This window comes from Pseudomonas sp. IzPS59 (assembly GCF_014863505.1).
Classification (GTDB): Bacteria; Pseudomonadota; Gammaproteobacteria; order Pseudomonadales; family Pseudomonadaceae; genus Aquipseudomonas; species Aquipseudomonas kribbensis.
The window spans coordinates 4,249,212-4,364,554 of record NZ_CP062251.1; the positions used below are offsets into that span (position 1 = coordinate 4,249,212).

At 60.1% G+C, this 115,343-nt stretch carries 99 protein-coding genes, 2 tRNA genes and 3 rRNA genes (2 of these 104 cut by a window edge); 39 read left to right on the forward strand and 65 right to left on the reverse strand.

Translation table 11 applies throughout. The annotated features are described in order from the left end of the window. The 4 genes in view from IF189_RS19005 to IF189_RS19020 are tightly spaced (at most 41 nt apart) and all read right to left on the reverse strand, a layout consistent with a single transcriptional unit that may run on beyond the window. A protein-coding gene (locus IF189_RS19005; protein WP_134827559.1) for a polysaccharide pyruvyl transferase family protein crosses the window boundary here: on the reverse strand, positions 1 to 896 show its 5' portion. It extends 217 nt beyond the left edge of the window; only the first 896 of its 1,113 coding nucleotides appear in the window; it begins with the start codon at positions 894 to 896; its stop codon lies off the left edge, out of view. Between the two features lie 14 nt (positions 897 to 910). After that, the gene (locus IF189_RS19010; RefSeq protein ID WP_134827560.1) at positions 911 to 1,993 is read right to left on the reverse strand and encodes a glycosyltransferase; all 1,083 of its coding nucleotides are present in this window, start codon (positions 1,991 to 1,993) and stop codon (positions 911 to 913) included. Positions 1,994 to 2,034: 41 nt separating this feature from the next. Then, a complete protein-coding gene (locus tag IF189_RS19015; RefSeq protein ID WP_192552088.1) occupies positions 2,035 to 4,263 on the reverse strand; it encodes a polysaccharide biosynthesis tyrosine autokinase in 2,229 nt (742 codons plus the stop codon). A gap of 38 nt (positions 4,264 to 4,301) precedes the next feature. After that, positions 4,302 to 4,742 carry a low molecular weight protein-tyrosine-phosphatase gene (locus tag IF189_RS19020; RefSeq protein ID WP_134827562.1) on the reverse strand — a complete coding sequence of 147 codons (441 nt, stop codon included), beginning with the start codon at positions 4,740 to 4,742 and terminating at the stop codon, positions 4,302 to 4,304. A gap of 302 nt (positions 4,743 to 5,044) precedes the next feature. Between IF189_RS19020 and IF189_RS19025 the strand changes: the two genes are divergently transcribed. After that, positions 5,045 to 5,989 (forward strand): glycosyl hydrolase family 5, encoded by a 945-nt coding sequence (locus tag IF189_RS19025; RefSeq protein ID WP_134827563.1) that lies wholly within the window; start codon positions 5,045 to 5,047, stop codon positions 5,987 to 5,989. 192 nt (positions 5,990 to 6,181) lie between these two features. Beyond that, on the forward strand, positions 6,182 to 7,108 hold the full coding sequence (gene tal / locus IF189_RS19030) for a transaldolase (RefSeq protein ID WP_114884366.1): 927 nt from the start codon (positions 6,182 to 6,184) through the stop codon (positions 7,106 to 7,108). 72 nt (positions 7,109 to 7,180) lie between these two features. Here the strand turns inward: tal and rssC are convergent, their stop codons facing one another. From rssC to IF189_RS19045, 3 genes are all read right to left on the reverse strand, one after another. Then, entirely contained in the window at positions 7,181 to 7,663 is a 483-nt protein-coding gene (gene rssC, locus IF189_RS19035; RefSeq protein WP_042560140.1) for an anti-sigma factor antagonist RssC, read from the reverse strand. After that, positions 7,663 to 8,844, reverse strand: coding sequence for a two-component system response regulator RssB (gene rssB, locus IF189_RS19040; RefSeq protein ID WP_085713163.1), 1,182 nt, complete (start codon positions 8,842 to 8,844; stop codon positions 7,663 to 7,665). The genes rssC and rssB overlap by 1 nt, the downstream gene beginning before the upstream one ends. Before the next feature lie 324 nt (positions 8,845 to 9,168). Beyond that, positions 9,169 to 9,858 carry a VacJ family lipoprotein gene (locus IF189_RS19045; RefSeq protein ID WP_085713162.1) on the reverse strand — a complete coding sequence of 230 codons (690 nt, stop codon included), beginning with the start codon at positions 9,856 to 9,858 and terminating at the stop codon, positions 9,169 to 9,171. A 186-nt stretch (positions 9,859 to 10,044) separates the two neighbouring features. Between IF189_RS19045 and IF189_RS19050 the strand changes: the two genes are divergently transcribed. Together IF189_RS19050 and IF189_RS19055 are read left to right on the forward strand one after the other, a co-directional pair. Next, positions 10,045 to 10,665 (forward strand): HAD family phosphatase, encoded by a 621-nt coding sequence (locus tag IF189_RS19050; protein ID WP_134827564.1) that lies wholly within the window; start codon positions 10,045 to 10,047, stop codon positions 10,663 to 10,665. A 108-nt stretch (positions 10,666 to 10,773) separates the two neighbouring features. Beyond that, a complete protein-coding gene (locus tag IF189_RS19055; RefSeq protein ID WP_134827565.1) occupies positions 10,774 to 11,037 on the forward strand; it encodes a DUF4404 family protein in 264 nt (87 codons plus the stop codon). Between the two features lie 65 nt (positions 11,038 to 11,102). Here the strand turns inward: IF189_RS19055 and queF are convergent, their stop codons facing one another. Continuing rightward, positions 11,103 to 11,933: an NADPH-dependent 7-cyano-7-deazaguanine reductase QueF gene (gene queF, locus IF189_RS19060; RefSeq protein ID WP_134827566.1), complete on the reverse strand. Its 831-nt coding sequence runs from the start codon at positions 11,931 to 11,933 to the stop codon at positions 11,103 to 11,105. A 61-nt stretch (positions 11,934 to 11,994) separates the two neighbouring features. Then, positions 11,995 to 12,528 carry a plastocyanin/azurin family copper-binding protein gene (locus tag IF189_RS19065; protein ID WP_192552089.1) on the reverse strand — a complete coding sequence of 178 codons (534 nt, stop codon included), beginning with the start codon at positions 12,526 to 12,528 and terminating at the stop codon, positions 11,995 to 11,997. Between the two features lie 155 nt (positions 12,529 to 12,683). Between IF189_RS19065 and IF189_RS19070 the strand changes: the two genes are divergently transcribed. Together IF189_RS19070 and IF189_RS19075 are read left to right on the forward strand one after the other, a co-directional pair. Next, the gene (locus IF189_RS19070) at positions 12,684 to 13,364 is read left to right on the forward strand and encodes a heavy metal response regulator transcription factor (protein ID WP_192552090.1); all 681 of its coding nucleotides are present in this window, start codon (positions 12,684 to 12,686) and stop codon (positions 13,362 to 13,364) included. Then, positions 13,364 to 14,704 carry a heavy metal sensor histidine kinase gene (locus IF189_RS19075; RefSeq protein ID WP_192552091.1) on the forward strand — a complete coding sequence of 447 codons (1,341 nt, stop codon included), beginning with the start codon at positions 13,364 to 13,366 and terminating at the stop codon, positions 14,702 to 14,704. Before IF189_RS19070 ends, IF189_RS19075 begins: the two co-directional genes overlap by 1 nt. A 30-nt stretch (positions 14,705 to 14,734) precedes the next feature. Here IF189_RS19075 and IF189_RS19080 read toward each other — a convergent pair whose 3' ends face one another. The 3 genes from IF189_RS19080 to IF189_RS19090 form a co-directional block, all read right to left on the reverse strand. Beyond that, positions 14,735 to 15,979, reverse strand: coding sequence for a lipoprotein-releasing ABC transporter permease subunit (locus IF189_RS19080; RefSeq protein WP_065260718.1), 1,245 nt, complete (start codon positions 15,977 to 15,979; stop codon positions 14,735 to 14,737). 63 nt (positions 15,980 to 16,042) lie between these two features. Beyond that, positions 16,043 to 16,726, reverse strand: coding sequence for a lipoprotein-releasing ABC transporter ATP-binding protein LolD (gene lolD / locus IF189_RS19085; RefSeq protein ID WP_167443782.1), 684 nt, complete (start codon positions 16,724 to 16,726; stop codon positions 16,043 to 16,045). Positions 16,727 to 16,733: 7 nt separating this feature from the next. Next, positions 16,734 to 17,984 (reverse strand): lipoprotein-releasing ABC transporter permease subunit, encoded by a 1,251-nt coding sequence (locus IF189_RS19090; RefSeq protein WP_085713153.1) that lies wholly within the window; start codon positions 17,982 to 17,984, stop codon positions 16,734 to 16,736. A 94-nt stretch (positions 17,985 to 18,078) separates the two neighbouring features. Between IF189_RS19090 and IF189_RS19095 the strand changes: the two genes are divergently transcribed. Together IF189_RS19095 and IF189_RS19100 are read left to right on the forward strand one after the other, a co-directional pair. Beyond that, the gene (locus tag IF189_RS19095) at positions 18,079 to 18,660 is read left to right on the forward strand and encodes a PilZ domain-containing protein (RefSeq protein WP_134827570.1); all 582 of its coding nucleotides are present in this window, start codon (positions 18,079 to 18,081) and stop codon (positions 18,658 to 18,660) included. Between the two features lie 13 nt (positions 18,661 to 18,673). After that, entirely contained in the window at positions 18,674 to 19,396 is a 723-nt protein-coding gene (locus IF189_RS19100; RefSeq protein WP_134827571.1) for a glycerophosphodiester phosphodiesterase, read from the forward strand. A 42-nt stretch (positions 19,397 to 19,438) separates the two neighbouring features. Here IF189_RS19100 and sthA read toward each other — a convergent pair whose 3' ends face one another. Together sthA and IF189_RS19110 are read right to left on the reverse strand one after the other, a co-directional pair. Further along, entirely contained in the window at positions 19,439 to 20,833 is a 1,395-nt protein-coding gene (sthA, locus tag IF189_RS19105; protein WP_085713150.1) for a Si-specific NAD(P)(+) transhydrogenase, read from the reverse strand. Positions 20,834 to 21,034: 201 nt separating this feature from the next. Next, a complete protein-coding gene (locus IF189_RS19110; protein ID WP_134827603.1) occupies positions 21,035 to 22,081 on the reverse strand; it encodes an FAD:protein FMN transferase in 1,047 nt (348 codons plus the stop codon). A gap of 75 nt (positions 22,082 to 22,156) precedes the next feature. Between IF189_RS19110 and IF189_RS19115 the strand changes: the two genes are divergently transcribed. Further along, positions 22,157 to 23,449, forward strand: a complete 1,293-nt coding sequence (locus IF189_RS19115; RefSeq protein WP_192552092.1) for an MFS transporter — start codon at positions 22,157 to 22,159, stop codon at positions 23,447 to 23,449. 64 nt (positions 23,450 to 23,513) lie between these two features. Here the strand turns inward: IF189_RS19115 and IF189_RS19120 are convergent, their stop codons facing one another. Beyond that, positions 23,514 to 24,977 (reverse strand): glyceraldehyde-3-phosphate dehydrogenase, encoded by a 1,464-nt coding sequence (locus IF189_RS19120; RefSeq protein ID WP_085713147.1) that lies wholly within the window; start codon positions 24,975 to 24,977, stop codon positions 23,514 to 23,516. A gap of 354 nt (positions 24,978 to 25,331) precedes the next feature. Here IF189_RS19120 and mfd point away from each other — a divergent pair, with 354 nt between their 5' ends. The 3 genes from mfd to IF189_RS19135 are packed head-to-tail and all read left to right on the forward strand — an operon-like array spanning position 25,332 to position 32,060. Further along, on the forward strand, positions 25,332 to 28,781 hold the full coding sequence (mfd, locus tag IF189_RS19125; RefSeq protein ID WP_134827572.1) for a transcription-repair coupling factor: 3,450 nt from the start codon (positions 25,332 to 25,334) through the stop codon (positions 28,779 to 28,781). A gap of 10 nt (positions 28,782 to 28,791) precedes the next feature. Beyond that, positions 28,792 to 29,358, forward strand: a complete 567-nt coding sequence (locus IF189_RS19130) for a CsiV family protein (RefSeq protein ID WP_085713145.1) — start codon at positions 28,792 to 28,794, stop codon at positions 29,356 to 29,358. An 11-nt stretch (positions 29,359 to 29,369) separates the two neighbouring features. Beyond that, a complete protein-coding gene (locus IF189_RS19135; protein ID WP_192552093.1) occupies positions 29,370 to 32,060 on the forward strand; it encodes a DEAD/DEAH box helicase in 2,691 nt (896 codons plus the stop codon). Between the two features lie 43 nt (positions 32,061 to 32,103). Here IF189_RS19135 and IF189_RS19140 read toward each other — a convergent pair whose 3' ends face one another. The 3 genes from IF189_RS19140 to IF189_RS19150 form a co-directional block, all read right to left on the reverse strand. Further along, entirely contained in the window at positions 32,104 to 32,841 is a 738-nt protein-coding gene (locus IF189_RS19140) for an S-methyl-5'-thioinosine phosphorylase (RefSeq protein WP_085733486.1), read from the reverse strand. Positions 32,842 to 32,853: 12 nt separating this feature from the next. Next, complete coding sequence (nagZ, locus tag IF189_RS19145; RefSeq protein WP_173892813.1) at positions 32,854 to 33,852, reverse strand: beta-N-acetylhexosaminidase; 999 nt, start codon at positions 33,850 to 33,852, stop codon at positions 32,854 to 32,856. A 170-nt stretch (positions 33,853 to 34,022) separates the two neighbouring features. Beyond that, complete coding sequence (locus IF189_RS19150) at positions 34,023 to 34,730, reverse strand: TetR/AcrR family transcriptional regulator (protein ID WP_085713141.1); 708 nt, start codon at positions 34,728 to 34,730, stop codon at positions 34,023 to 34,025. A gap of 230 nt (positions 34,731 to 34,960) precedes the next feature. Between IF189_RS19150 and lexA the strand changes: the two genes are divergently transcribed. Together lexA and sulA are read left to right on the forward strand one after the other, a co-directional pair. Then, the gene (gene lexA, locus IF189_RS19155; protein ID WP_085713140.1) at positions 34,961 to 35,569 is read left to right on the forward strand and encodes a transcriptional repressor LexA; all 609 of its coding nucleotides are present in this window, start codon (positions 34,961 to 34,963) and stop codon (positions 35,567 to 35,569) included. 10 nt (positions 35,570 to 35,579) lie between these two features. Continuing rightward, the gene (gene sulA, locus IF189_RS19160) at positions 35,580 to 36,053 is read left to right on the forward strand and encodes an SOS-induced cell division inhibitor SulA (RefSeq protein WP_085713139.1); all 474 of its coding nucleotides are present in this window, start codon (positions 35,580 to 35,582) and stop codon (positions 36,051 to 36,053) included. Positions 36,054 to 36,132: 79 nt separating this feature from the next. Here sulA and IF189_RS19165 read toward each other — a convergent pair whose 3' ends face one another. From IF189_RS19165 to IF189_RS19195, 7 genes are all read right to left on the reverse strand, one after another. After that, positions 36,133 to 36,366 (reverse strand): hypothetical protein, encoded by a 234-nt coding sequence (locus IF189_RS19165; RefSeq protein ID WP_003226592.1) that lies wholly within the window; start codon positions 36,364 to 36,366, stop codon positions 36,133 to 36,135. 106 nt (positions 36,367 to 36,472) lie between these two features. Further along, a complete protein-coding gene (locus tag IF189_RS19170; RefSeq protein ID WP_085713138.1) occupies positions 36,473 to 36,997 on the reverse strand; it encodes a DUF6586 family protein in 525 nt (174 codons plus the stop codon). Positions 36,998 to 37,168: 171 nt separating this feature from the next. After that, positions 37,169 to 39,799: a type I DNA topoisomerase gene (gene topA, locus IF189_RS19175; RefSeq protein WP_192552094.1), complete on the reverse strand. Its 2,631-nt coding sequence runs from the start codon at positions 39,797 to 39,799 to the stop codon at positions 37,169 to 37,171. A 114-nt stretch (positions 39,800 to 39,913) separates the two neighbouring features. Further along, on the reverse strand, positions 39,914 to 40,150 hold the full coding sequence (locus IF189_RS19180) for a DUF1653 domain-containing protein (protein WP_007953059.1): 237 nt from the start codon (positions 40,148 to 40,150) through the stop codon (positions 39,914 to 39,916). 99 nt (positions 40,151 to 40,249) lie between these two features. Further along, complete coding sequence (fadA, locus tag IF189_RS19185) at positions 40,250 to 41,425, reverse strand: acetyl-CoA C-acyltransferase FadA (protein ID WP_007953060.1); 1,176 nt, start codon at positions 41,423 to 41,425, stop codon at positions 40,250 to 40,252. A 29-nt stretch (positions 41,426 to 41,454) separates the two neighbouring features. Continuing rightward, complete coding sequence (gene fadB, locus IF189_RS19190; protein WP_064598124.1) at positions 41,455 to 43,602, reverse strand: fatty acid oxidation complex subunit alpha FadB; 2,148 nt, start codon at positions 43,600 to 43,602, stop codon at positions 41,455 to 41,457. Positions 43,603 to 44,142: 540 nt separating this feature from the next. Continuing rightward, positions 44,143 to 44,580 (reverse strand): hypothetical protein, encoded by a 438-nt coding sequence (locus tag IF189_RS19195; protein ID WP_085713135.1) that lies wholly within the window; start codon positions 44,578 to 44,580, stop codon positions 44,143 to 44,145. A gap of 103 nt (positions 44,581 to 44,683) precedes the next feature. Here IF189_RS19195 and IF189_RS19200 point away from each other — a divergent pair, with 103 nt between their 5' ends. Continuing rightward, entirely contained in the window at positions 44,684 to 45,121 is a 438-nt protein-coding gene (locus IF189_RS19200; protein WP_047295289.1) for a universal stress protein, read from the forward strand. A gap of 75 nt (positions 45,122 to 45,196) precedes the next feature. On the opposite strand, the gene IF189_RS19205 is transcribed toward IF189_RS19200, so the two are convergent. Beyond that, positions 45,197 to 47,119 carry an ATP-binding cassette domain-containing protein gene (locus IF189_RS19205; protein ID WP_085713134.1) on the reverse strand — a complete coding sequence of 641 codons (1,923 nt, stop codon included), beginning with the start codon at positions 47,117 to 47,119 and terminating at the stop codon, positions 45,197 to 45,199. Between the two features lie 213 nt (positions 47,120 to 47,332). On the opposite strand from IF189_RS19205, the gene IF189_RS19210 reads away from it, so the two are divergent. Further along, a complete protein-coding gene (locus IF189_RS19210) occupies positions 47,333 to 49,261 on the forward strand; it encodes a transglycosylase SLT domain-containing protein (RefSeq protein ID WP_134827577.1) in 1,929 nt (642 codons plus the stop codon). Positions 49,262 to 49,333: 72 nt separating this feature from the next. Here IF189_RS19210 and IF189_RS19215 read toward each other — a convergent pair whose 3' ends face one another. Together IF189_RS19215 and IF189_RS19220 are read right to left on the reverse strand one after the other, a co-directional pair. After that, positions 49,334 to 50,368 (reverse strand): Fic family protein, encoded by a 1,035-nt coding sequence (locus tag IF189_RS19215; protein WP_192552095.1) that lies wholly within the window; start codon positions 50,366 to 50,368, stop codon positions 49,334 to 49,336. A 65-nt stretch (positions 50,369 to 50,433) separates the two neighbouring features. Continuing rightward, entirely contained in the window at positions 50,434 to 52,209 is a 1,776-nt protein-coding gene (locus IF189_RS19220) for an ABC transporter transmembrane domain-containing protein (protein ID WP_192552096.1), read from the reverse strand. Between the two features lie 258 nt (positions 52,210 to 52,467). On the opposite strand from IF189_RS19220, the gene IF189_RS19225 reads away from it, so the two are divergent. Then, positions 52,468 to 52,647 (forward strand): PA1571 family protein, encoded by a 180-nt coding sequence (locus IF189_RS19225; protein WP_065260694.1) that lies wholly within the window; start codon positions 52,468 to 52,470, stop codon positions 52,645 to 52,647. 57 nt (positions 52,648 to 52,704) lie between these two features. On the opposite strand, the gene pdxB is transcribed toward IF189_RS19225, so the two are convergent. Beyond that, a complete protein-coding gene (pdxB, locus tag IF189_RS19230) occupies positions 52,705 to 53,847 on the reverse strand; it encodes a 4-phosphoerythronate dehydrogenase PdxB (RefSeq protein ID WP_192552097.1) in 1,143 nt (380 codons plus the stop codon). Between the two features lie 159 nt (positions 53,848 to 54,006). Between pdxB and IF189_RS19235 the strand changes: the two genes are divergently transcribed. After that, complete coding sequence (locus IF189_RS19235; RefSeq protein ID WP_192552098.1) at positions 54,007 to 55,416, forward strand: MATE family efflux transporter; 1,410 nt, start codon at positions 54,007 to 54,009, stop codon at positions 55,414 to 55,416. Between the two features lie 50 nt (positions 55,417 to 55,466). Here the strand turns inward: IF189_RS19235 and tusA are convergent, their stop codons facing one another. Beyond that, positions 55,467 to 55,718: a sulfurtransferase TusA gene (tusA, locus tag IF189_RS19240; RefSeq protein WP_007953079.1), complete on the reverse strand. Its 252-nt coding sequence runs from the start codon at positions 55,716 to 55,718 to the stop codon at positions 55,467 to 55,469. 65 nt (positions 55,719 to 55,783) lie between these two features. Continuing rightward, the gene (gene rlmM, locus IF189_RS19245) at positions 55,784 to 56,857 is read right to left on the reverse strand and encodes a 23S rRNA (cytidine(2498)-2'-O)-methyltransferase RlmM (RefSeq protein WP_192552099.1); all 1,074 of its coding nucleotides are present in this window, start codon (positions 56,855 to 56,857) and stop codon (positions 55,784 to 55,786) included. Between the two features lie 221 nt (positions 56,858 to 57,078). Between rlmM and acnA the strand changes: the two genes are divergently transcribed. Further along, entirely contained in the window at positions 57,079 to 59,820 is a 2,742-nt protein-coding gene (gene acnA, locus IF189_RS19250) for an aconitate hydratase AcnA (RefSeq protein ID WP_192552100.1), read from the forward strand. A gap of 281 nt (positions 59,821 to 60,101) precedes the next feature. Here the strand turns inward: acnA and IF189_RS19255 are convergent, their stop codons facing one another. Further along, positions 60,102 to 60,932, reverse strand: coding sequence for an aminoglycoside phosphotransferase family protein (locus IF189_RS19255; protein ID WP_192552101.1), 831 nt, complete (start codon positions 60,930 to 60,932; stop codon positions 60,102 to 60,104). Beyond that, complete coding sequence (locus IF189_RS19260) at positions 60,919 to 61,407, reverse strand: SRPBCC family protein (RefSeq protein ID WP_085713126.1); 489 nt, start codon at positions 61,405 to 61,407, stop codon at positions 60,919 to 60,921. The genes IF189_RS19255 and IF189_RS19260 overlap by 14 nt, the downstream gene beginning before the upstream one ends. A 134-nt stretch (positions 61,408 to 61,541) precedes the next feature. On the opposite strand from IF189_RS19260, the gene IF189_RS19265 reads away from it, so the two are divergent. Then, positions 61,542 to 61,946 (forward strand): lysozyme inhibitor LprI family protein, encoded by a 405-nt coding sequence (locus IF189_RS19265; protein WP_134827582.1) that lies wholly within the window; start codon positions 61,542 to 61,544, stop codon positions 61,944 to 61,946. Between the two features lie 113 nt (positions 61,947 to 62,059). On the opposite strand, the gene peaD is transcribed toward IF189_RS19265, so the two are convergent. The 4 genes from peaD to peaA form a co-directional block, all read right to left on the reverse strand. After that, a complete protein-coding gene (gene peaD, locus IF189_RS19270) occupies positions 62,060 to 63,178 on the reverse strand; it encodes a quinohemoprotein amine dehydrogenase subunit beta (RefSeq protein WP_134827583.1) in 1,119 nt (372 codons plus the stop codon). A 23-nt stretch (positions 63,179 to 63,201) separates the two neighbouring features. Next, positions 63,202 to 63,525 carry a quinohemoprotein amine dehydrogenase subunit gamma gene (gene qhpC, locus IF189_RS19275; RefSeq protein ID WP_008016081.1) on the reverse strand — a complete coding sequence of 108 codons (324 nt, stop codon included), beginning with the start codon at positions 63,523 to 63,525 and terminating at the stop codon, positions 63,202 to 63,204. A 1-nt stretch (position 63,526) separates the two neighbouring features. After that, on the reverse strand, positions 63,527 to 64,957 hold the full coding sequence (gene peaB / locus IF189_RS19280; protein WP_134827584.1) for a quinohemoprotein amine dehydrogenase maturation protein: 1,431 nt from the start codon (positions 64,955 to 64,957) through the stop codon (positions 63,527 to 63,529). Between the two features lie 95 nt (positions 64,958 to 65,052). Continuing rightward, a complete protein-coding gene (peaA, locus tag IF189_RS19285) occupies positions 65,053 to 66,633 on the reverse strand; it encodes a quinohemoprotein amine dehydrogenase subunit alpha (RefSeq protein ID WP_134827585.1) in 1,581 nt (526 codons plus the stop codon). Positions 66,634 to 67,003: 370 nt separating this feature from the next. On the opposite strand from peaA, the gene IF189_RS19290 reads away from it, so the two are divergent. After that, positions 67,004 to 68,938, forward strand: a complete 1,935-nt coding sequence (locus tag IF189_RS19290; RefSeq protein WP_192552102.1) for an amidohydrolase — start codon at positions 67,004 to 67,006, stop codon at positions 68,936 to 68,938. A gap of 49 nt (positions 68,939 to 68,987) precedes the next feature. Here IF189_RS19290 and IF189_RS19295 read toward each other — a convergent pair whose 3' ends face one another. Beyond that, positions 68,988 to 69,404 carry a hypothetical protein gene (locus IF189_RS19295; protein ID WP_134827587.1) on the reverse strand — a complete coding sequence of 139 codons (417 nt, stop codon included), beginning with the start codon at positions 69,402 to 69,404 and terminating at the stop codon, positions 68,988 to 68,990. 297 nt (positions 69,405 to 69,701) lie between these two features. Between IF189_RS19295 and IF189_RS19300 the strand changes: the two genes are divergently transcribed. Further along, positions 69,702 to 71,192 carry an aldehyde dehydrogenase family protein gene (locus IF189_RS19300; protein WP_134827588.1) on the forward strand — a complete coding sequence of 497 codons (1,491 nt, stop codon included), beginning with the start codon at positions 69,702 to 69,704 and terminating at the stop codon, positions 71,190 to 71,192. 16 nt (positions 71,193 to 71,208) lie between these two features. On the opposite strand, the gene IF189_RS19305 is transcribed toward IF189_RS19300, so the two are convergent. From IF189_RS19305 to IF189_RS19335, 7 genes are all read right to left on the reverse strand, one after another. Continuing rightward, positions 71,209 to 72,504 (reverse strand): NAD(P)/FAD-dependent oxidoreductase, encoded by a 1,296-nt coding sequence (locus tag IF189_RS19305; RefSeq protein WP_192552103.1) that lies wholly within the window; start codon positions 72,502 to 72,504, stop codon positions 71,209 to 71,211. Beyond that, positions 72,501 to 73,178 (reverse strand): S8 family serine peptidase, encoded by a 678-nt coding sequence (locus IF189_RS19310; RefSeq protein ID WP_134827590.1) that lies wholly within the window; start codon positions 73,176 to 73,178, stop codon positions 72,501 to 72,503. The genes IF189_RS19305 and IF189_RS19310 overlap by 4 nt, the downstream gene beginning before the upstream one ends. Beyond that, positions 73,168 to 74,886, reverse strand: a complete 1,719-nt coding sequence (locus IF189_RS19315) for an ABC transporter ATP-binding protein (protein WP_192552104.1) — start codon at positions 74,884 to 74,886, stop codon at positions 73,168 to 73,170. The genes IF189_RS19310 and IF189_RS19315 overlap by 11 nt, the downstream gene beginning before the upstream one ends. Next, entirely contained in the window at positions 74,886 to 76,790 is a 1,905-nt protein-coding gene (locus IF189_RS19320) for a sigma-54-dependent Fis family transcriptional regulator (RefSeq protein WP_192552105.1), read from the reverse strand. Before IF189_RS19320 ends, IF189_RS19315 begins: the two co-directional genes overlap by 1 nt. Before the next feature lie 117 nt (positions 76,791 to 76,907). After that, a complete protein-coding gene (locus IF189_RS19325) occupies positions 76,908 to 77,933 on the reverse strand; it encodes a histone deacetylase family protein (RefSeq protein ID WP_134827593.1) in 1,026 nt (341 codons plus the stop codon). A gap of 3 nt (positions 77,934 to 77,936) precedes the next feature. Continuing rightward, positions 77,937 to 79,175 (reverse strand): Zn-dependent hydrolase, encoded by a 1,239-nt coding sequence (locus IF189_RS19330; RefSeq protein WP_134827594.1) that lies wholly within the window; start codon positions 79,173 to 79,175, stop codon positions 77,937 to 77,939. Positions 79,176 to 79,197: 22 nt separating this feature from the next. Further along, positions 79,198 to 80,508, reverse strand: a complete 1,311-nt coding sequence (locus IF189_RS19335) for an MFS transporter (protein WP_134827595.1) — start codon at positions 80,506 to 80,508, stop codon at positions 79,198 to 79,200. Between the two features lie 163 nt (positions 80,509 to 80,671). On the opposite strand from IF189_RS19335, the gene IF189_RS19340 reads away from it, so the two are divergent. After that, complete coding sequence (locus tag IF189_RS19340; protein ID WP_007953119.1) at positions 80,672 to 81,607, forward strand: LysR family transcriptional regulator; 936 nt, start codon at positions 80,672 to 80,674, stop codon at positions 81,605 to 81,607. On the opposite strand, the gene IF189_RS19345 is transcribed toward IF189_RS19340, so the two are convergent. From IF189_RS19345 to IF189_RS19355, 3 genes are read right to left on the reverse strand one after another with little or no spacing between them, the layout of a single operon-like run. Further along, entirely contained in the window at positions 81,601 to 82,530 is a 930-nt protein-coding gene (locus IF189_RS19345; RefSeq protein WP_192552106.1) for a 2-hydroxyacid dehydrogenase, read from the reverse strand. The two genes, IF189_RS19340 and IF189_RS19345, sit on opposite strands and share 7 nt — an antisense overlap. Beyond that, positions 82,527 to 83,282: a class II aldolase/adducin family protein gene (locus tag IF189_RS19350; RefSeq protein WP_134827597.1), complete on the reverse strand. Its 756-nt coding sequence runs from the start codon at positions 83,280 to 83,282 to the stop codon at positions 82,527 to 82,529. The genes IF189_RS19345 and IF189_RS19350 overlap by 4 nt, the downstream gene beginning before the upstream one ends. Beyond that, positions 83,279 to 84,580, reverse strand: coding sequence for an MFS transporter (locus IF189_RS19355; protein WP_134827598.1), 1,302 nt, complete (start codon positions 84,578 to 84,580; stop codon positions 83,279 to 83,281). Before IF189_RS19355 ends, IF189_RS19350 begins: the two co-directional genes overlap by 4 nt. A gap of 144 nt (positions 84,581 to 84,724) precedes the next feature. Here IF189_RS19355 and IF189_RS19360 point away from each other — a divergent pair, with 144 nt between their 5' ends. Continuing rightward, positions 84,725 to 85,684, forward strand: coding sequence for a LysR family transcriptional regulator (locus IF189_RS19360; protein ID WP_134827599.1), 960 nt, complete (start codon positions 84,725 to 84,727; stop codon positions 85,682 to 85,684). Between the two features lie 12 nt (positions 85,685 to 85,696). On the opposite strand, the gene mrdA is transcribed toward IF189_RS19360, so the two are convergent. The 7 genes from mrdA to IF189_RS19395 form a co-directional block, all read right to left on the reverse strand. Further along, on the reverse strand, positions 85,697 to 87,589 hold the full coding sequence (gene mrdA, locus IF189_RS19365) for a penicillin-binding protein 2 (RefSeq protein WP_119427025.1): 1,893 nt from the start codon (positions 87,587 to 87,589) through the stop codon (positions 85,697 to 85,699). A gap of 213 nt (positions 87,590 to 87,802) precedes the next feature. Next, a 5S ribosomal RNA gene (gene rrf / locus IF189_RS19370) occupies positions 87,803 to 87,918 on the reverse strand. 150 nt (positions 87,919 to 88,068) lie between these two features. Continuing rightward, positions 88,069 to 90,959 (reverse strand): 23S ribosomal RNA (locus IF189_RS19375). A gap of 245 nt (positions 90,960 to 91,204) precedes the next feature. Continuing rightward, a tRNA-Ala gene (locus IF189_RS19380) sits at positions 91,205 to 91,280 on the reverse strand. 30 nt (positions 91,281 to 91,310) lie between these two features. Continuing rightward, positions 91,311 to 91,387 (reverse strand) — tRNA-Ile (locus tag IF189_RS19385). Between the two features lie 81 nt (positions 91,388 to 91,468). Then, positions 91,469 to 93,005, reverse strand: a 16S ribosomal RNA gene (locus tag IF189_RS19390). Together the 16S, 23S and 5S rRNA genes with 2 tRNA genes alongside form the textbook arrangement of a ribosomal RNA operon. A 293-nt stretch (positions 93,006 to 93,298) precedes the next feature. Beyond that, the gene (locus IF189_RS19395; RefSeq protein WP_192552107.1) at positions 93,299 to 93,637 is read right to left on the reverse strand and encodes a hypothetical protein; all 339 of its coding nucleotides are present in this window, start codon (positions 93,635 to 93,637) and stop codon (positions 93,299 to 93,301) included. Positions 93,638 to 93,679: 42 nt separating this feature from the next. Here IF189_RS19395 and rhtA point away from each other — a divergent pair, with 42 nt between their 5' ends. Continuing rightward, positions 93,680 to 94,567: a threonine/homoserine exporter RhtA gene (gene rhtA, locus IF189_RS19400; protein WP_085710677.1), complete on the forward strand. Its 888-nt coding sequence runs from the start codon at positions 93,680 to 93,682 to the stop codon at positions 94,565 to 94,567. 168 nt (positions 94,568 to 94,735) lie between these two features. Next, complete coding sequence (locus tag IF189_RS19405) at positions 94,736 to 95,017, forward strand: hypothetical protein (protein WP_096821152.1); 282 nt, start codon at positions 94,736 to 94,738, stop codon at positions 95,015 to 95,017. Positions 95,018 to 95,027: 10 nt separating this feature from the next. Here the strand turns inward: IF189_RS19405 and IF189_RS19410 are convergent, their stop codons facing one another. Beyond that, on the reverse strand, positions 95,028 to 95,597 hold the full coding sequence (locus IF189_RS19410) for a TetR/AcrR family transcriptional regulator (protein WP_134827605.1): 570 nt from the start codon (positions 95,595 to 95,597) through the stop codon (positions 95,028 to 95,030). Between the two features lie 92 nt (positions 95,598 to 95,689). Here IF189_RS19410 and IF189_RS19415 point away from each other — a divergent pair, with 92 nt between their 5' ends. Both IF189_RS19415 and IF189_RS19420 read left to right on the forward strand, forming a co-directional pair. After that, positions 95,690 to 96,418 (forward strand): SDR family oxidoreductase, encoded by a 729-nt coding sequence (locus IF189_RS19415; protein WP_134827606.1) that lies wholly within the window; start codon positions 95,690 to 95,692, stop codon positions 96,416 to 96,418. 33 nt (positions 96,419 to 96,451) lie between these two features. Continuing rightward, the gene (locus IF189_RS19420; protein WP_134827607.1) at positions 96,452 to 97,042 is read left to right on the forward strand and encodes a 2-hydroxychromene-2-carboxylate isomerase; all 591 of its coding nucleotides are present in this window, start codon (positions 96,452 to 96,454) and stop codon (positions 97,040 to 97,042) included. Here the strand turns inward: IF189_RS19420 and IF189_RS19425 are convergent. Further along, on the reverse strand, positions 97,039 to 98,037 hold the full coding sequence (locus IF189_RS19425) for a zinc-dependent alcohol dehydrogenase family protein (RefSeq protein WP_192552108.1): 999 nt from the start codon (positions 98,035 to 98,037) through the stop codon (positions 97,039 to 97,041). The genes IF189_RS19420 and IF189_RS19425 overlap by 4 nt on opposite strands. Before the next feature lie 112 nt (positions 98,038 to 98,149). On the opposite strand from IF189_RS19425, the gene IF189_RS19430 reads away from it, so the two are divergent. Next, complete coding sequence (locus IF189_RS19430; RefSeq protein WP_134827609.1) at positions 98,150 to 99,058, forward strand: LysR family transcriptional regulator; 909 nt, start codon at positions 98,150 to 98,152, stop codon at positions 99,056 to 99,058. On the opposite strand, the gene IF189_RS19435 is transcribed toward IF189_RS19430, so the two are convergent. The 4 genes from IF189_RS19435 to IF189_RS19450 form a co-directional block, all read right to left on the reverse strand. Beyond that, positions 99,051 to 100,859 carry an aminopeptidase P family protein gene (locus IF189_RS19435; protein WP_192552110.1) on the reverse strand — a complete coding sequence of 603 codons (1,809 nt, stop codon included), beginning with the start codon at positions 100,857 to 100,859 and terminating at the stop codon, positions 99,051 to 99,053. The two genes, IF189_RS19430 and IF189_RS19435, sit on opposite strands and share 8 nt — an antisense overlap. 57 nt (positions 100,860 to 100,916) lie before the next feature. Continuing rightward, on the reverse strand, positions 100,917 to 102,083 hold the full coding sequence (locus tag IF189_RS19440) for an aminotransferase class V-fold PLP-dependent enzyme (protein ID WP_134827611.1): 1,167 nt from the start codon (positions 102,081 to 102,083) through the stop codon (positions 100,917 to 100,919). Positions 102,084 to 102,289: 206 nt separating this feature from the next. Beyond that, positions 102,290 to 102,904 carry a LysE family translocator gene (locus IF189_RS19445; RefSeq protein WP_085710685.1) on the reverse strand — a complete coding sequence of 205 codons (615 nt, stop codon included), beginning with the start codon at positions 102,902 to 102,904 and terminating at the stop codon, positions 102,290 to 102,292. A gap of 101 nt (positions 102,905 to 103,005) precedes the next feature. Then, complete coding sequence (locus tag IF189_RS19450) at positions 103,006 to 103,275, reverse strand: hypothetical protein (protein WP_134827612.1); 270 nt, start codon at positions 103,273 to 103,275, stop codon at positions 103,006 to 103,008. A gap of 389 nt (positions 103,276 to 103,664) precedes the next feature. On the opposite strand from IF189_RS19450, the gene msuE reads away from it, so the two are divergent. From msuE to IF189_RS19470, 4 genes are read left to right on the forward strand one after another with little or no spacing between them, the layout of a single operon-like run. Beyond that, positions 103,665 to 104,228 (forward strand): FMN reductase, encoded by a 564-nt coding sequence (gene msuE, locus IF189_RS19455; protein ID WP_134827613.1) that lies wholly within the window; start codon positions 103,665 to 103,667, stop codon positions 104,226 to 104,228. Between the two features lie 10 nt (positions 104,229 to 104,238). Continuing rightward, the gene (gene ssuD / locus IF189_RS19460) at positions 104,239 to 105,384 is read left to right on the forward strand and encodes an FMNH2-dependent alkanesulfonate monooxygenase (RefSeq protein WP_192552111.1); all 1,146 of its coding nucleotides are present in this window, start codon (positions 104,239 to 104,241) and stop codon (positions 105,382 to 105,384) included. Between the two features lie 10 nt (positions 105,385 to 105,394). Continuing rightward, entirely contained in the window at positions 105,395 to 106,582 is a 1,188-nt protein-coding gene (locus IF189_RS19465) for an acyl-CoA dehydrogenase family protein (RefSeq protein WP_134827615.1), read from the forward strand. Positions 106,583 to 106,605: 23 nt separating this feature from the next. Beyond that, positions 106,606 to 107,709 carry a sigma-54 interaction domain-containing protein gene (locus tag IF189_RS19470; protein ID WP_134827616.1) on the forward strand — a complete coding sequence of 368 codons (1,104 nt, stop codon included), beginning with the start codon at positions 106,606 to 106,608 and terminating at the stop codon, positions 107,707 to 107,709. Here the strand turns inward: IF189_RS19470 and IF189_RS19475 are convergent. After that, entirely contained in the window at positions 107,706 to 108,071 is a 366-nt protein-coding gene (locus IF189_RS19475; protein ID WP_134827617.1) for an antibiotic biosynthesis monooxygenase, read from the reverse strand. The genes IF189_RS19470 and IF189_RS19475 overlap by 4 nt on opposite strands. Before the next feature lie 90 nt (positions 108,072 to 108,161). On the opposite strand from IF189_RS19475, the gene soxR reads away from it, so the two are divergent. Further along, positions 108,162 to 108,620, forward strand: coding sequence for a redox-sensitive transcriptional activator SoxR (gene soxR, locus IF189_RS19480; RefSeq protein WP_085710691.1), 459 nt, complete (start codon positions 108,162 to 108,164; stop codon positions 108,618 to 108,620). A 36-nt stretch (positions 108,621 to 108,656) separates the two neighbouring features. Here the strand turns inward: soxR and IF189_RS19485 are convergent, their stop codons facing one another. The 3 genes from IF189_RS19485 to IF189_RS19495 all read right to left on the reverse strand — a co-directional run bounded on the left by IF189_RS19485 (position 108,657) and on the right by IF189_RS19495 (position 111,385). Next, the gene (locus IF189_RS19485) at positions 108,657 to 109,427 is read right to left on the reverse strand and encodes a MetQ/NlpA family ABC transporter substrate-binding protein (RefSeq protein ID WP_039770347.1); all 771 of its coding nucleotides are present in this window, start codon (positions 109,425 to 109,427) and stop codon (positions 108,657 to 108,659) included. Between the two features lie 75 nt (positions 109,428 to 109,502). Continuing rightward, complete coding sequence (locus tag IF189_RS19490) at positions 109,503 to 110,168, reverse strand: methionine ABC transporter permease (protein ID WP_192552112.1); 666 nt, start codon at positions 110,166 to 110,168, stop codon at positions 109,503 to 109,505. A gap of 2 nt (positions 110,169 to 110,170) precedes the next feature. Next, positions 110,171 to 111,385, reverse strand: coding sequence for an SfnB family sulfur acquisition oxidoreductase (locus tag IF189_RS19495; RefSeq protein WP_192552113.1), 1,215 nt, complete (start codon positions 111,383 to 111,385; stop codon positions 110,171 to 110,173). A gap of 259 nt (positions 111,386 to 111,644) precedes the next feature. Here IF189_RS19495 and IF189_RS19500 point away from each other — a divergent pair, with 259 nt between their 5' ends. From IF189_RS19500 to IF189_RS19520, 5 genes are all read left to right on the forward strand, one after another. Further along, positions 111,645 to 112,106, forward strand: a complete 462-nt coding sequence (locus IF189_RS19500) for a VOC family protein (RefSeq protein WP_085710695.1) — start codon at positions 111,645 to 111,647, stop codon at positions 112,104 to 112,106. Positions 112,107 to 112,245: 139 nt separating this feature from the next. Beyond that, positions 112,246 to 113,121, forward strand: coding sequence for an alpha/beta fold hydrolase (locus tag IF189_RS19505; protein ID WP_192552114.1), 876 nt, complete (start codon positions 112,246 to 112,248; stop codon positions 113,119 to 113,121). Positions 113,122 to 113,344: 223 nt separating this feature from the next. Continuing rightward, complete coding sequence (locus IF189_RS19510; RefSeq protein ID WP_134827621.1) at positions 113,345 to 114,547, forward strand: PepSY-associated TM helix domain-containing protein; 1,203 nt, start codon at positions 113,345 to 113,347, stop codon at positions 114,545 to 114,547. Continuing rightward, positions 114,544 to 115,083 carry a thiamine pyrophosphate-binding protein gene (locus IF189_RS19515; protein ID WP_192552115.1) on the forward strand — a complete coding sequence of 180 codons (540 nt, stop codon included), beginning with the start codon at positions 114,544 to 114,546 and terminating at the stop codon, positions 115,081 to 115,083. The genes IF189_RS19510 and IF189_RS19515 overlap by 4 nt, the downstream gene beginning before the upstream one ends. A 20-nt stretch (positions 115,084 to 115,103) precedes the next feature. Further along, positions 115,104 to 115,343, forward strand: partial view of a hypothetical protein gene (locus IF189_RS19520; RefSeq protein WP_225739982.1) — the 5' portion only. It continues 69 nt past the right edge of the window; 240 of the gene's 309 nt are visible here — the first part of the coding sequence; its start codon is at positions 115,104 to 115,106; the stop codon falls past the right edge of the window.

Sequence of the window (115,343 nt, forward strand, 5' to 3'; positions counted from 1 at the left end):
TGGTACGCCGGCACGCCGGAGAGCAGCGATTCGATCGCCCCGTGCAGGCGTACGGAAATCACCAGGTCCGGTTGATATTTGGCAATCGTGGCCTTCAGCGACAGCAGGTCTTCGGTGATGCCCAGTTCGCGATAGAACGCACCGTCATCGTTACCGCGCACAGCGCTCTGCACCGCGCAGACCACTTTGCTTTTGTTCTTCAAACGCTGCAGCAGCACCTTCAGGTTGGCCACGTAGGCGAGCTTCTTTTCCTTGCTCCATGCCGGCGGTTTGCGCAGCACCACGCACACCGTGGCCGGCGTCGAGGCGCAGCGAGTGAACTTGGGTTGCTGCAGGATTTTGCCGGCCAGGGCCTGCACCGCGAGGTCCGGTGCGCGGTAGACATTTTCGCAGGCGTCGAACAACGCCGAGGAGCGGTTATCGCGCACGAACACCGCATCGGCGCTGGCGTAGTGGCCGACGATCCTGTCGCTGTCACCGTGGAACGGCCCGATGCTCTGCGGCAGGTACACCGACGGGACTTTGCTGAGAATCGCCGTTTCCAGTTGCTTGGCGTGGCCCAGTTTCAGCTTGATGTGCTCGAAGGCGCTTTTGGAGCGCATATAGCCGCCGCCGACGCCGACGATCAGATCGGTTTTCTTCAACAGATCCGCCAGCCCGGCGTAGGACTGATTGAGGAATACCGCCTGCTTGACCCGGCCCAGGCCCTTGGCTGCCATGACCGGCGCGTCAAAGCGCGGGTGCGGCAGGTATTTGAAGGAGTCCGGATCGGAGGCCACGACGCTGATCGAAGTGTCTTCGCCAAAGTTGCGCTGCACCAGCGCAATGGCCAGGTCGACCAGCAGACCATCACCGGAATTGGAGGCACTGTAGCCATGCAAAATCGTTACGTTCATGAGCGGCGTTCTACTTAATAAGAGGGAGCGGAATACACGTCGTAGGTCTGGCGGATCATCAACGCGGCGCTGAAGCGCTCGCGGACGATGCGTCGACCTTCGATGCCGAGGGCTGACAACGCGGGTTTCTGGATCTGCTTCAGGCGGTCGGCCAGCGCATGGTGATCACCGGTGGGGAACACGTAGCCGGACACCCCGTGGGTCACCAGTTCCGGCAGCGACGTGCAGTCGCTGGCGATCACCGGCAAGCCCAGCGCCATGCCTTCCAGCGGCACCATGGCAAAGCCTTCCCAGCGACTCGGAACAATCAGCGCATCGGCCTGCTGATACAGCGCGTTGACCTCGGCCGGTGTGACCCACGGCAGGTACTGAACGCCATCCATTGGCGGGCATTCGACCGTCGCCTCGTTGACCGCACTGCCGACCACCGTCAGTTTCAGGTCGTTGCGCCCGGTCTTGGCGTAGGCCTTGAGCAGCACGTCGAAGCCTTTCTGATAGTCGAGCCGGCCGACGAAGAGCAGATGAATCGGCTGCGGATCCTCGGCTTTACGCTCCTCATCCTTGGGATGAATGCCGTTGTAGATCAGCCGCATGCGTTTGCGCTCGATGCCGAACGCTGCGGCTTTGTCCATCTCGTACTGGCTGACGCAGATGATCGTGTCGGTGACCTTCTGCAACACGCGCTCGATCCACGCATAGACTTTCTGCTTGATCGGCGAGCTTTCCATCAGGAACGAAAAGGCATGCGGGCAGTAGACGATTTTCGGTTTGCGCCACGGCCGCAGAAGCACGCACACGCAACGGCCGATCACCCCGGAAAACGTGCTGTGCAGGTGCACCACATCAGGTTTTTCCTTGAGCATCACTTGCATCAGGCGCCAGGCAAAACGCAGCAACGACGGCACATTGCGCCCGGTTCGCTCGAAGGTGCGGATCTGCTGCGGGGCGATGCCGTGCAGTTCCTTTTCCTGATCCTGCGGCACCAGATACACCAGCTCGTAGTTGGCTTGCTCGTCTTCCGGGGACGCCGAAATCGTGCGGATCACCGTCGCGACGCCACCTTTAATCGTTTCAGCCACGTGCAGTATTTTTTTCACAACCCACCCACTTTGTTGCCTGTAAGAACAATCGCTGAAACTCAGGATTTGTCGGACGCGTATTCGTAGTTGTAATAGCCGTAGCCGCCGTTGCCGTAGTAACTGGCCGCACGCTTCTCGACGCCGTTGAACACCGCGCCTTTCAACTCGATGCCGTTCTGGGCGAAGCGGCGAATGGTCAGCTCGACTTCTTTGGCCGGGTTCACCCCGAAGCGCGCGACGATCAGGCTGATGCCCGCTTCACGGCCGACAATCGCCGCGTCCGTTACCGCCAGCAGCGGGGGCGTATCGATGATCACCACGTCGTAGCGCTCGCTGAGTTCCGCCAGCAGTTCGCGGAAATTGGCGTGCATCAGCAGTTCGGAAGGATTGGGCGGCACCTGGCCACGGCTGATGAAATGCAGGTTGTCGACTTCGACCTTGTTGATCGCCTGTTCCAGGGTGCAGCGCTTGACCAGCAAGTCCGACAAACCGTTGGTGATCGGTGTGTTCAGCGTCTTGTGCAGATGCCCCTTGCGCATGTCGGCATCGATCAGTACCACGCGCTGGCCGCTCTGGGCCATGACCGCCGCGAGGTTGGAAGACACGAACGTCTTGCCGACCTGCGGGCTCGGGCCGGAAATCATGATGCGGTTGTTGGTCGAATCCAGCGCGGCGAAATGCAGGCAGGTGCGCAGGCTGCGGATCGACTCGATGGACAGGTCCGTCGGATTGCGCAGGGCCAGCAGATACGCCGGTGTGTCCGCCGTGACCTTGGCGCGGACTTTCTTGGTGTCCTCTTCCTGTTGCAGGGCGCTGTAAGGGATCGATGCGTAGACCGGCAAGCCGAGCTGCTCGATGGCTTCCGGCCCTTCCAGGCCCTTGCTCAGGGATTTGCGCAACAGCACCAGCGCCACGCCGACAAAGGCACCGAGGAAGGTCGCAATCAGCACGATCAGGGCTTTCTTCGGTTTGACCGGACTGGTCAGGTCGACATCCGCCGAGTCCACCAGACGCACGTTGCCCACGGCGCCGGCGCGGATGATGTCCAGTTCCTGAGACTTGTTCAGCAACTGGGTGTAGATCTGCGAAGCGACTTCGACATCGCGGGTCAGGTTGAGCAGTTCCTGTTGCGTGGCCGGCAGGTCGCCAACCTTGCCTTCCAGGGACTTCTGTTGCTGGGTCAATTCACCGATCTGGGTCATCAGAGCCCGATAGGCCGGATGCTGTCTGGTGAACTTGCGATCCATCTCTGCCTGCTGCATTTTCAGCTCGGAAATCCGCGTTTCGAGAGCGACAGACTGGCCGAGCACCGATTGGGTTTCCAGGGAGATGTTCACGGTCTTGCCGCGCGTCTGGTAGGCGTTTAGCGCATCACTGGCCTTGGCCAGGTCGCGTTTGACCTGCGGCAACTGGCTTTGCAGGAAAACCAGGCTCTGCGCGGCTTCGGCCGAGGTACGGCGTACGTTCTGGTCCACGTACAGCGAGGCGATCTTGTTGAGGATCTTCACCGCTTCGGCGGCATCGGTGCTGGCCAGGGCCAGTCGGATGATTCCCGACTCCTTGCCCTGCTCGGAAATATCCAGCGCGTCCTGATACCCCTGAATGGTCACGATCCGCGGGTAGCGCACCACTTCGAATCGGGTACCGGGATTAGCCAACAACTGCGTGATCTGCCCTTCTACGCCATCCTGTGCGAAGGCTTCACCGGCAGTGCCTTCTGCCAGCAGATTGTCGTTGTCGTCGAACAACTGGAAGCGCTGCTGCTCGCCGGCGATCAGGCTGAGTTTCTTGCCCAGCAGTTCCTTGGGCAGATCGAGCCGGGCGAACTCCAGACGCTCACCGCCCCAGGCGTAGCTGCTCAGCCCGAAACGTGGCGGCGCGACGCTGAGTTCGGTGTCACCGCGATAGCGGCGCGAGAGAAAGCCGCCAATCACCGGGAAGGTATTAGGGGTGACGTCGATGTCCAGGCGCAGATCGTCGACGGTCTTGCCGATCACCGCGCGGGATTTGATGATGCCGATCTCGGTAACGGACGGCGACTGACCGCCCAGCATGCTGTTGAGGTCGGAGAAGCCGAGCATGTCGTTCTTTTTCGGCTCGACCTGTACCAGCGCGTTGGCCAGATACACCGGTGTGGCCAGAATCGCATAGGCGACGCCGGTCATCATGAACGCGCCGGTGAAGGCACCGATCAACCATTTCTGATCGATCAAACTGCCAAATATGCCGAGAAGATCAATACTGTCTTGATCGTTGTCACGGGTGCCGACTACTGACGGTAACTGCATAAGTCTTTCTTACCATTCACTGTTCTGAAGAATATTCATCAATGCCCGAGGCGCTGTGCCCAGGAGCCAACAGCATCTTCAATCAATGCATGGGCATGAATAAAAGCGGCCTGCCCTTGACGATACGGATCCTGTATTTCTCGTTCGTTCTGCCACTTGCCGAGAAGAAACACTTTGCCCCTGGCGTGAGAGGCAATCTTCAGTACTTGTTTTACATGCTCTTTTTCCATGACCAGAATCAGGTCTGATTCATTGACGATGTCCGCTGTCAGTTGCCGCGCCTTGAAGCCTTCGGCGCACTGCCCGCGGTCTTCCAGCACCTTGCGGGCCGTTGCTTCCATGGACTCGCCAACCCTGGCGGACAAGCCTGCGGAGGTGACCTTGATGGTCGAGGGCGCCAGTGCGTTACGCAGCAACAGTTCTGCTGTCGGACTTCTGCAGATATTGCCGACGCAGACGACAAGGATCTTTTTGAACAAGGTTTACTTTCCCGTGTAATGTCATTCGGCCAACATGTCCCGTGGACTTAAATGAATCCACAGGACTTTCCTGCACTCGGAAACAGTTTCGCCTGTTAGTACCGGTGCATTAAGTACCACGGGGTCCAAAAGTCACCCAACCAGAATTACCGGACTAAAAATAACTGTGATTTTCGGCGCTTCTTTCGCTGAACGTTTTCCGACAAAAAATAACATTCGTGCACTTTTCGGCCTTTTCGGCATCGCATGAAAGTAACGAGATAAACATTGGCTAGATGTCATTTCTCATCAGGAGAGCAGGCATGAAAGCAGCACATCTCAAACGTCTCGGCGCCCTTTCCCTTTTGTTGTTCGGCACAACGGCTCAGGTCGATGCCAGCGAGTTGTTCCCCGCACTGCCCCACCGAACGGTCGGCATCCAGGTCAAGGTCCAGAATTTTTCCGCCGCCGATGCCGCGCAGATCAAGGCCGCGGGCTTCAGTTTCGTGCGCCTGGGCGCGTGGAGCGACAGCCTGGGCGACAAGACCTATCAGAAACAGCTTGGCGATGCGTTTGCCGCCGCAGGATCCGCCGGGTTGCCGGTGCTGATGACGGTGCGCGCCATCAAACCGCTGTCGACAGACCCGGCCACGGCGGGCGCGGCGTTTGCCAGTGCAGTGAACAGCCTGGAGCAGACGTACGGTTCTCAACTGGTCGCGATTGAAGTCTGGAATGAACCGGATCTGGACACGTACTGGCCGACGGGCAATTTCAGCACCACGTTTGCGCCGTTCATGAGCGCCATGTGCAAGGCGCTGCAAGACAATCCCACCACCACCCCCGTGATCGGTTTCGGCTTCGCCCGGCCACCGAACGCCGGTTCGGCCTCGACCGTGGCGCTGAACAGCATTCTCGGTGCGTATCCGAAATGCCTGAGCGCCATTTCCTACCATCCCTATGGCATGACGGCGACGCAGATCGGCAATGCGCAGACCTTCATCCAGCAGAATTTCCACCTGCCGGGCGTCATCAGTGAATGGGGGATTTCGGCACTGGCCTCCAACGGCGGTCCCGACGGACAGGCCACCAAAGTCGCAGCGTTCATTGCCGATGTGAAACGGCTGCAGATTCCACTGACGTCGATCTACGAGTGGAAAAACAATGATACGGGCAGCGATGATCGGGAAAAGAATTTCGGTTTGCAGACTGCAAGCGGGCAACCGAAACCGGCGGAAGCGGCCGCCAGGACGCAACTGGAGTCCGAGTAGCGTTCACATTCATCAGTCAGTTGCTTTGAACCTGTGCCGCGATTTGGCATCGTATCTATCGATACCGCGCCCCGCCCTTTCAAACAGCCGTTCTCAGGTTGTTGCCTGCGGGGCGATCGATACATCCACATGCCCTTGAGTGGCTGTCAGCGCTCGGGTAATGTCGTCAGACCCATAGGACAGAGCACGCTCATGACTTCCAAGCTGGAACAACTCAAACAGTTCACCACCGTGGTTGCCGACACCGGCGACTTCGAAGCGATTGCCCGGGTCAAGCCGGTCGACGCCACCACCAACCCTTCCCTGCTGCTCAAGGCAGCGGCCATTCCGGCCTATGCCGAGCTGTTGAACGCCGCCGTTCGCGACTGCAAGGGCGATGTCGGCCTGGCCAGCGACCGTTTCGGCGTCGCGGTGGGTCAGGAAATCCTCAAAGTGATCCCGGGCCGCATTTCCACCGAAGTGGATGCCCGCCTGTCGTTCGACAAGGACGCGATGCTCAAGCGTGCGCACCGTCTGATCGAGCTGTACGACAAGGCCGGCGTCGGCCGCGACCGCGTGCTGATCAAGATTGCATCCACCTGGGAAGGCATCCGTGCCGCCGAAGTGCTGGAGAAGGAAGGCATCCAGACCAACCTGACCCTGCTGTTCTCCTTCGCCCAGGCTGCCGCTTGCGCCGATGCCGGCGTGTTCCTGATTTCGCCGTTCGTGGGTCGCATCTACGATTGGTACAAGAAGGCCAACGGCAACGACTACACCGGCGCCGATGATCCGGGCGTGCAGTCCGTGACACGCATCTACAACTACTACAAAGCCAATGACTACAAGACCGTGGTCATGGGCGCGAGCTTCCGCAACCTCAATCAGATCGAGCAACTGGCCGGCTGCGACCGCCTGACCATCAGCCCGGACCTGATCGACAAGCTGGCGGCAGACACCGGCAAACTGGAGCGCAAACTGGCCCCGGGTCATGCCGGCGAAGCCCGCCTGAGCCTCAACGAATCGCAGTTCCGCTGGTTGTCCAACGAAGATGCGATGGCCACCGAGAAACTGGCCGAAGGCATCCGTCAGTTTGCCCGCGACCAGGAAAAACTCGAGGCGCTGCTGCAAGCCAAGCTGTAACGGGCTGACGGCAAACGCAAAAAGGGCGAACCCTCACAGGTTCGCCCTTTTTTGTGCCTGATGGCTGGGGAATCAATGCCTTTCGAGGGCATTCACCAGATCATGGAAGGCTTCGCGGTTGGAATCGTTCAGGCCCATGAGGATCTTGTGCGCTTCCAGCACCTTGATCCGCACGACTTCCTCCGACTGATCCTGATCCGGCAGGTCATCGAGGCATTCCGGGCAAGGCACGGGATGGTTGACGATATTGAACACCTGCTCGAAACCCATCGATTGCAACAGACGGGTGATGTCGTCGTGGGTGGTGACCACAGTCGGCAGCAGGCCGACCTTTTGCCGTGACAGGATCGACAGTTTGGCCAGCAGGCCCAGCGTGGTGCTGTCGATGCTGCGGGTTTCGGTCAGATCGATCACGATCGCGTTGAAATTCAGCGCGGTGAAGATCTTTTCAATAGTCGCATCCAACGCCGAACACAGGGTCAGGCGAACTTCACCGACGAACTTCAGGACGAAGGTGCCATCCTGCTCGGCGAACTGGATTCTACCGGTACTCATTAAAGATTCCTGCTCAACACCAACAAGGCGATATCATCCGGCATCTCCCCTAGCGTGGCCAATCCAAAAACCTGCCGCAGGCCATCCAGGCTGCCGCCCGCCGACTTGACCCGTTGGGGCAAGGCAGCTTCTTTCTCTTTGAGTGTGGGTTCTGGCAAAAGATCCAGAATGCCATCAGACATCAGCGTCAGGCTGAACGTCGGTGGCAGCTCGAGCACGTGGTCTTCGTAGGTGGCTTCATTGAAAAGCCCCACCGGCAGACCGCGCCCCTCGAGGTAGCGAACACTGTCAGGCGTGTACAACACAGGCAACGGCAGATGGCCGCCGATGCTATAGGTCAACAAACCGGTCTCCTCGTCGATGACTCCACCGACCATTGTGACGTGTTTACCCAGCTTACAACTGATCAGCCCCCGGTTGATATGACCAAGGACCTCCGAAGGCTTGAATTCCGGCAAGGTGCCGTTGCGCTTGGACTCGAACAACAGGCGCGTGGTCATGAACTTCAGCAGCACCGTGACGAACGCCGAAGAGGCGCCATGGCCCGACACGTCCGCCAGATAGAACGCGACCCGACGCTCGTCCACCCGGAAATAGTCGACAAAATCACCCGACAGGTACAACGACGGGATGATCTGGTGGGCGAACTTGAACGCGTCGATGGTCCAGGGGCTTTCCGGCAGCATGTTCATCTGCACCTGGCGACCGGCGTTCTGGTCTTCCTGGAGCAGGTTCAGGCTGGCTTCGAGCTCACGGTTGGCCTTTTCCAGCTTCTCACGGTAGCGCTGGTTTTCCAGCAGCAGACGCGCACGATCCAGGGCCCGGCGCACAGAGTGCTCGAGCACGGCCAGATCTTCGAGAGGCTTGATCAGGTAATCCGCCGCGCCCAGGCGCAGGGCCTCGACCGCGTCGTTCATCACGCCGGCACCGGAAACCACGATCACAGGCGTCTGTGGTGACCGCTCGGTGACCTGACGAATGAGTTCGAGACCGCCCATCTGCGGCATGCGCAGATCGCAGATGACCAAGTCGGGCTTGTCTTGCTCGAATACCTGGAGACCCTGCTGGCCGTTACTGGCCTGCAAGACGCTGAAACCACTGTCTTCCAAATAGGCCGCGAGGCTCGCGCGCACTACTTCGTCATCATCGATTATCAGCAGCGTGGCACTGGTTTTTGGCATGTGGGCAAACGGCGCCAGAATTAGGTTGGCGTAGCAGGCGGGGCAAAGGCCCGGCGCAGACTACTGGATTCGCTTTCTAGCCTCTCTGCTGCACCGCTTCGGAGCGTTTGCCCCGCACACGGATGCACCAGAGGTGCCCTTCTAAGGCGCAGACGGTACTCCCATCCTTCGAGCGTTTCAAGCATGCGCGGATCGTCACTTGACGACTTTGTTTGTCAAATCACAGAGAGTTATAAGAACGTTCGAAACCGTAACTCAATGGAAGGACGCACGGACAAAAAAAGGCGACCTTTCGGTCGCCTTTTCGGGGTTCACAAGTCGAAATCAGAAATCGTCTTCGACGTGACCGTCCTTGACCTTGAACTCGCGGTTCTGCAGGTAGGCATTGCGGATGAAGGTGTACTTGTCGCCGCTGATCAGCTTCTCGCTGGACAGCAGGCTGGCGCGGGTGTCGACGATGTTCAGGCCGTAGATGGTGTTACGCGCCGGGATGTCGTTCATGTAGCGGTACGGTGCGGTGTAGGTGTCGACGTACTTGGACGGTGCATCACGCAGGGTACTCGGGCCGAGCAACGGCAGCATCACGTACGGACCGCTGCTGACGCCCCAGTAGCCGAGGGTCTGGCCGAAGTCTTCGTCGCTGCGCTGCAGGCCCATCTTGGTGCCCACATCGAAGAAGCCCAGCAGGCCGAAGGTGGTGTTGAAGATCAGACGCGCGGTGTCGACACCGGCAGCGGCCGGTTTGGCCTGCAGGATATTGTTCGCCAGGTTGGTGATGTCACCCACGTTGCGGAACATGTTGTGGATGCCGTCTTCCAGGAATTGCGGCGTTACATATTCATAGCCCTGCGCCAGAGGTTTCAGCGCGTAGGTGTCGACGAAGTCGTTGAACTGGAAGATCGGACGGTTGACGCTTTCCCAAGGGTCTTCTTCCGTTGCCGCCTGGGCAACGAACGGAACCAGCATCACGCTGGCGCATACACAAAGCTGAGCGAGAGGGTTGCTCCAGCGCATAGAAAAACTCCTTGGATTGTACATACGCGGCATGCGGGCCACGGTCATAAGAGGTGCAGTATAAGACGGAAACAAGCTTTTAGGCATTTCCGGCGTGAACACCTCCGTAGGACGCATCGTCACGCACTTGTCATCCAACTGTCACCGGCCATGCTTAGCCTGACTTCTATTTCAAGGACGTTTTCCATGCCTCAAGCCGAAGCCTTGCCCCTTTCAGCACCCAACCTGACAGCCGTGCTGTTCGGGCTCAGCGGCTGCCTGGTGGACTTCGGCGCCCGCGCCCGTCATCACGCCAGTCCCGGCACGGAGCACGCCGACGCCACACCGGGCGCGCTCGACAGCCTGCACAGCCTGCAGCGTCAACTGATCCCCTGCGCCTGGCTCGATGATTTGCCCCCTGCCCTCACCCAGGTGCTTGCATCCGGATTGCCGGGCTGGATCAAACCTTCGCAACATTCGGCAACACACAATCCCTGGCCGGCACCGAATGCCTGCTGGCAAGCCCTGATGACGTTGAATGTCGATCGCCTGGACGGCTGCGTGCTGGTCAGTGGCGAACCGCGCCTGCTGCAATCGGGCCTGAATGCCGGGCTGTGGACGATTGGCCTGGCGTCCTGCGGCTCACTCTGCGGCCTGGCCCCGAGCGAATGGCAAGCCCTCAGCCAGAAAGAACGCGAACAACTGCGCGGCAAGGCCACCGTGCAACTGTTCGGCCTGGGCGTGCACTCGGTGATCGATCATCTGGGCGAACTCGACACCTGCCTGGCCGACATCAGCCTGCGCCGTCTCAAAGGCGAAAAGCCCTGACCGGGATCATGCAGGTTGCAGCAGAGTGGATTAGTCTTAAGGAGAGCCATAGACCTTTGGCGCACGGCTGCGGTCTATGCCAGTGCCTCTCGATAAAAGGAAACAACCATGCCCGCTCAAGAACTGCAAAAACAGCTCAATGCCCTGCGCGAGCAACTGGATCAGACTCCGCCGCTCACCGAAGAAGAGCGAGAACATCTGCGCGACCTGATGGCGCAGATCGAATCCGAGATAAAACTGGAACAGTCCACTCATGAAAACAGTATCGCCGATGGTGTGAACTTAGCGGTCGAACGATTTGAACTCGAACACCCGACCATCGCCGGTACTCTGCGCAATATTGCTACTACCCTGCACAGCATGGGCATCTGAAGCTCGCGAATGCAAAAAAAAGCCCTGCCAGTGATGGCAGGGCTTTTTCATGTCCGCGTTGCGGGTTACTGACGAACCAGACGATGGTTCGGCAACTGCGCGCTTTCAGTGCTGCGGTACGGGTTGATATCCAGCCCGCCACGGCGCACATAACGTGCAAACACCGTGAGTTTTTCCGGTTTCAGCAAACGCTGCAGGTCGAGGAAGATCCGCTCAACGCATTGCTCGTGGAAGTCCGAATGCTGGCGGAAGCTGACGATGTATTCCAGCAGACTGGCGTGATCCAGCGCCGCGCCACGGTATTCCACCACCACGCTGCCCCAGTCCGGCTGGCTGGTCACCGGGCAGTTGGATTTGAGCAGATGGCTGTGCACGCTCTCCTCCACCACTCGCGAATCATCGCAGCGCAGCAACTCAGGACGCGGATGTTCGTAGTTGCTGACGCTGATATCCAGATCGTCGATGCACACGCCCGGCAGCGCAACCACGCCTTCGGCTTCAACCTCTTTCAGGCTGCGTACCCGCACGCCCACCGGTTTGCCGGCAGCGGCGGACAAGTCCTTGACCAGCGTCGCTTCCAGGCTCGCGGTATCGGCGAACGGGGTCTGGTTCAACGAGTTCAGGTACAGCTTGAACGACTTGGATTCGATGATGTTCGGCGAGTCCGCCGGAATGCTGAACTCGCCGATCGCCACCACCGGTTTGCCCGACGGCAGCAGCCACGACAGTTCGAAGCAGTTCCAGAAATCCACGCCTTTATACGGCAGGGTCTCGGCGGTCAGGCCCAGCTCGGCCCACTTCGCGGTGCGCGGAATCGGGAACAGCAGGGACGGTGTGTAAGTGGCGATGTATTCGCTGGACTTGCCCAGCGGCGAATGTTCGGCTGCGGGATGCATGGCGGAAACCTGACTGAAGAATCAGCGGATTCTATCAGCCTTTGCTCCCGCCTTTGAGTACTTACTGACTGACAGTCAGTTTGCCGACCATTCCGGCCTGGTAATGCCCGGGAATGTTGCAGGCAAACTCCAGGCTGGTCGCCTTGCTGAAGGTCCAGGTCAACTCGGCGGTCTTGCCCGGTTCGACCAGTACGCTGTTGGGGTCGTCATGCTTCATGACGTGCCCCATCGAACCATGATCCATACCCGCCATATCGTGGGACATTTCCTTCATGCCGGTCGGCGTCAACATGCCGCTTTGCTGCATCTGCAGCATTTCCTGCTGGTGCTTGGCATGCATCGCTGCGTCGCCGAGGTTGAATTCGTGCAACAACTGGCCTTTATTCACCAAAACAAAACGAATGGTCTCACCGGCCTTGATGTCGATGGCCTTCGGATCGAACGACATGTCGCCCATCACCACTTCAATGCTGCGACTGGCCTTGGCGGCCGGAGCCGGCTGGCCGAAGTCATACGTGTGCGCAGGGTCGGCCCGGACGGATGAGCTCAACGCCAGCAGACAGGCGGCGACGGCCAGAGGGTTGCGCAAAAACATAGTCATACTCCAACAAGAAAAGGTTCAGCCTGTGGGAAACTCTAGCCCGCCCGCACTGGCAGCTACCTGACAGGCAGATTACAACTTTGTCAGGTTGGCGCTTGTGACAATGTCCCACGGTATAAAGCTTTCGATCCTACAACCCCGAGTTGCCCATGAAACTGCTGATCGTCGAAGACCAACCGAAAACCGGCCACTACCTGCGCCAGGGCCTGACCGAGGCCGGTTTCAACACTGAACTGGTGGCCGACGGCAACACCGGGCAACAACTGGCGTTGAGCGGTGACTACGCCCTGCTGATCCTCGACGTGATGCTGCCCGGGCGCAATGGCTGGCAGATTCTGCAAGCGGTACGCAGTGCCGGGCTGGAAACGCCGATCCTGTTTCTGACCGCCAAAGACACCGTGGAAGACCGGGTTCACGGCCTCGAACTGGGTGCCGACGATTATCTGGTCAAGCCGTTCGCTTTCTCCGAACTGCTGGCACGGGTGCGCAGCCTGTTGCGCCGCGGCAGCACCGCGCCTCAGGAAACCTGCCTGCAACTGGCCGACCTGCGCCTGGACCTGATTCGCCGCCGCGTCGAACGCAGCGGCCAGCGCATCGACCTCACAGCCAAAGAGTTTGCCCTGCTGGAAATGCTCCTGCGCCGCCAGGGGGAAGTGCTGCCCAAATCCCTGATCGCCTCGCAGGTCTGGGACATGAACTTCGACAGCGATACCAATGTGATCGAAGTGGCAATCCGCCGCCTGCGCCTGAAGATCGACGACGAGTTTCCCGACAAACTGATACACACCGTGCGTGGCATGGGTTACGTGCTTGAAGAGCGTCCTGCCTGATGCGCCGCCTGTCACTCGGCAGTCGGCTGGCGTTGCTGTTCGCCGCGTGCACCGCGACGGTTTCGCTGGTGGCAGGCGTGGTTTTCAATCGGGCCAGTGAGGCGCACTTCATTGAGCTCGATCAGCAATTGCTCGAAAGCAAGCTGATCAATGTGCGTCAGACGTTGCTGAGTGGCAGCGACGCTGCACATATCACCGATGAGTTGAGCCAACAGGGCGATGTCTCGTTACGCATAAGCGGCTCTGAGGGGCAGCGCTGGTTCGGCCGTTCCCTGCAAATGCCGGCGAACCTGCCGCAGCAGCCCGGCCTGGCCACCATCAACGACAACGGCACGGACTATCGCCTGCTCAACGCCCCGCTCTCCCCGGAACAACCCGACTCACAGCAATTGACCTTGCTGCTGGACATCACCCATCACCAGCACTTCCTGCAACGCATGCAGCATCTGATCTGGCTGACCGTCGGTCTTTCGGCGCTGGCTACGGCTCTACTCGGTGCCTGGGCGGCACGCAGCGGCTTGCGTCCGTTGCGCCGCATGAGCGCCGTGGCACGCGGGATTTCCGCCCAATCGCTGAATGCCCGACTCCCGGAAGCGCAAATGCCTGCAGAACTCACGGAACTGGCCCACAGCTTCAACGCCATGCTCGGACGTCTCGATGATTCTTTTCAGCGTCTCTCGGCATTCTCCGCCGATATCGCCCATGAATTGCGTACCCCTTTGTCGAACCTGCTGACCCACACACAGGTCACCCTCACCCGCCCTCGCCCACTCGAAGACTATCGCGAGGCCCTGCACAGCAACCTCGAAGAGCTGCAATGGATGGCGCAACTGGTCAACGACATGCTTTATCTGGCCAAGGCTGACCATGGATTGCTGGTGCCCAAGCGCGAACCGCTGGAACTGGCGGAAGAAGCCGATGCGTTGCTGGAGTTTTTTGCACCGCTGGCCGAAGACGCTCAGGTCAGCCTGAGCCGTGACGGTGAGGGTCGGTTTGAAGGTGACCGCGCGATGCTGCGCCGGGCGCTGTCGAACCTGCTGGATAACGCGTTGCGCTTTACCCCTGCAATGGGCGATGTGCGCGTGCAGATAGCCGAGCAGGCGAAATCCTTGAGGGTGACCGTGGAGAACAGTGGCGAGGGGATTTCTGCGGAATTGTTGCCGCGTTTGTTCGACCGCTTTTACCGGGCTGATCCGGCACGCCAGGAAGGCAGCAGCGAACACGCCGGATTGGGACTGGCGATCACTCAGTCGATCATCCGGGCCCATGGCGGGCAGATTCATTGCGAATCGGCTCAGGGCTGGACGCGGTTTGTGATTGAGTTGCCGCAAAACGATTGAGGCCGGCAATGCCGGCCTCAACGGGTGAACTTACGAGTAACGCAACGCGTGCGCCGGCTCGATCTTCGCCGCTCGCCAGGCCGGGTAAACCGTGGCCAGGAAGCTGAGTATGAAGCCCGCCGAGCAGATCAGCAGCACGTCGCCGCCCTGCAATTCCGAGGGCAGATTGCTGACGAAGTACACGTCGGAACTGAAGATGTGCTGCCCGGTCACTCGCTCGACCCAACCCACCATCTCACTGACGTTCAATGCAGCAATCACGCCCAGCACGCCACCAATGATGGTGCCGACAATGCCGATCACCGTGCCCTGGACCATGAAGATCGCCATGATCTGCCGTGGCGTGGCGCCGATGGTGCGCAGGATCGCGATGTCCGCGCCCTTGTCGTTCACCACCATGATCAGGGTTGCGATGATGTTGAACGCCGCCACCGCGACGATCATCAGCAGCAACAGACCGATCATGGTCTTTTCCATTTTCATCGCGCTGAACAGGCTGCCTTGGGTGTGGGTCCAGTCGTCAGCCTTGAAATCAGTGCCAAGGCCGGTGGCGATGTCGGACGAAACCTTCGGTGCGGCGTACAGGTCTTTCACCGCCAGACGCACGCTCTGCACCTGATTCGGCTCCCAATGCTGCATGGTTGCCGCGTCGGAGACGTGGATCAGGCCCATGGAACCGTCCAGCTCGGCGCCGACCTTGAAAATGCCGACCACATTCAGACGCTGCATGCGCGGGGTGATGCCGCCGGGTGCAGTGCTGACTTCCGGCACGATCAGGGTGATCTTGTCGCCGACGTTCAGGCGGAAACGCCGGGCCGTGATTTCACCCAGCACCACGCCGAACTCGCCCGGCTTCAAGGCATCGAGACGGCCCTGAACAATGTGCTGGGCAACGATCGACACCTTGCCTTCCTGGGCCGGGTCGACGCCACTGATCTGGATCGGCTGCATCATGCCCTTGTAGGACAGCATGCCTTCCATCTCGGTGAACGGCACGGCGGCGGTCACTTCCGGATTCTTCAGCGCGGCGGCGGCCACCGGCTGCCAGTCATCGATCGGTTTGACGCCGACGATGGTCGCGTGCGGCACCATGCCGAGGATGCGCGAACTCATTTCACGCTGGAAGCCGTTCATCACCGACAGCACCACGATCATCGCCAGCACGCCGAGGGCGAGACCGATCATCGAGGTCATCGAAATGAACGAAACAAAGCGATTGCGGCGCTTGGCGCGGGTATAGCGCGTGCCGATAAAGATCGATAACGGTCTGAACATTCGCTGGGGCACCGTATAAAAATAAAAGACCCGACGCCTTTTCAGGCATCGGGTTTCAAGCCGTCAGATGGGGGTCAGGCAACCTTCCTGCAACTGCAGGACGCGGTCCATCTGGCGAGCCAGGTTCATGTCGTGAGTCACCACCAGGAACGCCGTGCGCATCGAGGTGCTGAGTTCCAGCATCAGGTCCTGAATGCCTTCGGCGGTGTGGGAGTCGAGGTTGCCGGTCGGCTCGTCGAGCATCACCAGGCCCGGGTTGTTCACCAGCGCACGGGCGATGGCTACGCGCTGGCGTTCGCCGCCGGACAGCTCGGCCGGTTTGTGTTCCAGACGATGGCCCAGCCCTACCCGCTCCAGCAACGCCGTGGCCCGCTGACGCGCCTCGGGGATTGCGGTCTTGCCGATCAGCAGCGGCATGCAGACGTTTTCCAGCGCGGTGAATTCCGGCAGCAGGTGGTGGAACTGGTACACGAAGCCGAGCGCACGGTTGCGCAGCAGGCCGCGCTTCTTCTCGCTCAGCGCCGACAGCTCTTCACCGTCGAGCCAGACGCTGCCCTTGGTCGGCGTATCGAGACCGCCCAGCAGGTTAAGCAAGGTACTTTTGCCCGACCCGGACTTGCCGACGATCGCCACGCGTTCGCCCGGGTGCAACTCCAGTTGCAGATTGGCCAGCACTTCCACCGACTCCGGGCCTTCCTCGTAGGACTTGCCCAGGTTGCGGCAGCTCAGGATTGCTTTTTCACTCATGCCCGACTCACTCATAACGTAGCGCCTCCGCCGGCTGGGTGCGCGCGGCACGCCAGGCTGGATACAGGGTGGCGAGGAAACTCAGGACCAACGCAGCCGCGCAGACCATGATCACATCCTGGCTCTGCACCTGCGATGGCAGGTAATCGATGAAATACACGTCGGCATTGAGGAACTTGTGCCCGATCAAGCCTTCGAGTGCCGAAATCGCGGCGCTGACATTGAGCGCCGCCAGGATTCCGACCACGGCGCCGATGGCCGTACCGACCACGCCGATCACCGTGCCCTGCACCATGAACGTGCGCATGATCGTGCCCGGGGTGGCGCCCAACGTGCGCAGGATGGCGATGTCGCCCTTCTTGTCGTTCACCACCATCACCAGTGTGGAAATGATGTTGAACGCGGCAACCGCGACGATCAGCAGCAACAGCAGGCCGATCATGGCTTTTTCCATGCGGATCGCCTGATACAGGTTGCCGTGGGTACGGGTCCAGTCGCGGGCGTAGTAATGGTCTTCGCCTAGGCGCTGGGCGATGTTCCACGCTTCACGCGGCGCCTGGAACAGATCGTCGAACTTCAGGCGCAGGCCCTGCACCTGATCGGGCTTCCAGCGGTGCATCTTCGCCAGATCCTGCAGGTTTGTGACGCCCAGATAACCGTCCAGCTCACCGGCGCCGACATGGAATATGCCGACCACGGTGAAGCGTTTCATGCGCGGGAACATCCCGGCCGGCGTCACACTGACCTCGGGCGCGACGAAGGTGATCTTGTCACCGATGCCCACGCCGAGCTTGGTCGCGGCCTTGTCGCCGATCACGATGCCGAAGCTGCCCGGCGTCAGATCGTCGAGTTTGCCCTGCTTCATGAAGTTGTCGATGATCGAGACATTGCGCTCCAGCGCCGGATCGATGGCATTGAGCAACACCTTGGACACCTGGCCGTTGTTGGTCAGCAGCCCCTGCATCTGGGTGAACGGCGCGACGGCCGCCACCTGCGGGTTCTGCTTGACCTTGGCGGCCAGGCTCGGCCAGTCGCTGATGGCTTCACCGGATTCGATGGTCGCGTGGGGCACCATGCCCAGCACGCGGGTGCGCATCTCATGATCGAAGCCGTTCATCACCGACAGCACCACGATCATCACGACCACGCCAAGGGCGAGCCCGATCATCGAAGTCAGGGAAATGAACGACACAAAATGATTGCGACGCTTTGCACGGGTGTAACGCGTGCCGATAAATACGAAGAGAGGTCTGAACATGTCGGGGCTTGTTCGGAGGGAAAAGGAACGTCCTTGTGGCGGGGGTCGATAACCAGCTTTACACTCAGACCACCGCCGCTACCATGGGTTCGCCATGTCGACATTAGATGAAGAAGATCGCCGCGAATACTACCGTATCGAGGATTCGATCGCACTGGAAATTCGGCCCCTGTCCGCTGCCGAAGCCGCAGGCCAGGAAGTGTTGCAGGATGCTTCCCCATTATTCAACGTACTCAGTGAATTGCACCTGAGCGAATTCGAATCGCAGCACCTGTTGCGCCAGATCAACGAGCGCGACCGTGCCATCGCGGCATTCCTGAAATCCCAGAACAAGCGCATCGACCTGCTCAGTCAAGTCATCGCTCTGACCGCACTGGGGCAGATCGGCGAGCCGCAACCGGTGATCATTTCCGAGGGCGGTGTCGACTTCCAGTACCCGACACCGATAGCCGCCGGCTCGCGCCTGTCGGTAAAAATGGTGTTGATGCCGCAGGCCCACGGCCTGCTGCTGCGCGCCCGGGTCACCCATTGCGACCGCAAGGGCGACGGCTACGACATCGGCACCGAGTTCGAATACTTGACCGATGCCCAGCGCCAGTTGCTCGCCCGCTATATCTTGCAAAAGCAGGCCCAGGAACGACGCCTGGCCCGCGAACAGAACGAATCAGGCATTTAATTAAGGAAGAACCGTGACCCTTATCTACGGCCACCGCGGCGCCAAGGGCGAAGCACCGGAAAACACCCTGACCAGCTTTCAGGAATGTCTCAAGCACGGCGTACGCCGCTGCGAACTGGATCTGCACCTGTCCAAGGACGGCGAGCTGATGGTCATCCACGACCCGACCCTCAAGCGGACCACCGAGCGCCGTGGCAAGGTGGTCGAGCACACCGCCGCCGATCTGGTGACCTACGACGCCCGCAAGGGTGGCCCGGGCTGGATCAAGCCGTGCCCGATTCCGACCCTGGAAGAACTGTTCGAGCAATGTGATTTCGATCACTGGCAGCTCGAAGTCAAAAGCGCTTCGCGCACCCGCGCTGCCACCACCGTGCTGGCCATTCGCGAAATGGCGGTCAGGCACGGGCTGCTCGACAAGGTGACGATCACCTCGAGTTCGCGGGAAGTATTGAAGGCGGCGCTGGATCTGGTACCGGACGTGTCAAGGGGCCTGGTGGCCGAGTATGCCTGGCTCGATCCGCTGAAGGTCGCGGCAAGCTACGGCTGTGAGATTCTGGCCTTGAACTGGACGCTGTGTACGCCGGAACGCCTGCAGAAGGCGCAGCGTCAGGGGCTGCATGTGTCGGTGTGGACCGTCAACGAGCCTGCGCTGATGCGCAGACTCGCCGACTTCGGCGTTGACAGCCTGATTACAGACTTTCCCGGTTTGGCCACTGCCACCCTCGGGAATTGCTGAAATCGGTCTCCCCGGCCGGCTCAGGCCACCGGCCGGAGCCGCTCAAAAAAGCCGGTTGAGGCCGTCGTACGCCGCTACCCGATAGGCTTCGGCCATGGTCGGGTAGTTGAACGTGGTGTTGACGAAGTACTTCAGGGTATTGAGTTCACCCGGCTGGTTCATGATCGCCTGACCGATGTGCACGATCTCCGACGCCTGATAACCGAAGCAGTGAACGCCCAGCACCTGCAGGGTTTCGCGGTGGAACAGGATCTTCAGCATGCCTTGCGGCTCGCCGGCGATCTGCGCACGGGCCATGCTCTTGAAGAACGCCTTGCCCACTTCGTACGGCACTTTGGCCTGGGTCAGTTCCTGCTCGTTCTTGCCGATCGAGCTGATCTCCGGAATGGTGTAGATGCCGGTCGGCACGTCATTCACGAAACGCCAGCTGCCATTGTCGACGATGCTGCCGGCCGCCGAGCGACCCTGGTCGTGGGCGGCACTGGCCAGGCTTGGCCAGCCGATCACGTCGCCGGCGCCATAGATGTTCTGCACGCAGGTGCGGTAGTTTTCGTCGACTTCGATCTGACCACGGCTGTTGACCTTGATCCCGATGTTTTCCAGGCCCAACTGGTCAGTGTTGCCGGTACGGCCGTTGCACCAGAGCAAGGCGTCCGCCTTGATCTTCTTGCCGGACTTCAGGTGCAGGATCACGCCGTTGTCCACGCCTTCGACGCGGTCGTAATCTTCGTTGTGGCGCACGGTGATGTTGTTGTTGCTGAAGTGGTAGCTCAACGCCTGCGAGATTTCCGAGTCGAGGAAGCTCAGCAACTGACCGCGGTTGTCCACCAGCTCGACCAGCACACCCAGACCACTGAAGATCGACGCGTATTCGCAGCCGATCACGCCGGCGCCGTAAACGATCAGTTTGCGCGGGGTGTGGCCGAGGCTGAGGATGGTGTCGCTATCGTAGATGCGCGGGTGGTGGAAATCGATGTCCGCCGGGCGATAAGGACGCGAACCGGTGGCGATGATGATGTGCTTGGCCACCAGTTTCTCGACCACGCCGTTGGCGCAAACCACTTCGATGGTCTGCTCGTCGGCGAAGCTGCCGGTGCCGAAGAACACGTCGACGCGGTTACGGGCGTAGTAGCCGGTACGCGAGGCGACTTGCTTGGAGATGACTTTCTCGGCGCTCTTCAACACGTCCGGGAAGGAGAACCAGCGCGGCTCCCCGATCGCACGGAACATCGGGTTGGTGTTGAACTGCATGATCTGCCGCACCGAGTGACGCAGGGCCTTGGACGGGATGGTGCCCAGGTGGGTGCAGTTACCGCCGACCTGGCGACGGCTGTCGACCATCGCCACCTTGCGCCCTGCTTTGGCGGCGTTCATTGCCGCGCCTTCTCCCGCCGGGCCGGAACCCAGCACCACCACGTCGTAGTTGTAGACAGCCATGCGTACTCCTCAGAACAGGCCGCGGTGCCAGCAGCACCGGCGGCTAAATCACGCCGAACGACGGCGCGAAGGAACAATTGGGGGCCAGTTGAAAACCCGGACACAGTCTATAGAAGCGTCAACGCCGCGCACATTAACCCTTGGTCGCGTCGTAGGCTACTTTTGCCTGCACTACAACGCCAGCTTTCGCATTGCTCCGGGTCAATTTTTTGCGCCACTGAGCCGTTCGAACGCCGGACTGGTGCGGGTGACGAAACCTGTATCGGCACGAATTACAAAGAATGCACCAATGTCGTGTTTTTCGGCATAGTCCCAGGCCTTTTCCGGGCCGAGAATCAGCAACAGCGTCGATAGACCATCGGCCATCAACGCTGAAGGATGAATCACCGTGACTGACGCCAGGTCGTGTACGACGGGCGCTCCGGTACGGGCGTCAAAGGTGTGGGAATAACGCCTTCCGTCCTGCTGAAAATAGTTGCGGTAGTCGCCGGACGTGGAGAGTCCATAGCCATCGACATTAATGACGCGTTCCGCCACTTGCTGATCGTCACGCGGCTCCTCCAGGGCAATGCGCCAGGACGAGCCATCGAGCTTCTTCCCGGACGCCTTGAGCTCGCCCGTGGCCTCGGCGAGGTAATCATGAATACCCATGGCATCGAGCCGCGCCGCAATGGTGTCGACCGCGTAACCGGCAGCGATGCTGTTGAAATCGACCTCGACCGCTGCGTCCTTGCACAACTGGTCGCCTTCGATACGCAAATGCCGGTAACCCACCCGCTTCTGCACCTCGGCCAGCGCATCGGCGCTCGGTACTTTCTCTTCACGCCCTTGTGGACCGAACCCCCAGAGATTGAGCAGCGGCTCCACAGTCAGATCGTAGGAACCCTCGCTCTGTTGTGACAGCTGCTCACCAACCCGCACCAGCTCAAGGATCGGTGCGGGCATGGTCTGACAGCGATCGGCGGGCAATGCGTTGAAACGCGAAATATCGGAGTCGGCGCGGTAGGTGGACATTTGCTGATCCACGTCGGCGAGGATCTTCTCCACTTCGACGCGGACATCCTGCGGCGCCGGCAGATTGGCCCGGCGCACGTACTTGATCGAATACGTGCTGCCCATGGTCGGGCCGCCGAAGCTCTCCATGGAGTCGCCGTTGCCGCATCCGGACAAAACGCCGAGCAGACCCACGAAAACCACAAACCGTCCAGTTAACAATTCTTCATCTCCGAGCAAAACCGCGCCGGCCATTATGGCCACAGAGCCCGCTCGCTCCCAAACGGCTGCACCGCTTTCATACAAAATCAAAAAAGTGAGTACCTGAACATGTCCTCCTCCACGGGCAAAGGCAAAGCGATTTTTCGCGTTGTCAGCGGCAACTTTCTCGAAATGTTCGACTTCATGGTCTACGGCTTCTACGCCACGGCCATCGCCAAGACCTTCTTCCCTACCGACAGTGCTTTCGCCTCCCTGATGCTTTCGCTCGCCACCTTCGGCGCAGGCTTTTTGATGCGCCCGCTGGGGGCGATCTTCCTTGGCGCCTACATTGACCGACACGGGCGACGTCAGGGGCTGATCATTACCCTCGCACTGATGGCGGCCGGCACCGTGCTGATTGCCTGCGTGCCAGGCTACGCCACCCTCGGTGTCGCCGCGCCGCTGATCGTGCTGTTCGGCCGATTGCTGCAAGGCTTCTCCGCCGGTGTGGAACTGGGCGGCGTGTCGGTGTATCTGGCGGAAATCGCCACACCGGGGCGCAAGGGCTTCTTCGTCAGTTGGCAGTCCGCCAGCCAGCAGGCGGCTGTGGTGTTCGCCGGTCTACTGGGAGTCGGCCTCAACCACTGGCTGAGCCCGGACCAGATGGGCGACTGGGGCTGGCGCGTGCCGTTCCTGATCGGCTGCATGATCGTTCCGGTGATCTTCGTCATTCGTCGCTCGCTGGAGGAAACCCCGGAATTCCAGGCGCGCAAACATCGCCCTACCCTGCAGGAAATCGTTCGCTCGATCGGTCAGAACTTCGGCATCGTCCTCGCCGGCATGGCGCTGGTGGTGATGACCACCGTGTCGTTCTACCTGATCACCGCCTACACCCCGACCTTCGGCAAGGCGGAACTGCACCTGTCGGACTTCGATGCGTTGCTGGTAACGGTGTGCATCGGCCTGTCGAACTTCTTCTGGCTGCCGGTGATGGGTGCACTTTCCGACAAGATCGGACGCAAACCCCTGCTGCTGGGGGCGACGATCCTGGCGATCCTGACCGCCTACCCGGCGCTTTCGTGGCTGGTGGCGAACCCGAGCTTCAGCCATCTGCTGATCGTCGAGTTGTGGCTGTCGTTCCTGTACGGTTCGTACAACGGCGCGATGGTGGTGGCGCTGACCGAAATTATGCCGGTGGAAGTGCGTACGACCGGTTTCTCGCTGGCCTACAGCCTGGCCACGGCGACTTTCGGTGGATTCACCCCAGCCGCCTGCACTTACCTGATCCATGTGCTGGACAACAAGGCGGCACCGGGGATCTGGCTCAGTGGCGCAGCCGTATTGGGCCTGGTCGCAACACTGGTGCTGTTCCGTGGCAACAAGCACGAACTGCGCACGGCACAAGCCGCCATGCTTCGCTGACACAAATCGCGCACAAACAAAAACGCCCCGACAATGTCGGGGCGTTTTCATTTGCAGCTAAGGCTTAGCGCGGGAATGCTGGCGGGTTTACACCGGCCATGTCTTCCATCACGCGAACCACCTGGCAGCTGTAACCGAACTCGTTGTCGTACCAGACGTACAGAACAACGCGGTTGTCCTGAGTGATGGTTGCCTCGGCATCCACGACACCGGCGTGACGCGAGCCCACGAAGTCAGTGGAAACCACTTCCTGCGAGCTGACGTAATCGATCTGCTTGTGCAGATCCGAGTGCATGGCCATCTGGCGCAGGTACTCGTTGATTTCTTCGCGAGTGGTGGCCTTTTCCAGGTTCAGGTTCAAAATGGCCATCGACACGTTTGGCGTAGGTACGCGAATCGCATTGCCGGTCAGCTTGCCCTTGAGCACTGGCAGCGCCTTGGCAGCGGCAGTGGCGGCACCGGTCTCGGTGATAACCATGTTCAGCGGCGCGGCGCGGCCACGACGGCTGCCCTTGTGGAAGTTGTCGATCAGGTTCTGGTCGTTGGTGAACGAGTGAACGGTTTCGACATGGCCATTGACGATGCCGTACTGGTCGTTGACGGCCTTGAGCACCGGTACGATGGCGTTGGTGGTGCAGGACGCCGCCGAGATGATCTTGTCGTCAGCGGTGATGTCGCCGTGGTTGATGCCGTGAACGATGTTCTTCAGCGCGCCCTTACCCGGTGCGGTGAGAATCACGCGGGCAGCGCCCGGGCAGGCCAGGTGCTGGCCCAGACCGTCGGCATCACGCCATACACCGGTATTGTCTACGATCAGCGCGTTTTCGATGCCGTACTGGGTGTAGTCGACTTCGCTCGGGCTCTTGGCGTAGATCACCTGGATCAGGTTGCCGTTGGCGGTGATGGTGTTGTTTTCTTCGTCGATGGTGATAGTGCCATCGAACGGGCCGTGTACCGAGTCACGACGCAGCAGGCTGGCACGCTTGACCAGATCGTTCTCGGCGCCTTTGCGCACGACGATGGCGCGCAGACGCAGACCGTCGCCACCACCGGTTTTTTCGATCAGGATGCGCGCCAGCAGACGGCCGATACGACCGAAGCCGTACAGCACGACATCAGTGCCTTTGCGTGCGGAGGCGTTTTGCTGACCCACAACATCGGCCAACTCTTCGCGAACGAATTGTTCGGCCGTGCGGCCATTGCCTTCAGCGCGGAATTTGAACGCCAACTTGCCCAGATCCACCGAAGCCGCGCCGAGCTTGAGCTCGCTCATGGCCTTCAGCAGAGGGAATGTTTCGTGGACGGAGAGTTCGCTATCGTCGGAAGAACGATGGCGAGCAAAGCGGTGAGCTTTGAGAATCGCGATGACAGACTGGTTGATCAGGCTGCGGCCATAGATCGAGCTCACCACGTTGTTATTGCGGTAGAGCTGACCGATAAGCGGAATCATCGCTTCTGCGAGTGCTTCACGGTCGATCCATTCACCAAGACACTGGTCGGGCTTCTGAGTCACGGGAACCTTCCACATGTAGGGGCAGAAAAAAGGGGCTACATTATGCCGCCGAGAACCACTTGTAGCAATGCGCGCTTGTCGCGCAATCGGTAACAAAATTCGCTCCAAAAAAATAACGCTCTTCGCCAGCCCAGTAAAACCGGGGCTTCCAGCGCAGCCGGTTTTTCGAAGACTGTTAGACGATGTCTGTAACCCTCCGTAACACCACCCATTTTCGGCACTACATAACCGTCAAAAAAGTGCTGGTTTTTATGGTTACCACTACATTTCGCTGAAACCGTGCAGATAGACGCAGTCTGCAACTGACAGGCGGCACCGGACGCCGCTACAATTACCGACTTTGTCGCAACGCCTGGAGCTCAACCTTCCGTGCCTGTTCTGCGTCTACCGCTTCTCCCTGCCGCGGCAGGTAAACAGCACTGGGGCAACCTCCCCGGTGCCGCCCTGAGCCTGGCGATTGCCGAGGCTGCCAGCGCTGCCAAGCGCTTCACGTTGCTGCTGACCGCCGACAGCCAGAGTGCCGAACGGCTGGAGCAGGAGCTGAGTTTCTTCGCCCCGGATTTGCCGGTGCTGCATTTCCCGGACTGGGAAACCCTGCCCTACGACCTGTTCTCGCCGCACCAGGACATCATCTCCCAGCGCATCGCCAGCCTTTATAGACTGCCGGAGCTGGAGCATGGCGTGCTGGTGGTGCCGATCACCACCGCCCTGCATCGCCTGGCGCCGACCAAGTTCCTGCTCGGCAGCAGTCTGGTGCTGGATGTCGGGCAGAAACTCGACGTCGAGCAAATGCGCTCGCGGCTCGAAGCCAGTGGCTATCGCTACGTCGATACGGTTTACGAACACGGCGAGTTCACCGTACGCGGCGCACTGATCGACCTGTTCCCGATGGGCAGCAAACTGCCGTATCGCATCGACCTGTTCGACGACGAAATCGAAACCCTGCGCACCTTCGACCCGGAAAACCAGCGCTCCATCGACAAGGTCGATTCGGTCAAGCTGCTGCCGGCCAAGGAATTCCCGCTGCAGAAAGAAGCGGTCACCCGCTTCAAGGCGCGTTTTCGCGAGCGTTTCGACGTTGATTTCCGGCGCTGCCCGATCTTTCAGGATCTGAGCAGCGGCATTACCCCGGCCGGCATCGAGTACTACCTGCCGCTGTTCTTCGAGGAAACCTCGACCCTGTTCGATTACCTGCCCCAGGACACTCAGGTGTTCTCGCTGCCGGGTATCGAGCAAGCGGCGGAAAACTTCTGGAACGATGTGCGCAATCGTTATGAAGAACGCCGCGTCGATCCATCGCGCCCGTTATTGCCGCCCGCCGAACTGTTCCTGCCGGTGGAAGACTGCTTCGCCCGCCTTAAGAACTGGCCGCGCGTGGTCGCCAGCCAGCAGGACGTGGAAACCGGCGTCGGCCGTGAGCGCTTCCCGGCGCAGGCCTTGCCGAATCTGGCAATCGAAGCCAAGGCTACGCAACCGCTGGCCGCACTTTCCGCCTTCCTCGACGAATTCCCGGGGCGCGTGCTGTTCACCGCCGAATCCGCAGGCCGACGCGAAGTGCTGCTGGAACTGCTGGACCGTCTGAAGCTGCGACCGAAAACCGTCGACAGCTGGCCGGACTTCGTCGCGAGCAAGGATCGCCTGGCGATCACCATTGCCCCGCTCGACGAAGGCCTGATGCTGGATGACCCGGCGCTGGCACTGGTCGCGGAAAGTCCGTTGTTCGGCCAGCGCGTGATGCAGCGTCGCCGTCGCGAAAAACGCGCCGACGCCAACAACGATGCGGTGATCAAGAACCTCACCGAGCTGCGCGAAGGCGCGCCGGTGGTGCACATCGACCACGGTGTCGGCCGCTATCTCGGCCTGACGATTCTGGAAATCGACAATCAGGCTGCCGAGTTCCTGACCCTCGAATACGCCGAGAACGCCAAGCTCTACGTGCCGGTGGCCAACCTGCACCTGATCGCTCGCTACACCGGTAGCGATGATGCGCTGGCGCCGCTGCACCGCCTCGGCTCCGAGACCTGGCAGAAAGCCAAGCGCAAGGCTGCCGAACAGGTGCGCGACGTGGCAGCCGAACTGCTCGACATCTATGCCCGCCGCGCCGCCCGCGAAGGTTATGCGTTTGCCGATCCGAAAGCCGATTACGCAACTTTCAGCGCCGGCTTCCCGTTCGAGGAAACCCCGGACCAGCAATCCACCATCGAAGCCGTGCGCGAAGACATGCTCGCGCCGAAGCCGATGGACCGACTGGTCTGCGGTGACGTGGGTTTCGGCAAGACCGAAGTGGCCATGCGCGCCGCCTTCATCGCGGTGCATGGCGGCAAGCAAGTGGCGATCCTGGTGCCGACCACCCTGCTCGCCCAGCAGCACTACAACAGCTTCCGCGACCGCTTCGCCGACTGGCCGGTGACCGTGGAAGTAATGAGCCGCTTCAAGTCCGCCAAGGAAGTGAACGCCGCCGTCGCCGAACTGGCCGAAGGCAACATCGACATCGTCATCGGCACCCACAAGCTGCTGCAGGACGACGTCAAGATCAAAAACCTCGGACTGGTGATCATCGACGAAGAGCACCGCTTCGGTGTCCGTCAGAAGGAACAGCTCAAGGCCCTGCGCAGCGAAGTCGACATCCTCACGCTGACCGCCACGCCGATTCCGCGCACGCTGAACATGGCGGTGTCGGGCATGCGCGATCTGTCGATCATTGCCACACCGCCGGCGCGCCGCCTGTCGGTGCGCACCTTCGTCATGGAGCAGAACAAGAGCACGGTCAAAGAGGCCTTGCTGCGTGAGCTGCTGCGCGGCGGTCAGGTCTACTACCTGCACAACGACGTGAAGACCATCGAGAAATGCGCCGCCGAACTGGCCGAACTGGTGCCTGAAGCACGGATCGGCATTGGCCACGGGCAGATGCGCGAACGCGAACTCGAACAGGTGATGAGCGACTTCTACCACAAGCGCTTCAACGTGCTGATCGCCTCGACCATCATCGAGACCGGCATCGACGTGCCGAGCGCCAACACCATCATCATCGAGCGTGCCGACAAGTTCGGTCTGGCGCAGCTGCACCAGTTGCGTGGTCGCGTGGGTCGTAGCCACCACCAGGCCTACGCGTACCTGCTGACACCGCCACGCCAGCAGATCACCGGTGATGCGGAAAAGCGTCTGGAGGCGATTGCCAACACCCAGGACCTTGGCGCGGGCTTCGTGCTGGCCACCAACGACCTGGAAATCCGTGGCGCCGGCGAATTGCTGGGCGATGGCCAGAGCGGTCAGATTCAGGCCGTCGGCTTCACGCTGTACATGGAAATGCTCGAGCGCGCGGTGAAGTCGATCCGCAAGGGCGAACAGCCGAACCTCGACCAGCCGCTCGGCGGCGGCCCGGAAGTCAACCTGCGGGTACCGGCACTGATTCCGGAAGATTATCTGCCGGATGTGCACGCACGCCTGATCCTGTACAAGCGCATCGCTTCGGCCACCGACGAGGAAGGCCTGAAAGATCTGCAAGTGGAGATGATCGACCGCTTCGGCCTGCTGCCGGAACCGACCAAGAATCTGGTGCGCATCACGGCGCTGAAATTGCAGGCCGAGCAGCTGGGCATCAAGAAAGTCGATGGCGGCCCGCAAGGCGGACGCATCGAGTTCGCGGCGCAGACGCCGGTCGACCCGATGACTCTGATCAAACTGATCCAGAGTCAGCCAAAACGCTACAAATTCGAAGGCGCCACGATGTTCAAGTTCCAGGTGCCGATGGAGCGCCCGGAAGAGCGCTTTAATACTGTAGAGGCGCTGTTCGAGCGCCTCCTCCCGAAAACTGTTTGAAGGACGCCGCATGCGCCTGTTTCGCTCACTGACCTTGTTGTTGACGCTGGTCGCCCCTTCGGCATTTGCCGATGACCTGTATCAGGTCGAAATGATTCTGGTACGCCAGAACGCCGTGCCGGCGATTGTCAGCCGCGCCGCGCCGGAAGACTGGGCCGCCGGTGCCCAGCGCCTGGGCGATGACAGCAAGCGCACCACAGCGCTGAACGACGTCGCCAACAAACTCACCGCCAGCGGCGAATACAGCGTGCTGATGCACAAGGCCTGGCAGCAGACACTCGGCGAGACGCCGGCGAAGGTCGCGGTCAGCGACGGTCAGGAGCAGTTCGGTCAGTTCCCCGTCGAGGGCACGATTGAAATGAAACTCGGGCGCTTTACCGACGTGAACGCCGACTTCTGGGTCAACCAGATCGATGCCAACGGCATGGTCACTGCCAGCGAACGCCTGAAGCAGGAAAGCCACACCAAGAACGGCCAGCTCAACTACCTGGACAACGGCCACCTCGCCCTGCTGATCAAGATCACTTCACTGACGGCGCCTGCGCCTCGGGAAGCGCCTGAAGTCGTTCCGGACTGATTGAAGTCCTTATGTCCCCGCCTCTGAGTAAACCGCTGGCCTCCTCCTGGGTCAGCCGGTTCAAGGAACAAAGCCTGGAGCGTGGCCGTCGCTACGCCCTGGAAAACCGGGTGCGGATCGTGCAGGTCGGCGATGCGACCATTACCGCCAGCTGCGAAGGCTCGGGCGGTAACATTTATCGTCAGACGATTCATCTGCGTGAGTCAGCCAAAGGCACGTTATTGATGGTCGACGCCACGTGCACCTGCCCTGTCCACAGCAACTGCAAACACTGTGCGGCGGTCTTGCTGCAGGTGCAGGAAACCCTCGAATACCCGGCCGCCGCCAAAGACGCCGAACTGCTGGAAAAACTCCAGGCCGTCCTGGAAAACCGCAGCCCAAAAGCGCCGCCACAAGTACTGGTGGACAACGTGCAACCGGTGCCCCGCCTGTGGCTGGCCAGTGTCGAATTCAGCGCCTTCGAACCGCGCAACGGCAAGATGCAGCGCTACATCCAGCATCGTGCGGCGTTGTCTTTCAGCTATCTCGACGAATACGTCAGCGGCCAGAAAAACAGCGACATCCTGATTCGCCAGGAAGCGCAGACGCTGCGAGTCAAACGCCAGCCGGACGTCGAGCAAAGCTACCGCGAGCAATTGCGAATTCTCGGCTTTCGCATCGCCACCCGGCAAAGCAAGGCCCTGCCGGAAAGCGCCGGCGAACTCTACGAGATGGTCAACGACAGCGCCTGGCTGACGTTTACCCTGAACGATCTGCCGAAGCTGCGCACCCAAGGCTGGGAATTGCTGGTCGACGATGAATTCGGTTTCGACCTGACGGCCGTGGACGACTGGTACGCCACGGTCGAGCAGACGCCAGAGCGGGACTGGTTCGATCTGGAACTGGGCATCATCGTCAATGGCGAACGCCTGAGCCTGCTGCCGATCCTGCTCAACCTGATGCGCTCGCACACGGAAATCCTCAACCCCGAACGCCTCGCCCGGCGACGGGACGATGAGCTGATTCTGGTGAACATTCCGCAGCGCAACAGCGAGCACGGGCCATTGCAAGTCGCCCTGCCCCTTGGCCGGTTGAAACCGGTACTGGCGACCCTGGGCGAGTTCTATCTGCAGGAGCCGGGCGAAACCACCCTGCGACTGAGCAAGGCTGACGCCACACGCCTGAATTCGCTGGAAGGCATTCCCCTGCTTTGGGAAGGCGGGGAGCAGATCCGCAGCTTCGCCCAACGCTTGCGCGATATCCGTGACTACAGCGCCGAAGCGCCGCAAGGACTGAACGCGACACTGCGCCCTTATCAGCTCGAAGGCTTGAGCTGGATGCAGTCGTTGCGACAACTTGAGGTGGGCGGGATTCTCGCGGACGACATGGGCCTGGGCAAAACCCTACAGACCCTGGCGCATATTCTCAGCGAGAAAAACGCCGGGCGCCTGGATCGACCCTGCATGGTGGTGATGCCCACCAGCCTGATCCCCAACTGGCTGGACGAAGCGGCGCACTTCACGCCTCAGCTCAAAGTGGTGGCCCTGTACGGCGCCAGCCGCAAAAAGCATTTTGAACACCTGGCCGATTACGACCTGATCCTCACGACTTATGCGCTGCTGCCCAAGGATGTCGAGCGTCTCGCACAGCAACCGCTGCATGTATTGGTGCTGGACGAGGCGCAATACATCAAGAACCCGAACAGCAAGGCCGCTCAGGCTGCCCGCGAGCTGAACGCCCGTCAGCGCCTGTGCCTGAGCGGTACACCGCTGGAAAATCACCTCGGCGAACTGTGGTCGCTGTTTCACTTTCTGCTGCCCGGCTGGCTCGGCGACGTCAAAAGCTTCAACGCCGATTACCGTGTGCCGATCGAAAAACGCGCCAGCGAAGTCAGACTTCAGCACCTCAACGGTCGGATCAAACCCTTCCTGCTGCGCCGCACTAAAGAACAGGTCGCGACCGAGCTGCCGCCGAAGACCGAGATCATCCACTGGGTCGATCTCAACGAGGCCCAGCGGGACGTTTACGAAACCATGCGCCTGGCCATGGACAAGAAGGTGCGCGACGAGATCACTCGCAAGGGCGTGGCGCGCAGCCAGATCATCATTCTTGAAGCGCTGCTCAAGCTGCGTCAGGTCTGCTGCGATTTGCGCCTGGTCAACGACGCCACCCTGCCCGCTCGCGGCAGCACCTCGGGCAAGCTCGACAGCCTGATGGAAATGCTCGAGGAGCTGTTTGAGGAAGGACGGCGGATTCTGTTGTTCTCGCAGTTCACTTCGATGCTGTCATTGATCGAGGATGAACTGAAAAAGCGCAATGTCCCCTATGCACTGCTGACAGGACAGACTCGGGATCGGCGCACGCCTGTGAAGGAATTCCAGAACGGCAAGCGTCAGATCTTTCTTATCAGCCTGAAGGCTGGCGGTGTGGGCCTGAACCTGACGGAAGCGGACACCGTGATTCACTACGATCCGTGGTGGAACCCGGCGACCGAAAATCAGGCAACCGACCGTGCGTATCGCATTGGTCAGGAGAAGCCGGTATTCGTCTACAAGATGATTGCCCGGGGCACGGTCGAGGAGAAGATTCAGCATCTGCAGAAGGAAAAGTCCGACCTGGCAGCCGGCGTGCTGGATGGGCGCAAGGCCGGGGACTGGAAGTTGCAGAGTGATGATATCGAGGCACTGTTTGCGCCGTTGCCGGACAAGTTTGAAAAGCGCTGAGATCCCTCAGCGCTTTTTCATTCAAGTCATTGCGGAGCCAGACTCAGCCCTTGAGCACTCGCGCCAACGTTGACTTAACTTTGCCCATGCCGTCATGCAGTGCCTGCTCGATCTCGGCCATGGTGATCACCGCCGTGGTCTTGCCCGCCGCCGGATTCACCACCAGCGACAGACAGGCGTAATCCAGATCCAGCTCGCGAGCCAGCGCCGCTTCCGGCATGCCGGTCATGCCGACGATGTCGCAACCGTCACGCTCCAGACGCACGATTTCGGCCACGGTTTCCAGTCGCGGGCCCTGGGTGCAGGCGTAAACGCCTTGATCACTGTATTCGCAGCCTTCGGCGGCCAGCGCAGCAATCAGTTGCTGACGCAGTGGCTCGCTGTAGGGAAAGCTGAAGTCGATGTGTGTGACATGTTCCAGGTCATCGGCGAAATAGGTGTGCTCGCGACCGCTGGTGTAGTCCACGATCTGATGCGGCACGCAGAAATGTCCGGTACCCATTGCAGGATGGATCCCGCCCACGGCGTTGACTGCGATGATTGCCTCGGCCCCGGCCTGCTTCAACGCCCACAGATTGGCGCGATAGTTGACCTTGTGCGGTGGGAAGCGATGCGGATGACCGTGGCGAGCCAGAAACAGCACTTCCTTGCCGGCGTATTCACCGATCTGGACTTCAGCCGATGGCGCACCATAAGGCGTATCCACTGCCAGCGACTGACGAATGCTCAGGCCTTCCAGCTGGGTCAGGCCGGTGCCGCCGATGATTGCGTAAACCGTCATAGCGAAAAATCCTTAATCAATCAGTTGAGCGTCTTTGAGTGCGCCGACAGCGGTCAGCCAGCGCGGATCCTGACGGTATTCGGTATTGGCGAACGCCTGACCACGCATGCGTGCAATGCGCGGCGATGGCTTGACCTTCATGCGTTGCGCGGCGCTCAGGGCCAGTTCGGCGGCAGCACGATCGTTGCACACCAGGCCCATGTCACAACCGGCACTGAGTGCAGCTTCGATACGACTGGCGGCGTCGCCGACCACATGGGCACCAGCCATCGACAGATCGTCGCTGAAAATCACACCGTCGAACTGCAACTCACCGCGCAGGATGTCTTGCAACCAGCGACGGGAGAAACCGGCGGGCTGTGCGTCGACTTGCGGATAAATGACGTGGGCCGGCATGACGGCGGCCAGTTGCTTGCTGAGTCTGGCGAACGGCACGAGGTCGTTGGCGCGGATCTCTTCAAGGCTACGCTCGTCGTTGGGGATTGCGACGTGGGAGTCGGCTTCCGCCCAACCATGGCCGGGGAAATGCTTGCCGGTGGCGGCCATGCCAGCGTTGTTCATGCCTTTTATGAAAGCACCGGCGAGCAGCGCGGCACGCTCCGGGTCACCTTCAAACGAGCGGGTGCCGACGACGGCGCTGCGCTGGTAATCCAGATCCAGCACCGGCGCGAAGCTCAGGTCGAGCCCGACAGCCAGCACTTCTGTAGCCATGATCCAGCCACACTGCTCTGCCAGATACTCGGCATTCGGGTTATCAGCAATCGCCCGCATGGCCGGCAGACGCACAAAGCCCTGACGCAGGCGCTGGACGCGACCGCCTTCCTGGTCCACCGCCAGCAACAGGTCCGGACGAATGGCACGGATCGCCGCGCTCAGCTCGCGCACCTGACGCGGGTGCTCGATGTTACGGGCAAAAATGATCAGGCCGCCCACTTCGGGCTGGCGCAACAATTGGCGATCTTCGGCCGTCAGCCAGGTACCGGCGACGTCCACCATCAACGAGCCTTGCAGGCCAGCAGTCATAGAGATTCCTTGAAAACGAAAAACCCGTCGCCCACGAAACCACCACCAGAGGCATTGCTCGGCAGGTTGGTGATTTCAATGAGTAACGGGTTCAGAACGAGAGTTGGCATGGGCGGCTAGCTTAGCGGATGTCCGCTGCCACGCCCACCCATGGACGGTTAAACCTTGGCCGGTGCCGGTGTCGATTTGCTGCGAGGACGCAACTGCGCGGTGGCCATGGCCGTGTCGGTGACGCCAGTTTCGGCACGCATGCCGGCGGCCAGGAACGGCACCATCAGACGCATCACCTGCTCGATGGAGGTGTTGACGCCAAAATCGGTCTCGGCAATCGCGCGCAGGGCCTTGATACCCGACATGCTGAATGCCGCAGCGCCGAGCATGAAGTGCACGCGCCAGAACAGTTCGATAGGAGGAATGCGTGGCGCCGCTTCGTTTACCAGCAACATGTAGCGGCGGAAAACCTTGCCGTACATGTCTTCCAGATAACGGCGCAAGTGGCCCTGGCTCTGGCTGAATGCAAGACCGAGCAAGCGCATGAAGATCGACAGATCATTGCCACTACGTGGCTGGACGACCAACGCCTGTTCGACGAGGATTTCCAGCAGTTCTTCAAGCGAAGGCTTGTTCTCTGGCTTGGCCTGACGGCGCTCCAGCTCTTTATCGAGGCTGATGCAGAACGGACCGAGAAAACGCGAGAAAACCGCCTGGATCAGCGCCTTCTTCGAGCCGAAGTGATAGTTCACCGCTGCGAGGTTGACCCCGGCCTTGCTGGTGATCAGACGCAATGAGGTTTCGGCGAAACCTTTTTCCGCGAACAGCTGTTCTGCAGCATCAAGAATGCGTTCAACGGTTTCCGACTGGGCCATGGCTACTCCGCCTGACAAACACTTGTTTGAAACATACGTTTCAGCCTGTGCCTTGTCAAGCCTGCCGGTTCGTTTTGGGAATGGTCGGTCAGATATTTAACCACAACAAGGACGCCACATTAATCGGCGCCGTCACTGACCGTCCGGCGGCCTGGCAAAAAACGATCATTGCCAAGACTGCTTCACTGTATATAATCCCAGTCACTGTATAAAAAGACAGAGCGATCAATATGCTTAAGCTGACGCCACGCCAAGCCGAGATTCTGGCCTTTATCAAACGCTGCCTCGAAGACAACGGCTACCCGCCGACCCGTGCGGAAATCGCTCAGGAACTGGGTTTCAAATCGCCCAACGCGGCCGAAGAGCATCTCAAGGCACTCGCCCGCAAAGGCGCGATCGAAATGACTCCAGGCGCCTCTCGCGGCATTCGAATCCCCGGCTTTGAAGCCAAGGTCGACGAATCCACCCTGCCGATTATCGGTCGAGTGGCCGCCGGTGCGCCGATTCTCGCCCAACAGCACATCGAAGAGTCCTGCAACATCAACCCGGCCTTCTTCCATCCTCGCGCAGATTACCTGTTGCGCGTCCACGGGATGAGCATGAAGGACATCGGCATCTTCGACGGTGACCTGCTGGCGGTTCACACGACCCGGGAAGCACGTAACGGCCAGATCGTGGTTGCGCGGATCGGCGACGAAGTGACCGTCAAACGCTTCAAGCGCGATGGCAGCAAAGTCTGGTTGATCGCCGAGAACCCTGAGTTCGCCCCTATCGAAGTTGACCTGAAAGATCAGGAACTGGTGATTGAAGGCTTGAGTGTCGGCGTAATCCGCCGCTAAAGGAGGCTTTATGCAGTTCCCACACGTACCTCAGCAAACACAACTGCCGTTGTTCGAGGCCTTTCTGGCGCAACCACTGGCCCCCATCCTCAAGGATGTAGCCGAACGCCCATGGAATGTCGAACCCGAAGCGTTCAGTGAACTGTCGCTGCGCGGTGCGGCCGGGAACTGCCTGAACCTGCTGGCCCCGATACTTCGGGAATTGAGTGAGGATCAGGACGCACGATGGCTGACCCTGATTGCACCACCCGCGAGCCTGACCCAGGCCTGGCTGCGGGATGCAGGACTGAATCGCGAACGCATTCTGCTGCTGCAACCGCGCGGGACTCAGAGTGCCCAGCAACTGGCTTGCGAAGCACTGCGCCTGGGTCGCAGCCATACGGTGGTGACATGGTTGAACCCGCTCAACTCAGGCTCACGCCAACAACTGATCAGCGCCGCCCGCACCGGGGACGCTCAAAGCCTGAATATTCGACTGGGCTGACTACGTGCGCGCTATCTGAAGCGCGGGGCTTCTCAAAGGACAGAGAAGCCGAACCGAAGCGATAATCGACGGGCGGTGCTCAATGAAGAACCCGCGGCCCCTCTTCCTTATCAAACTCGCCTTCAACCATTCGACCAGCCATCTGCACGCCAACGCTGAGCATCGCCTTGGCAATTTCAACGTGCTGGCCCTGCAGAAATGCCTTGGCATCCTCGGAGAAATCCAGAGTCACCAGAGAACCCTCGTCCTCGGCCCTGCGCAGTTCGATTCGGCCGTCTGGTAGCTCGACAATTTCTAGAAAGGACGTTGGCATATAGGTCTGTTCTCCACGAAAGGCAGGGATTATATAGACATCATTCGGGATTCGCTCGGGATCTTGACCAGCAGCATGCATCTCGTCGCCGCCAGTCAAGAAGCCATCAGCACTCGTTCAGGCCTTCACGAAAACGGATAGCCAGACTCTTCAGATTCTGCCGCCAGCTCTCCAGCTCTTCACGACTCAACTCTTCCGGGGCTTGCTCTTCATCCAGATTGACCGCCTGAATCAGCGGCTGAGTCACATCGCCTTTTGGTTTGTGTGGCACCCGTGGCGGCTGAAACAGCGCCGAATGCGCAGCCAGCAATTTAGCCAGCCAGGTTTCCGGATTACCTGCCAACTCGACCATCTCGGCCAACTCTGGAATCGCAATCGACTCAAGCACTTCGCGGGTCAACAGCGTTTCCGCCCGGGGAGCGTTAGCCTGTGGCAGACGGTAAAACCCTGCAATTTCGTGACATAACCCCAGCAATGCACCGTAGAGATGAAACAGTGCCGATTCGCGCCCGGCCTGAATCAACGCAAGCGAATTCATCGCCCGCCCCTCTTCAGCTCTGGCCAGCGCTTCCAGCGACAAACCCGCGAAATATATCTTCTGATTGGTACGGGTATAGAGCTCGTGGGCCATATCGGCACTCTCCGCAGCGAAATAATTTCTTCATACAGGTCGGACAGTGTCATGGATCAACCAATCCGACCGCAAGCTTTAAACAAAAAGGCCGCATGAAAACCAGAAGGTTGTCATGCGGCCTTTTGTGTTGAAGCCACCCGGTCAGGGCAGCCTCGGATCAGCGCTTGCTCAAGCCTTGGCTCTCGCCGGACGCTTGTCCTCAACTGTCCACTTGCCACCGTCGAAGAACGCTTTCCAGCCAGTCGGTTTGCCGTCGACTTCGGTCTGGACGTATTGCTCCTTGGTCTTGCGGCTGTAGCGGATCACTGCCGGCAGACCATCTGGGTCCTTCTGCGGCGCTTCGCACAGGAAGTGGTACTTCGGATCGATCTCGTCCTTGTGCGGCAGAATCTCGATCACCAGCGGAGCACGGGTCTCGCGGTTTTTCGGGAACTGGCTGGCCGCCAGGAACAGGCCTGAAGCACCGTCGCGCAGGATATAGGTGTCGTTAACCTTTTCGCATTTCAGCTCAGGCATCTTCACCGGATCCATCTTCGGCGGCGCCGCGTCACCGCTTTTCAGCAGCTTGCGAGTGTTCTTGCAGGTCGGATTGGTGCAACCGAAGAACTTGCCGAAACGGCCAGTCTTGAGCTGCATCTCGCTGCCGCACTTGTCGCATTCCAGGCTCGGACCTTCGTAGCCCTTGATGCGGTAGCTGCCCTCTTCGATTTCGTAGCCGGCGCAATCCGGGTTGTTGCCGCAGATGTGCAGCTTGCGCTTTTCGTCGAGCAGGTAAGCGTCCATCGCCGTGCTGCAGATCGGGCAACGATGCTTGCCGCGCAGCACCAGGGATTCCGATTCGCCCTCGTCGTCCGCAGCAATTTCATCGCCCGGCACCAGGTTGACCGTGGCCTTGCAGCGCTCTTTCGGCGGCAGGCTGTAGCCCGAGCACCCGAGGAACACGCCAGTCGACGCAGTACGAATCTGCATCGGACGACCGCAAGTGGTGCACGGAATATCGGTCATCACCGGCTGGTTGGCACGCATGCCGGCTTCCGGGTTCTCGGCTACTTCGAGTTTTTTCTTGAAGTCACCGTAGAACTCGTCAAGCACGTTCTTCCAGTCGCGTTCGCCCTGGGCCACGTCATCGAGGTTCTCTTCCATGCCGGCGGTGAAGCCGTAGTCCATGAGGTTCGAGAAGCTCTCCGACAGACGCTCGGTGACGATGTCGCCCATCTTTTCCGAATAGAAACGACGGTTGTGCAGGGTCACGTAACCGCGATCCTGAATGGTTGAAATGATCGCCGCGTAGGTCGAAGGACGGCCGATGCCACGCTTTTCCATTTCCTTCACCAGGCTGGCTTCCGAGTAACGGGCCGGCGGTTTGGTGAAATGCTGGGTCGGGTCGAGGTTGATCAGCTTCATCACGTCGCCCTGCGCCATGTCCGGCAGGACATCGTCATCGCCAGGCTTGGTGATTTGCGGCAGAACGCGGGTGTAGCCGTCGAATTTCAGGATACGGCCCTTGGCACGCAGCTCGAAGTCGCCAGCGGCCACGCTGACGGTCGTCGACAGATATTGCGCCGGCAGCATCTGGCAAGCCAGGAACTGGCGCCAGATCAGCTCGTAGAGGCGCTCAGCGTCACGCTCCATGCCAGCGAGCTTGCTTGGCGTGGTGTTGGCGTCGGAAGGACGAATCGCTTCGTGAGCCTCTTGTGCGCCTTCCTTGCTGCTGTAGACGTTCGGCGTTTCCGGCAGGTACTTCTTGCCGAACTCGTCTTCGATGTAGGTACGCGCCATCGCCACGGCATCGGCCGAGAGGTTGGTCGAGTCAGTACGCATATAAGTGATGTAGCCGGCTTCGTACAGACGCTGGGCCATCATCATGGTTTTCTTCACGCCGAAGCCCAGGCGGTTGCTCGCGGCCTGCTGCAGCGTGGAGGTGATGAACGGTGCCGACGGTTTGCTGCTGGTCGGTTTGTCTTCACGTTTGACGATGCTGTAGCTGGAAGACTTCAGCTTCTCCAGGGCCGCCATGGCCTGCGCTTCGTTGAGCGGCTTGAAAGCTTCGCCCTTTTCACGGGCCACTTCGAAACGAACGGTCGAACCCTTGGTGGTACCGAGGTCGGCATGCACTTCCCAGTACTCTTCCGGAATGAACGCACGAATTTCACGCTCACGCTCGACCACCAGCTTCACGGCCACCGATTGCACACGGCCGGCGGACAGACCGCGAGCGATCTTGGCCCACAGCAGCGGCGAAACCATGTAACCCACGACGCGGTCGAGGAAACGACGGGCCTGCTGCGCGTTCACTCGATCGATGTCGAGCTCGCCCGGCTCCGAGAAAGCTTCCTGAATCGCTTTCTTGGTGATTTCGTTGAACACCACGCGCTTGTAGCGGCTGTCGTCACCACCGATGGCTTCGCGCAGGTGCCAGGCAATGGCTTCCCCCTCGCGATCCAAGTCGGTTGCGAGATAGATGGTGTCAGCATCCTTGGCGAGCCGGCGCAGCTCTTCGATGACCTTTTCCTTGCCCGGGAGTATCTCGTACTTGGCCTTCCAGCCATGATCCGGATCGACACCCATGCGCGAGACCAGCTGCTTGCGCGCCTTCTCTTTCGGCGACAGCGCTGGCGCTTCGCCCGCAGCTGCCTTGCCGCGCTTGGCGGCAGGCTCCTTGCTGGCGCTAGCCGAACCGCTGGTGGGCAGGTCTCGGATATGGCCGATACTCGACTTCACCACGTATTGGTTGCCCAGATACTTGTTGATGGTCTTGGCCTTAGCCGGGGATTCCACAATGACCAGCGATTTGCCCATGGATCAGAAAATTCCTGAATTCTAGAAGTGAAAGGCGGTTGGCGCCTGACGCGGCACCGCTATATATAGTGGCTACAAGGTGAGGTCAAGCGCAGGGTTTTGCGCGCACTCGCCTTACGGCTTCGAAAAAAGGCTCGGTTCGGCTTGCACCAAAGCAAAGCGTGGGACCTGCTCCCCGTCAACCTCGACGGACTCCAGGAACATGCTCAAGGGACGTACCCAGAAGCCGTAATCGCCATACAGGGCTTGGTAAAAGACCACTTCCTCTTCGGTCTCGGAATGCCGCGCAACACTGAATACGCGGTACTGCGGACCTTTGTAATGTTGGTAGAGCCCAGGTTGTATCGGCATGCTTCGGCCCTCACTCAAATTTTTTCAAAATAAAAACAAAAATAAATCCGAAAAAACAAAAACCGGGGCACTTGGCCCCGGCTTCCATCGACGAGACGCTTAAACGCGTTCGAAGACGGTGGAGATGCCTTGGCCGAGGCCAATGCACATGGTGGCCACCCCGAAGGTGCCGCCATTCTGCTTCATCACGTTCAGCAAGGTGCCGGAAATACGTGCACCAGAGCAACCGAACGGGTGACCCAGGGCGATCGCGCCGCCATGCAGGTTAACCTTCTCATTCATCTTGTCGAGCACTTTCAGGTCTTTCAGCACTGGCAGAGCCTGTGCGGCGAACGCTTCGTTGAGCTCGAAGAAGTCGATATCGTTGATACCCAGGCCAGCACGTTTCAGTGCTTTCTGAGTCGCCGGTACCGGACCATAGCCCATGATCGCCGGATCCACACCTGCCACCGCCATCGAACGAATCACGGCCAGCGGCTGAATGCCCAGGTCCTGTGCACGCTGCGCCGACATCACGATCATGCACGAAGCACCATCGGTGATCTGCGACGAAGTACCGGCAGTCACGGTGCCGCCCTTTGGATTGAACGCCGGCTTCAGAGCCGCCAGGCTTTCCAGGGTGGTTTCCGGACGAATGGTTTCGTCGTAGTCGAAGGTTTTCAGGAAACCGTTCTCGTCATAGCCCTGCATCGGGATGATTTCGTCCTTGAACTTGCCTTCCACAGTCGCCTTGTGGGCCAACTGGTGGGAACGCACGCCAAAGGCGTCCTGCTGTTCGCGAGTGATGCCGTGCATTTTGCCCAGCATTTCAGCGGTCAGGCCCATCATGCCCGAGGCTTTTGCCGCGTACAGGGACATGTGCGGATTCGGATCGACACCGTGCATCATGCTCACGTGGCCCATATGCTCGACGCCGCCAACCACGAATACGTCACCGTTGCCGGTCATGATCGCTTGCGCAGCGGTGTGCAGCGCGCTCATCGACGAGCCGCACAGACGGCTGACGGTCTGGCCGGCCGAAGTGTGCGGGATCTGGGTCATCAGCGACGCCATGCGCGCGATGTTCCAGCCCTGCTCCAGGGTCTGGTTCACACAGCCCCAGATCACGTCCTCGACTTCTGCAGGATCGACCTTGGTGTTGCGTTCCAGCAGTTTGCTGATCAGGTGCGCCGACATGTCTTCGGCGCGGGTGTTGCGGTGCATGCCGCCCTTGGAGCGGCCCATCGGAGTACGACCGAAGTCGACAATCACGACGTCTCTAGGATTCAAGCTCATAAGTTCACTCTCACTCTAGTTGGGGGCGCTTAACCGAAGAAGCTCTGGCCGTTCTTGGCCATTTCGCGCAGCTTCGCGGTCGGGTGGTACAGCGCGCCCAAATCAGCGTACTGGTCGGCCAGGGCAACGAACTCGGCAACACCGATCGAATCGATGTAGCGCAGCGCACCGCCACGGAATGGAGGGAAACCAATACCGTAGACCAGACCCATGTCGGCTTCGGCGGCGGTTTCGACGATGCCGTCTTCCAGGCAACGCACGGTTTCCAGGCACAGCGGGATCATCATCCAGTTGATGATGTCTTCGTCAGTGACTTCGCGCTGCTCGTAGACGATCGGCTTGAGCACTTCCAGTACCGACGGATCGGCGACCTTCTTCTGCTTGCCTTTCTTGTCGGCCTCGTAGGCGTAGAAGCCCTTGCCGTTCTTCTGACCCAGACGCTTGGCTTCGTAAAGCACGTCGATGGCCGAACGACGGTCGTCCTTCATGCGGTCCGGGAAGCCTTCAGCCATCACGTCACGACCGTGGTGACCGGTGTCGATGCCGACCACGTCCATCAGGTATGCCGGGCCCATCGGCCAGCCGAATTTTTCCATGATCTTGTCGATACGGACGAAGTCCACACCGGCACTGACCAGCTTGGCGAAACCGCCGAAGTACGGGAACAGTACGCGGTTGACCAGGAAGCCCGGGCAGTCGTTGACGACGATCGGGTTCTTGCCCATTTTCTTGGCGTAGGCAACGGTGGTGGCAATCGCCAGCTCGCTGGACTTCTCGCCACGGATCACTTCCACCAGCGGCATCATGTGCACCGGGTTGAAGAAGTGCATGCCGACGAAGTTTTCCGGACGCTTGAGGGCCTTGGCCAGCAGGCTGATGGAAATGGTCGAGGTATTGGACGCGAGGATGGTGTCCTCTTTGACCTTGTCTTCGACTTCCGCCAGAACGGCTTGCTTGACCTTCGGGTTCTCGACCACGGCTTCAACGACCAGGTCAACGTGACCGAAATCGCCGTAGGACAGGGTTGGACGAATGCCGTTGAGCACTTCAGCCATCTTCGCGGCAGTCATGCGGCCTTTGTCAACGCGGCCGACCAGCAGCTTGGCGGCTTCCGCCAGACCTTGCTCGATGCCGTGCTCGTTGATGTCCTTCATCAGGATCGGCGTACCTTTGGAGGCCGACTGATAGGCGATACCGCCACCCATGATGCCGGCGCCCAGTACGGCAGCCTGCTTCACGTCCTTGGCGATTTCGTCGTAAGCCTTGGCCTTTTTCTTCAGCTCCTGATCGTTCAGGAACAGACCGATCAAGCTCTGCGCGGCAGAGGTCTTGGCCAGTTTCACGAAACCTGCGGCTTCGACTTCCAGCGCCTTGTCACGACCGAAGTTCGCGGCTTTCTGGATGGTCTTGATCGCTTCGACCGGGGCCGGGTAGTTCGGACCGGCCTGGCCAGCCACGAAACCTTTGGCGGTTTCGAAAGCCATCATTTGTTCAATGGCGTTCAGCTTGAGCTTTTCCAGCTTCGGCTGACGCTTGGCCTTGTAGTCGAACTCGCCGGAGATGGCGCGCTTGATCAGTTCAAGGGCAGCATCCTGCAGCTTTTCAGGGGCAACCACGGCATCGACGGCGCCGACTTTCAGCGCGTCTTCAGGGCGGTTTTCCTTGCCGGCGGCAATCCACTCGATGGCGTTGTCGGCACCGATCAGGCGCGGCAGACGCACGGTACCGCCGAAGCCCGGGTAGATGCCCAGTTTGACTTCCGGCAGACCGATCTTGGCCTTGGTGGACATGACGCGGTAGTCCGCTGCCAGGCACATTTCCAGACCGCCACCCAGGGCGATGCCGTTGATTGCGGCCACGGTCGGAACGTTGAGGTCTTCGAAATCGCTGAAGATCTTGTTGGCTTCGAGATTGCCTGCAACCAGCTCGGCATCCGGCAGCTTGAAGTTGTCGACAAATTCGGTGATGTCGGCGCCGACGATGAACACGTCCTTGCCACTGCTGACGATCACGCCCTTGATCGAAGCATCTGCCTTGATGGTGTCTACGGCCTGACGCAGTTCGTTCAGGGTAAGACGGTTGAACTTGTTGACGGACTCACCCTTGAGGTCGAATTTCAATTCGACGATGCCACTTTCAAGAGCTTTAACCGTGATGGCTTTACCTTCGTAAATCATCAACTGATCTCCACGATATGGAAGCTGAACAGTACACGTCGGACGCAGGCGAATGGCTCGGCAGGACGCTTTTTCGTCAATGCTGACACCAATCCACCCGGCACACCCGCCAACGCGATAGTCGGGATTCTGTAGGAGCAGTCTGCAATACAAACGCTCAATTCATACGCCCGTTTGATTTGGGTACGCCACCTTCACGGAATTTCCGACAATTGTCAATCGCCCTAAATACGGGTTGAAATGCGACTTTGCGGTCATTTCTGTAAGACGCAGCCCGTCCACGCATGCTTGCATGTGAAGTCATTCATAAGATTAATAGTTAGAAAAGTCGCCCTAATTCACCGCAAGCCTTGTTTAACAGGCTACGCTGGCTGGACTACGAAGGAAAACAGGCGCACGCTTGCTGACCGGATCACTCCGGCCCAACGCCAAAAAGAATTTCCGGCCTGCCTGGCCAACCCCGCCCGATGAATCATGTCGGGCTTTTTATTGCTCGCCTGCCAGACGTTTCGCACCGTTGCAGCGCGAAAAGTCCGTGAGTCATGCCAGCGCTTTCAGCGTCGCATCAATGTCCAGCAGAACCGAAGCATCACCCTTCTCGCCCCAATAGAGCGCGATCATCTGTTTGTCGGCTTCAACCTTGAAAACGTTGCCCGGCAATTTTTCGAAATGATTCAGCAGCAGCGGTTCTTCACAGACTTCCTGCCACTGATTGACCCACACGCCCGGTGATTTCTGCCAATACGTCCAGCACGCCGGCTGCTTGCCGCGCCGTGGCCGATGGTATTGCGCGCACGGGTTTGGCGGCTCCTGGCTCAGCCAGTGCGGCCACTCCTGCGGCGCCAGCTGCATGGCCAGCCCGATGCGTCGGGCTTCCGTGCGCAAGGCTATCCGGCCACTCTGTGCACGGGATGGGCGCAACCACGCCAGGGGGCTCAACACCACTAGCAGGATTGACACCACCAGCCAGACCGTCATATGTGTACTCCCGTTTTGTCATGAGCCCATTGCGTCACTTTGGAACCAATGCGCTTGAAACCAGCCATACTTAACAATATTGATCCCTCACGAGGAGCACCTCATGCCCTACCACCATATCCTGGTCGCCGTAGATCTGACCGAAGAGTGCGACCCTGTGATCCACCGCGCCCGAGAGCTGTCGGTGAGCAATGGCGCCAAGCTGTCGCTGGTGCATATCGTCGAACCGATGGCCATGGCCTTCGGGGGTGACGTGCCGATGGATCTGTCACAACTGCAACAGCAGCAATTCGATCAAGCCAAGGAACGCCTTGAGCGCCTGAAGCACAAGTACACCGAACTGGAAGGCTCCAACTGCCACCTGACCTACGGCCAGCCACGCCAGGAAATCCACCACTTCGCCAAGGATCAGGAATGCGACCTGATCGTGGTCGGCAGCCATGGCCGACATGGTCTGGCGCTGTTATTGGGTTCGACCGCCAACGATGTTCTGCACGGCGCACCTTGCGATGTGCTGGCGGTGCACCTGGTCAAACGCTGATCCCAGGCACTTGTGAAAAGCTAAAAAGCCCGGCGTCCGTCACTGGACGCCGGGCTTTTTCATGCCTGGAAACAATCAGGCATCCAGCTCGGCCCAACGCTCCACCAGCGCATCCAGCTCAGCCTGCAACTGCTCCAGGGAAGCAATCACCTTGGCCGTTTCGGCTGGCGGACGCTGGTAGAAACCGGCTTCAGCCATTTCAGCTTCGACAGCAGCAATCTGCTGCTCCTTGGCGTCGATGTCGCCCGGCAGGGCTTCCAGCTCACGCTGAAGCTTGTAGCTCAGTTTCTTCTTCGCAGCCGGGGCCGCAGCGACCGGCGCGGCAACCGGGGCCGGTTCGGCAGTGACCACCGCCGAGTTCAGGTCGGCCTTGCCGGATTTGCTTTCGGTCACGCCCAGCAGGCGCGGCGAACCGCCCTGACGGATCCAGTCCTGATAGCCGCCGACGTATTCGCGAACCTTGCCCTCACCTTCGAAGACCAGGGTGCTGGTCACCACGTTGTCGAGGAATGCCCGGTCGTGGCTGACCATCAGCACGGTGCCGTTGAAGGTCAGCAGCACCTCTTCGAGCAGTTCGAGGGTTTCCACATCAAGGTCGTTGGTCGGTTCGTCGAGCACCAGCAGGTTTGCAGGTTTGCTGAACAGCTTGGCCAGCAGCAGGCGCGCACGCTCGCCACCGGACAGCGCCTTCACCGGCGTGCGGGCACGCTGCGGGCTGAACAGGAAATCGCCGAGGTAGCTCAGCACGTGGCGGCTCTGGCCATTGATATCGATGAAATCGCGACCTTCGGCGACGTTGTCGACCACGGTCTTTTCCAGATCCAGCTGATGACGCAACTGGTCGAAATAGGCCACGTCGATCTTGGTGCCCTCTTCCACTTTGCCGCTGGTCGGTTGCAGACCGCTGAGCATCAGTTTCAGCAGGGTCGTCTTGCCGGTGCCGTTGGCGCCGAGCAGGCCGATACGATCGCCGCGCTGCAGCACCATGGAGAAATCGCGGATCAGGAACGGACCGCCCGGGTGCGCGAAACTCACGTTATCCAGCACCATTACCTGCTTGCCGGACTTCTCCGCTGTTTCCAGCTGGATGTTGGCCTTGCCGGTGCGTTCACGACGCTCGCTGCGCTCGACACGCAGGGCTTTCAGCGCACGCACGCGGCCTTCGTTACGGGTACGACGGGCCTTGATGCCCTGACGAATCCACACTTCTTCCTGAGCCAGACGCTTGTCGAACAGCGCGTTGGCGGTTTCTTCAGCGGCCAGTTCGGCTTCCTTGTGAACCAGGAAACTGGCGTAGTCGCCGTTCCAGTCGATCAGGCCACCGCGATCCAGTTCGAGGATGCGGGTGGCAAGGTTCTGCAGGAAAGAACGGTCGTGCGTGATGAACAGCACGGCGCCCTGGAAATCCTTCAGCGCTTCTTCGAGCCAGGCAATCGCACCGATGTCCAGGTGGTTGGTCGGTTCGTCGAGCAGCAGCAGATCCGGCTCGGACACCAGCGCCTGCGCCAGCAGCACGCGACGACGCCAGCCGCCGGACAACTCGGCGAGAGTCTTGTCGGCTGGCAGTTGCAGGCGGCTCAGGGTGCTGTCGACCAGGGTCTGCAAGCGCCAGCCGTCACGGGCTTCGAGGTCGTGCTGGACGTGCATCAGCTTTTCCAGATCAGCGTCGGTGACGATGTTCTGGCTCAGGTGATGGTATTCGGCAAGCAACGCGCCGACGCCGTCGAGGCCTTCGGCCACCACGTCGAACACGGTCCGCTCGTCGGCCACCGGCAGTTCCTGCGGCAATTCACCGATTTTCAGACCGGGGGCACGCCACACGGCGCCGTCGTCAGGCTTCTGGTCGCCCTTGACCAGTTTCATCATGCTGGACTTGCCAGTGCCGTTGCGACCGATGATGCACACCCGCTCACCACGGGCGATCTGCCAGGACACCTTGTCCAACAACGGCATCGCGCCGAATGCAAGGGACACATCGCTGAATTTGAGCAGGGTCATGAGCTTCTCCAAAAACCGGGCGCGCATTCTACCTGAATCGAGGGCCGAACAGGCCGGCAATTTCGCCGCTGACGTACTCTGCACAACATTTGTTGCGAACTTGTGCCGCAAGGCCCGCAAAGCTTTCGCCGTCTGCTGGCAAAAGGCTAAGCTACAGACAATTCAGTGCCGCCCACGCTGGCACTTGTCATGATTTCTCTGCCCGGATGTCTCATGCGCAGTCGCCTTCTCAGTGTTTTGTCCTGTTTGCTAATCACCGCCGCTGCTGCTCAATCCGCCCAGGCGGTGGACCTGTCCACCCAGCGCCAGTATTACGATGAGGCCAAGCGCGCCCTGGCCAAGGGCGACACCGGCCCGTATTTCCGTTACAGCCAGGCGCTCGCCGATTATCCGCTGGAGCCGTATCTGGCCTACGACGAGCTGACCGCCCGCCTGAAGACTGCCAGCAACGCGGAAATCGAGAAATTCCTCGCCGAACACGGTGACCTGCCCCAGGCCAACTGGATGAAGCTGCGCTGGTTGCGCTGGCTGGCCGACCGTGGCGACTGGGCGACCTTCGTCAAGTATTACGATCCGAAGCTCAACTTCACCGAACTGGACTGCCTGAACGCGCAGTACCAGATCAGCAGCGGCCACAAGGCCGAGGGTTACGCCAATGCCGACAAACTGTGGCTGACCGGCAAATCGCAACCCGCCGCGTGTGACGCGCTGTTCGGCATCTGGGCTGCCGATGGCCAGTTGACCGAGCAAAAACGCTGGGAGCGCACCAAGCTCGCCGCCCAGGCGCGTAACTATCCACTGGCCAACAGCCTGGTCAACGGCCTGACCACACTGTCCCCACGTGGGCGTCTGCTGGTGGATGTGGCGCAGAAGCCGGAACTGCTCAACCAGCCATCGCGCTTCACCCCGGCCGACGAACCGATGTCGGACATCGTCAGCCTTGGCCTGCGCCGTCTGGCCCGTCAGGATCCGGACAAGGCCATGGATCTGCTCGACGGCTACGCCAGCAGCATGCATTTCTCGCGGGATGAAAAAGTCGCGATCGCCCGGGAAATCGGCCTGACCCTGGCCCGTCGCTTCGACAGCCGCGCGCTGGACGTGATGACCAAATATGACCCGGAACTGCGCGACAACACCGTGTCCGAATGGCGCCTGCGCCTGCTGCTGCGCCTGGCGCGCTGGGACGACGCCTATCAGTTGACCCGTCGCCTGCCGCAGGATCTGGCCACCACCAACCGCTGGCGTTACTGGCAGGCCCGGAGCCTGGAACTGGCGCAACCGCAGAACCCTGAAGCACAGACGTTGTACAAGAGCCTCGCACGGGAGCGGGATTTCTACGGCTTCCTGGCTGCCGATCGTTCACAGCTGCCCTATTCGCTGGTCAACAAGCCGTTGGTACTCAGCCAGGCCACCATCAACAAGGTGCGCAACACCCCCGGCGTGCGCCGCGCGCTGGAATTCCACGCCCGTGGGCAGATCGTCGACGGACGTCGCGAGTGGTACCACGTCAGCCGCCATTTCAACCGCGACGAGATGGTCGCCCAGGCCAAACTGGCCTACGACCTGAAGTGGTACTTCCCGGCAATCCGCACCATCAGCCAGGCCCAGTATTGGGATGACCTGGACATCCGCTTCCCGATGGCCCACCGCGACACCCTCGTGCGTGAAGCCAAGGTCCGTGGCCTGCACTCGAGCTGGGTGTTCGCCATCACCCGTCAGGAAAGCGCCTTCATGGACGACGCCCGCTCCGGCGTCGGCGCCAGCGGCCTGATGCAACTGATGCCCGGCACCGCCAAGGAAACCGCGCGCAAGTTCAGCATTCCGCTGGCCTCGCCGCAGCAGGTGCTCGATCCGGACAAGAACATCCAGCTCGGCGCCGCCTACCTGAGCCAGGTGCACAGCCAGTTCAACGGCAACCGCGTGCTCGCCTCCGCCGCCTACAACGCCGGCCCGGGTCGCGTGCGCCAGTGGCTGCGCGGTGCCGACCACCTTAGCTTTGACGTGTGGGTCGAAAGCATCCCGTTCGACGAGACCCGCCAGTACGTGCAGAACGTGCTGTCCTACTCGGTGATCTACGGCCAGAAACTCAACTCGCCGCAACCGCTGGTGGACTGGCATGAGCGGTACTTTGACGATCAGTGATCCTGTAAAGATCGACGTAAACAAAAATGCCCGCATCGAAAGATGCGGGCATTTTTTTGGGATCATAATTGGCTAACCGTGTTGCAACTTCACCAGCTGAAATCTGCCGCTCGAAGTCAGCCGGTACTTCTGATTCGGGCTCCTCGGCGAGTCGGGATCAGTCATCTCGATCAATTCACCCACTAAAGCGGGTGTCAGGTAGTTCGCGCGAAAAGTAGCCTTGTGGGCCAGACCCAGCGCCCCCATCAGCTCGTTGACACTGAGTGGAGCGCTATCAAAGAGTAGCTGAAGCAGCTTTTTTACTTGGTCGGTTACTTGGTCGGTTACTTGGTCGGTGGAAGGCTCATTTTCAATAGCCTCGCGCAACGCCAGATTCAGCGCATTCAACATATACTCCACGAACGGCGTTGATTCCGCCATTCGGTCAGCAGCTGACAACGCTGCGTAATAATCATCCTGCTGCTCGCGAATCACTGCCTCAACGGGCAGGTACGCCAACACCGGCCGCCATTGACTGAGGATCAACGTCTGCCATAACCGCCCCATTCGACCATTGCCATCGGCAAATGGATGGATGAACTCAAACTCGTAGTGAAAGACACAACTGGTAATCAACGGATGCCAGTCCGAAGCATCGAGCCACGCCAGCAAGTCGTCAACCAAATGGGCAATCCTGCTTGGCGGCGGTGCCATGTGGACCAGTTGTTCGCCACGATAGATGCCGACACCCGCTCGACGAAAGCGACCAAAGTCGTCAATCAATCCATGCATCAACAATTCGTGAGCACGCAGCAAGTCAGAACGATTACCGGGCTTCCACTCAGTCAAGCACTCATATGCCGCAAAGGCATTGCGCACTTCCTGAATTTCCCGAGGCAAACCCAACACTCTTTGCCCGGCCAACACAGCAGTTACCTGTTCGACGCTGAGAGTATTGTTTTCAATGGCAAGAGAAGCCTGGATCGTTCGAATACGATTCCCACGACGCAACTGAGGTGTCTGTCGCCCACTGTCAGCAGCCGAAAGCTGACCGATCTGCTCACTGATCTCTGCGATCAACGCAAGCATTCGAGGCGTCAGGGTCAATGGGGGTTGGTAGCGGCTCATATCCATTCCAGGTGCTTCTCAATGGTCGTCATAATGCCCGATGCCATCGAGCTCGGCAGCCTTAATCAATGAGCTTTCTGCCCGTCACTGAACTGCAACGCCGCCAACCGCGCATACAGCGGATTGCTCGCGATCAGCTCCTGATGCGTACCGATCGCCACCAGTTTGCCCTGGTCCATCACCGCAATCCGGTCGGCGTTTTTCACCGTGGCCAGGCGGTGGGCGATTACCAGCGTGGTGCGGTTTTGCATCAGGCTGGGCAGGGCTTGCTGGATCAGGTGTTCGCTCTGGGCGTCGAGGGCGCTGGTGGCTTCGTCCAGCAGCAGGATCGGCGCGTCGACCAGCAATGCCCGGGCGATGGCCAGACGTTGGCGTTGGCCGCCTGACAGGCCGAGACCACCGTCGCCCAGATGGGTCTGGTAGCCGTCAGGCATTTGCTCGATGAAGTCGTGGGCGTGGGCGATTTTCGCGGCTTCCTGCACCTGCTCCAGCGTGGCGGTCGGGCAACCGTAGCGAATGTTTTCTTCGACGCTGCCGAAGAACAGCGCCGGAGTCTGCGAAACCAGCGCGAAACAGCGACGCAGGTCCAGCGGATCAAGGCTCGTCAGCGGCACACCATCGATCAGGATTTGCCCTTCCCGCGGATCGTAAAAACGCAGCAACAAGTCATACACCGTGGACTTGCCCGCACCGGACGGACCTACAAGCGCGAGGGTTTCGCCCGCGTTGACCGTCAGACTCAAGCCGTCAACGGCAAAGCTTTCGGAACGCGAAGGGTAGGAAAAGCGCACGTCCTGCAACGACAGCTCGCCTTTGATCCGCTCCGGCAAGGTCACCAGTCCGTCTTTCGGCGGCTGGATAATGTTCTCCGAACGCAGCAATTCGGCGATGCGCTCGGCGGCGCCCGCTGCGCGCTGCAATTCGCCGATCACTTCGCTCAATGTGCCAAAGGCACTGCCGACGATCAGGCTGTAGAACACGAACGCCGCCAGCTCACCGGCAGAAATCCGCCCGGCAATCACGTCCATGCCGCCGACCCACAACATCACCGCGACGGCACCGAGCACCAGCACGATCACCAGCGTAATCAGCCAGGCCCGCTGAAAAATCCGTTTGCGCGCGGTCTCGAACGCCTGCTCGACCGTCGAGGCAAAACGCTGTTCATCCTGAACCTGGTGGTTATAGGCCTGAACGGTCTTGATCTGGCCAAGGGTTTCCGACACGTAACTGCCAATGTCGGCGATCCGGTCCTGGCTCAATCGCGAAAGATTACGCACACGTCGCCCGAAAATCAGGATCGGCGCAATCACCAGTGGCAGCGCAATCACCACAATACTGGTGAGCTTGGCATTGGTGATGAACAGCAGCACGACGCCGCCAATGACCATCAGCAGATTGCGCAGGAACAGCGACAGCGACGAGCCGATCACCGATTGCAGCAACGTCGTGTCAGCGGTCAGGCGCGACTGGATTTCCGAGCTGCGATTGTCCTCGTAGAACCCGGGATGCAGGTACACCAGATGGTTGAACACCTGCCGACGAATGTCAGCCACCACCCGTTCACCGATCCATGACACCAGATAAAACCGGGCAAAAGTGCCGACCGCGAGCCCCAGCACCAAGAGCATGAACAGACCAATGGACTGGTTGAGCAGATGCGGCGACTGGGTCATGAACCCCTGATCAACTAGCAGCTTGATGCCCTGCCCCATCGACAAGGTGATGCCGGCCGTGACGATCAACGCAAGCAGCGCACCGAAGGCCTGCCAGCGATAGGGCGCAAGAAAATGACTAGTCAGGCGCAGGGCCCGTCGGTGTCGCGAGGAGAGCATCGGGATCATTCAGGTTCACGTCGTGTGCTGATTAATGGGGCCAGCCTGGACACTCAATGGGGTGGAACTCTGCAAATCACAATGAGTCAGGTTAATTATGACCGGCCAGACTACCCCCTAGATGCTATCGGTCTAATGCCCGGGTTGAGACGAACGGTCAATTCTGCTTGAGTGAAGATACCGTTCCGGAAAGATCGAAGGGAGTTGTCACAGCCTGGTCACCTGACGGTTTTATTGTGCTTACACAACCTGATGAGGAGACAGGCCATGTCCTTGCAACACAGCAGCGACGACAAGATTCAAGTGATCCGCACCAAGCCCGGCCAACCTCTGGGTTGCTCGATTATCGATAAGGATGGGCGCGAAGTGCCAATCACTGAAGACATGATCCAGAACGCTTGCCGCGAACTGGAGAAGCGATTGGTCAAGCCTGCCGAACAAAAGTGATGTAGCCACCGTCTTCCTGACCCGGCCCCCGTAGGCCGGGTTTTTTCTGCCCGCGATTTATACGGCCACAGCACCCAGCGCCGACACGATCTGCCGCAGGGCCGGCGAATCACCGTCAATCCGCACCTTCAGCCCTTCGATCTCGCGCCGTACCGGATACTGTTTGCGCAACACATCGAACGCCGCGCGTTGTTCGCCAACGCTACCCAACAAAGTGCGACGGAAATCCGCATCGTCCCGGCGTGGGTCGTACACGCCACGGCACAACATCGCCAAAGCCCAGGCCGGATCACTGTCGGCATGCAGGGAAACTTCCGACAACCACGGTGCCGGCAACAGATCGCCGAGCTGAATGCTGGCCGGCTGACCGATGAAATCGCAATACGCCTGATAGATCTGCGCCGTGCCGCGTTGCTTGCCATCGAGGCTGTAACCGGCAATATGCGGGGTCGCCAGCACACAGAGTTCGGCCAAGGCCACATCGACTTCAGGCTCGGCTTCCCACACATCGAGCACCGCTTGCAGGTCTTCACGTTCCAGCAGCACTTCGCGCAAAGCGGCGTTATCCACCACCGGACCACGGGCGGCATTGATCAGCCAGGCGCCGGGCTTGAGTTGCTGCAAACGCTGCTCGTCGAACAAGTGCCAGGTCGCACCTTCACCACTGCGGGTCAGCGGGGTGTGCAGGCTGATCACGTCGCACTGCTGGACGATCTGCTCCAGGCTGACGTAGTCGCCGCCCTCGGCCGCCTGACGCGGCGGATCGCAGACTTTCACGTTCCAGCCCAGCCCTTTCAGCACCTTGATCAAGCGACCGCCGACTTCACCGGCGCCGATCACGCCGTAGGTGCGCTCACTCAAATCGACACCTTCGATTTCAGCCAGGGTCATCAGGCTGCCCAGCACATAATCCACCACACCACGCGCATTGCAGCCCGGCGCGCTGGACCAGGTGATGCCGGCCTCGTTGAAGTATTCGAGATCCAGATGATCGGTGCCGATGGTGCAGGTACCGACAAAACGCACCTGGCTGCCTTCGAGCAACGCGCGGTTGACGTTGGTCACCGAGCGCACCAGCAACACGTCGGCCTGTTCGACCGTGGCCCGGTCAATGGAACGGCCCGGCACCCGGCGGATCTCGCCGAAACCGGCAAAAAAGGCATCGAGCAACGGGATATTTTCGTCGGCAACAATCAGCATGGCAGGGCTCCTTGGGCGGATCGGCAGTGTAGGCGCTGGGACTGCGATGAGCCAGCCGGCTGTTGATTACAAATCCGCAACAGAGGATTTTTCCTGACCATAACGTCGGCGGCGTAGAATGCCCGGCCTTGCGCATCAACCCCTGTGGACGCTTTGCCTGTGAACTCCGTAACCGAACGCCCTGCCGCCGTTTCCCTCAACCGCCCTGCCCGGGTTCGCCTGGAGCTGAAGAATCTGCTCGGCCTGGCCCTGCCGATCATGATCGCGCAGCTGGCAACCACCGCCATGGGCTTCGTCGATGCGGTGATGGCCGGGCGCGTCGGGCCAAAGGATCTGGCGGCCGTGGCGCTGGGCAACTCGATCTGGGTACCGGTGTTTCTGCTGATGACCGGCACCCTGCTGGCCACCACGCCGAAAGTCGCCCAGCGCTTCGGCGCCGGCACCCACAGCGAGATCGGCCCGATCGTGCGCCAGGCCTTGTGGCTGGCGCTGGTGGTCGGACTGATGGCGACCGGCTTGCTGTTCAGTGCAGAACCGATCCTGCACCTGATGAAAGTCGATCCGGAGCTGATCGGCCCGTGCATGCAGTACCTGCACGGCATCGCCAGCGGTCTGCCAGCAGTGGCCTTCTACCATGTGCTGCGCTGCACCAGTGACGGCCTCGGTCGCACGCGGCCGGCGATGGTGTTGGGCCTGTGCGGTCTGGCGCTGAACATTCCGCTGAACTACGTGTTCATTTACGGCCACTTCGGCGTGCCGGCCATGGGCGGCGTCGGTTGCGGCTGGGCCACGGCAATCGTGATGTGGGTCATGGCGCTGGGTCTGGCCGGTTATGAGCGCTGGGCGCCGGCCTACAAGTCGAGCGAACTGTTCAGCCGTTTCGACTGGCCGCAATGGTCGGTGATCAAGCGTTTGCTGGCCATTGGTCTGCCGATTGGCATCGCGGTGTTTGCCGAGTCGAGTATTTTCGCGGTGATCGCGCTGCTGATCGGCAGCCTCGGCGCCACAGTGGTGGCTGGGCACCAGATCGCGCTGAACGTCAGCTCGCTGGTGTTCATGATTCCGTATTCGCTGGGCATGGCCGTGACCGTACGGGTCGGCCAGGCTCTGGGCCGTGAAGAACCCCGTGAAGCGCGTTTTGCGGCGGGTGTCGGCATGGGTACCGCACTGGCCTACGCCTGCCTGTCGGCGAGCATGATGTTGCTGATGCGCGAGCACATTGCGGCGATCTACACCTCGGATCCGATGGTGATTCACATCGCTGCGATGCTGATCGTGTACTCGGCGCTGTTCCAGTTCTCCGACGCGATCCAGGTCACCGCCGCCGGCGCCCTGCGCGGTTATCAGGACACGCGGGTGACGATGATCCTGACCCTGTTCGCCTACTGGGGCATCGGCCTGCCGGTGGGTTACGCCCTCGGCCTGACCGACTGGTTCGGCGAGCCACGCGGCCCGAGCGGCTTGTGGGAAGGCCTGATCGTCGGTCTGAGCTGCGCGGCGCTGATGCTGTCGATCCGCCTGACGCGCAGTGCGCGCAAACGCATTCGCATCAGCCGCTCGATGGGCTGACCGGCCATAAAAAAAGACCTGCAATTGCAGGTCTTTTTTTTGCCTTCCGATCAACCGGACTTCTTGCGAATCCAGTACAGATAGGTCCCGGCTTCTTCGTGCTGCCCCACCAGTTCATGGTCGAGAAACACGCAGAACTTGGGGATGTCGCGACGGGTCGAGGGGTCGGTGGCGATCACCTTGAGCAGGCCGCCGGGCACCAGGTCACGGATGTGCTGGTGCAGCATCATCACCGGCTCCGGGCAATTGAGGCCCGTAGCGTCGAGGGTGCCGTCGACCGGCGTATCGATCATTTCACTCATGATTCACTCCTGAAACTGGCCGGCATTGTCACCCAATGCCGGGTGTTCGGTCACCTGTCGCGCGCTCAGCGGGCTTTGGCTTTCTTCACGTCATGGCGGCGCAAATGGCAGGTCACTTCCTCGCGGTCGTGGTACAGCTGCTTGCAGCCGATGTCGACCTTGATCCCGCGGGCCTTGAAACCATCGGCGATGCGCTCCAGCAGACGCTTCACTTCGGCGTAACGCTGCTTCATCGGCAACTTGAGGTTGACCACCGCTTCCCGGCAATGCCCCTCGCCGATCCATTCTTCGAGCATCGCGGCGTTGCGCGCCGGCTTCTCGACGATGTCGCAGACCATCCAGTCCACCGGCTGCTTGGGCTTGAAGGTGAAACCATCGGCCATCAAATGCTGCACCAGACCGGTGTCCATCAGACTTTCGGCCATCGGGCCGTTGTCGATGGCGGTCACCAGCATGCCGCGATTGACCAGTTGCCAGGTCCACCCCCCCGGCGCCGCGCCGAGGTCGACGCCGGTCATGTCGCTGTGCAGGCGCTCGTCCCACTGATCCCGGGGGATGAAGTGGTGCCAGGCCTCTTCCAGTTTCAGGGTCGAACGGCTCGGCGCCTCGCGCGGAAACTTCAGGCGCGGAATGCCCATTGGCCACATCGCCGAGTTACCGGCATCGGCCAGACCAAGGAACACCTCACGGCCGCTCTTGAAGGTCAGCAGCAGGCGCGGCTTGCCGGCGTCCTCCACCAGTTTTCCGGCGCCGGTCAGCGCCTTGCGCAGCGGGCCTTCGAACTTCTTGCAGAAGTTCGACAGTTCCTTGCCATCATTGGTGTCGACGACTTCCAGCCACAGGCTGCCGCACACCGGGAATTCGGCCATGTGCGCGAGGATCACGCTGATGCGGTCGGTTTCCGGCAGATCGATGAAAACCCCGCGCGCCCATTGGCGCGGGAAGATCAGCTCGGCGAAACGCTGGCCACGCATCAGGCGCTCGGCGCCGTCTTCTTCGGTGCAGACGAACTCGGCGCAAGCGGTCGCCGGTTTGGCCTTGGCGTAGCCGGCCACGTTCAGTTGGGCGGCGAGGTCGGAAATCTCCGAGCAGACTTCGCCTTCGAAGCCCGGCCGGCAATGCATGAATAGGGTGTTCATTCTTACTCCTGGGCAGAGGGCGATCATTCATCCCCTGCGCGATGTCCAGGCTTGCGTCAAAGCAAAGCCTGTCACGAAAACCGGCGCATGATAGCCGATGTCGGAACCTTGGACTTGCCCATAGAGTCCAGTTATTAGCCAGCTACTGAAAACAGGGCTACGTTGATAGCTCTGCCCGTCCCCTCAGTCCGTAGCCGTGCGGACTCAAAGGAGTGATCGTAATGCCGTCCCTCGATAGTCTGAAATCCCTTAAAACCCTGAAAGTCGACGACAAGACTTACCACTATTTCAGCTTGCCGGATGCCGCCAAGACCTTGGGCGACCTCGACAAGCTGCCGATGTCGCTGAAAGTCCTGCTGGAAAACCTGCTGCGCTGGGAGGATGAAAAAACCGTCACCGGCGCCGACCTCAAGGCGATTGCCGCGTGGCTCAAGGAGCGTCGCTCCGACCGGGAAATCCAGTACCGCCCTGCTCGCGTGCTGATGCAGGACTTTACCGGCGTCCCCGCCGTGGTCGATCTGGCCGCGATCCGCGCCGCCATGGCCAAGGCCGGAGGCGATCCGCAGCGAATCAACCCGCTTTCACCGGTGGATCTGGTGATCGACCACTCGGTGATGGTCGACAAGTTCGCCAGCGCCAGCGCATTCGAACAGAACGTCGACATCGAAATGCAGCGCAACGGCGAACGCTACGCCTTCCTGCGCTGGGGCCAGAGCGCCTTCGACAACTTCAGCGTGGTGCCGCCGGGCACCGGGATCTGCCACCAGGTCAACCTCGAATACCTCGGGCGCACGGTGTGGACCAAGGATGAAGACGGCCGCACCTATGCCTTTCCCGACACACTGGTCGGCACTGACTCCCATACCACCATGATCAACGGCCTCGGCGTACTTGGCTGGGGCGTCGGCGGTATCGAAGCCGAAGCAGCGATGCTCGGGCAACCGGTGTCGATGCTGATTCCTGAGGTGATCGGTTTCAAACTCACCGGCAAGCTCAAGGAAGGCATCACCGCCACCGACCTGGTGCTGACCGTGACCCAGATGCTGCGCAAGAAAGGCGTGGTCGGCAAATTCGTCGAGTTCTACGGTGACGGCCTCGCCGACCTGCCGCTGGCCGACCGTGCGACCATCGCCAACATGGCCCCGGAATATGGCGCGACCTGCGGCTTCTTCCCGGTGGATGACGTAACGCTGGAATACCTGCGCCTGTCCGGTCGCCCCAACGAAGTGGTGAAACTGGTCGAGGCTTACACCAAGGCCCAGGGTCTGTGGCGCCTGCCCGGTCAGGAACCGGTGTTCACCGACAGCCTGGCGCTGGACATGGGCAGCGTCGAAGCCAGCCTCGCCGGGCCGAAACGCCCGCAGGATCGCGTCTCGCTGCCGAATGTCGGCCAGGCGTTCAGCGACTTCCTCGACCTGCAATTCAAACCCGTCAGCAAGGAAGAAGGACGTCTGGAAAGCGAGGGCGGCGGCGGTGTCGCGGTGGGCAATGCCGATCTGGTCGGCGAAACCGATTATGAGTACGACGGCCACACCTATCGCTTGAAAAACGGTGCCGTGGTGATTGCCGCGATCACGTCCTGCACCAACACTTCCAACCCGAGCGTGATGATGGCCGCCGGACTGCTGGCGAAAAAAGCCGTGGAGAAAGGCCTGACCCGCAAACCGTGGGTGAAAAGCTCACTGGCACCGGGCTCCAAAGTCGTCACTGACTATTACAAGGCTGCCGGACTGACGCAGTACCTCGATCAACTCGGGTTTTCGTTGGTGGGCTATGGCTGCACCACTTGCATCGGCAACTCCGGGCCGCTGCCGGAACCCATCGAAAAAGCCATTCAGAAAGCCGACCTGACCGTGGCGTCAGTGCTGTCCGGTAACCGCAATTTTGAAGGCCGGGTGCATCCGCTGGTGAAAACCAACTGGCTGGCCTCGCCACCGCTGGTCGTCGCCTACGCCCTGGCCGGCACGGTGCGCACGGACATCAGCAGCGAACCGCTGGGTGAAGACAAGCAAGGCAAACCGGTCTACCTGCGCGATATCTGGCCGAGCAGCAAGGAAATCGCCGACGCGGTGAATCAGGTCAACACGGCGATGTTCCACAAGGAGTACGCCGAGGTATTTGCCGGTGACGAACAGTGGCAAGCCATCGAAGTGCCGCAGGCCGCCACCTATGTCTGGCAGGACGATTCGACCTACATCCAGCATCCGCCATTCTTCGATGACATTGCCGGGCCTTTGCCGGTGATCACCGATGTGAAAGGCGCACGAGTGCTGGCGTTGCTGGGCGATTCGGTGACCACCGACCACATCTCCCCCGCCGGCAACATCAAGGCTGACAGCCCGGCCGGGCGTTATCTGCGGGAAAAAGGTGTGGAACCGCGGGACTTCAACTCCTACGGCTCGCGCCGGGGCAATCACGAAGTGATGATGCGCGGCACGTTCGCCAACATCCGTATCCGCAATGAAATGCTCGGCGGGGAAGAAGGTGGCAACACGATCTACATTCCGACCGGCGAAAAACTGGCGATCTACGACGCGGCTATGCGTTATCAGGCCTCGGGCACGCCGCTGGTGGTAATTGCCGGGCAAGAATACGGCACCGGTTCCAGCCGTGACTGGGCGGCCAAGGGCACCAATCTGCTGGGAGTGAAAGCGGTGATCGCCGAAAGCTTCGAGCGGATTCACCGTTCCAACCTGGTGGGCATGGGCGTGCTGCCGCTGCAGTTCAAGCTCGATCAGAACCGCAAGAGCCTGAACCTCACCGGCAAGGAAACCCTGGAGATTCAGGGTTTGACCGGTGTCGAGCTGACGCCACGGATGAACCTGACATTGGTGATCACCCGGGAAGACGGACGCCAGGAGAAGATCGAAGTGCTGTGCCGCATCGATACCCTGAACGAGGTGGAGTACTTCAAGTCCGGCGGGATCCTGCATTACGTGTTGCGGCAGTTGATCGCCTCGTAAAACCTGCAGATGCAGAAACACCGCCAGATCGGCGGTGTTTCTGTTTGGGCACGGCACTTTTCCATAGGCGAAAAAAAACCCGCCGAAGCGGGTTTTTCCCAAGACCATTATCGACTCCCTGTCGGCAGCGATCCTTGCATATGGTCGATCATCCATGATCCTGAAACACTCCCTGTGCTTCAGTTGATGAGGCTAGATTACGCTGTGGATCCAATCGGCAATAGTCGAAAAAGCTACCAGCGCGTGTAAGACATTCGCCATAGCGAGCCTTCCGAAAACCCTTAGGCGTGTCGGGCGTTGAGTGCAGAAGCCGCCAGATCCGCGACTTTCAGATGTCCGACGGCGGCTTTCTGGTCGTCATCCTCCATGAACCATGCTGCAGACAGCCCGGCGAATGCCAGTACCCACTGCAAGAGACGTCGGCGGTCCAGCCCTGCCGTTTCACAGATCACATCGACTTGCCGTTGAAAGCGTTCAGGATCGGCAGCCGTCGGCAGTTCCGGATTGCAGATCAGGTTGGCGTAGTCATAATCACGCTCCCCCCGCACCCGTTTCGGGTCAATGGCCAGCCAGCCACGCGGGCCGAAATCGAGGACGTTGTCGTGGTGCATGTCGCCGTGCAGAACCACGATATCCCGGGGCGCGGCGAGCAAGGTTTCAGCCATTTGCAGGCAAACAGAATATTGGCCGCCGTATCGGGCGGCGGCCACTCGCAGCGAGGCAAACCAAGGGGCCAGCTCCACCAGTGTTGGTGGCTTCGTAGGGCGCGGTGCATGTAGCCTCGCGAGTGCTTTGCACATGATCCGGGTGGCCTCGTCATCCTCGCCATTGAGCGCCATGTGCATCAACGAACGCCGGCCCATGGCCCGCTCCAGCAACAGGCCGTCCTCGTGATGAGCGAGCACCCGGGCGGCGCCATCGCCATCCCACCAGGTCATCAGCAAGTTGCCGTACTTTTCCTCGTCGTCCACCGCGACCTTCAGCATCGCCGGCACATCGCCCTGACGCACCGGCAACAGCTTGCTGCCCGGCGTGATGATCGGAACGCCGTCCGGCGCCAGCCCCCAACGTTTCAACCACGGATCAAACCACTCGTTATCAGCCACCTTCACGCTCGCGTGCCCTGTCGGTCTCGGCCAGAAAGTGTTCAAGCCTGCTCAATTGCTCTTCCCAGCCACGACTGTCCATGTAGTAGGCCTCTTTCTGACGCACATCGGGAATATGCGCGAAACCTGACTCGGAGACCTTCAGCAGCGTGCCGTTCTCGTAGTCCTGCAGCTCGAATTTGACCAGTGTGGTCGGTTCCTGGGAGTAGTCGATTTTCGGGTTCACTGCATACGGGTGCCAGCGGAAGGAAAACAACTGCTGGGGCTCGACCCGCTCCACCAGCACGTTCCAGAGCACATGTTCATAACCGGGGTACGTGACCTGCCCCTGGGTCCACTCGCCGGCGATAAACCGCCGGCCTTCCAGAGCCACGCCAAACCACTGGCCAAACGCCTCGGCATCGACCAGCGCACGCCAGACATGAGAGCGCGGCGAGCGGAGCATGATTTTACGTTCAAAGCTGTTGGGTACTGGTTTCATACGTCACCTCCTGTTTTGAACAGTAGGCTTGTATGACCACATGTCCAATGCGAAGTTGTATCAAACGACTGATCGAAATCATGCTTCACCTGTCTACACTGCACATTTCTTCACCGCAAACAGCGAGAACCCCCATGTCCCCACGACTGCTTCTGGCCCTGACACCCTTTCTTTTCACCTCCATCGCCCACGCCGCCGTGGACTGCGCCAATGCCAGCGATCAGGCGACGATGAATCAGTGTGCCGGGCAAGAGAACAAAGCGGCGGATAAAGAGCTGAACGCGGTGTATCAGCAAATTACCGCGCGCCTGAAAGGCGAGCCTGCCAGCAAAAAACTGCTGGTCAGCGCTCAGCGGGCGTGGATTGGATTTCGCGATGCCGAATGCGAATTTTCGGCATCCGGGGTAAAAGGCGGGAGTATGTACCCGATGATCTACAGCTCATGCATTACGCGCGTGACCAAGGATCGAACCGAGGCGCTCAAGCAGTATTTGAAGTGTGAGGAAGGGGATGTGGGTTGCCCGGTGCCGGGGGCCTGATTTTTGTAGCGGTTCAGAGGGCCTCTTCGCGAGCAAGCCCGCTACCACATTTGAACCGCATTGCAAATGTGGGAGCGGGCTCGCTCGCGAAGGCGTCATCCATGACGCCCTGATTACCGAACAAATATCTGCGCCGTAGTAATCGCCATATCCCCACCCGGCAACTTGATGCTGCCAGTCTGTTTCATGGTTTCGGCATCGAAAATCGCCACGTCGTTGAACGTCCCGGCCAGGTAGATCTTGCTGCCGTCCTTGTTGAACGAAATGCAGTAGTAGGAATGGTCCAGTGTGGCTGCCTGGATCAGTTTCTTCTGCTTGATGTCGTACTTGGCCAGACGATTGAGCACGCCGAACATCAGGTTCGGATCCTTTGGTGAGCGCATGCCGCTGAAATAGATTTCAGTCAGCGGGCCGAAGTCGGTGGTTTCGGTCTTGCCGGTTTTCAGGTCGACGCTGAACAAGCCGTACAGGTATTCAGCGGTGGCCGGGTCCTGTTTCTTGTCCTTGAACTTGGCGGCGGTGTACAGCAGCGAGAAATCGTGGCGATAGGTCTGCTGGTTCCACACATAGAGCACGTCCGGGGCGCTGTAATTCGGGCGCTTCCAGTGACGGCTGGGGATCAGCACGTCGAACTTGCCGCTCTTCACATCGACCTTGTACACATCGGCGCCAGCCACATACAACGTGCCGTCATCGCCGCTCTGCATGATCGTCAACTGCCGTGGCGCCGGGAAGCTGCGCACCGGTCTGGCGTTCATTCCGGCGTCGGTGGCGTAGACGTCCAGCCGCGGCTGTTTGACCTCGTAATGGTCGTTCAGCATCAGCGTCGGGTTGGCGATGGTGTACAGCTCCTTGCCGTCGTGGCTGACGGTGAAGGCGAACATCGACCGTGCCTTCTCGCCCGGCTGCTGGGTGATGCTGGCATGGAACACCTGCTTGCAGCTGTCCAGCTCGACACCGTAAACGTCGGCGTAATGGTTGTTCAGCACATAGGCGGTCTTGCGATCCGGCGACAGCTGCACGGTGCCGGGGCCAAAGGCATCGGGCATCTTGCAGGTCTTGTACAAGCTGTCGGTCGACAGGTCGATGACGTGCAGGTTGTTCGGATAATTGGTGGTCAACATGTACTCGTGACCGTCTTGCAGCGCGGTGTTTTCATCGGCCAGAACCGGGAGCGAACAGGCGCTCAGAACCGCGAGTGCGACAAGGCCGCAGGCTTTGATGTTGTGCATGCTGGAATCCTTCTTCTTATGGATCACTTGTCTTTCGGGAAGACAGTGCCGAGGTTGCGCCAGTTGTCGTTGGACGCCTGGGCATCCTTGTTCCAGTCCGGGTAGGTGCTCATCATGTCCGGCACCTGGGCCGGCCACCAGCAAGGATCGGAGCAGCCATACAGGTCGGCTTCCATCGGCTGGCACAGCGAAGACACCCCGCCGAACGCATCGATTTCCCAACCCGGGTCGGTGGTCGAGGCGCAGCCCGCGACCGAGCTCATCGCCACCACCTCTTCGATGCGGTTCTCGTCCGCGGCCTGATCCAGCTTCAGCGCTTTGTTATTGATTGCCTTGAGATGTTTCATATCAGTGAGCCTTGCGCGGAGTGATGTAGCTGCTGATGAACGCAGGGTTGTTGGCCATGATCCGGGTGTAAACCTCGATACCGAAGTCGACCCAGTCACGCATCAGTTCGCAGTAGTGATACGTCGGGTGGGCCGGATCGCCGTAGCGGGCATAGCTCTCGTGGTAGCAGCCGCCGGAGCACAGGTTGCGGATCTGACAGTCATGGCAGCCGGTGTTGGTGCGATCCAGGCGCTGGGACAGGAAGTCGTTCAACTCGACCTGTTTCACCCCGCTGTGGACGTTGCCGAAGGTCGGCAGCGACGAGCCGGTGAAGCGATGGCACAGGTTCAGTTCGCCCTTGTGATCAACCGCCAGCATCTTCAGCCCGGCACCGCACGGCAGGGCTTTTTTGTGGCCTTCATGGATATCGGTGATCAACTGATGCAGGTTGGAGAACCCGATGTTGCGGTGCTCCAGCGCCGCGTCCAGATAACGCCGACCGAGGCGTTTCATGCTGGCGAAGACTTCGATCAATTCGTCGTTGGTCAGGTTGAAACTGCTGATATCGCCGGACGTCACCGGGGCAAATCCGACTTCGGCAAACCCCAGCTCGTTGAACAGGTGATCCCAGATGGTTTCAACGTCGGTGACGCCGGTGGTCAGGGTCACCCGCGCGCCGACCGGACGGCTGTTGTAGCGTGACAGCAGCATTTCGGCCTTGCGCCGCACCACGTCGTAAGTGCCCTGCCCGCCCACGGTGATGCGGTTGCGGTCGTGCACGGTTTTCGGTCCGTCGATGCTCACTGACAGCCCGAAGCGGTGGGCATTCAGGTAATCCACGGTTTCTTCGGTGAGCAGCGTGGCGTTGGTGGTCATCACGAACTCGACGAACTTGCCGGCCTCGGCAAAACGCTTTTCGCAGTAATCGACCATGTACTCGATCAGCTTGCGATTGCTCAGCGGCTCGCCGCCGAAAAAAACCACGGTGAAGCGTTCTTCGTCAGGGGATTCACGCAGCAGCATTTCCACTGACGCGATGGCGGTTTCGACGTCCATCTTCTTGCCGGCGGACGGCTTGTCGAGGTCCTCTTTGTAGCAGTAGGTGCAGCTCAGGTTGCAGCCGGTGTTGACGTTGAGCACCACGGTATTGATCGCGGTGCGCTCGACGCGTTTGACCGCGATGTCCGGGGTCAGCGGCGAGCCGTCGCTGACCAGCTCCAGGGAGATCAGCTCGCGCAGGGTCTCGTTGATTTCCTCGCCGTTGAACCGCGCGCCGAGGCGCTGGATCAGGTCTTCCGAGGAGCAGCCGGGGCCGCGCAACGCATCGATGATGGTGCCGGTCAGTTCATCGCTGGCAAACAGCGAACTGCTGGGGATGTGAAACAGCATGCGGTCGGCGTCGACGTGCACTTCGTGCAGATTACGTTCGACCAGATTCAAGATAGCGCCCATTGCAAACCTCCTGTGCAAGCCCCGCCTGGCGGGACTTGCGGTCATTCCGAAAAGTGTCTGAATCGCTGTCGTTCAGAAAAACTCACGTTTCAACATCAGGGAATGGGTGGATTGTTCCAGCGTTGCACGGTGACGATCAGGTGGCCTTCGCCGGTCAGGGATTTCCCTGCGTCGTCGACGGCGGCGATCACCTTGAGGTTGCCGGCATTGTTGGTGGACATCTTGCGCGCCGGATTCGGCCCGGCATCGCCCGGGGTGAACACGCCTGCGTCGGCCTGCATGGTGCCGGCGAACTTGACGTCTTCGTCCTCTTTGGCGCGCTCGTCGAAGGCTTCGACTTTCCATTGCGCCGGGAACACGCCGATGCGATACGGCTTGCCGTCGGCGCCCTTGCCCCAGGCTTCGGCATCGAAGCGACCCTGGACTTTCGGCGTCGACCCGCCGCCCTCGCCGATCCGTGCCACCGAGAATTCCGGCACCACTTTGACCGAGGCAATCGTGCTGTACACCGACAGGCTCGGGCCTTTCAGGCTGCCGACGCTGACCGCGCGCAGGCCCGGTTGAGCATTGGCTGCGGCTTTGACTTTGACCTTGATCCGCTCGGCGTTCTGCTCGACCACTTCGACTACATCCACACCATTGCCGAAATTCGGCTTGCCGCTCAGACCGCTGCCAACCAGCGTCACTTCAGTTTCGCTGCCGGCCTTCACATAACCCGGCTGCACCGCCAGCAAGCGTTGCGAACCCTGTTTGGCAGCGACGAAGTCCAGACCCCGCTCATCGTGCTCGGCCTCGAACATCCGGCCCTGCATGGCGTTGCCTTGTGCGGCGAACACCTGACGCATGGTCACGCCATCGACGGTCACGTTTCCGCGCCATTCGTAGCCGCTGTAGAGGATCGCACTGCCATCGCCGTTGAACGGGCTGCCATCGGCAAACTGACCTTTGACGGCAACCTTGAAGGTGTCACTGCCATCGGCGGTGACGCTCATGGTGCCAGCCAGTTCACCCTTGCCCGGCAAGTGACCGCTGAAGCTCCAGTCACCGACCAGCGCTTCGGCTTTCGGTGCGGTTTTGAGCCAGGCCTGCCAAGCCGGATTGTCCAGCGGATAACGCTTGGCCAGCAGCGGGACCATTTCCTTGCGGGCGATGTCGAACCAGTCGCGATCCCGGGCCAGCGCCTGATACTCCAGCGACGGCCACTGGCCGAGGTGGAAGTTCACCAGGCGTTCCCATTCCTGGGCCGGACGCCGTTGCAGGGCGATCCGCGCACCCGAGTGACAGCGGCCGCACATCTGCGCGGTTTTCTCGTCGAACTGCTCGACGGTGTTCAACCGGCGCTCCAGCGCGTAACGCACGCCATCGGTTTCGCTCGGCGCCAGGCCCTGGGTATCGGCCAGGTATTTGACCAGTGTGCGGCGGTCTTCATCGCTGATCTGCAAACCGTGCATGGTCTGCATCCGGGCGATGCTCATCAGCCAGCCTTCCGGGGTCTTGCGCTGGTGGCTGATGCGGCTCAACTGGTCGCCGGTTTCAGGGGTGTGACAGCCCTGGCAGGTTTCCTTGAGGATGGTCTGGGCGTCACGGGCTGCCAGGCTGTGGGGCGAATGCAGGGCCACGCAAGCGGCCACGGCCAGCAGGCTGGCGCTCATGCCTGATCGGAGTTTTCTCTTCATCAACGTCGAACCTCGCACGGTGCTTTCTTATTTTTGTGGCTTATCGTTTTTATGGTTTCTGCCGTTCGTGGCGACGCACGGACGGAGGCAAGCGAAACGTCTGAGGTGAGCAATACACGGAGCGTGCCAGCTTGCCGATAAGCTTTTCAATCAAGCAGTTACGCGCTCATCACGGTGTCGCGCCAATCTTTGCGTGGCCTCCTGGCGTCCAATTTCGCGACAGCTGTTGCAGTCTGAGACAAGCACAGTGCAGCGCCAAAAGCCCGGTTGCCGACGACTGACCGTCCGATATCAAAGTGCCTGCTACGCTTGCTGTTCGCACACTTCGTGCGTCACGCCTCTAACCACCGAAAACCTGAGGAATGGAATCATGGGATCACATGGACAGGGTCAAGGCTGCACCCATTGCGGCTGTGAAAACCCGGTATGGAATACGCTCAGACACACCGTCGACCTTAAAGCCTTCGCAGGCAAGGTCGCCGGCCTGCTACCGGAACCGGGCAGCGAATCGCTGATATTCACCGGCGGCACCATCTACCCCCTGAAAAACGGCAACATGGATGAGCAGGTGGAAGCGCTGGGCATCCATGGCGGCGACGTAGTAGCGTCGGGCACCCTCGACCATGTGCAGGAGCGCATGAAGGCCAAGGGCATCAAGTACAAGATTCAATCGCTGGAGAAAAGAACCCTGCTGCCGGGGCTGGTCGAACCGCACGCTCATATCGTGCAGTCATGCGTCATGAGCAACTGGCGGGACCTGGGGCCGATCGACGACTTCACGCAACAACTGCGCCCCCTCTACAACTGGGACTACCTGGTGAGGCTCATCAAAGATGACCTGCCCAAAGACAACAAGACCTGGATTCTCGGGCACATGGTCGATCCGGCGCTGATGCCACTGATCGTCGACAAGAACGGGCAAAAACAACTGACCCGCTTCTATTGCGACGCCAGTTTCGACCCGGCTCAGGACAACATCGGCAATCTGGACAGCATCGTCAGCAAAAGTCCGTTGCTGATGATGAGCGCCTCCATGCACACCGTTTACCTGAACACCGCCGCGACCAACGCCGTGTATGACCACCAGTGCAAAAAGGATCCGGACTTCAAGAATCAATACCCGACTGCCCAGGCGTTTGTGAACGCCACGCAAGGCGTCCTGCAGGAAGAGGCCGGAGTCATGCTCGCCATCAGCGCGATTCCGCTCATACAGGCGCTCGATGTGGTGAACATCTTCAAATACATGAAGAAGTACTTCGACAACGCGTCCAGCCGGGGCATCACGCTGCTGTACGACGCCATGGTGGATCCGGTATCCAAGGTGATTCTGGAAGCCTATGGCCTGACACATCCGCGTAATCTGCGCGTCGGGTATGCAGCGGCGTGTAATGGTGCGGACTTCAGCAAGATCGAAAAATACAAACCGGTGACCAAAGAAGCCGCACGACTTTTTTATCAAGGGTCCGTCAAGCTGATCTCCGATGGCTCGAACCAGGGCCTGACCGGCTACCAATCCCGGAAATACTGCTGCGATGCCACCTCCCCATACGGCAACTTCAACTTCGTCGACGCCGATGACAAAGAGCCAAAAACGCTGCCCGACACCTACGAAAAAACATTGAAGGAAGCCGTGAAAACCGGCTGGCCACTGATGATCCATGCCAACGGAGACCGGGCCATCGCGTTCACCTTGCAGGCTTACAAGGAGGCGTTGAACGGCCAGAGCGGCCTGGAAAAACGCCATCGCATCGAACACTGCTCAATGCTGAGCAATGACACGCTCGACCAAATGAAGGATCTGGGCATCTCTCCCAGCTTCCTGATCGGTCACGTCGGTTATTGGGGGTATGCGTTCGAACAGGCGATTTTCGAGGAACGGGCCAGCGAAATGCTCGACCTGTGCCAGGACGCCCTGGACAGAGGCTTGCGCATCTCGTTGCACAGCGATTGCACCGTCACCCCGCTGGGGCCATTGCGCTCAATGGAGCAGGCGGTGACCCGCAAGATGGAAGGCATACGCGACAAGAACGGTACGTTTGTCAAAGACGCAGCCCGACAACCCGTGCTCAACGAAGGGCAATGCCTGACCCGCCAGCAAGCGCTGAAAGCCATCACCTATGACGCTGCGTGGCAGTGCCATGCCGATGCCTTTACCGGTTCATTGCAGGACGGGCATTTCGCCGACTTCGTGATTCTCAAGGATAATCCCCTCGACGAAAAATACCCGGCCAGCGAAATCCGTAAAATCGTCGTCTGCGAAACCTGGAAAGGTGGGCACAAGGTCTACGACAACCCTGACGCCTGACCGATGATCGCTCGACCCTGCGGTTAACAGGCCGCAGGGGCGAGTTCCATTACTGAGCAGCCGTCTCCGGGACAGGCTTGTCAACCCGCTGTCCCGTTTCGATATCGCGGACTTCGAAATCCCACCGACCGTATCCGGTCTTGCCATCAAGCCCATAGGTACGGCCCGCTGCAAGTTCCACGGTTCTTTCCACCGTCCCGGTGTAGCTCTGCTGGGAAAGTTCTCTGCGTACCTCGATGCGATGGATGCCCGGGCCGATGAAGTACTGGGACTGCCGGCTCAACCAGAACCAGGTGCCTTCACCATCGACCCTGACGATCGTTAACGCCGGGTTGATCTGATTGATCGTGGCGATATCCGAAACAGGCTTGCCCTCTGCACTTTCATGGGTGAAGTGGATGCATCCCGACAGCGTCAACCCCGCCAGTAAAAGCGCTGCAGAACGTAAAATGTTGCCAACTCGCATCAATGCCCCCACAGGCCTATCAATAAAGCGGCATTAAATACGCTATCCCTTGGCGAAATGCCACTTTGCCATCATTGATTGAAGTCCTGATGCTGCTTTCAGTCAGCGCCTCAGCCGCTGCAAATCAGTATCTTGAGTCTCAGCCGCTGTCGCGAATTGCGACAACCTGCAACTCCACCACGCCCCTCTTCCCCCCTCCATCCCCTTGCACGGCGGGCCTGCACAGTACGTTCGAATATCTGGCACAGCCATTGCCAAGACCTGTGCAACGACAACGAACAACAAGAGGTCTTCACCATGCCCCTGCCCTATCTGCTCCCCGCCACCTCGACTTTCATCCAGCGCCCACCGCGCATGCTGATCGGCGGCGACTGGGTCGAAGCCGCCGACGGCCAGACCATGCCGCTGCACAACCCGGCCACCGGTGAGGTGCTGTGTGTGGTGCCTCGCGCCACGCCGGAGGACGTCGACCGTGCGGTGCTCGCCGCTCGTCAGGCTTTCGATGATTCCGCATGGAGTCGCACCCGTCCGCGTGAACGGCAGAACCTGCTGTGGAGACTCGCCGACCTGATGCAGCGCGACGCCGAACTGCTGGCGCAGCTGGAATGCCTGAACAACGGCAAGAGCGCGGCGGTGGCGCAAGTGATGGACGTACAACTGGCCATCGACTTTCTGCGTTATATGGCCGGGTGGGCCACCAAGATTGAAGGTTCCAGCGTCGACGTTTCGCTGCCGCTGATGCCCGGCGATCAGTTCCACAGTTTCATCCGCCGCGAAGCCGTGGGCGTGGTTGGCGCCATCGTCGCCTGGAACTTCCCGCTTTTGCTGGCCTGCTGGAAACTCGGTCCGGCGCTGGCCACCGGTTGCACCGTGGTGCTCAAACCGGCTGACGAAACCCCGCTGACCGCGCTGAAACTGGCGGAGCTGGTACTGGAAGCAGGCTATCCCGAAGGCGTGTTCAACGTGGTCACCGGCACCGGGATCACGGCCGGTTCCGCGCTGACTCACAACCCGCTGGTCGACAAGCTGACCTTCACCGGTTCCACCGCCGTGGGCAAGCAAATCGGCAAGATCGCCATGGACTCCATGACCCGCGTCACCCTGGAACTGGGCGGCAAGTCACCGACCATCGTCATGGCCGACGCCGACCTGAAAACCGCTGCGGCAGGTGCCGCCAGTGCGATTTTCTTCAACCAGGGCCAGGTCTGCTGCGCAGGCTCGCGCCTGTATGTACAGCGCAAACATTTCGACAATGTGGTGGCCGATATCAGCGACATCGCCAATGCGATGAAACTCGGCAACGGCCTCGACCCGAGCGTGGAGATGGGCCCGCTGATTTCCGCGCGCCAGCAGGAGCGGGTCTACAACTACATCGAAATGGGCCGGGAAAGCGGCGCGACCATCGCCTGCGGCGGCGAGCAGTTCGGGCCGGGGTTCTTCGTCAAACCGACGGTGATTGTCGATGTCGATCAACAGCATTCGCTGGTGCAGGAAGAGATCTTCGGGCCGGTGCTGGTGGCGATTCCGTTCGATGACGAAGCCGATGCGTTGCGCATGGCCAATGACAGCCCTTACGGCCTGGGCGCCAGCATCTGGTCGAACGATCTGGCGGCGGTGCACCGGATGATTCCCCGGATCAAGTCGGGATCGGTGTGGGTCAACTGCCACAGTGCGCTGGACCCGGCGCTACCGTTTGGTGGCTACAAGATGTCCGGCGTCGGGCGCGAGATGGGGTATGCGGCGATCGAGCATTACACCGAGTTGAAGTCGGTGTTGATCAAGTTGTAATGACTGGGCTGTTGGCTCAGGGTTTGAAACCCTGAGCCAACAGCCACCCGCGAACGGCTCGCCCCTGCTCGAGCGTCAACCCCGCCAGCACCTGATCCGCTGGCTCATCGCGCAACCGCCGTACCAGCGGTGCCAGCTCCACGCCTTGCACATGCCAGATCCCCAGCGGCTGATCCGCCGTGATCACCACCTCGGTTTCATCGACAAACCCGTCACTCAGCACCGGCATCCGCTCGATGCGCAGAGCGGCAAAATCCGCCGCCGCATGGGCCACTTCCGCGTCGGGCCATTGCCGCCGCGCCTGCCAGAATGGTCGATTCAGCCAGCGCAGTTCATCGGCATAAAAATCCCGGCCGATCCGCGCAAAACGCAGGAACAATTGCTCCACTCGCTGACGGTGAAAACGCTGCGCCAGCAACGCCCGCTCAGGTTTACGCAACAGCGTGTTGATCACCACCGGTGCCTGCAACGCCGAGGACAACGACTGAAAAATCCCGTTGCCGGACAGCGGGTCCACTGCCATCGCGGCATCGCCGACACGAATCCAGTTATCACCGCAGACCTGCGACGCGAGAATCGCCGTGCTGCTGCGAGCGTGCAGTTGCAGCTCTGATTCCTGCCCGCCGGCAAAGAAGGCTTGAGCAAAATCCGAAGCCTGCCGCCGCGCACGGCAGTGATCGAGCAACTGCGCCTTGCCCGGCAACCCGGCACTGGCAACGTCCACGGTCCACTGCCAATAACATTGGCCGTCATCCCGCCGCGCCATCCACGCCCAGCCGTCCTCAAGGCTTTCCACAGCGCTGGCGGTCACACCCGGCACGCCTTGCCAGCGATTGAGCAGGCTGACCGTCTCCGGCCCGCGCAGACCTTTTCCGGATGCCGGCGCCTGTCGCCCCCGGGCCTCCACCAGAAAATCCGCCGTCAGCGTCTGCCCGCCATCGAGTTCGATCCGATGACCGTCCACCGGAGACTGAACACTCAGGATTCGCCCTTCAATCACCTCGACCCCGGCCAACCGCAGGTCTTCACGCAAACCGCGATCGAAGGTGGGGCGATCCAGCAGAAACTCGATGTTCTGCGCATGCTGCTGGCCATTCCACGAAACCTGCCTTTGGGACGGCAACGTGGCATTCGCCAATCCGTGATTCAGCCCGGCACCGCGCAGCGCCTCCAGCACCCGTTGCGACACGCCTTCGAGCGCAGCAAACCGCCGCCATTCGCTGACCAGCGTCACGGCGTAACCCAGCCGTCGCAGCCCCAACGCCACCGCCGCGCCAGCCGGCCCGGCGCCGAGAATCAGGATCGACGTCATGGGCCGAGACGCCGTTCAGGGCCGCGATAACGAGCGTGCTGTTTCAGCCAATCGATCACTTCGGCATTACTCGCTTGAGGTTGCTCCAACAGATAAGCAGCAATGTGACCGCTCAACGCTGCACACCCCAGACTGGCCCCGGACTGCCCCGGATAGGTCCCGCGAACACACGCGGCAAAATCCGCCTGCGCACTGTCAAGCCACGACCATTGCTCATCAGTGCAACGGGCGTCACCGGTCACCCGCAATACTTGCGGATAACTGGCCGGAAACACCGCCGTTCCTTGCGCCGGGCTCGATGCACACAGCAACACTCTGCGAGCAACCGCCGCCGCGCAGGCTTGGCGCAGCAGGCTGCGATCCTGACGTAAACCCAGGCTCAGATTGATCAGCCGCACGTCCTGCGCCACCAGCCAATCGATGGCCGCAGAAATCTGCAAGGCACTGGTGACGCCGCGCTGATCAAACACTTGAGCTACACAGATCTGCGCGGCCGGTGCGCGACGGCTGATCGCCTCGATCACCGCACTGCCATGCCCGAGGGGATCGTCGCGCAAATCCGATTCCGCCAGGCCGTCCTCCAGCAATGAGAACCGTCGCCCGGCAAGCACCTGCACCCGTTGCGCCGCCGAGTGCCCGCTGTCGACCACGCCGATACGCAACTCAGGCTTCATGCAGCACCGTTTTCGAAATGAGTACACCGTCGAGCAACTCGAAATGCAGGTCGGCATCGGCCAGGGTCGACGGACGGTGGCTGATGAGGATCCGTGTACGTCCGGCAAACAACCGGTCGATGGCTTCGATCACCTCGCGCTCGGTGGCTTCGTCGACGGCGGACGTGGCTTCGTCGAGCACCAGAATCAACGGATCCTGCAACAACGCCCGGGCAATAGCGATGCGCTGTTTCTGCCCGCCGGACAACTGCTGACCGCGCTCGCCCAGCGGACTGTCGAGGCCTTCGGGCAGCGACGCGATCAGGCTGTCGAGTTGCGCCAGCCGTGCGACCTCGGCGATGGCCTCGCGGCTGGCGTCCGGCACCGCGTAAGCCAGGTTGTCGGCGAGGCTGCCGCGAAACAGCACGATGTCCTGGCAGACCACGGCGATGCGTCGGCGCAGCTCGAACAGTTCGAGTTCGCGCAGATCCACTTCGCCAAGCAGCACTCGCCCGGACTGCGGATCGTGATGCCGTTGCAGCAGATCGATCAACGTCGATTTGCCGACGCCGGAGCCGCCACTCAAGGCGACTTTCAAACCGTAGGGAATCGTCGCCTCGATACCGCTCAACGTGCTCGGGCGACCCGGATGACTGAAGTGCACCCCGTCAAAACGCAACTCACCCGAAGTTGGAAACGGTTTTGGCATGACCGGCGAAAATACCGTGGGCTCTTCACCTCGCAACTCCATGACCCGCCCCAGACTGACCGTCATGCGCTGGATCGCCACGTACAACCCCAACAGGCTCTGCACCGGCCCGACCGCCATCCCCAGATAGGTGGAAAACGCGATCAGCGCGCCGAGTTGCCAGGTGCCCTGCACCACCCAATAGCCGCCGATCAGAAACGCGCAGGCGCGAGACAACGACGTCAACGTGCCGGGCACTGCCTGGGTGAAAAACTCGGTGACTTGCAGGCGCAGCAATTGGTTCATGTAGCCCTGCCCGAGGCTCTCCAGTCGTCGCGCTTCACGCTGCTGCTGGCCGGCGGACTGGATGAATTTCATCACCGGCAGAGTCTCGACCATGAACGACGACATGTCCGCCGAACGCTCGCGCAACTGTCGCACATCGCGCTCGACCTTGCGCCGCATCCAGCGCAGCCACAGCACATCGAGCGGAATCAGCACCAGCGCCAGCAAAGACAGTTTCCACGACAGCGTGAACAGCATCGCGATCGCGAACACCAGGCCGATCACGCTCGACACCGCCGAGAACAACGAATCCACGGCGAAGCGCTGAATCTCCGCCACATCGCCGTCGAGCCGCGACATCAGATCGCCGATCCGCCGCTGGCCGTAGAAGCTTGGCGACAGCTTCTGCAAATGCCGATAAAGGTCGTCACGCAGGGCAAACAGAATCCGCCCGGACAGCCGCGTGTGCAGATAACGGTTGATCCCTGACAACGCCGTGCCGAGCAACCCGGCGATGATCATCAGCACCGCAATCAGCACCAGCATCGGAAAGTTTCGCGCCAGCAAGCCGTCGTCGATCAGCAGTTTGACCAGCCACGGCTGCACCAGCACCAGCAGCGACGCGCACACCGACAGACCGAGCAAACCGGTAATCGCCAGCCGTTGCGGCCGCACGAACCCGTAGAGCCAGCGCAACGCCGCTTGCAGCGCGGCGGGGTTGTGGCTGTCGATCAGCCGCACGAACAGGCGCTGCATCACGAGCGCAACTGTTTGAGCTTGCGATACAGGGTCGCGCGGCTGATACCCAGGGCGTCGGCGGCGGCCGAGACGTTGCCCTGATGGGTGTCGAGGGACTGGCGGATCATCTCCAGTTCGTTTTCACGAATGCTGCCGGTCTGGGGTTTCTCGCTGGCAGAGAGTTCGTCGAGCATGCTGTCGGGCAGGTGATCGAGGGTCAGCACCGTTTCACCGGGATCGCGCATGGCCAGCGCGGTGCGCAAAACCATTTCCAGTTGGCGGATGTTGCCCGGCCAGTGATAACCCGCGAGCAGGCGATTGAGGTCGTCGTGCAACACGGCGTTCGGCGCATCGAGTTTGCCCAGCAGGCGAGTGACCAGCGCGGCGAAGTCATCGCGCTCACGCAGGGCCGGAAGCATCACGCTGATGCCGTTGACCCGGTAGAACAGGTCCTCCCGGAACTGCTTGTCCTCGACCTGACGCTTGAGGTCGCGGTGGGTGGCGCAGATCAGCGCGACGTCGATGTCCTGCTCTTCGCCGGCACCCAGCGGCGCCACTTTTCGATCCTGCAAAACGCGCAGCAAACGCGCCTGCAGGGCCAGCGGCATGTCGCCGATCTCATCGAGGAACAACGTGCCGCCGTGGGCCTGTTGCAGGCGCCCGATCATCCCGCCACGACGTGAGCCGGTGAACGCGCCTTCGCGGTAGCCGAACAGTTCCGACTCGATCAGGCCTTCGGGAATCGCCGCGCAGTTCACGGCCACAAACGGTTTGTCGCTGCGGCTGCCGGCCAGGTGCAGGGCGCGGGCGATCACTTCTTTACCGGTGCCGGTTTCGCCGAGCAGCAAAACCGGCAACTCATTGGCCAGACCTTGGCGTGCCATGCGCAAGGCACGGGCATAACGGGCGTTGTTGCCGGCCAGTGCTTCCAGATCCGGTTGCGCCTTAGCAGTTTTCCCCACACTGCGCGGGGGGCCGCCGAGGTTGACCGAGCGCGCCGGGGCTCGCAGGGTCTTGTAGAAAAATTCGCCCTTGGCGGTTTGCACACTGCCGACGCCGCCCTGTTGCAGACGGGTCAGCAATTGCACGCCATCGACCCCGAGAAACTCTTCGCAACGCTTGCCGACCAGCGCCGAACGCTCGGCTCGCAGCAACTGGCAGGCCTGAGCACTGACCGCCAGAATCTGCCCGCCGAGACTGACTGCCAACAAGCCTTGCCACGGCGATTCCAGATATTGCCGACGGCTGTGAAAGGCGAGGACGATCTGATCGGGAAAACTGTTGTTGAAGACCCGGCTCTCGATCTGGCTGACCGCCATGCTCAGCAGCGCGGTGCTGTCGTGGACGCGGCCGAGCGGGCCTTCGCGGGTCAGGTCGAGGACACCGAGAATTTCGCCCTGAGGACAATGGATCGGCACCGAGGTGCAGGAAAAATCCGTGAGGCGATCGAGGTAATGCTCGCCGCAATCGATCAGGGTAGGCCGCGCTTCCACCAGTGCCGTGCCGAGGGCGTTGGTGCCGCGTGCGGCTTCGCTCCAGCAGGCGCCGAGGGTGATGTCCTGCAAACCGCTGCCCTTGAGCCGGTCGGCACGTCCTTCGACCGCGAGAATGGTGGCGTCGGAATTGGCGAGGATGATCAGGCCTTCCTTGCCCTGGCGCTCGGCCAGGTAATCGATGGCCGGAATCGCCGCATCGATCAGCAGACGATTGCTCGCCAGCAACACATCGAGACTCGCGCTCGATTCCAGCGCCAGCTCATGTTTGCCATTGAAATGCACACCGTGGCTCAGGCTGCGCCGCCACGAAGCATCGATCTCCGCACGCAACACGCCATCCGGGACCTGCCCTTCGAGATGGAGTTTTTCCCGGGCCAGCCGGGCTTCGTGGTGAGACTTGGGATCGGTTGTTTTTATTAGAGTCATCAAGCGCTCCGGAGCGGTCCGCTTCGCGCTTCTTTACTTCAGCGCCCTGACGCCAATGTTTACGTTAACGTCAGGGCGATGGCAAGCACCGCAGGGCGCTTCGTCAGGTGGATCGCCTTAGCGCTGCCACACTTCGCCATTCACGAAAAACGCCCGGGCGTTGTCTTCGAGACTTTCCAGGTGATAGCCGCCTTCCTGCACGATCAGGCATGGCAGGCCGAGGCTGCGAATGCGCTCGCCCAGTGTTGCAAAGCCTTCACGGGTCACGGCGACTTTGCTTTGCGGGTCCAGTTCATAGATATCGAAGCCCAGCGACAGCACCAGCACCTCGGCGCCGAACTCGCGCACCGCGCTCAACGCAACTTCCAGTTGCCCGAGGAAATCCGCTTCGCTTGAACCATGGGCCATCGGCAGGTTGAGGTTGAAGCCCTCCCCCGCACCGCTGCCGCGTTCGTCGGCAAACCCGGCGACGCCCGGATAGAAGTTGGTCGGATCGCCATGCACGGAGACGTAGAGCACGTCGTCGCGATCGTAGAAAATCTCCTGAATACCCTGGCCGTGGTGCATGTCGGTGTCGAGCACAGCGACTTTTTCAAACTTGTCGCGCAGCACCTGCGCCGCTACCGCCGCGTTGTTCACGTAGCAGAAACCGCCCGCTGCTTCGGCCCGGGCATGGTGCCCCGGTGGACGGCACAAGGCGTAGGCCGCCGGCTCGCCATCGATCAGCGCCTGAGCCCCGGCAACAGCGCTTTGCGCCGACCAGTAAGCCGAGCGCCAGGTCTGTTCGCCGACCGGGCAACTGCCGTCCGCCAGGTAACGCGCAGCCTGGGCGAGGATGCCGCGCAAAGCATTGGGCTCGCGAACGAAGATGTTCGACATCACTTCATCGCCCCAGTCTTCGGGGATTTCCTTCCAGCGTGCATGCGCTTCCTGAAGGAACGTCAGATAAGGCGCGCCATGCACAGCCAGCAATGGGGCGAGGCCGGCATCGGCGGGCTGCTCGACACTGAAGCCCAGACCGTGGGCCGCCTGCACCAGACGCTGGGCGCGCTCCGGGACTTCCTGCGGTGTGCGCATCTGGCCACGGGAGTAATAGCTGCGTGGATGGTGGAGCAACTGTTCGGGGTGGAAAAAACTGCGCATGCTTCAGACTCCTTGTTCGATTCGACCGGCGCGGGCCAGCACGGCGTTGAGCAACACATCGGTGCCCTGCTTCACGTCTTCGGGCAACACATCTTCGGCCTCGTTATGACTCAAGCCACCGACGCACGGGATGAACACCATCGCCGTCGGGCAGTAACGCGCCAGATGAATCGCGTCATGGCCGGCGCCGCTGACAATCGACTGCTGAGCGTAGCCCAGCGCATCCACCGCCTCTTGCACGGCTGCCACGCATTCGGCGTCGAACGGTGTGGCCGGGCTGATCCAGTGCGGGGTGATCGTCAGGTTCAGGCCGCGACCGTCGGCGATGGCCTGCAACCGGGCACGGACCTGCTGCTCCATGGCGGCAATGGCGTCGTCGCGGTGATGACGCAGATCGACGGTGAAATTCACCAGCCCCGGAATGGTGTTGCGCGAGGACTTGTTGATGCTCAGTTCGCCAACCGTGGTCAGGCCTTCCGGCGCAAAATCTGCCGCCAGACCTTCAATCGCCTGAATCATCCGCGCCACGCCGTACAACGCGTCTTTGCGCAGCGGCATCGGCGTGGTGCCGGCGTGGGCGGCCATGCCTTCCACGCGCACGTCAAGCCAGCGGATCGCCTGACCGCCCGTGACCACGCCGATGCTCTTGGCGTTGTCTTCAAGGATCGGGCCCTGCTCGATGTGTGCTTCAAAATACGCATCCACCGCGCCGCCCAACGGACGCTCACCGGCGTAACCGGTCCGCTGCAAGGCCTCGGCAACGCTGATGCCATCCGCATCACGTACCGCCAGCGCAGCGTTCAGATCCATGATCCCGGTAAACACCGCCGAGCCGAACATGGCCGGTGTGAAGCGCGCGCCTTCTTCGTTGGTCCACACCGCCACTTCCAGCGGTTTGCGGGTCTGGATGTTGAGGTCGTTGAGGCAACGCACCACTTCCAGCCCGGCGAGCACGCCGTAGACGCCATCGAAACGCCCGCCCTCGGGCTGGGTGTCGAGGTGGCTGCCCATCATCACCGGGGCGGCGTCCGGATCGGTGCCGGCGCGGCGGGCGAACAGGTTGCCGATGGCATCCACGCTCAAGGTCATGCCGGCTTCGCGGCACCAGTGGGCGAACAGTTCACGGCCGGCCTTGTCTTCGTCGCTCAATGCCAGACGGCAACTGCCGCCCCGGGCTGTCGCACCGATTTCGGCCATGGCCATCAGGCTTGCCCACAGGCGTTCGCCATTGATTTTCAACATGAGGTTCTCCTGATATTCCGGGTTAGGCGCGGGCCATCTCCGCGCGATGGGCGCTGGCGTGGCGACGGGCGAGGGACAGTACGCAAACCAGCGAGATGCCGGCGATCAGGCTGTAGAACACCGCCATCGGCCACCATTGCCCGGTAAATTTGTGCGCCAGCATCGTGCCGATCAGCGGCGTCAGTCCACCCGCCACCGCGCCGCAAATCTGATAGGCCAGGGAGATCGCGGTGTAGCGCACGCGGGTCTCGAACATGCCGCTGACGTAACCGGCGATCACTGCATAGAACGACGCCATGCACACCACCGCCAGGGCGATGCCGAGGATGATCAGCGGCGCCTGGGCCGAACTGACCAGCACGAACATCGGATATGGCGAGGCCATCGCCAGCAGCGACACCAGGCACAGGAAACGCGTTGCGCCGATCTTCTCCGCCGTCCACGCGGCCAGCGGCTGGACGCAGAACTGAATGATCGCCACGAAAAACAGGCATTCGAGAATCAGCGAACGCGGCAGCGCCAGTTGCTGGGTGGTGTAGGCGATCATGAAGGTGTTGGTGAAATACACCCCGGCGATGCCCAGCGTGTTGGCGCCGATGCACAGCAGCAGCGGACGCCACGCGGTGCGCAGCACTTCCATCACCGGCGCCTGTTCTTTCTTGATTTGCTTGGTGGCCTGCTCACGGCTGGCGAGGAATTCCGGCGACTCATTCACGCCCAGACGAATCGCCAACCCCACCAGCAGCAACAGCGCACTGGCGAGGAATGGCAGACGCCAGCCCCAACTCATCAGGTCTTCTTCCGGCAAACGGGTCACAGCGCTGAAGGCCAGCAGCGACAGGATCAAACCCGCCGGGCTGCCCAGTTGCGCGAACGAAGCGAAGAAATTGCGCCGGCCCTTCGGCGCATGCTCGCCGGCCATCAACACCGCCCCGCCCCACTCGCCGCCGACGGCGATGCCCTGGACGATGCGCAGCAGAATCAGCAGCACGGGTGCCGCCGCACCGATCTGCGCATAGGTCGGTAACAGACCGATGCACACTGTGACTACGCCCATCATCAGCAGCGTGATGATCAGGGATTTTTTGCGACCGATACGGTCGCCGATATGGCCGAAAATGATTCCGCCCAACGGCCGGGCAAAGAAGCCCACGGCAAAGGTGCCGAACGCGGCCATGGTGCTGAACAGCGGATCGTCGGAAGGAAAGAATAGCGCGCCGAACACCAGCGCGGCGGCGGTGGCGTAGATGTAAAAGTCGTACCACTCGATCATGGTGCCGATGAAGGCTGCGGCCGCCGCACGGCGCGGCTGGTTCGAAGCGTGGGGCTTCATGGGGTCGGGCTCCTTTGATTGTTTTTCTGGCAGGAGGGAAACGGCAAATCCGAGGCGCTCTGACGGCGCCTGTCTGGGGGAGATTTATCGTCCCGGGGCTATGATTAGTCAATTTTCTATTTATTATTCCGACTATTACCCAACCTTATAATCGAGAAATCCCATGGCCGAACGCGACGTCCAGCGCCTGCTCAACGACCGCCTCGACTGGAACCTGTTGCGCACCTTCCGGGTGATCGGCCAGGAGCTGAGCATCAGCCGCGCCGCCGCGCGTTTGCACCTGACGCAACCGGCGGTGAGCCAGGCGCTCAAGCGTCTGGAGGAGCAATTGGGTCGCCAACTGATTGCCCGACGCGGTCCGCGCTTTGCCCTCACCGAAGTCGGCGAGCAGATCTTCGAACTGGCCGGCGAGATCTACGGGCAGATGTCCCAGGTCAGCAGCCTGCTGGAGCAACCGGCCGACGAAGTGATCGGCAAGGTGCGGCTGCTGATCATCAGCCGGATCTTTTCCGAGCGTTTCGATGACTTTCTCGCTGACTTTCACCGGCAGTATCCACGGGTGGATCTGGAGGTCGATGTGATGCGCAGTTCGGACATCGTCAGCGCCCTTCAGGAGAAAACCGCGACCCTCGGACTGAGCCTCAATCGCCGCCCGCAACCGCGTCTGGAACAGCGTCTGTTCCTGCGTCAGCGTTATGCGTTTTTCTGTGGCAAACACCATGCTCTGTTCGGCCGACAAGACATCGGCGAAGGCGATTTGCAGCGGGAGAATTTCGTCAGTTTCACCAGCGACCAGATTGGCGGGATGCTCTCGCCGTTGACGATCTTTCGCGATCAACAGGGCTTCAGCGGACGCATCGTTGCGTCATCGCCGAGCCTGGAGGAAGTGCGGCGACTGGTGATCGCCGGGTTCGGAATCGGTTGTCTGCCGGAGCACGTGGTGGCGGCGGACGTCGAGGCCGGATTGCTCTGGCGCCTGCCGCCCCACGAAGGAATTGCCGATGTCGACATTCATCTGCTGTGGAACCGCGATCAGCGCATGAGCCGCGCCGAGACGCTGTTCATCGAGCGCTTGCAGGCCTGTCTGGCGGATCAGTAACCGAGCAGTCGATCCGCGCTGTTGAGCAAAGGCTCACCGGCATTCATACGGCGGAAGTTCTCGGCGATCTGCTCGGCGATGCAGTCATGAGACGCCGCCGAAGCCATGTGCGGTGTGATGGTCACGCCCGGGGTTTTCCACAGTGTATGATCGGCGGACAGCGGTTCCTGTTCGAAGACATCAAGCAGCGCCCCGCGCAGTTTTCCACGGGCCAGCGCCTGTTGCAGATCCTCGATATTCAGATGCCCGCCGCGCCCGACGTTGACCAGTGCCGCGCCGTTGGCCAATCGTTCGAAGGTCTGGCGATTGAGGATGCCGCGTGTCTCGTGAGTCAGCGGCAACAGATTGATCAGCAATTCCAAACCGTCGAGAAATGGATTGAAGGCATCAGTGCCGGCGAAGGTCTGCACACCCGGCAGATCCTTGCTGCTGCGCGCCCAGCCACGTACGTCGTAACCGGCGGTTGCCAGGTCTTGGGCGATTGCGCTGCCGAGTGAACCGAGGCCCATCACACCGATCCGGAACTCATGGGCCGGGCGTTGCAGCGGTCGCTCCCAATGCTGCTGGCGCTGTTGCTCAAGGACTTGATCGAAGCCGCGATGAAAGTGAATCACCGCCCAGCGCACGTACTCGGTCATCCCTTGGCGATGGCCGGGATCGACCACCCGGCACACCGGCAGGTCCGGGCACGACGGATCGTGTTCCAGATGATCGATGCCGGCGGCGACCGAGTGAATCACTTGCAGATTGGGCAGCGCGGCGAGGCTGTCCGGCAGCGGAAACCAGCACGCTGCGATCTGCGCATTCACCGCCCGGGGATCATCGGCCAGCACCGCCGAGAGCTGCGGCGCACGGCGGGCGAAGGCTTCCTGCAATTGTTTGAGCAACAGCGTGTCACGGGACATCAGTGCAACGGTGTTCATGACAGATAGGACTCGCGCTGGGATTCGATCAGGGTCAGTGCGGCCTCCCAGGCCAGGTCGATGATGTTGTCCTGTTCATCGCGGTCGAACTGTTCGGCGGTGTGGGCGCAGACTTCCGGCGACGGGAAATGCAACTCACAACCACCGGCCAACGCCTGCACTTGAGCCTGACAGGCACGCTCCAGAAAGTGGATTTCCTGGAATGCCTGGGCCACGCCGGAACCGCCGACCAGCAAGCCGTGATTGCGCAGGATCATCGCGCGATGCGGGCCGAGATCGGCGATCAAACGCTCGCGTTCATCCAGCGACAGAGCGATGCCTTCGTAGGTGTGGTAAGCGAGTTTTCCGTAGAACTTCAGCGCGTGCTGACTGATCGGCAGCAGGCCCTGTTTCTGCGCGGCGACGGCCATGCCCGCAGCGGTGTGGGTGTGGATCACGCAGTTCAGATCCGGCCGCGCCATGTGGATCGCCGAGTGAATCACGAAGCCGGCGGCATTGACCCGATGACCTGCATATTCAGGGTCGACGATGCGCCCGTCCTGATCGATGCGCACCAGATCGGAGGCGCGCATGCGATCGAAGATCACGCCGTAGCGGTTGATCAGGAAATGATGCTCAGGCCCCGGAATCCGCAGGGTGATGTGGGTGTCGATCAGGTCGGTCATGCGAAAGTACGCGATCAAGCGGTACAGCGCGGCGAGCTCGCAACGGGCTTGCCATTCGATCGGGTCAATGTGGGCGGGCTTACTCACGAATACACCTCTTTGCTTGTGTGAAGGACGACCGGGTTGGCCCGCAGACGCGCGAGGCCACAGACACCGATCAGGGAAAGAGCGGACAGCAGCGTGAAGAACACCGCCAACGGCAGCCATTGCCCGGAAAACTTGCTGGCCAGCAGCGTGCCGATCAGCGGCGTGGTGCCGCCGGCGACCGCGCAGCTCAATTGGTAAGCGATGGAAATGCCCGAATAGCGCAGATGCACCGGGAACGCCTGGGTCATATACCCGGCAATCACCGCATAAAGCGCCGAGAGGATTACCACTGCAACGGCGATGCCGAGGGTCATCAACAGAATGTTTTGAGTGCCGACCAGCAGGAACATCGGGTACGGCGTGACCATGCACAGCAACGCTACCAACATCAGGAATCGCCCTTCGCCGATGCGCCCGGCGAGCAGCGCCGACAACGGTTGCGAAAGCAATTGGATGATCGTTACCAGGAACAGGCAGTCGAGAATGGTCGCTCGCGGGATGCCCTGATATTGGGTGACGTAGGTGATCATGAAGGTGTTGGTGAAAAAGAATCCGGCCGAGCCGATGGTCACGGCGGCAGCGGCGAACAGGATCTGTCGCCAGCACTGACGAATAACATCCTTCACCGGGTATTTCGCGGTTTCGTTATTGTCCCTGGCCTTGGCGAACTCCGGCGATTCATGCACACCGGAGCGGATCATCAAGCCGACCATCATCAGCACACCGCTGGCGAGAAACGGCAGACGCCAGCCCCAGGCGAGGAAGTCTTCCGGTGACAGCGACGTGACCAGACGGAACGCGATCAATGCCAGCAGCAAACCCGCCGGACTGCCGAGCTGGGCGAACGAGGCATAGAAGGTCTTGCGTTTGGCTGGTGCGTGCTCGCTGGCCATCAACACCGCCCCGCCCCACTCGCCACCGACAGAGATGCCCTGAATCAGGCGCAGGATTATCAGACCGATGGGCGCCCAGATACCGACGCTGGCGTAACTCGGCAGCAGACCAATGCCGGCGGTGGCCAGGCCCATCAGTGCCATGGTCACCAGCAGCATTTTCTTGCGACCGAGGCGGTCGCCCAGATGGCCGAACACCATACCGGCCATGGGCCGGGCGATGAAACCAACGGCGAAACTGCCGAACGCGGCGAGTGTGCTGGTCACCGGATCGCTGCTGGGAAAGAACACTTGCCCGAGCACCAGTGCGGCGGCGGTGGCGTAAATGTAGAAATCGTAGAATTCGATGGTCGTGCCAATGAAGGCAGCGGCTGCGGCGCGACGCGGCTGAGCGGTGGTGTGCATGCAAGAACCCTGTGTATTTATAGTTTTGGGCAGGTGTCGAGGCGGCTGACGGTCGCGCTCTGTGGCGCTTGTGGGCTTTATCGCTTCCGTGAAAGGATTAGTCAATTTTCAAAAACTTATCTTTACTATTAGCGTGGCTACTGCATGAGTTCTTCCTTGAATCCTTGGGTCGGCCGACGTTTTCTCAACGACCGGCTCGACTGGAACCTGCTGCGCACGTATCTGGTGATCGGTCAGGAAGGCAGCATGAGTCGCGCCGCCGCGCGATTGCACATCACTCAGTCGGCGGTCAGCCAGGCGTTGAAACGTCTCGAGGAACAACTGGATTGTGTGTTGATTGCGCGCAGCGGACGGCGCTTTGATCTGACGGAAACCGGGGAGGAAGTTCTGCGGATTGCGGCGGATATCTACGGCGACATTTCCCGTTTGGGCACCGTCGTCGAGAACCGCCATGACGATGTTGTCGGCAAGATCCGCATCCTCACCGTCAGCGGTGTACAAGCGCGGCATTACGATGAGTTTCTTGCGGATTTCCACGAAACTCACCCGAAAATCGAGCTGGAAGTCGAAGTGATGGGCAGCTCGAACATCATCAGTTCACTGCTGCAGAAGACCGCGACGGTCGGTGTCGGACTGTGTCGCCTGCCTCAGCCAAGGCTAGAGCAACGGGTGCTGTTTCGTGAGCGCTATGCGTACTTTTGCGGGCAGCGGCATCGACTGTTCGGGCAGCAGAATCTGACGCTGGAGCAATTGGCGGCGGAGAACTTTGTCAGCTTCACCAGCGATCAGCTTGGCGGTAATCTTTCGCCGTTGACGCTGTTTCGTGACCAGCAGGGCTTTACCGGCAAGATTGTCGCCTCTTCTACGAGTTTCGAAGAAATTTACCGTTTGATCTGTGCAGGATTCGGCATTGGCTGTCTGCCGACTCACCTGGTCCGCCGGGATGTCGAACAGGGCTTGCTGTGGCGATTACCGCCAGAGGACGGGGTGGTGGATTTCGATATCCAGCTGCTGTGGAATCGCGAACAGAAGATGACTCAGGCGGAAACGGTGTTCCTCGACAGCTTCCAGCACATGCTCAGCCTGCGTGAGCCTGTGCTGTGAAGCTGATGAGGTTTACACGTGAGGATCGCCCGGCGCCTTGGTCGGCGCCGCGTATTGCGGCTTGAGGTGACCGTCCTGGTCGAGTAGCCAGGCGTCCATGATCTGCCGCACCACGGGACCTGCGACTCGGCCACCGGCCTCGCCGTTTTCGATCATCACCGAGATGGCGATCTTCGGATGTTCGGCCGGGGCAAACCCGACGAACAAGGCGTTGTCACGATGGCGCTCGAGGGTTTTCTCGCGGTTGTAGCGCTCACCCTGCTTGATCGCCACCACCTGCGCCGTACCACTCTTGCCAGCGATGCGGTATTGCGCACCGGCGGCAGCGGCGCGGGCGATACCTCGAGCGTCGTGCATTACCATCTGCATGCCGTGGTTGACCTGATCCCAGTCACGCGGATCCTTGAGCAGGATGTTCGGCATCGGGTGTTCGTCCACAGGCGGCACACCGTCGACGGTCTTGGCCAGGTGCGGACGGTTCCAGACACCCTTGTTGGCGATCAACGCAGTGGCCTGAGCCAGTTGCAGCGGCGTGACCTGCATGTAGCCCTGGCCGATGCCGAGAATAACTGTCTCACCGGGGAACCAGGCTTGCCGTCGGGTGGCGCGCTTCCAGGCCTGGGAAGGCATCAGGCCGGGAGACTCTTCGAACATGTCCAGGGAGACTTTCTCGCCGAGGCCGAACATCGCCATGTAATCGTGCAGGCGATCGATACCCAGCTTGTGCGCCAGGTCGTAGAAGTAGGTGTCGTTGGAGCGCATGATCGCCGCGTCCATGTCCACCCAGCCGTCGCCGCTGTGGTTCCAGTTACGGTACTTGTGATCGAAGTCCGGCAGTTGGTAGTAGCCAGGGTCGAAGACGCGGGTCTGAGGCGTGACCACGCCGGCGTCGAGCCCGGCAATTGCCACCTCGGGCTTGATCGTCGAACCGGGTGCGTACAGACCACGCAGTACGCGGTTGAACAGCGGTCGATCGATGGAGTCACGCAGCGCCGAGTATTCCTTGGAGCTGATACCGGTCACGAACAGATTCGGGTCGAAGCTGGGGTTGCTGACCATGGCCAGCACTTCGCCAGTCGAAGGGTCCAGTGCAACGACCGAGCCACGACGGTCGCCCAGGGCGGCTTCGGCGGCTTCCTGAAGCTTGACGTCGAGACTCAGGACGATGTTTTTGCCGGGCACTGGGTCGGTGTGCTTGAGGACACGCAGTACGCGGCCCTGAGCGTTGGTTTCCACTTCCTCGTAACCGACATGGCCGTGCAGTTGTGCTTCGTAGAAACGCTCTACGCCCGTCTTGCCGATGGATTGCGTGCCGCGGTACTCGACGGAGTCGAGGGTCTTGGATTCTTTTTCGTTGATGCGACCGACATAGCCGATCGAGTGGGCGAAGTGCGCGCCGAGCGGGTAGTGACGAACGAACTGCGGTTCGACATCGAGCCCCGGCAAGCGGAACTCGTTGACTGCCAGCACGGCAATCTGTTCTTCGGTCAATTCATAGAACAGGGTCACCGGTGTAAACGGGTGACGCGACTGTTTCATGGCCTTGTCGAAGACCGTACGATCTTCCGCGGGCAGGTGCAGGAGACTGATGACTTCGTCCAGCTCCTGATTGACATCAGTGGCACGTTCGCGGGTGATGATCAGGTTGTAACTGGGACGGTTGTCGGCCAGCAGCACGCCGTTGCGGTCGTAGATCAGCCCGCGTGTTGGCGGGATTGGCAGGACATGGACACGGTTGTTTTCGGAGATGGTCGAGTGGTAGTCGAACTCGACCACTTGCAGGATGTACAGGCGCACTACCAGCGCACAGCTTATCGCGAAGACGAACAAGGCACAGGCAACCAGCCGTTTGTTGACCAGGCGCGTCTCTTTTTCGTGATCCTTGATGGGGATTGGTTCAGGCATTTCTGCAGCAACTCTTTGACAAAAATGAGCGCCGATCCGTGGGCGAGACATCAGTCCGTTAAAAACGAGCTGCACCATACCAAAAACCGGGCGGTCATTTCAGAAGGATTTCCCCAGTGGTTGCGATCACGACGCCTGGCCAACTCTTCCAGCATTTTCTCGCGGACAAAACAAAACCCCAACTGCTTTCGCAATTGGGGTTTCGGAATTTAATCTTGACGATGACCTACTCTCACATGGGGAAACCCCACACTACCATCGGCGATGCATCGTTTCACTTCTGAGTTCGGGATGGGATCAGGTGGTTCCAACGCTCTATGGTCGTCAAGAAATTCGGGTACTGACTCGTGACCGGTTGGCCTCGCTTCAGCAAATTGGGTATGGATAGGTTTCGGTGTTTTGTGAGCGTCGAACTTTCGGTTCATTGCGTCTTCACACACCGCAATCTGGCCTTTCGACTCAAATTGCTTGGGTGTTATATGGTCAAGCCTCACGGGCAATTAGTATTGGTTAGCTCAACGCCTCACAGCGCTTACACACCCAACCTATCAACGTCGTAGTCTTCGACGGCCCTTCAGGGAACTCAAGGTTCCAGTGAGATCTCATCTTGAGGCAAGTTTCCCGCTTAGATGCTTTCAGCGGTTATCTTTTCCGAACATAGCTACCCGGCAATGCCACTGGCGTGACAACCGGAACACCAGAGGTTCGTCCACTCCGGTCCTCTCGTACTAGGAGCAGCCCCTCTCAAATCTCAAACGTCCACGGCAGATAGGGACCGAACTGTCTCACGACGTTCTAAACCCAGCTCGCGTACCACTTTAAATGGCGAACAGCCATACCCTTGGGACCGGCTTCAGCCCCAGGATGTGATGAGCCGACATCGAGGTGCCAAACACCGCCGTCGATATGAACTCTTGGGCGGTATCAGCCTGTTATCCCCGGAGTACCTTTTATCCGTTGAGCGATGGCCCTTCCATACAGAACCACCGGATCACTAAGACCTACTTTCGTACCTGCTCGACGTGTCTGTCTCGCAGTCAAGCGCGCTTTTGCCTTTATACTCTACGACCGATTTCCGACCGGTCTGAGCGCACCTTCGTACTCCTCCGTTACTCTTTAGGAGGAGACCGCCCCAGTCAAACTACCCACCATACACTGTCCTCGATCCGGATAACGGACCTGAGTTAGAACCTCAAAGTTGCCAGGGTGGTATTTCAAGGATGGCTCCACGCGAACTGGCGTCCACGCTTCAAAGCCTCCCACCTATCCTACACAAGCAAATTCAAAGTCCAGTGCAAAGCTATAGTAAAGGTTCACGGGGTCTTTCCGTCTAGCCGCGGATACACTGCATCTTCACAGCGATTTCAATTTCACTGAGTCTCGGGTGGAGACAGCGCCGCCATCGTTACGCCATTCGTGCAGGTCGGAACTTACCCGACAAGGAATTTCGCTACCTTAGGACCGTTATAGTTACGGCCGCCGTTTACCGGGGCTTCGATCAAGAGCTTCGCGTTAGCTAACCCCATCAATTAACCTTCCGGCACCGGGCAGGCGTCACACCCTATACGTCCACTTTCGTGTTTGCAGAGTGCTGTGTTTTTAATAAACAGTCGCAGCGGCCTGGTATCTTCGACCGGCATGGGCTTACGGAGCAAGTCCTTCACCCTCACCGGCGCACCTTCTCCCGAAGTTACGGTGCCATTTTGCCTAGTTCCTTCACCCGAGTTCTCTCAAGCGCCTTGGTATTCTCTACCCAACCACCTGTGTCGGTTTGGGGTACGGTTCCTGGTTATCTGAAGCTTAGAAGCTTTTCTTGGAAGCATGGCATCAACCACTTCGTCGCCTAAAGGCAACTCGTCATCAGCTCTCGGCCTTAAGATCCCGGATTTACCTAAGATCTCAGCCTACCACCTTAAACTTGGACAACCAACGCCAAGCTGGCCTAGCCTTCTCCGTCCCTCCATCGCAATAACCAGAAGTACAGGAATATTAACCTGTTTTCCATCGACTACGCTTTTCAGCCTCGCCTTAGGGACCGACTAACCCTGCGTCGATTAACGTTGCGCAGGAAACCTTGGTCTTTCGGCGTGGGTGTTTTTCACACCCATTGTCGTTACTCATGTCAGCATTCGCACTTCTGATACCTCCAGCAAGCTTCTCAACTCACCTTCACAGGCTTACAGAACGCTCCTCTACCGCATCACTTACGTGATACCCGTAGCTTCGGTGTATGGTTTGAGCCCCGTTACATCTTCCGCGCAGGCCGACTCGACTAGTGAGCTATTACGCTTTCTTTAAAGGGTGGCTGCTTCTAAGCCAACCTCCTAGCTGTCTAAGCCTTCCCACATCGTTTCCCACTTAACCATAACTTTGGGACCTTAGCTGACGGTCTGGGTTGTTTCCCTTTTCACGACGGACGTTAGCACCCGCCGTGTGTCTCCCATGCTCGGCACTTGTAGGTATTCGGAGTTTGCATCGGTTTGGTAAGTCGGGATGACCCCCTAGCCGAAACAGTGCTCTACCCCCTACAGTGATACATGAGGCGCTACCTAAATAGCTTTCGAGGAGAACCAGCTATCTCCGAGCTTGATTAGCCTTTCACTCCGATCCACAGGTCATCCGCTAACTTTTCAACGGTAGTCGGTTCGGTCCTCCAGTCAGTGTTACCTAACCTTCAACCTGCCCATGGATAGATCGCCCGGTTTCGGGTCTATTCCCAGCGACTAGACGCCCTATTAAGACTCGCTTTCGCTACGCCTCCCCTATTCGGTTAAGCTCGCCACTGAAAATAAGTCGCTGACCCATTATACAAAAGGTACGCAGTCACAGAACAAAGTCTGCTCCCACTGCTTGTACGCATACGGTTTCAGGATCTATTTCACTCCCCTCTCCGGGGTTCTTTTCGCCTTTCCCTCACGGTACTAGTTCACTATCGGTCAGTCAGTAGTATTTAGCCTTGGAGGATGGTCCCCCCATATTCAGACAAAGTTTCTCGTGCTCCGTCCTACTCGATTTCATGACCAAGAGATTTTCGCGTACAGGGCTATCACCCACTATGGCCGCACTTTCCAGAGCGTTCCGCTAATCTCAAAGCCACTTAAGGGCTAGTCCCCGTTCGCTCGCCACTACTAAGGGAATCTCGGTTGATTTCTTTTCCTCAGGGTACTTAGATGTTTCAGTTCCCCTGGTTCGCCTCTTGCACCTATGTATTCAGTGCAAGATAACCATCTTGTGATGGCTGGGTTCCCCCATTCAGACATCTCCGGATCAAAGTCTGTTTGCCGACTCCCCGAAGCTTTTCGCAGGCTACCACGTCTTTCATCGCCTCTGACTGCCAAGGCATCCACCGTATGCGCTTCTTCACTTGACCATATAACCCCAAGCAATCTGGTTATACTGTGAAGACGACATTCGCCGAAAATTCGAATTTCTCAACTAAGAGAACTCACAAATTTTACCTTAGCCTGATCCGTTACCAGTGAAAGTAACGTTCAGTCTATCTTTCTATCACATACCCAAATTTTTAAAGAACGAACTAGTCAAAGACTAGAAATCAACATTCACCATCAGCACGATGGAATGCTCATTTCTAAGCTCTTACTTCAGAAGCAGTAGTGGTGGAGCCAAGCGGGATCGAACCGCTGACCTCCTGCGTGCAAGGCAGGCGCTCTCCCAGCTGAGCTATGGCCCCGTATTTCTACAGGCGTTTCCCACACAAAATTGGTGGGTCTGGGCAGATTCGAACTGCCGACCTCACCCTTATCAGGGGTGCGCTCTAACCAACTGAGCTACAGACCCAATTTCGGGCTGCTTCTTTCGTCTTCTTCAATGAATCAAGCAATTCGTGTGGGAACTTATGGAGCAGCTGATGTCGTCGATTAAGGAGGTGATCCAGCCGCAGGTTCCCCTACGGCTACCTTGTTACGACTTCACCCCAGTCATGAATCACACCGTGGTAACCGTCCTCCCGAAGGTTAGACTAGCTACTTCTGGTGCAACCCACTCCCATGGTGTGACGGGCGGTGTGTACAAGGCCCGGGAACGTATTCACCGCGACATTCTGATTCGCGATTACTAGCGATTCCGACTTCACGCAGTCGAGTTGCAGACTGCGATCCGGACTACGATCGGTTTTATGGGATTAGCTCCACCTCGCGGCTTGGCAACCCTTTGTACCGACCATTGTAGCACGTGTGTAGCCCAGGCCGTAAGGGCCATGATGACTTGACGTCATCCCCACCTTCCTCCGGTTTGTCACCGGCAGTCTCCTTAGAGTGCCCACCATAACGTGCTGGTAACTAAGGACAAGGGTTGCGCTCGTTACGGGACTTAACCCAACATCTCACGACACGAGCTGACGACAGCCATGCAGCACCTGTCTCAATGTTCCCGAAGGCACCAATCCATCTCTGGAAAGTTCATTGGATGTCAAGGCCTGGTAAGGTTCTTCGCGTTGCTTCGAATTAAACCACATGCTCCACCGCTTGTGCGGGCCCCCGTCAATTCATTTGAGTTTTAACCTTGCGGCCGTACTCCCCAGGCGGTCAACTTAATGCGTTAGCTGCGCCACTAAGAGCTCAAGGCTCCCAACGGCTAGTTGACATCGTTTACGGCGTGGACTACCAGGGTATCTAATCCTGTTTGCTCCCCACGCTTTCGCACCTCAGTGTCAGTATCAGTCCAGGTGGTCGCCTTCGCCACTGGTGTTCCTTCCTATATCTACGCATTTCACCGCTACACAGGAAATTCCACCACCCTCTACCATACTCTAGCTCGCCAGTTTTGGATGCAGTTCCCAGGTTGAGCCCGGGGATTTCACATCCAACTTAACGAACCACCTACGCGCGCTTTACGCCCAGTAATTCCGATTAACGCTTGCACCCTCTGTATTACCGCGGCTGCTGGCACAGAGTTAGCCGGTGCTTATTCTGTCGGTAACGTCAAAATTGCAGAGTATTAATCTACAACCCTTCCTCCCAACTTAAAGTGCTTTACAATCCGAAGACCTTCTTCACACACGCGGCATGGCTGGATCAGGCTTTCGCCCATTGTCCAATATTCCCCACTGCTGCCTCCCGTAGGAGTCTGGACCGTGTCTCAGTTCCAGTGTGACTGATCATCCTCTCAGACCAGTTACGGATCGTCGCCTTGGTGAGCCATTACCTCACCAACTAGCTAATCCGACCTAGGCTCATCTGATAGCGCAAGGCCCGAAGGTCCCCTGCTTTCTCCCGTAGGACGTATGCGGTATTAGCGTTCCTTTCGAAACGTTGTCCCCCACTACCAGGCAGATTCCTAGGCATTACTCACCCGTCCGCCGCTGAATCCAGGAGCAAGCTCCCTTCATCCGCTCGACTTGCATGTGTTAGGCCTGCCGCCAGCGTTCAATCTGAGCCATGATCAAACTCTTCAGTTCAAACATCTTTGGGTTTTTAAGAAACCCTAAACTTGGCTCAGCAATCGTTGGTTACATCTTTGATTTCTCGCGGAGTAACTTGTGATGCTGATAATCTTGTTGACTATCAGTCTGACTCCACAAGCACCCACACGAATTGCTTGATTCAGTTGTTAAAGAGCGGTTGGTTAAGATCTTTCGTCTCAACCGAGGCGCGCATTCTACAGCAGCCTCATTTACTGTCAAGTGATTATTTTCAGAAGTTTTCGAAGATTTCTTCAACAACTTCAACCACTTGCGCTTCCGATCTCTCGTTAGCGGGAGGCGAATTCTACAGCGTTACACGCTGCTGTCAACACCTCTTTTTCTCCGCTTTCGATCGAGAAGACCGAACCGTCAAAAGAGCCAAACATCACCACTCTTTCAACTCCTTCCAGGCTTCGATGATCTGAAGCAAGTCGCTGTCGAAAACTGCGTAACTCATTGAATCTCAAGGAGTTTTCCGTTTCGACTGCGCCGGAAGTGGGGCGAATTATAGGCCTCCAGAATCTGCCGTCAACCCCTAATTTGATTTTTCTATCAGTCGAATCAAAAAGCCCGCTTATATATAGACGCAACACCAGCGAATGCGCAGTATATTGCCCATCACTCATTTAGTGCCCTCTACTGCCTTTACTATCGGACGATGCCGCGCAATGAACGACCAACCCCGCAGTCTTGTATCCATCCTGTTTCCGGTTGGCCTGATATTGATCGCCATGGCATCGATCCAGTCAGGCGCGTCTCTGGCCAAAAGCATGTTCCCCATCGTGGGCGCCCAAGGCACAACGACGCTACGCCTGATGTTCGCTAGTGTGATCATGCTGCTATTGCTGAGACCCTGGAGGGCAAAGCTGACGGCCAGATCGCTACGAACCGTGATCGTGTACGGGATGGCGCTGGGCGGCATGAACTTCCTCTTCTATATGTCCTTGCGTACCGTCCCGCTCGGCATTGCGGTTGCGCTGGAGTTCACCGGGCCGCTGGCCGTCGCCATCTACGCGTCCCGTCGTGCAATCGACTTCCTCTGGATTGCCCTTGCCGCCGTCGGATTGCTGCTATTGATACCAACAGGTGCAGCGACAGCGGGTCTCGACCTTACCGGTGTGGCCTATGCGCTGGGCGCTGGTGTTTGCTGGGCACTTTACATTCTCTTCGGTCAGAAGGCCGGCGCTGATAACGGCGTGACGACGGCGGCACTGGGCGTGATGATCGCGGCACTGTTCGTCGCCCCCATCGGCATCGTCCACGCCGGCGCCGCATTGCTGACGCCGTCATTGATCCCGATAGCCATTGGTGTCGCAATACTTTCCACCGCCCTGCCCTACACCCTGGAAATGGTCGCCCTCACCCGTATGCCCGCTCGTACTTTCGGTACGCTGATGAGTATCGAACCTGCATTTGGTGCGCTATCGGGGCTTCTGTTCCTGCAGGAATATCTCTCCTTGTCACAATGGATGGCCATCCTGTGCATTATTCTGGCTTCCGTCGGCGCAACGATGACCATGGGCAGCCACGCCAAGCCCGTGATTGCGGCGGATTGAAAGCGGTTGTAACGAAGGTCTGGCATTTGCCGCTCATTTAGGCCATGTTTAGCTTCGCAACTCAGCGCCAGATATGGACTTTTTCGGATAGGGACATCGGAACGCGTCAAGCGAGAGCGAATGCAGGCAGACCCGAGCGCCAGACTCGAGGCCGCCATAAGGACGGTAATGAAACGAATTTTGATACTGATCGCCGTACTTGCCATTTCGGGATGCGCGGCGACCTCCAAGGCTCAGGTAAAGCACGGCAAAAAAGGGCTGCACATCAACTGTTCAGGGCTTTCCTCCTCCTGGGACAAGTGCTACACCAGTGCCGCCAACTCCTGCGCGCCGAAGGGTTACAAAGTCATCGCAAAATCCGGGGATGCGGTGGAGGAGCCGGGTGATTATCCCTTCGGCCTCAACCCCGCCGGCTATACCAGCCGAAGCATGATCGTCATCTGCAAATAAATCACCGCCGCTATTGCGCTCGCTGAACGGCGAGCTGGCGGCCAATTTCTTCGTGACTGGACTCCAGCACTCGCTGCTGAATCTGCGGGGATGCCAACATCCGCGCCACCACCAATGCCCCGACACATTGCGACAGAATCGCCCAGGCCAGGCTGTCGCTCTCCAGAATCTGCGCCCAACTTTCCTGAAGTCGACAAATCCACAGTTCCGCCTGTTCCCGCACGACGACATCCGAGCGCGCAATCTCGGCGCCCAGTGCCGGTAACGCGCAACCCAGCTCAGGTTGCTCGACATGAGCCATGCTCAAATACAGCTTCAGGCACCGTTCCAACCGTTCGCGATCCTGTTCACCCCGCCCCCCCAGCCGATCCAGGCTCTGGCACAACTCGCGCTCGACGATAGCCGCGAACAACGCATCCTTGGATGAGAAATGGCTGTAGAAAGCTGCGCCACTGAGGCCGATCGCCTTCATCAGTCCGTCGACGCCCATGGTTGAAAACCCGGCTTTTTTTGCAGACAGCGAGCTGCTTTGCAGTAGCTTTTCTTTGGTTTCAAGCTTGTGACCGGCGGAGTACCGCATGTATTTGCCCTCGCAATGGACTGCCTTGACGCTGGGCAAATCCTAGCATAACGTTCGTTCACTTAACGATCGTTTACTAAAGGGATCCACCCATGAATAACAAGAAGGTCGTATTGGTTGTCGGTGCAGGTGACGCCACGGGCAGTGCCATTGCCAAGCGGTTCGCCAAGGAAGGTTTCATCGCTTGCGTCACACGTCGCAGTGCCGACAAATTGCAGCCATTGGTGGAAGCCATCCAGGCAGACGGCGGCGAAGCCCATGGTTTTGCCTGCGATGCGCGCAAGGAAGAGGACGTTATTGCGCTGATCGAAGATATCGAAACCCGTCTCGGGCCGATCGAAGCGTTCGTTTTCAACATCGGCGCCAACGTGCCTTGCAGCATTCTCGAAGAAACCGCACGCAAGTACTTCAAGATCTGGGAAATGGCCTGCTTCTCAGGGTTTCTCAATGCCCGGGAAGTCGCCAAGCGCATGGTCACCCGCGGGCGCGGTACCATTCTGTTCACCGGTGCTACTGCCGGACTACGTGGCGCCTCCGGTTTTGCCGCATTCGCCGGCGCCAAGCATGGCATCCGCGCACTGGCGCAGAGCATGGCCCGGGAACTCGGCCCGATGAACATTCACGTTGCCCACATCGTGGTCGACGGCGCCATCGACACCGATTTCATCCGCAGCAATTTCCCCGACAAGTACGCCACCAAGGATCAGGACGGTATTCTCAACCCAGAGCACATCGCCGAGAACTATTGGTACTTGCACAGCCAGCCAAGGGACGCCTGGACTTTCGAACTGGATCTGCGCCCTTGGAACGAACGCTGGTAACCCCTCCCAATAACAACAATGAGTGCAGCGATCATGAGCAAAACCGTGGAGTTCTACTTCGACCTCGGCAGCCCCGCCACCTATCTGGCATACACCCAGCTGCCAGGAATCTGCGCCAAGACCGGCAGCCAGCTGATTTATATTCCGATGTTGCTGGGCGGCGTGTTCAAAGCCACCGGCAATGCGTCACCGGCGATGATCCCGGCCAAGGGCCGCTACATGTTTCAGGACCTGGACCGCTACGCCAAGCGCTACGGCGTCCCCCTGAAATTCAACCCGCACTTTCCGATCAATACCCTGATGCTGATGCGGGCGGTGACCGGCATTCAATTGCGCCACCCGGAGCGCTTCCAGGCGTTCATCGACTGCCTGTTCAAAGCGTTGTGGGTTGAGGGTCGCAGCCTCGATGAACCGGCAACGGTTGCAGCGGTGCTGACCGAACACGGCTTCAATCCTGAGCAGGTACTGGCACTGACCAATGATGAAGCGGTCAAGACTGCCCTCAAGGACAACACCGAGACAGCCGTGAAGCGTGGCGTCTTCGGTGCGCCGAGCATGTTCATCGACAACCAGTTGTTCTTCGGTCAGGACCGGCTCGACTTCGTCGAAGAAGCCTTGCGCTAGATCTCTACCACCAGACGTCCCCGGGCTGCTTTTGACGAAAGCAGCTCATGGGCCTCGCCGGCTGATTCAAGCGTGAACCGACGCGCATCGAGCAGCGGCTTCACTTCTCCGGCTTCAATCAACAAGGCAGCCTGGCGCAGGATCTCGCCATGATGCTCGCCACCCTTTCCAGTCAGCAGCGGCAACAAGGTAAACACACCAGAGTAGGTCGCCCCCCGGAATGACAGCGGCGCCAGACTATGCTGCCCCCAGCCCAGGCAACTCAGGACATGCCCGTGGTAGATGCGCGCAGCCTTGAAGGACGCATCCAGCGTTTCACCGCCGACCGTGTCATAAACGATATCGAACCCCTCCCCCGCCGTGTACTCGCGGACATAGTCGTCAACCGACATCTCTCGGTAATCAATGAACGTTGCGCCATAACCTTCAATAATCCCGCGCTGCCCTGCGGACCCCGTCGCAAAAACCTCGGCACCGAATGCGTGGGCAATTTGCACCGCCACATGCCCGACGCCACCCGCCCCACCGTGAATCAGCACCTTTTGCCCGGCACCCACTCGTGCCCGATCAACCAGTCCTTCCCAGGCAGTAATCAACACCAGCGGCAAACCAGCGGCCTCGCGCATGCTCAGATTTACCGGTTTACGCGCAAGAAGCCGCGCATCGACCACCGCAAATTCGGCCAGCGAACCCTGCACGCCGCCAATGCCGGTCGCCAACGCATAAACCTCATCGCCCGGCGCCCAGGCCTGCACGCCCTCACCCACAACTTCGATCACACCCGCCAGATCCAGTCCCAGCACTGCCGGCAACGGCTGTCGGGCATGGGCGGCCTGCCCGGTACGAATTTTCAGATCCAGCGGATTCACACCACTGGCTTTGATCCGCACCAATACCTGCCCGGCACCCGCCACGGGGCGTTCAAGTGAAACCAAGCGTAGCGGCCCATTGGCGGTGTCCACTATCAGGGCATTCATGTGCAGTGAGTCAGTCATTTCGGTCATTCCTGTGGGAGAAAGTGAAGCCATGTTCTCCCAACCGACTCATGCCGATAAGAAGCCAAAAGACTATAGTGATCATGCCAAACCGGCATGAATGAGGCGCTCCGTGGACAAGCTCAACGCAATGGCAATCTTCGTCCGGGTGGTCGAGCGCGGTAGTTTTTCCGCCGTGGCCCGGGAGCTGCAAACCACCCAACCCACCATCAGCAAAGTTCTGCGCGCCCTTGAAACCCAACTGGGCGGCAAGCTGATTGCCCGCAGTACGCGCAAGCTGTCGCTGACCGATGAAGGTCAGCGGTACTACAACGAATGCCGGAATATTCTTGCAGCGGTGGATGCTGCCGAACACAGTTTCCAGTCCGGCCGCGAAACAGTCGCCGGGGCGTTACGCATCGGCTCATCGGTCAGCTTCGGCCGCCTGCAGATCGCTCCAAGACTGCCCGATTTTCTCAAGCTATACCCACAGATTCAGATCGACCTGCACCTGAACGACCAGAATCTGGATCTGGTCAGCGAAGGCCTGGATGTCAGCCTGCGCATCGGCGAGTTGAATGACAGCAGCATGATCGCCCGACGAATCGGCACCACCCACCGCGTCACCGTTGCAGCACCTGTCTATCTGCAACGCCATGAACATCCGCAATCGCCGCAGGATCTGGCGCAGCACAACTGCCTGCAATTCAACCTGCTCGAATCGCAAAACCTGTGGACTTACGAGAAGGACGGCCAGCGCCACGAGGTGCGCATCAAAGGCAACGCCCAGAGCAACAACTCCGAAGCGATCCGCGAAATGGTACTGGGGGGATTGGGGATTGCGCTGTCACCGGTCTGGCTGTTCAGCGAGGACTTGAAGGCCGGTCGAGTGATCGCCCTGTTGCAGGACTACCAGACCCGATCACTGCCGATACACGCCGTGTCCCCGGCGAACCGTCGCCAGTCCGCCAGGGTCAACGCGTTTGTCGAGTACATGACCCGGGCGCTGGCAGCAGCGCCCGAGCTTCAACCCATCAAATAGCGGCAGTACGCGTGTTCAACCACGCCAGTGCCTCACCGCTGAGCAATGGGCTCAAACGCTCGCGCACCTCGGCGTGATAGGCGTTGAACCATTGCTTCTCTTCCTGCGTGAGCAAGGACGGTTCCAGACAACGGGTGTCGATCGGGCAAAGGGTCAGGGTTTCGAACTTGAGGAATTCGCCGAACTCGCTGCTTCCGGCAACTACGTTCATTGCCAGGTTCTCGATCCGCACACCCCAGCGGCCCGGACGGTAAGTGCCCGGTTCGATGGAGGTGATCATCCCCGGTTGCATGGCGGTTTGCGGCGCCGGCGCAGCCTGATAGGCGATCACCTGCGGACCTTCGTGCACGTTGAGGAAATAACCTACGCCGTGACCGGTGCCATGGCCGTAATCCACGTTCTCGGCCCAGATCGGCGCACGGGCAATCGCATCCAGCAGCGGCGACAGAATGCCTTTCGGGAAGTGCGCGCGGGACAGCGCGATCACGCCCTTCAACACGCGGGTGCAGTCACGTTTCTGTTCTTCGCTGGGCGTGCCGACCGCCACCATGCGCGTGATGTCGGTGGTACCGCCCAGGTATTGGCCGCCGGAATCGATCAGCAGCAAGCCGTCACCCTCGATCACCGCGTGCTCTTCCGGGGTGGCGTGGTAATGCGGCATCGCGCCGTTGGCGTTGTACGCAGCAATGGTGTTGAAACTCAGCGATACATAATCCGGGCGACGCTCACGGGCCGCCGTGAGTTTCTCGTCGATGGTCAGCTCGGTAATGCGCTCGCGGCCCCAGGCCGATTCCAGCCAGGTGAAGAACTCGCACAGCGCCGCGCCGTCCTGCTCCATCGCCTGACGAATGTGCTCGGCATCCGCCGGGCTTTTTTGTGATTTGGCCAATGTGGTCGGATTCAGGCCTTCGACCAGTTTCACGCCGCTGTCGAGGTTGCCCAGCAGGCCGCTGGTCACCCGCGCCGGATCCACCAGCAGGCTCGCGCCGTTCGGGATCGCAGCCAGGGCCTCGGCAACTTCGCTGTAGTCGCGCAAAGTCACACCGTCCTTTTCCAGCACGGCGCGCAGATCAGCGTCGACCTTGCTCAACGCCACAAACAGCGTGGCCTGTTGCTGACCGATCAGGGCGAAGGAAACAAAAACCGGGTTGAACGACACATCGCCGCCGCGCAGGTTGAACAGCCAGGCGATATCGTCGAGGGTGGCGATGAAGTGCCAGTCCGCGCCGCGTTCCTGCAGGGATTCACGCAGCTGGGCGAGTTTCTCGCCACGGCTGACGGTCGCCTGCGGCGGCAAGTGTTGATAGATCGGCGCGTTCGGCAGGCCCGGACGGTCGCTCCAGACTTCGTTCAACAGGTCGAGGTCGGTACGCAGGCTGGCGCCCCGCGCTTCAAGCTTGCTGCCCAGGGTCCGCGCCGAGGCCACGGCCATTACCGCGCCGTCGACGGCGACCACGCCACCTTCCGGTGTCTGCTCGGCCAGCCAGTCCAGCGGGCTCGGTTGACCCGGTTGCAGTTTCACCAGTTCGATGCCGCTGCCCTTGAGCTCCTTGGTCGCCTGTTCCCAGTAACGACTGTCAGCCCAGACCCCGGCGAAATCGGTGGTGACAATCAACGTGCCGACCGAACCATGGAAACCCGACAACCATTGCCGCCCCTGCCAGTAACCCGGCAGGTACTCCGACAGGTGCGGGTCGGCGGACGGCACCAGCAGTGCGTGAATGCCTTCGCGACGCATCAGTTCGCGGGTGTGCGCCAGGCGCTGGGGAACCGTTCCTTCGGTCAAAGTCTGGGTACTCATCGTGTCTCCTGCCAATCACTTCATCGTTATTGTTCGGTGCCGTTCGAAGCCGGCTCGTTAAAGCCCTGTCGCCCAGAATGCCGGAGCACTGGCGCAGGCGGTCTTGATCAGATCTACAGCTTTGTCGATGTCCTCGGCGGTGGTGAAACGACCGAGGCTCAGGCGAATGGTGCGGCCGGCCAGATGGGCATCGTGCCCCAATGCCAGCAAAACGTGGGACGGTGTGTTGCTGGCGGAGTTGCAGGCCGAAGTCGCAGAAAACGCGATCGAATGGCTCAGCGCCGCCGGGTTGAACTCGCCTTCGCTGAAGGTCAGGCTCAGGGTGTGCGGGATACGCTGACTGGCGCTGCCGTTGAGGCGTACGCCGGGCAGGCTCAACAGTTGTTCGAGCAAACGCTCGCGCAACGCGACGATGGTTTTCTTCTCGTCATCGAAAGCTTCGGCGGCCAAGGCAAACGCCGAGCCCATCGCGGCGATCTGATGCGTCGCCAGCGTGCCGGAACGCAATCCGCCCTCGTGGCCACCACCGTGAATCTGCGCCTGCAAACGCTGTTGCGCACGCGGGCCGACGTACAGCGCACCGATGCCTTTGGGGCCGTAGAGTTTGTGTGCCGAAAACGACATGAGATCCACCGGCCATTGCGCCAGATCGATCGCGACCTTGCCGGCGCCTTGCGCCGCGTCGACGTGGAACAAGGCCCCGCGTCCACGCACCACTTCGCCGATGGCCGGGATGTCGTTGACGGTGCCGAGTTCGTTGTTGACCAGCATCAGCGACACCAGAAAGGTGTCATCGCGCATCGCTTCGCTGACCGCTTGCGGGGTGATCAGGCCCTCGGCGTCCGGCACTAGATAAGTGACAGCGACACCGGCGTCCTGCAATTGCCGGGCGGTATCGAGGATGGCCTTGTGTTCGATCTGACTGGTGATGATGTGGCCGCCGGACACGCCGCGTGCCTGGGCGACGCCTTTGAGGGCGAGGTTGTTGGATTCGGTGGCGCCGGAGGTCCAGACGATCTGTTGCGCCTGGGCGCCGACCAGTTCGGCGACTTGCCGGCGAGCGTTCTCGACCGTTTGCCGGGCCTGCTGGCCGAAGGCGTGGGAACTGGAGGCCGGGTTGCCGAAGTTACCGTTGAAACCCAGACACTCGATCATCACCTGGATGACTCGCTCGTCCACCGGAGTGGTGGCGGCGTAATCGAAATACAGCGGACGTGTGTTCATAAAAAGACTCGCAGAGCGTGTTCCGGGATCAGGAAGCTCGTGTCTACAAACGGCACGACGCAGCCTTGTGAGCTGCGTCCGGGTTCGAGAGCGTCATCAATACCTGATCGGATGCCGTTAAAGAAGAACAACTTCATTTAAAAGTGCGTAGGAACGCTCCTGAACGCGACTTTAACAGGCATCGGGCCGGCGGTTGTAGCACTGCGTCAGCTAAAGCTTTCAAGGAGTAACGGATACAGCGAAATCACCAGCAGCGCCGCCATGCCCCAGTTGAACACCCGCAACCAGCGACGATCCTTGAGCACATTGCGCAGCAAAGTCCCGCACGCCGCCCAGACGCCGACGCTCGGCAGGTTGATGATGGCGAACACAGCAGCGATCACGATCACGTTGGTGAAATAACCCTGCATTGGCGTGTAGGTGCTGATGGCGCCAATGGCCATGATCCACGCCTTGGGATTGACCCACTGGAAGGCCGCTGCGCCGAGGTAGCTGATCGGTTTCGCCTCGCCGGATTCGCTTTCGCCGACCGGGCCGGAATGGGCGATTTTCCACGCCAGGTACAGCAAGTAGGCCGCGCCTACGTAGCGCAGAACCGTATAAAGAAGAGGATAAGTCTGGAACACCGCGCCCAGACCAAAACCCACCGCCACCACCAGCACGAAGAAGCCGCAGGTAATGCCGAGCATATGGGGGATGGTGCGGTTAAAGCCGAAATTCACGCCCGATGCCAGCAACATGGTGTTGTTCGGCCCCGGTGTGATCGAGGTGACAAGGGCAAACAGGGCAAAGCCCAGCAGCAGGTCGAGCGAGAGGGTCATGGCAGGCAATCCGTCAGGGTCATTCAGGTGTTGACCCTATCCCACGGCGCTGCGCAAACCCACGGACAGTTGGGTAAAACTTCAAGCAGTACAGTTGCGGATCAGCTAGGACGACCATGCAGCTGTACGGTCCGCTCGGCGCTCATCTCACCCTTGTTATCAAACCCGAAAGGCTTCTGTGGCTGGCCGAGCAATTCGGCTTTTTTCACCTGGTATTCCTCGAAGGACAAGCCGCGACGGTTCAGGCTTTCGAGGGCCAGTTCGCGGGTTTCTTCCGCCGTGTAAGGGCGAAGTTCCGGAGACACATGGCTGGCGCAACCAGCGAGAACGGAGACAGCGAGCATCAGGGAAACAGTCAGTAAACGATTCATGGGAGCGTCCTGGCGTGGCGGTGTTGGTCGATGGAGAAAGGCTACGCCCGGGCACACTCCGGCAGAAATCAACGCTCTCAATAGTGGCTATCAGGTTTCCGACAGATCAGTTTTAAATATTCATAAAAGATCTATCAATATCAATTAACAGTCTTTTACGGAATAACAGTCAGCCTTTATAAATCCCTCATCGCGTTCGGCACTGTTGCTCCGGCAACTGTTTCCCAGGCAACAGCGGTTCAACAAACCGGCCTGATAGTCACAGGACCACAGCCCCCGACAGCGCTCAAAGCCCCGGAATACGGGCCTCGAAGGAATTGGTACAGCGCTTGCTCTGCTCCGGTGACTACTCACTGCTCGCCGAGCAACTGTTGAAAAAGGAACTGACCATGTCACGTCCACTGAAAGTCGTCGCCCTGTCCGGCGGAACCTGGCGTCCATCGCGCACCCTGGTGCTGACCCAGGCCCTGCTGACCGAATTGTCCGGGCACCTGCCCGTCGAGAGTCATCTGATCGAACTCGGCGACATCGCCCGCCCGCTGGGCGCCGCACTGTCCCGTCAGGAACTGCCGGCCGAGATCGAAGCCGAGCTGCAAGCCATCGAACAGGCTGATCTGTTGATCGTCGCGGCGCCGGTGTATCGCGGTTCCTATCCGGGACTGCTCAAGCACCTGTTCGACCTGATCGATCTGAATGCGTTGATCGACACCCCTGTACTGCTCGCCGCCACCGGTGGCAGCGAACGCCATGCGCTGGTGCTCGATCATCAGTTGCGCCCGCTGTTCAGTTTCTTCCAGGCCGTGACTTTGCCAATCGGCGTGTACGCCACCGAAGCCGATTTCGCCGACTACCAGATCACCAGCGAACCACTCAAGGCACGCATTCGTTTAGCCGCCGAACGCGCAGCGCCGCTGTTCGGTGCTCACCTCAAACCGTTGCTGAAAATCGCTTAAGGAGCTGTTCATGGATGTTTTCTGGTTCCTGCCGACCCACGGCGACGGTCACTATCTGGGCACCACCCAAGGCGCGCGCCCGGTTACCCTCAATTACCTGAAACAGGTGGCGCAAGCCGCTGACAGCCTCGGCTACCACGGTGTGCTGATTCCCACCGGGCGTTCCTGCGAAGATTCGTGGGTGATCGCCTCGGCGCTGGTGCCGTTGACCGAGCGCCTGCGTTATCTGGTGGCGATCCGTCCGGGGATCATCTCGCCGACGGTCTCGGCGCGCATGGCCGCCACCCTGGATCGACTGTCCAACGGCCGCTTGCTGATTAACGTCGTGACCGGCGGTGACCCCGACGAAAACCGGGGCGACGGCAGTTTCCTCAGCCACCGCGAACGCTACGAAGTCACCGACGAATTCCTGAAAATCTGGCGCCGGGTGTTGCAAGGCGAAGCAGTGGATTTCGAAGGCAAACACCTGAAGGTACAGAACGCCAAAGTCCTGTATCCGCCGGTGCAGAAACCCTATCCGCCGCTGTACTTCGGCGGCTCCTCCGACGCCGCCCACGACCTGGCCGCCGAGCAGGTCGACGTGTACCTGACCTGGGGCGAACCACCGGCCGCCGTCGCCGAAAAACTTGCTGATGTGCGTGAACGCGCCGCCCGTCACGGGCGCAAAGTGAAGTTCGGCATCCGTCTGCACGTGATCGTGCGCGAGGCCGCGGAAGAAGCCTGGAAAGCCGCCGACAAACTGATCGAACACATCAGCGACGAAACCATCGAGGCCGCGCAGAAATCCTTCTCGCGCTCCGACTCCGAAGGCCAGCGGCGCATGGCCGCGCTGCACGACGGGCGCCGCGACAACCTGGAAATCGCCCCCAACCTGTGGGCCGGCGTCGGCCTGGTACGCGGCGGTGCCGGTACTGCCTTGGTGGGCGATCCGCAGCAAGTGGCAGCGCGGATCAAGGAGTACGCGGATCTGGGCATCGAGAGCTTCATCTTCTCCGGCTACCCGCATCTCGAAGAGGCCTACCGCTTTGCCGAGCTGGTCTTCCCGCTGCTGCCCGAGCCGTATGCAAGCCTGGCCGGACGTGGCGTCACCAACCTGACCGGGCCGTTTGGCGAAATGATCGCTAACGATGTTCTGCCCGCCAAAGCCAACGCCTGAGGAAGACCGAGTGACTGCCAAACCGCAAAGCACCCTGCTCTCCCCCTTGCAGACCGCCCGACAACTGGCCGCCGAATTCGCCCTGACCGCCGTCGAGCGCGACGAGCGCGGCGGCACGCCGAAAGCCGAGCGCGATGCCCTGCGCGACAGCGGACTGCTGGCCCTGAGCATTCCCACCCGTTACGGCGGCCTCGGCGCGCGCTGGAGCGAAACCCTGGAAGTCGTGCGCGAATTCGCCAAGGTCGACAGCTCGATCGCCCACGTCTTCGGTTTTCATCATTTGATGCTGGCTACCGTGCGGCTGTTTTCCCGACCGGAACAATGGCAACCGTGGTTTGAGCAGACCGCGCGGCAGAACTGGTTCTGGGGCAACGCGCTCAATCCGCTGGACACCCGCACCGTGGTCAAGGACCTCGGCGGCTGGCGCGAGTTTTCCGGCAAGAAAAGCTTCTGCTCCGGCGCCAGCGATTCGCAGATGCTGATCGCCTCGGCGGTGGACGAAAGCAACGGCGGCAAACTGCTGATCGCGGCGATCCCCAGCGGCCGCAGCGGCATCACTTTGCACAACGACTGGAACAACATCGGCCAGCGCCAGACCGACAGCGGCAGCGCCACGTTCGAACGGGTGCGGGTCGAGGAATCGGAACTGCTGCTGGATCCGGGTCCGTTGAGTACCCCGTTCGCCTGCTTGCGCCCGCTGATCGCGCAACTGACGTTCACCCACATGTTCCTCGGCATCGCCGAAGGGGCCTTCGAAGAAGCGCGGCAATACACCTTGAGCGAAACCCGGGTCTGGCACAAATCCTCGGTGCGCGAGGTGCGTGAAGACCCGTATGTGCTGGCCCATTACGGCGAGTTCTGGGTTGCCCTCGAAGGCATCCGTCTGCTGGTGGAGCGCGCCGCTGCATTGCTTGACGAGGCCTGGGCCAAAGGCCCGCATCTGAGCGCCGAAGAGCGCGGTCACCTGGCCACGGCAATTGCCACGGCCAAGGTCGCCGCCAGCCGCCAGGGCCTGGAGATTTGCAGCCGGTTGTTCGAAGTCACCGGCGCCCGTTCGACCCATGCTTCGCTGCGCCTCGACCGCCACTGGCGCAACCTGCGCACGCAAACCCTGCACGACCCGCTGGATTACAAACTCCATGAGCTGGGCGACTGGGCGCTGAACCAGTCCCTGCCGGTGCCGACGTTCTATTCCTGATTTCCTTTCGTGGAGCGAGACCCATGCAACTGCTGACCCTGCCGCCCTCACCCGCCCTGGCCACTTCGATTCGCGCGACTGCCCAGGTCTTCGAAGACCCGAAGTCCCAGGCGTTGCTCGCGCATCTGCAACAAGTCGCACCGAGCGAAGCCAGCGTGCTGATCATCGGCGAAACCGGCACCGGCAAGGAACTGGTAGCGCGGCATATCCACAACCTGAGCAACCGACGCAACCGGCCATTCATTGCGGTCAACTGCGGGGCGTTTTCCGAATCGCTGGTGGAAGCCGAACTGTTTGGCCACGAAAAAGGCGCCTTCACCGGCGCCCTCAGCGCCAAGGCCGGGTGGTTCGAAGAGGCGGATGGCGGCACCTTGTTCCTCGATGAAATCGGCGATTTGCCGATAGCGATCCAGGTCAAATTGCTGCGGGTCTTGCAGGAGCGCGAAGTGGTGCGCCTCGGTTCGCGCAAGAGCATTCCCATCGATGTGCGGGTGTTGGCGGCGACCAACGTGCAACTGGAGAAAGCCATCAACGCCGGGCATTTCCGTGAGGATCTGTATTACCGGCTCAACGTGGTCAATCTGGAACTGAGCCCGTTGCGCGAGCGGCCCGGCGACATTCTTCCGCTGACCCGGCATTTCATCGAAGCCTACAGTCAGCGCCTGGGTTACGGACGCATCACCATCAGCCCCGGCGCCGAACACAAATTGCGCGGCTACAGCTGGCCGGGCAACATCCGCGAACTGGAAAACGTCATCCACCACACGCTGCTGATCTGCCGCAACGGCGTGATCGAACGCGACGACCTGCGCCTGTCGAACCTGCGCATCGACCGTCCCGACGATCAGCACGGCAGCGTCGACGATTCACCGGAAGCGCTGCTCGAACGCGCCTTCCAGAAACTCTTCGAACAACAGGCCGGCGCGCTGCATGAAAAGGTCGAAGACGCGTTGCTGCGTTCGGCCTATCGCTTCTGCCACTACAACCAGGTGCACACCGCCGCGTTGCTCGGCCTGAGCCGCAATGTGACCCGCACGCGGCTGATCAAGATCGGCGAACTGGCGGTGAACAAGCGGCGGCCCACGGAAAACCTGCAGGGCGAACGCTTGATCCAGCTGTCGATCTAGCCCACCAGTTGGCAGTGCAAACCATCGTCGTGACTGCGGGCGATGCTGCTGAGCACCTGGAATGAACCGAAGGTCACGGTTCGCGCCTGATGGGCGCGGATCAACTGCCAGAAATCCTGCTCGCCGGTTTCGAAACTCTGGAACGCCGCCTCCCCCGCCTCACGGGATTGCCATTGCAGGAAACCCAGCACCCGCCGGCCATCATCGCTGGCCTGAACGCTGGCGCTGACGAAACCGGCATAACGCTGGGCCAGACGCTCGGTCTGCACAGTCAGCGCCGCTACCAGAGCCGGTTGTTGACCGGGCTCGATTTCAAATTCGATCAATTGGGTGAAGCTGCGGTTTTTCGCTGTGACTTGCATAACGCCCCCACTCGGTCAGGCGAATCTTGCGATTCGAAGGCCTGCAGGGTAAAACCTCGAGTTAACTAGAGGTCAAGGGGCAATTTTCAAATGGTCACAGCGGAAAATTTGCACAGGCAACTCACCGTCGGCGAAGTCGCGGCGCGCAGTGGTGTCGCCGTCACCGCCCTGCATTTCTATGAATCCAAAGGTTTGATCAAAAGTCAGCGCAATGCCGGCAACCAGCGGCGTTATCCACGGGAAGTGCTGCGCCGGGTGGCGCTGATCAAGGTGGCGCAACGGTTGGGCATACCTTTGGCGGAAATCGGCGAGGCGTTGAAACAGCTGCCGGACAACCGCGCGCCGACAGCAGCTGACTGGAAGGTTCTGTCGGAACAGTGGCGGCGGGAGCTGGATGAACGAATCAATCAATTGATGCTGCTGCGGGATCGACTGACCGGTTGTATCGGCTGCGGCTGCCTGTCGATGGAAGCCTGTCCGCTGCGCAACCAGGGCGATGTGCTGGGCGAGCAAGGGCCGGGAGCGCACTTTCTCGATGTCCCGGATTGACGGTTCCCTCAGCGTGGGAACCGTCAAATCGATCCATCAGAAGCCCGGCGCAATCTGCCCTTTGTAGCGGGTCAGAATGAACTGACGCACTTCATCGGAATTCAACGCTTTGGCCAGTTTCTGCAAGCCCGGGTCGTTGATGTTGTCGGGACGGGCGACCAGAAACTCGATGTACAGGCTCTTGCCCTTCTCGACGATCAGCGCACTGTTGGTGTCGATTCCGGCTTCCAGCGCGTAGTTGGCGAATACGAAGGCCAGGTCCACCTGGCTCACCGAGCGAGCCAGCAACGCGCCTTCCAGTTCACGGATTTTCAGGTGCTTGGGGTTTTCGACGATGTCGCGCTGGGTGGCCAAAGTGTTGCTCGGATCCTTGAGTTTGATCAGCCCCGCCTCATGCAACAGCACCAACGCGCGACCGGTGTTCACCGGGTCATTGGGGATCGACACGCTGGCGCCGTCTTTCAATTCCGAGATGTTTTTGATTTTGGTCGAGTAGGCGCCGAACGGCTCGATGTGCACGCCGACCACCGGCACCAGATCGGTGTGGCGGGTCTTGTTGAAGTCATCGAGAAACGGCCGGTACTGGTAGTAGTTGGCGTCGAGGTTTTTCAGCGCCAGTTGCTGGTTGGGCTGGATGAAGTCGGTGAAGACCTTGATGTCCAGGTCCACGCCTTCCTTGGCCAGGGTCGGTTTGACGAATTCGAGGATTTCCGCGTGCGGCACCGGGGTGGCGCCGACGATCAGTTTTTCGTTGGCGTGAGCGCCGAACGACAGCACGGCAGCCAGAACGGCCAGGGTCTTTTTCATGGTTTGCTCCAAGGCAGATTTGAGTGGCCGTCGTGGTGTGGACGTGGGGCCTTTATGGGATGAACTGTTTTTTCTTCAGCGGCGGCTGTAGTGCGCCACCAGTCGGTCACCGGTCATTTGCAGGGCCTGCACCAGAATCAGCAGCAACACCACGGTGACTACCATCACGTCGGTCTGAAACCGCTGATAGCCGAAGCGGATCGCCAGATCGCCGAGCCCGCCGCCACCGATCACGCCAGCCATCGCTGTGTAATCCACCAGTACGATGGCGGTGACCGTCACCGCCGCCAGCAGCCCGCCCCGGGCTTCCGGCAACAGCGTGTGGCGAATGATCTGCCAGGTGTTGGCGCCCATCGCCTGGGTCGCCTCGACCACTCCGCGATCGACTTCACGCAATGCGGTTTCCACCAGCCGCGCGAAGAACGGTGTGCAACCGACCACCAGCGGCGGAATCGTTCCGGGCACGCCCAGCGACGTGCCCACCAGCAACGTGGTCAGCGGAATCAGCACGATCAGCAAAATGATGAACGGCAGCGAACGCAGCATGTTCACGATCACCGACAGCACCCGGTACAAGCCGACTGTTTCATGCAACTGGCGCTTGCCGGTGAGAAAGAGCAGCAGCCCCAGCGGCAAACCCAGCAACACCGTGAACAGCAGCGCCGCACCGAACATGCTCAACGTATCGAGACAGGCCTGGGCGATGTCGGCCCAGTAAATGTGTTTGAACCACTCGGCCATGATCAGGACCAGTCGTGGCGCGGTGGCTTGACGCCGTTGAGTAGCCAGTTGCCGACCACGTGGTATTTCCAGCGCACCGGGTCATGCAGGGTGTGCACCCGGGCGTTGCGCCAGTGGCGGTCGAAGTTGTGCTTCTTCAGGGTCGAACGGGTGCCACCGAGTTCGAACAACTTGTTACTGGCCTCGATGGCGATTTCGGTGGTCAGCACTTTGGCCTTGGCCACCGCGAGTGACGCCAGTGCGACGTTGTCTTCATCGGGTGCCGGACGTGCGGCGTCGAGCGCCCAACCGGCGCGTTCCAGCAACGCCTCGGCGGCTTCCAGACGGATTTCCAGTGCGCCGATCTGAATGATCGTCAGCGGATCTTCGCTGGCCTTGTCCACACCCGCATCGATCCATGGCCGGGCGAACTGACGGACGAACTCAACCGTGTCACGCAGCGCCGCCCGGGCAATGCCGGCGTCGATGGCGGCAGTGGTCAACTGGGCGAACGGCCCGGCCAGGGTCGGGCTTTCGTAGGAGCGATACGTCGGGAAAAGATTGAACGGTGCTACGTGAAGATCTTCCGCCAGCACGGTGCCGCTGGACGTGGTGCGCTGGCCGATGCTGTCCCAGTCGTCGACGATCACCAGCCCTTTTGTGCCGCGCTCGACGAACGCCAACTGGCCCTTCTGTTCCTCATCCAGCGCCAGGACCGCCAGCCAGTGAGCATAGAGCGAACCGGTGCAGTAACCCTTGCGGCCGTTGATCACGAAGCCGTCACTATAACGACGGATCGTGGTCTGGATGTCCTGCACATTCTTGCCGCCGGTTTCCGACAGCGCATTGGCAAAGCGATGACCTTGCAGCGCCAGTTCAAAAAAATGCGCCTGCTGTGCGGGCGTGCCTTGCAGGCGAATATCCTTGAGCAGGCAGTAGTGGTTTTGCGGGATCTGCCCGAGGGACGGATCGGCGGCGGAAATGATCGCGATCACCTTTGCCAGCACCGCACTGGACACCTGCGCGCCGCCGTACTCCTTCGGCACGGTAATGCCCCACAGGCCACTGTTGGAGTACATGTCGACGATTTCGGCGGGCACTTCACGGTGGCGGTCACGCTCGCCGGCCTGCTCCTGCAAAACAGCGGCGACCTGTGCGGCCACGCGCAAGGCTTCGGCGTCGTCGGCGATCCGATGGGCGGCCGGCGGGTTGATCGGATAAACGGCAGATTCAGACATGGATGACTCTCGGTATCGGTGTTGTACCGGGTCATTGCAGCTTCTGTGCCTGTCTGGCAGCCCTTGTCTGACGCGGTTTTCAACGGCTATCAACAGATCCTGGCGATGAAAACCCGCGCATTCTGTTGCTTCACTGTCGATGGCTGAACACTGCTCGTCGGCTACTCGTTCATGGCAGCGCGACGGATCTATAGTTGAGCGACCGGAAACCCCGGCGAAGGCAAACCTTCAGTCACTCATAAAAAAAGGGAGTACCGCCATGAGCGTCCAACCCATCCCGGAGGGGTACCACAGCGTGACCCCGTATCTCGGCATCCATAAGGCCGCCGAGGCCATCGATTTCTATAAAAAGGCGTTCGGTGCCACCGAAGTCATGCGCCTGAGCATGCCTGACGGTCGCGTCGGCCACTGCGAACTGCGCATCGGCGACAGCGCGATCATGCTGGGCACACCCTGCGACCAAGGGCCATTGAGCAACCCGGACAGCGCCGTGTCCGTCGGTCTGCATCTGTACGTGACCGATGTCGACAAGTCGTTCCAGCGTGCACTGGATGCCGGGGCGAAGGCAGTGTCCGAGGTCAAGGATCAGTTCTACGGGGATCGCAGCGGTACGTTGAAAGATCCTTATGGGCATCTGTGGTTCCTGGCCACACGCAAGGAAGACCTGACCCAGGAGCAGATCGAGCAGCGGGCAAAGGAAATGTTTCAGCAGGCTCAGTAACGACGATTCTCCATTCCCGCGCCGCGCGCGGGGATGGGTGAACACGATTCATGAACCGTCGAACCACGCTTCACGCCTTGTCATGAACGCCCGGCGATTTCAGGATGCAGGTCAACCGCCTGAATAAAGGATAACCCCGATGTTTGCCGGATTCGTTAAAGACCAGCGCCACGTCAATGGCGTGGACATCACTTATCGCCTCGGCGGCAGCGGCCCCGGCCTGCTGCTGTTGCACGGGCACCCGCAGACCCACGTCATCTGGCACAAGGTCGCCGAGCAACTGGCCGAGCATTTCACCGTGGTTGCCGCCGACCTGCGCGGTTACGGCGACAGCAGCCGACCACCCGCCGATGAGCGGCACGTCCACTATTCCAAGCGGGAAATGGCCTGCGACGGCGTGGAACTGATGAAGGCGCTGGGCTTTACGCAATTCTCGATCCTCGCCCACGACCGTGGCGCCCGGGTCGCCCATCGCCTGGCCCTCGATCACCCTGCTGTCGTGCAGCGCATGGTCCTGCTGGACATCGCGCCGACTCTGGCAATGTACAGCCAGACCAACGAAGCCTTCGCCCGGGCCTACTGGCACTGGTTTTTCCTGATCCGCCCGGCGCCGCTGCCGGAAACCCTGATCGAAGCCGATCCCGAAGCCTATCTGCGCAGCGTCATGGGCAGCCGCAGCGCCGGGCTCAAGCCGTTCACTGACGAAGCGTTCGCTGAATACCTGCGCTGCCTGAGCCTGCCCGGCAGCGCCCGTGGGATCTGCGAAGACTACCGGGCCAGTGCCGATATCGATCTGGAACATGACCGGGCCGACCTCGCGGCTGACCATCATCTGAGCTTGCCGCTGCTGGTGTTGTGGGGCGCTGAAGGCACGGTCGGTCGTTGCTTTGATCCACTCAGGGAATGGCAGCAGGTGGCCACCGACGTGCGCGGCAAATCCTTGCCCGCCGGGCATTACCTCGCTGAAGAAGTGCCCGAGCTGCTGCTCGCCGAGGCACTGCCGTTCCTGCGCTGAGCCATCCCGCCCATCCGCTCACCACGATTCCAACAGGCGTCGTGGTGAGATTGCAGTCGCGAAACATTTACTTTCACATCCTTCATCGGGATTTGCTTCAGTCATCCGTCTTATAGAGATGCGGGCCAGTCGCGTAGGCAAAAGCCACGACCGGCCCTTCAGGGACTCCCGTGCTGCGAAGCCCGTAGCGCCGAGCCCCCTCACTGAATCAAGACCCGTCATCATGTCGAAGAAATCCCGCTCGAAACTGTGGTTCCTCGTACACAGCTGGTTGGCGTTGCCGATCTGGTTTTTTGTTCTGATTGTCTGCGTCACCGGCACCCTGGCGGTGGTCAGCCAGGAAATCGTCTGGCTGGCCAACCCGCAGATGCGCGCCAGCGCACCGTCGGACGACGCACCGCGCCTGAGTTACGACCAGATCCTCGCCGAAATCAAAAAAGCCGAACCGCAGACGCTGGTGCAAAGCATCAGCCGGCCTGACGAGTCGCACTTTGCCCTCGACGTCGAGGTCAGCTACCCCGACGGCCGCTCGCTGACGGTCTACGTCAATCCTTACACCGGGGTCATCCAGGGCACCGCGCCGACCTTTGACTTCAAGGCCTTCACCCGCGCCTTGCACGGCTGGTGGCTGGTGCCGTTCACCAACGGTTTCAGCTGGGGCTGGTATCTGGTGTCGTTCCTCGGGCTGCCGATGCTGGCGTCGCTGGTGACCGGGCTGGTGGTGTACAAGCGCTTCTGGAAAGGCTTTTTCCGTCCGACCCTGCGCTTCAACCACGGCGCGCGGATCTTCTGGGGCGACTTCCATCGCTTGAGCGGTATCTGGTCGATCTGGTTCATCGCGGTGATTTCCATCACCGGGGTCTGGTTTCTGATCCGCGCCCTGCTGTTCGATTTTCAGATTTCGATTTCCAGCGAGCCGATCATTCCGGCCATGTCCCGTGAAAGTGTGCCGATCTCCACCGACGGCACGCCCCCGCCAAAGATCAGCCTGGATTCGGCCATCGAGATCGCCCAGACAAAAATCCCGGGACTCGAAGCCAGTTTCGTCAGCCTGCCCGGCAACGCCTACAGCCACATGAGTGTCGGTGGTCGCGGCTGGTATCCGCTGATGTTCCAGACCGCCACGCTCAATCCTTACAACGGTGAGATTGCCGCCTCGCGCCTGCTGTCCGACCGGTCGGCCGTAGAGTTCGTCACCGAATCCATGCGTCCGTTGCACACCGGCGACTTCGGCGGGATATGGATCAAACTGGTCTGGTTCTTCTTTGGTTTGCTGCTGAGCATGATGGTCCTCAGCGGTCTGCTGATCTGGACCAAACGTACCGCACTGGCCACGCTCAACGCCCTCAAGCGCGAAGACAAGAGAAACCGCAAGGCGATACCACGATCGACTCCTCGACATGAGCCTTCGGAGGTGAGCCCGTGAGCCAGAGCAAAGCAATATCACCCTCGCGCGTCCGCCGGTTCTGGCACAAGTGGCGATTCCACCTCAATGTCCTGCTGTTGCTGATTCCGCTCGGGTTCATGCCCAAGTACTTTGCCGATGCTTCGCTGTTTCGCGGCGACAGTGGCCTGGGCGAACGGGAGATCGGCGAAATCCAGGTCGGTCCCTGGAGCCTGCGCCTGGCGGAGCTGCGCAATCAGGCGCCGATCCTGACCGGCCCTGCCGGTTACATGAAGGACTTCAGCGCCGCCCTTTGCGACGCCTGCATCGATCACGTCAAGGCAACTTACCTTCGCATCGGCAAACCCCGCAGCCTGCGGGCTGCCGGCGTGATCTTCTTCGGCACGCCGTATCGCATGGGCACCCGGTTGCCGGTACCGGAAAAGACCGCCGCCGACGCCGAGCTGTGGATCACCATGGAAGGCTGGGACGGCAACATGCACCAAGCCTCGATTCCGCTGAGCCAGGCCTCACCCGCCACCCTTGCCTGGCTGAACAAACAAGGAGCCAAACCATGAGCCGCCCTTTTCACCCGATCATGAATGCTGCCTTGCTTGCACTGTGCGCCGGTTTCAGCGCCAGCGCCCTGGCCCACAATCCGATGTGCGAGTGCAAGGCCATCGATGCCGAGCAGATCAAATGCACCGGCGGTTTCTCCGACGGCAGCGGCGCGCCGGGGGTGACCCTCGACGTGATCGGTTACGACGAGACCATCCTGGTACCGGGCAAGCTCGGCGCCGATTCGACCCTGACCTTCAAGAAACCCGGCGCCGAGTTC

Bases quoted from the DNA above. Each gene is read 5' to 3' on its own strand.
- IF189_RS19015 (WP_192552088.1), bottom strand. From the start codon at position 4,263: ATGCAGTTACCGTCAGTAGTCGGCACCCGTGACAACGATCAAGACAGT.
- IF189_RS19025 (WP_134827563.1), top strand. From the start codon at position 5,045: ATGAAAGCAGCACATCTCAAACGTCTCGGCGCCCTTTCCCTTTTGTTG.
- tal (WP_114884366.1), top strand. From the start codon at position 6,182: ATGACTTCCAAGCTGGAACAACTCAAACAGTTCACCACCGTGGTTGCC.
- rssC (WP_042560140.1), bottom strand. From the start codon at position 7,663: ATGAGTACCGGTAGAATCCAGTTCGCCGAGCAGGATGGCACCTTCGTC.
- rssB (WP_085713163.1), bottom strand. From the start codon at position 8,844: ATGCCAAAAACCAGTGCCACGCTGCTGATAATCGATGATGACGAAGTA.
- IF189_RS19045 (WP_085713162.1), bottom strand. From the start codon at position 9,858: ATGCGCTGGAGCAACCCTCTCGCTCAGCTTTGTGTATGCGCCAGCGTG.
- IF189_RS19050 (WP_134827564.1), top strand. From the start codon at position 10,045: ATGCCTCAAGCCGAAGCCTTGCCCCTTTCAGCACCCAACCTGACAGCC.
- IF189_RS19055 (WP_134827565.1), top strand. From the start codon at position 10,774: ATGCCCGCTCAAGAACTGCAAAAACAGCTCAATGCCCTGCGCGAGCAA.
- queF (WP_134827566.1), bottom strand. From the start codon at position 11,933: ATGCATCCCGCAGCCGAACATTCGCCGCTGGGCAAGTCCAGCGAATAC.
- IF189_RS19065 (WP_192552089.1), bottom strand. From the start codon at position 12,528: ATGTTTTTGCGCAACCCTCTGGCCGTCGCCGCCTGTCTGCTGGCGTTG.
- IF189_RS19070 (WP_192552090.1), top strand. From the start codon at position 12,684: ATGAAACTGCTGATCGTCGAAGACCAACCGAAAACCGGCCACTACCTG.
- IF189_RS19075 (WP_192552091.1), top strand. From the start codon at position 13,364: ATGCGCCGCCTGTCACTCGGCAGTCGGCTGGCGTTGCTGTTCGCCGCG.
- IF189_RS19080 (WP_065260718.1), bottom strand. From the start codon at position 15,979: ATGTTCAGACCGTTATCGATCTTTATCGGCACGCGCTATACCCGCGCC.
- lolD (WP_167443782.1), bottom strand. From the start codon at position 16,726: ATGAGTGAAAAAGCAATCCTGAGCTGCCGCAACCTGGGCAAGTCCTAC.
- IF189_RS19090 (WP_085713153.1), bottom strand. From the start codon at position 17,984: ATGTTCAGACCTCTCTTCGTATTTATCGGCACGCGTTACACCCGTGCA.
- IF189_RS19095 (WP_134827570.1), top strand. From the start codon at position 18,079: ATGTCGACATTAGATGAAGAAGATCGCCGCGAATACTACCGTATCGAG.
- sthA (WP_085713150.1), bottom strand. From the start codon at position 20,833: ATGGCTGTCTACAACTACGACGTGGTGGTGCTGGGTTCCGGCCCGGCG.
- IF189_RS19110 (WP_134827603.1), bottom strand. From the start codon at position 22,081: ATGGCCGGCGCGGTTTTGCTCGGAGATGAAGAATTGTTAACTGGACGG.
- IF189_RS19115 (WP_192552092.1), top strand. From the start codon at position 22,157: ATGTCCTCCTCCACGGGCAAAGGCAAAGCGATTTTTCGCGTTGTCAGC.
- IF189_RS19120 (WP_085713147.1), bottom strand. From the start codon at position 24,977: ATGTGGAAGGTTCCCGTGACTCAGAAGCCCGACCAGTGTCTTGGTGAA.
- IF189_RS19130 (WP_085713145.1), top strand. From the start codon at position 28,792: ATGCGCCTGTTTCGCTCACTGACCTTGTTGTTGACGCTGGTCGCCCCT.
- IF189_RS19135 (WP_192552093.1), top strand. From the start codon at position 29,370: ATGTCCCCGCCTCTGAGTAAACCGCTGGCCTCCTCCTGGGTCAGCCGG.
- IF189_RS19140 (WP_085733486.1), bottom strand. From the start codon at position 32,841: ATGACGGTTTACGCAATCATCGGCGGCACCGGCCTGACCCAGCTGGAA.
- IF189_RS19150 (WP_085713141.1), bottom strand. From the start codon at position 34,730: ATGGCCCAGTCGGAAACCGTTGAACGCATTCTTGATGCTGCAGAACAG.
- lexA (WP_085713140.1), top strand. From the start codon at position 34,961: ATGCTTAAGCTGACGCCACGCCAAGCCGAGATTCTGGCCTTTATCAAA.
- sulA (WP_085713139.1), top strand. From the start codon at position 35,580: ATGCAGTTCCCACACGTACCTCAGCAAACACAACTGCCGTTGTTCGAG.
- IF189_RS19165 (WP_003226592.1), bottom strand. From the start codon at position 36,366: ATGCCAACGTCCTTTCTAGAAATTGTCGAGCTACCAGACGGCCGAATC.
- IF189_RS19170 (WP_085713138.1), bottom strand. From the start codon at position 36,997: ATGGCCCACGAGCTCTATACCCGTACCAATCAGAAGATATATTTCGCG.
- topA (WP_192552094.1), bottom strand. From the start codon at position 39,799: ATGGGCAAATCGCTGGTCATTGTGGAATCCCCGGCTAAGGCCAAGACC.
- IF189_RS19180 (WP_007953059.1), bottom strand. From the start codon at position 40,150: ATGCCGATACAACCTGGGCTCTACCAACATTACAAAGGTCCGCAGTAC.
- fadA (WP_007953060.1), bottom strand. From the start codon at position 41,425: ATGAGCTTGAATCCTAGAGACGTCGTGATTGTCGACTTCGGTCGTACT.
- fadB (WP_064598124.1), bottom strand. From the start codon at position 43,602: ATGATTTACGAAGGTAAAGCCATCACGGTTAAAGCTCTTGAAAGTGGC.
- IF189_RS19195 (WP_085713135.1), bottom strand. From the start codon at position 44,580: ATGACGGTCTGGCTGGTGGTGTCAATCCTGCTAGTGGTGTTGAGCCCC.
- IF189_RS19200 (WP_047295289.1), top strand. From the start codon at position 44,684: ATGCCCTACCACCATATCCTGGTCGCCGTAGATCTGACCGAAGAGTGC.
- IF189_RS19205 (WP_085713134.1), bottom strand. From the start codon at position 47,119: ATGACCCTGCTCAAATTCAGCGATGTGTCCCTTGCATTCGGCGCGATG.
- IF189_RS19210 (WP_134827577.1), top strand. From the start codon at position 47,333: ATGCGCAGTCGCCTTCTCAGTGTTTTGTCCTGTTTGCTAATCACCGCC.
- IF189_RS19215 (WP_192552095.1), bottom strand. From the start codon at position 50,368: ATGAGCCGCTACCAACCCCCATTGACCCTGACGCCTCGAATGCTTGCG.
- IF189_RS19220 (WP_192552096.1), bottom strand. From the start codon at position 52,209: ATGATCCCGATGCTCTCCTCGCGACACCGACGGGCCCTGCGCCTGACT.
- IF189_RS19225 (WP_065260694.1), top strand. From the start codon at position 52,468: ATGTCCTTGCAACACAGCAGCGACGACAAGATTCAAGTGATCCGCACC.
- pdxB (WP_192552097.1), bottom strand. From the start codon at position 53,847: ATGCTGATTGTTGCCGACGAAAATATCCCGTTGCTCGATGCCTTTTTT.
- tusA (WP_007953079.1), bottom strand. From the start codon at position 55,718: ATGAGTGAAATGATCGATACGCCGGTCGACGGCACCCTCGACGCTACG.
- rlmM (WP_192552099.1), bottom strand. From the start codon at position 56,857: ATGAACACCCTATTCATGCATTGCCGGCCGGGCTTCGAAGGCGAAGTC.
- acnA (WP_192552100.1), top strand. From the start codon at position 57,079: ATGCCGTCCCTCGATAGTCTGAAATCCCTTAAAACCCTGAAAGTCGAC.
- IF189_RS19260 (WP_085713126.1), bottom strand. From the start codon at position 61,407: ATGAAACCAGTACCCAACAGCTTTGAACGTAAAATCATGCTCCGCTCG.
- IF189_RS19265 (WP_134827582.1), top strand. From the start codon at position 61,542: ATGTCCCCACGACTGCTTCTGGCCCTGACACCCTTTCTTTTCACCTCC.
- peaD (WP_134827583.1), bottom strand. From the start codon at position 63,178: ATGCACAACATCAAAGCCTGCGGCCTTGTCGCACTCGCGGTTCTGAGC.
- qhpC (WP_008016081.1), bottom strand. From the start codon at position 63,525: ATGAAACATCTCAAGGCAATCAATAACAAAGCGCTGAAGCTGGATCAG.
- peaB (WP_134827584.1), bottom strand. From the start codon at position 64,957: ATGGGCGCTATCTTGAATCTGGTCGAACGTAATCTGCACGAAGTGCAC.
- peaA (WP_134827585.1), bottom strand. From the start codon at position 66,633: ATGAAGAGAAAACTCCGATCAGGCATGAGCGCCAGCCTGCTGGCCGTG.
- IF189_RS19290 (WP_192552102.1), top strand. From the start codon at position 67,004: ATGGGATCACATGGACAGGGTCAAGGCTGCACCCATTGCGGCTGTGAA.
- IF189_RS19295 (WP_134827587.1), bottom strand. From the start codon at position 69,404: ATGCGAGTTGGCAACATTTTACGTTCTGCAGCGCTTTTACTGGCGGGG.
- IF189_RS19300 (WP_134827588.1), top strand. From the start codon at position 69,702: ATGCCCCTGCCCTATCTGCTCCCCGCCACCTCGACTTTCATCCAGCGC.
- IF189_RS19305 (WP_192552103.1), bottom strand. From the start codon at position 72,504: ATGACGTCGATCCTGATTCTCGGCGCCGGGCCGGCTGGCGCGGCGGTG.
- IF189_RS19310 (WP_134827590.1), bottom strand. From the start codon at position 73,178: ATGAAGCCTGAGTTGCGTATCGGCGTGGTCGACAGCGGGCACTCGGCG.
- IF189_RS19315 (WP_192552104.1), bottom strand. From the start codon at position 74,886: ATGCAGCGCCTGTTCGTGCGGCTGATCGACAGCCACAACCCCGCCGCG.
- IF189_RS19320 (WP_192552105.1), bottom strand. From the start codon at position 76,790: ATGACTCTAATAAAAACAACCGATCCCAAGTCTCACCACGAAGCCCGG.
- IF189_RS19325 (WP_134827593.1), bottom strand. From the start codon at position 77,933: ATGCGCAGTTTTTTCCACCCCGAACAGTTGCTCCACCATCCACGCAGC.
- IF189_RS19330 (WP_134827594.1), bottom strand. From the start codon at position 79,175: ATGTTGAAAATCAATGGCGAACGCCTGTGGGCAAGCCTGATGGCCATG.
- IF189_RS19335 (WP_134827595.1), bottom strand. From the start codon at position 80,508: ATGAAGCCCCACGCTTCGAACCAGCCGCGCCGTGCGGCGGCCGCAGCC.
- IF189_RS19340 (WP_007953119.1), top strand. From the start codon at position 80,672: ATGGCCGAACGCGACGTCCAGCGCCTGCTCAACGACCGCCTCGACTGG.
- IF189_RS19345 (WP_192552106.1), bottom strand. From the start codon at position 82,530: ATGAACACCGTTGCACTGATGTCCCGTGACACGCTGTTGCTCAAACAA.
- IF189_RS19355 (WP_134827598.1), bottom strand. From the start codon at position 84,580: ATGCACACCACCGCTCAGCCGCGTCGCGCCGCAGCCGCTGCCTTCATT.
- IF189_RS19360 (WP_134827599.1), top strand. From the start codon at position 84,725: ATGAGTTCTTCCTTGAATCCTTGGGTCGGCCGACGTTTTCTCAACGAC.
- mrdA (WP_119427025.1), bottom strand. From the start codon at position 87,589: ATGCCTGAACCAATCCCCATCAAGGATCACGAAAAAGAGACGCGCCTG.
- IF189_RS19395 (WP_192552107.1), bottom strand. From the start codon at position 93,637: ATGAGTGATGGGCAATATACTGCGCATTCGCTGGTGTTGCGTCTATAT.
- rhtA (WP_085710677.1), top strand. From the start codon at position 93,680: ATGAACGACCAACCCCGCAGTCTTGTATCCATCCTGTTTCCGGTTGGC.
- IF189_RS19405 (WP_096821152.1), top strand. From the start codon at position 94,736: ATGAAACGAATTTTGATACTGATCGCCGTACTTGCCATTTCGGGATGC.
- IF189_RS19410 (WP_134827605.1), bottom strand. From the start codon at position 95,597: ATGCGGTACTCCGCCGGTCACAAGCTTGAAACCAAAGAAAAGCTACTG.
- IF189_RS19415 (WP_134827606.1), top strand. From the start codon at position 95,690: ATGAATAACAAGAAGGTCGTATTGGTTGTCGGTGCAGGTGACGCCACG.
- IF189_RS19420 (WP_134827607.1), top strand. From the start codon at position 96,452: ATGAGCAAAACCGTGGAGTTCTACTTCGACCTCGGCAGCCCCGCCACC.
- IF189_RS19425 (WP_192552108.1), bottom strand. From the start codon at position 98,037: ATGACTGACTCACTGCACATGAATGCCCTGATAGTGGACACCGCCAAT.
- IF189_RS19435 (WP_192552110.1), bottom strand. From the start codon at position 100,859: ATGAGTACCCAGACTTTGACCGAAGGAACGGTTCCCCAGCGCCTGGCG.
- IF189_RS19440 (WP_134827611.1), bottom strand. From the start codon at position 102,083: ATGAACACACGTCCGCTGTATTTCGATTACGCCGCCACCACTCCGGTG.
- IF189_RS19445 (WP_085710685.1), bottom strand. From the start codon at position 102,904: ATGACCCTCTCGCTCGACCTGCTGCTGGGCTTTGCCCTGTTTGCCCTT.
- IF189_RS19450 (WP_134827612.1), bottom strand. From the start codon at position 103,275: ATGAATCGTTTACTGACTGTTTCCCTGATGCTCGCTGTCTCCGTTCTC.
- msuE (WP_134827613.1), top strand. From the start codon at position 103,665: ATGTCACGTCCACTGAAAGTCGTCGCCCTGTCCGGCGGAACCTGGCGT.
- ssuD (WP_192552111.1), top strand. From the start codon at position 104,239: ATGGATGTTTTCTGGTTCCTGCCGACCCACGGCGACGGTCACTATCTG.
- IF189_RS19470 (WP_134827616.1), top strand. From the start codon at position 106,606: ATGCAACTGCTGACCCTGCCGCCCTCACCCGCCCTGGCCACTTCGATT.
- IF189_RS19475 (WP_134827617.1), bottom strand. From the start codon at position 108,071: ATGCAAGTCACAGCGAAAAACCGCAGCTTCACCCAATTGATCGAATTT.
- soxR (WP_085710691.1), top strand. From the start codon at position 108,162: ATGGTCACAGCGGAAAATTTGCACAGGCAACTCACCGTCGGCGAAGTC.
- IF189_RS19485 (WP_039770347.1), bottom strand. From the start codon at position 109,427: ATGAAAAAGACCCTGGCCGTTCTGGCTGCCGTGCTGTCGTTCGGCGCT.
- IF189_RS19490 (WP_192552112.1), bottom strand. From the start codon at position 110,168: ATGGCCGAGTGGTTCAAACACATTTACTGGGCCGACATCGCCCAGGCC.
- IF189_RS19495 (WP_192552113.1), bottom strand. From the start codon at position 111,385: ATGTCTGAATCTGCCGTTTATCCGATCAACCCGCCGGCCGCCCATCGG.
- IF189_RS19500 (WP_085710695.1), top strand. From the start codon at position 111,645: ATGAGCGTCCAACCCATCCCGGAGGGGTACCACAGCGTGACCCCGTAT.
- IF189_RS19505 (WP_192552114.1), top strand. From the start codon at position 112,246: ATGTTTGCCGGATTCGTTAAAGACCAGCGCCACGTCAATGGCGTGGAC.
- IF189_RS19510 (WP_134827621.1), top strand. From the start codon at position 113,345: ATGTCGAAGAAATCCCGCTCGAAACTGTGGTTCCTCGTACACAGCTGG.